The organism is Salinibacterium sp. G-O1 (genome assembly GCF_030063305.1).
Taxonomy (GTDB): domain Bacteria; phylum Actinomycetota; class Actinomycetes; order Actinomycetales; family Microbacteriaceae; genus Rhodoglobus.
On the sequence record NZ_JASISV010000002.1, the window covers coordinates 283,048 to 398,390 of the forward strand.

Consider the following 115,343-nt stretch of genomic DNA (forward strand, 5'->3'; position numbering starts at 1 on the left):
CGGCATACCGCGCGACTGCAGGTAGAACAGCTGCTCTGCGCTGACCCTCGAGACCGTGGCCTCGTGGCCGAGTTGCACGTCATCCACGCGGATGTCGATTGCCGGGTACGTGTCTGAGCGCGAGATGGTGTCGACCAGCAGCGCGTCACACCGGACGGTGTTCGCGGAGTGGTGCGCCTTCTCGTCAACCCGGACTTCACCGCGGTATCCGGCCCGACCACCACCACGGGCGATCGACTTCGACACGATCGATGACGTCGTGTATGGCGCCATGTGGATCATCTTCGCGCCGGCATCCTGGTGCTGGCCGGGGCCCGCGAAGGCGACAGACAGGGTCTCGCCCTTGGCGTGCTCCCCCACGAGGTAAATCGACGGGTACTTCATCGTCACCTTGGAGCCGATGTTGCCGTCGATCCATTCCATCGTTGCGCCCTCGTGGGCGATGGCTCGCTTGGTCACGAGGTTGTACACGTTGTTCGACCAGTTCTGGATCGTCGTGTAGCGAACGCGGGCGTTCTTCTTCACGATGATCTCGACCACGGCGGAGTGAAGCGAGTCCGACTTGTAGATCGGAGCGGTGCAGCCCTCGATGTAGTGAACGTACGAGCCCTCGTCGGCGATGATCAGCGTTCGCTCGAACTGGCCCATGTTCTCGGTGTTGATGCGGAAGTAGGCCTGAAGAGGGATCTCAACGTGCACACCCTTGGGCACATACACAAATGACCCGCCCGACCACACGGCGGTGTTCAGCGCGGCGAACTTGTTGTCGCCGGCCGGGATGACGGTGCCGAAGTACTCCTCGAAGAACTCTGGGTGTTCGCGAAGGGCGGTATCCGTGTCCATGAAGATGACGCCCTGCGCCTCGAGCTCTGCGTTGATCGAGTGGAACACGACCTCAGATTCGTACTGGGCGGCGACACCTGAGACGAGACGCTTGCGCTCGGCCTCCGGAATCCCCAGCTTCTCGTAGGTGTTGCGGATGTCCTCGGGAAGGTCTTCCCAGGTTTGCGCCTGCTTCTCGGTAGAGCGCACAAAGTATTTGATGTTCTCGAAGTCGATGCCCGAGAGGTCGGCACCCCACGTGGGCATGGGCTTGCGGCGGAACAGCTGCAGGCCCTTGAGCCGCAACTTCAGCATCGACTCTGGTTCATTCTTCAACCGGGAGATGTCAGTGACGACCTCTTCGTTGATTCCTCGCCGCGCGGAAGCGCCAGCGGCATCAGAGTCGGACCACCCGAATTCATACTGCCCGAGACCGTTAAGTTCCGGGCGATCGATCAGTACGTCAGACATAGCTTTCCTCTTTCCCTACCTTGGCCAACCGAGGTGGCTGCCGCGGCATTCCTTCAAACGGGATTGCGCCGCGGGATGTGGGACCAACTCCGGCCTGTCGTTGTAGTGGCAGGACGGGGCTCGATGCCCGTCATCAACATTGACTGTTCGGCGCGGTTGCGTTCGTAGAACCACTCAATCTTACAGGCAGCAGCTGCGACTGGCCGGTTTAGGAGGCAAACAACCAGACTCGGGATGTCTGAGCTCGGCGGCAACGCCCATCAGCGGCTGCCTATGATTGCTTGGGTTTGTTGAGAGGACAGTATTTCTGTGGTGCGTCGCGTAGTGGATCGGTTCATTCAGTGGTTGCCGTCGGGCGTCGATCGGCGTGTTCGGGTGGCGGCATGGCTGTCGCTGGCGTTCCAGGTCGCGCTGATCGCCACCGGTGGAGCTGTGCGCCTGACCGCGTCCGGCCTCGGATGCCCGACTTGGCCGCAGTGCACGGATGGGTCGTTTATCGCCACGCCCGAGATGGGCATCCACGGTTTCATCGAGTTCGGCAACCGCCTGTTGACCTTCGTGCTGGCCGCGATCACGATCGCCGCATTCCTGTCGGTGGTGCGATTCCGTCGCCAACGGCGGGACCTGTTCAGGCTCACGCTCGTGCAGGGCCTGAGCATCCCGTTCCAGGCGGTTCTCGGCGGGATTACGGTACTCACCGGTCTGAACCCTTATGTCGTCGGCGCTCACTTCGCGGTGTCGATCGTGCTCGTCGCCGTCACCACCACTCTCGTCTGGCGCGTCTACAACGGGCCACGGGGGCTCAGCTCGCTCGTGCCGTCGTGGGTGGTGCTGCTGGGCAGACTCGCAGCCGTATTCGTCGCCGTCACGGTCGTCGTGGGGATTTTGACCACCGGTTCCGGCCCGCACGCCGGCGACAATTCAGATCCAGCCAAACCGGCTCCTCGCAACGGGCTCGACCCCGTGCTGCTGCAGCACGTGCACAGCTGGCCCGCGTACGTGACGCTGGGACTCAGCGTGCTGCTGGCGATCGTCGTCCTGCGATTCCCCGTCGAGCGCCGGTGGGTGCTCGCCCTTGTCGCGGTGGAGGTCGCACAGATGATTGTCGGCCTCACGCAGGCGCGACTTGGGCTTCCCGAACTTCTGGTGGGCATCCACATGGTTCTCGCCGGCGCGCTGGTCGCCGCCATGACAGCCGTGCTGCTGTCGCTGCGAGGAAACCTGATCGATGCTGCCAAAGCCGACCCAGTCAATGCCGTCGAGCGGGTGCCGGCGGTCTAGAAGGGCAGAAGCGGATCGATGCCCACGGCGAGGAAGACCAGCGTCAGGTAGGTGATCGAGCTGTGGAAGACGCGCATCGGGCGAACGTCGCCGTGACGGATAGCCGTGCTGTACAGCCGGTGTGACTCGATGATGAACCAGGCTCCGCTGGCCAGGGCGACAACCGTGTACAGGATGCCCATATCGGCGACGGGGATCAACAGCAGCGAGCACGCGACTGTGGCCCAGGCGTAAAGCACCACCTGCAGCCCAACCACTGCCCGGCCGCGCACGACGGCGAGCATGGGGACGTTGACCGACTGGTAGTCAGCGCGATACTTCATCGACAGCGGCCAGTAGTGCGGCGGGGTCCAGAGGAAGACAATTCCGAACAGGATGATGGGTGCCCAGCTGAGATCGCCGGTGACAGCAGCCCAGCCGATGAGCACCGGCATGCATCCGGCTGCACCGCCCCAGACGATGTTCTGCGGTGTGCGACGCTTCAGCACGAGCGTATAGACGAGCACGTAGAACAGGATGGCGGCAAGCGACAGAGCTGCGGCCAGCCAGTTGATGAGCAGACCCAGCCAGAGCACGGAGGCGACCCCCGAAGCCCACGCGAACACCAGTGCCTCGCGGTCGCTCAGTTCCCCGGTGACCAGCGGGCGCTTCTTCGTCCTGTCCATGACGCGGTCGATGTCGCGGTCGATGTAGCAGTTGAAGGCGTTCGCCGAACTCGCGCTCATGATGCCGCCCACCAGGGTTCCCAGCACCAGCCAGAGGTTGGGGATGCCACCGGCGGCCAGAATCATCACGGGCGCGGTGGTAACCAGCAGCAACTCAATGACTCTGGGCTTGGTGAGCGCGACGTACGCTTTCGTTTTTCTGAGGATGCTGACGCGCTCCCGAGGGGCGTGATTCTTGACCATTACATCCATATAGACGATTCTAAGCGACGCGCAGCGGTCGGCTGACTGCTCGCCGATGACCTCCGGCGTAGCTTTCTCCGTGACCATGCAGGCTTCTCTATACTGATTAGGCCTGCCCTTCGCGGGAAACGCAGACACCATGAACCTGTGGTTTTGTTGCGCCGCGAAGGAGACACTGTCGTCCTCAGCAGATCCACCATTACCGTTTTCCGGGCGAAGCGCTCGGGAGGCCGCTCTAAGAAGGGTGCAGTACCTCGTGGCAACTCTCCAGTGGGACCCCATTGACAGCAAGGCAGTAGACACCGCCAAGATCCTCGCGGCAGACGCCGTCGAGAAGGTTGGGAACGGGCATCCTGGAACCGCGATGAGCCTCGCGCCAGCTGCGTACCTGCTCTTCCAGAAGGTCATGCGTCGCGACCCCAGTGACAACGAATGGATCGGCCGCGACCGCTTCATCCTCTCGGTCGGACACAGCTCCCTCACCCAGTACGTCCAGCTCTACTTCGGCGGATACGGCCTCGAGCTCGACGACCTGAAGGCGCTTCGCACCTGGGGTTCCAAGACACCGGGGCACCCGGAGTACGGGCACACCGATGGGGTGGAGATCACCACGGGCCCGCTCGGCCAGGGCATCGCCTCAGCCGTCGGATTCGCGTACGCGAGCCGCTTCGAGCGCGGGCTCTTCGACCCGGACGCCGCTGCTGGCACGAGCCCCTTCGATCACAACATCTACTTCATCGCCGGCGATGGCGACCTGCAGGAGGGTGTCTCCAGCGAGGCGTCGTCGCTTGCCGGCCACCAGCAGCTCGGCAACCTGATCGGCATCTACGACTCGAACCAGATCTCGATCGAAGATGACACCAACATCGCCTTCACGGAAGACGTCAAGGCCCGCTACGAGGCCTACAACTGGCACGTTCAGGTCGTCGACTGGAAAAAGACCGGCGTGTACGCCGAGGACGTCGTTGAGCTGAACGCCGCGATCGAGGCGGCTCAGGGCGTAACGGACAAGCCATCGTTGATCATCCTCAAGACGATCATCGGCTGGCCAAGCCCGAAGAAGCAGAACACCGGCAAGATCCACGGATCAGCACTCGGAAGCGAAGAGCTCGCCGCCGTCAAGTCAGTGCTCGGTTTCGACCCTGAGCAGACCTTCGAGGTCGCCCCCGAGGTCATCGAGCACACCCGCAAGGCAGTGGAGCGCGGAAAGGCAGCCCACGCCGAGTGGAACGTGCAGTTCGAGGCGTGGGCCACGGCCAACCCGGACAAGAAGGTGCTTCTCGACCGGGTGCTCTCCGGTGCGCTGCCGGATGGCGTCGAGGACGCTCTGCCGGTGTTCGAGGCCGGAAAAGAGGTGTCAACCCGCGCTGCCAGCGGCAAGGTGTTGAGCGCTCTCGGTGCCGTCATCCCCGAGCTCTGGGGCGGCTCTGCCGACCTTGCTGAGTCGAACAACACCACGATCGAGGGCGCAGCGTCGTTCATCCCGAGCGAACACTCGACCCACGAGTGGACGGGCAACCCCTACGGCCGCACCCTGCACTTCGGAATCCGCGAGCACGCGATGGGCGCCATCCTGAATGGAATCGTTCTTCACGGAAACACGCGTCCCTATGGCGGAACCTTCCTGATCTTCAGCGACTACATGCGCCCGGCAGTCCGCCTGGCCGCGCTGATGAAGTCGCCGTCGATCTTTGTCTGGACGCACGATTCCGTCGCGCTCGGAGAAGATGGACCGACTCACCAGCCGATCGAGCAGCTCGCATCGCTTCGCGCGATTCCGGGAATGGATGTGGTGCGCCCCGGCGACGCCAACGAAACCGCCTGGGCGTGGAAGACGATTCTCGAGCGACGCAACGGCCCGGCCGGCATCGCACTCACGCGCCAGAACATCCCGGTGTTCGAGCGCGGCGATGACGTCGCCAACGGCGAAACTTTCGCTTCGGCGAAGCACGTCGCGAAGGGCGCATACATTCTGGTTGACGCGCCCAACGGCACGCCAGACGTCATCCTGATGGCGACCGGTTCCGAGCTGCAGATCGCTGTCGAGGCCCGTGAGGCGCTGAAGGCTGACGGCGTGAACGCCCGTGTCGTTTCGGTGCCGAGCCTCGAATGGTTCGAGGAGCAGGATGCCGCATACCGCGAATCCGTGTTCCCGGCCGCAGTCAAGGCGCGCGTTTCGATTGAGGCCGGCATTGCGCTGACCTGGCGTGGCTATGTCGGCGACGCAGGCCGAAGCGTCTCGATCGAACACTTCGGTGCGTCCGCAGACTACAAGACCCTGTTCCGTGAATTTGGGATTACCACCGAGGCCGCCGTGGCCGCAGCCAAGGAATCGCTGGCGGCCGTCTAGGCCCCCGGCAAAGGAGATAGAGAATTATGAGCAACGAAACCCCCACAGCAGCCCTCTCCGCAGCAGGCGTCAGCATCTGGCTCGACGACCTCTCTCGTGAGCGGATCAACTCGGGCGGACTTCAGCAGCTGATCGCTGAGCGCAATGTTGTCGGCGTCACCACCAACCCGACGATCTTCGCCACCGCGCTTGCCAAGGGTGAGGCCTATGACGCCCAGGTTGCCGAGCTGGCCGCCGCAGGCAAGACCGTGACCGAGGCAGTCTTCGAGATCACCACGGATGACGTTGCGGCGGCGAGCGATATCTTCCGCCCGGTCTACGACGCGACGGGTGGCCAAGATGGTCGCGTCTCCATCGAGGTCGAGCCCGGTCTCGCGCACGATGCTGCCGGAACCATCCAGCAGGCGCAGGAACTCTGGGCCAAGGTCAACCGCGCGAACGCGATGATCAAGATCCCGGCAACGGTTGAGGGCCTCGAGGCGATCACGGCCACCATCGGGGCGGGAATCAGCGTCAACGTGACCCTGATCTTCAGCCTGTCGCGCCACCGCGAGGTCATCAACGCATACCTCACCGGCCTCGAGCAGGCCAAGGCAGCAGGGCATGACCTCTCAACGATCCACTCGGTGGCGTCGTTCTTCGTGTCACGAGTAGACACTGAGATCGACAAGCGCCTCGACGCGATCTCCACCGACGACGCCACGGCGCTGAAGAGCAAGGCCGGAATCGCCAACGCGCGACTCGCGTACCAGGTCTACGAGCAGGAGTTCAGCTCAGAGCGCGCCAAGGTGCTGATTGCGGCCGGTGCAAACAAGCAGCGACCGCTGTGGGCCTCCACCGGAGTGAAAGACCCTTCGCTGCCAGACACCCTGTACGTCACGGAACTTGCTGTCGGCGAGACGGTCAACACCATGCCGGAGAAGACCCTCGAGGCTACCTTCGACCACGGCGTGATCACGGGCGACAACGTCACGGGCGGCTATAACGCAGCCAACAACACGCTCGACGCCCTGGCAGCGCTCGGTATCTCTTACGACGAGGTGACGGCGCTTCTTGAGAAGGAGGGCGTCGAGAAGTTCATCGTGTCGTGGAACGAATTGCTCGACACGGTTGCTGCCGCACTCGAGGCCGCAAAATGAGCGTCAGGATCGCCGTCTCCGGTGCCGCGGCAGATGCCGTCAAGCGGGTCGTTCCCGAGCTGATCAAGGACCTCGTTGCGAGCCGCCTGACCGGCGGAGATGCATCGCTGTGGGGTGCCGAGGCTGAAGAAGAGTCAGAGAAGCGCCTCGGCTGGGTTGAGGCGGTCACCGTCTCTCGTCCGCTCATCCCCGAGATCTACGCTCTGCGGGATGCGCTTCGCGCGTCAGGTGTCAATCACATAGTCCTCGGTGGCATGGGTGGCTCATCCCTCGCCCCCGAGGTGATTGCCGGCACGTACGGCGTCAAGCTGACTGTGCTGGATTCGACCGATCCCGGTCAGGTCCTTGCTGCCCTCGGCGATCGGCTCGCCACGACCGCCGTCGTGATCTCATCCAAATCGGGTTCGACGCTCGAAACCGACAGCCAGAAGCGCATCTACGAGCAGTTCTTCACCGATGCGGGAATCGACCCGCTCGAACGCATCGTCATCGTGACCGACCCGGGCTCGCCGCTCGATGCCGCAGCCCGCGCAGCCGGATACCGGGTATTCAACGCCGACCCCACCGTGGGTGGACGCTACTCAGCGCTCACCGCATTCGGACTTGTGCCGTCCGGACTCGCCGGGGTCGACCTCGTCGAACTCCTCGACGAGGCCGAAGGCGTCATGGTCGAACTGTCGGTCGATCACCCGGCGAACCCTGGCCTCGTGCTTGCCGCCGCCATTGCCGGCACACAGCCACTGAAGGACAAGCTGGCGATCGTCTCTGACGGCACCCACATCCGTGGGTTCGGCGAATGGGCCGAGCAGCTCATCGCTGAGTCGACGGGCAAGATCGGCAAGGGCATCCTGCCCGTCGTTCTCGATGCCCACTCCCCCGAACTCAGTGCGAATCTTCACGACCTGCAGGTGGTTCGCCTCGTTGGCGATTGGGACGACACGAAGAAGGTCGCCCCCGGAGAGATCGAGATCGCGGGCAGCCTCGGCGCCCAGATTCTGGTCTGGGAATACGCGACGGCAATCGCCGGCCGGATTCTCGGGATCAACCCGTTCGACCAGCCCGATGTCGAGTCGGCCAAGATCGCAAGCCGCGCGCTCATCGACAACCCATCGACCCCCGCGAGCCCTGCATTCGTGGATGGCGACGTCGAGGTTCGTGGCACAGCCGACGTAGTCGATGGTGTGACGGACCTGGCGGGTGCGATCGACAAGCTTGTCGCCGCACTTCCTGCTGACGGTTACGTGTCCATTCAGGCCTATGTCGATCGCGTGGCTCACCCTGCGCTCCTGGCCTTGCGTGACGCCGTCGCGAAGCGTTCTGGCCGACCTGTCACCTTTGGCTGGGGTCCGCGGTTCCTGCACTCCACCGGGCAGTTCCACAAGGGCGGCCCGGCCGTGGGTGTGTTCCTCCAGATCCTGATCAGCGACGACGTCGATCTTCAGATTCCGGATCGTCCCTTCACCTTTGGCCAGCTCATCCGGGCTCAGGCCGATGGCGACGCGAGCGTGCTTGCCGATCACGGTCGTCCCGTGCTCAGCCTCACCCTCGCCAACCCCGCACAGTCTGTGCCTGCGATCATCCGCGCACTCAGCTAGCAACGGGTACCAAGCACTAGTAGGAGCACAATGTCGCCCGTGAACATCACAGCCGACTTCAACCCGTTGAGGTTGTTGTCGGATCGCAGGCTTAATCGAATTGCCGGCCCCAGTGGCCTGGTGATTTTCGGCGTCACGGGCGACCTGTCGCGTAAAAAGCTGATGCCAGCCGTGTACGACCTGGCAAATCGCGGTCTGTTGCCGCCCGGTTTCGCGCTCGTCGGGTTCGCCAGACGGGACTGGGATGACCAGGACTTCGCGAAGGTGGTGCACGACGCGGTCAAGCAGTACGCGCGCACCCCCTTCGACGAAGACGTCTGGGCTCAGCTGGCCCAGGGCATCCGATTTGTGCAGGGTGAATTTGATGATGCTGAGGCTTTTGCGCGTCTGAAGAAGACCGTCGACGAGCTCGATCGCGAACGCGGAACCATGGGCAATCACGCCTTCTACCTGTCGATTCCGCCGAAGTCGTTTCCCGAAGTCACCGAGCGTCTCCGGGACTCAGGGCTGGCTGAACAAAAGAATGGCGAATGGCGCCGGGTCGTCATCGAAAAGCCGTTCGGAAGCGACCTCACAACGGCTCGAGAACTCAACGCAGTCGTCGAATCGGTATTTCCGCCAGACAGTGTGTTCCGCATTGACCACTACCTCGGCAAAGAGACTGTGCAGAACATCCTGGCGCTGCGGTTTGCCAACCAGCTGTATGAACCCATCTGGAACGCCAACTACGTCGACCACGTGCAGATCACGATGGCCGAGGACATCGGTGTGGGAGGTCGCGCCGGCTACTACGACGGCATCGGCGCTGCGCGCGACGTCATCCAGAACCACCTTCTGCAGCTCCTTGCGCTCACGGCGATGGAAGAGCCCGTCTCCTTCGACGCGGCAGACCTGCGCGCCGAGAAAGAGAAGGTGCTCTCGGCCGTCAGACTGCCGAAAGATCTCGGGAAACATACTGCTCGCGGGCAGTACACGGGCGGATGGTCAGGTGGCGAGAAGGTCGCCGGATTCCTCGAAGAGGACGGGATGAACCCCGAATCCATCACCGAAACCTTCGCGGCAATTCGCCTCGACATCGGCACCAGACGCTGGGCGGGTGTGCCGTTCTACCTGCGGGCAGGAAAGCGGCTCGGCCGCAGGGTCACCGAGATCGCCGTAGTCTTCAAGCGCGCTCCCCAGTACCTGTTCGCCGAGAGCCAGACCTCCGCGCTGGGGCAGAATGCCCTCGTGATCCGGGTGCAGCCAGATGAGGGTGTGACCATACGTTTCGGTTCGAAAGTTCCCGGCGCCGGCATGCAGGTGCGTGACGTGACAATGGACTTCGGCTACGGCCACGCATTCACCGAGGCAAGCCCCGAGGCGTACGAGCGACTCATCCTCGACGTTCTGCTGGGAGATCCGCCACTGTTCCCCCGTCACGAAGAGGTGGAGCTCAGCTGGAAAATCCTCGACCCCATCGAGGAGTACTGGGCGACACAGGGGCAGCCAGAGCAGTACCGACCGGGCACGTGGGGCCCGTCATCCGCTGACGATTTGATGGCCAGAGACGGCCGCACCTGGAGACGACCATGATCGTTGACCTGCCGAATACGACCACCAGCAAGATATCGAAGACCCTCGTCAAGATTCGCGAAGAGGGCGGGGCCGTAGCGCTCGGCCGGGTTCTGACGCTGATCATCAGTACCAGGCTTGGCGAAGAGGAAGAGGCCATCGAGGCCGCCAACGATGCTTCCCGCGAGCACCCCATGCGGGTGATTGTGGTCTCCACCGACTCCGAGAAAGCCCAGGGTGACAGCGAGGCGAGGGTTGACGCCCAGATTCGTGTCGGAGGGGATGCAGGCGCCAGCGAGGTCATCGTGGTCAAGGCCTTCGGCGATGCTGCCAAGGACCGGGAAAGCCTCGTTACAGGACTGCTGCTGCCCGACGCCCCCGTCGTGGCCTGGTGGCCGGGAAACGCACCAGAAGCCGTGTCGCAGTCGGCCATCGGTCGGATCGCGCAGCGTCGGATCACCGACGCGGCCGCCTGCTCTCATCCGCTCAAAGTGATCTCGACCATCGCCCACACCTACGAGCCGGGTGACACCGACTTTGCCTGGACTCGACTCACGTTGTGGCGCGCGCAGCTTGCCGCTGTGCTCGATCAGCCCCCGTACGAGCCTGTCACGGCGATCGAAGTGCATGGTGCCGCAGATTCTCCCTCCACGGTGCTGCTCGCGGCGTGGCTTCAGCTGCAACTCGAGGTCGAAGTGACGCTCATCGTGTCACGCAAGTCACACGGCAGCAGCGGCATTCAGGGCGTCACTCTCACGCGCAAGTCCGGGCAGATCAAGCTCGAACGAACGATGACGAACATTGCCACCCTGGTGCAGCCCAACCAGCCCACCCACGACATCTCCCTCCCCCGTCGGAGCCTTCGCGACTGTCTCGCGGAGGAACTGCGCAGGCTCGACCCCGATGAACTTTTCGGTCACGTCGTGCAGCAGGGTGTTGGCCAACTCAGCAAGCCTGAAAAAGAACCAGTCCAGACCGGAGCAAAGTCATGACCAACGAACGTCGCGTGATTCTGCACCCGGATAAGTCATCGCTTGCCGCAGCCGTCGCTGCACGCTTCATCACCAAAGCCGTCGACCTCATCGCAGAGTTTGACGAGGCCTCCGTGGTTCTGACCGGTGGCACCATGGGATCAGCCGTTCTGGAGGCGATCAACGCGTCTCCGGCCCGCGACTCCATCGACTGGAGCCGCGTCAACGTGTGGTGGGGCGACGAGCGCTGGCTGCCGGCGGGCGATCCCGACCGTAACGAGACTCAGGCGCGCGCGGCGCTGCTCGATCACGTTCCGCTCGACCCTGACCGTGTTCATCCTTTCGCGGCATCCGACAGCGGCGTGGAGCTCGACGAGGCTTCCGACGCATATGCGGCTCTCATCACCGCACATAGCCCCGCAAACGCTGCGATGCCAAATTTCGACATCACCTTCCTGGGAATGGGACCGGACGGACACATCGCCTCGCTGTTTCCCGAGCGCGGCGGAATTCTCGAGCGCGAGAAAACCGTTATCTCGGTGCGAAACTCACCCAAGCCGCCACCGGAGCGACTGAGCCTCACCCTGCCGGTGATCAACTCATCGGCGCGAGTGTGGCTCGTGGTGGCTGGCGCAGACAAGGCCTCGGCACTTGGCCTGACGTTGGCTGGTGCCGGTGTGAACGAGGTGCCTGCCGCGGGAGTGGAGGGACGCCGCAAGACGCTGTTCTTCGTCGACGCTGACGCAGCGGCTCAAGTTCCTGAGAATCTGATCGCGCCCGGGCAGTTCTGGACCGGCGCTGATGACCACGGCCTGGTCATCTAAACGGGCGATCGACGAGACCTGACGTGGCCAACCGAACCTCGTTCGGTTGGCCGCAGATGTTAGTTGGTGACTGTTCCGCGTCGCGCGCGAAGCTGCACGAGTGCCTCTTCGAGAAGCTGTGCCGCCTCTTCCTCGCTGCGGCGCTCTTTCACGTATGCGAGGTGGGTCTTGTAAGGCTCGAGCTTGGTGACAGACGGAGGATTTTCCTTGTCGCGTCCGGCAGGAAGACCGGTTGACGGCGAGTCGATCGTCTCTGGGATCTCTTCATCCGGCAGGTTCGCAGCGAAATTGCGGACTGTTTCGTTGCCCATCTCATCCCAGTACGAGACCTGGATGCGATCAGCGTGGAATCCACGATCCTGCTCGCCCATGGGGCCTGCGCCTACACGAGAACCTCGAATTGCACTTCCGCCTGATGCCACGATGCCCCTTAGTTCGAACTGTTGTTGTGATGTGCTGGACGAGCCCCGTTATGAACGAGTGGGCTCGAGTTGGGCCTAAGCTCCGTCGAATTTGGTGATGAGTCCGAGGAACACGATGCAGCTGATCCAGACCACACCAAGAATGACGGTAATTCGGTTGAGGTTTCGCTCGGCAACCCCGGACGCACCGAGGTTGGACGTGACGCCGCCACCGAACATGTCGGAGAGGCCGCCACCGCGACCGCGGTGCAGCAGGATGAGCAGAGTGAGCAGCAAGCTTGTGAGCCCGAGAACGACCTGAAGCGCTACCTGAAGAATTTCCACGAATAATACCTTTCGAAAGCCTCGACTATCCTATCCGACAACACGAGGTCGTCGATGTCGGGGTTCTCACCGCGCTGGTGCGCGCGGAATAAGGGAAGTATCAGGTGCCGACGTGCTTCTGGAAGCGCGCAATGCTGGCGAATTCCGTGACATCCAGGCTTGCGCCACCGACGAGCGCACCATCGACGTTCGGCTGCCGCATGAACCCTGCGATGTTGCTCGACTTGACCGAGCCGCCGTAGAGGATCCGAGTGGCGTCGGCGACCTCATCGCCCAACAACTCAGCGAGGGTGGCGCGTAGCGTCGCGGCAACCTGCTCCGCCTGCTCCGGAGTTGCGGCCTGACCAGATCCGATGGCCCACACGGGCTCGTAAGCGACGACCAGGTTGGGCGTTCCGCTGATGCCGGCAAGTGCTGCGCGCAATTGCGCAACGGGCACGGCACTCGGGCCGTGCGTCTCGAGATCTTCGGCTGTTTCGCCGACGCACAGCACCGGAACAACACCGTGCTTGATGGCAGCGGCAACCTTACGGCCCAGCTGTTCATCGGTCTCGGCGTGCAGGGTGCGGCGTTCGGAGTGGCCGATGATCACGTAGGTGCAATCGAGAGCCTTAAGGAACGCGCCCGAGATCTCGCCGGTGAATGCGCCCGAGTCATGTTCGGAGAGGTCCTGGCCGCCGTAAACGATGTCCAGCTTGTCTGCAGCGACCAGGTTTTGCACAGAGCGAAGATCGGTGAACGGTGGGAACACGGCCACCTCAGCGCCCTCGATGCCGTAGTCGTGGCGGGCATCCTTAAGGGTCCAGTCGAGCTTCTGCACGAAAGCGATCGCCTGCAGGTGATCGAGGTTCAATTTCCAGTTGCCCGCAATAAGCGGGACGCGAGCTACTTTTGCCATCCGAGGACCTCCAGGCCGGGCAGCGACTTGCCTTCGAGGAACTCGAGGCTCGCGCCACCGCCAGTTGAAATGTGACCGAATTGGTCATCGTTGAAACCGAGAGCCCGGACGGCGGCGGCGGAATCGCCACCACCAACAACCCCGAACCCCTCGAACGTAGTGAGTGCAGAAGCGACCGCGCGGGTGCCCGCGGCGAACGGAGCCAGCTCGAAAACGCCCATCGGGCCGTTCCAGAAGACTGTCTTCGAATCGATGATCGCCTCGGCGAAACGAGCAGCGGTATCCGGCCCGATATCGAGCCCCAGTCCGGATGCACCGAAGGCAGTCTCTTCGATCGCATCAGCCGACGTGACCACGTGCTCGGCGTCGCCACCGAATTCCGATGCAACGACGATGTCGGTGGGGAGGACGATCTCGACACCCAGCCTTTCGGCTTCCGCGAGATAGCCCTTGACCGCATCGACCTGGTCGAGTTCCAGGAGGCTCGATCCGACCTTGTGTCCCAGGGCAACGAGGAAGGTGAAGAGCATCCCTCCACCGATGAGGAGACGGTCTACCTTCGGCAGCAACGCACCGATGACTGCAAGCTTGTCTGACACCTTCGAACCGCCGAGAACGACCGTGTACGGCTTCTCTGGAACGACCGTCAGTCTCTCGAGCACGTCGAGTTCCTGCTCGATGAGAAGGCCGGCGGCGCTGGGAAGCGCTTCTGCCAGTTCGAAGACGCTCGCTTGCTTTCGATGTACGACGCCGAAGCCGTCTGATACGAAGGCATCGCCGAACGCGGCGAGCTTCGCGGCGAACTGCGCCCGCTCCCCCGCGTCCTTGCTCGTCTCATGCGCATTGAAACGCAGGTTTTCGAGCAGTGCAACGCCTCCGTCTTCGAGTTCCGCTACGGACTCTTCGGCTGCGGAGCCGACTGTGTCCGTGGCGAACACCACGGGCTTGCCGAGCAACTCGCACAGCCGCTGCGCCACGGGGGCGAGGCTGTACTTCGAGTTCGGTTCGCCATCGGGACGACCCAGATGGGACACGACGATAACGCGTGCCCCAGCCTGGATCAACCGGTTAAGAGTGGGCAGCGATGCACGGATGCGACCGTCATCGGTAATCTGACCGTCTTTCAAGGGAACGTTCAGGTCGCAGCGGACCAGAACCTTCTTACCCGTCAGATCGCCCAGCGAGTCAATCGTTCGCAGTGACATCGTTGCGGAGGGTGTTAGAGGCTGGCGCCGACGAATTCGGTGACGTCGACGAGGCGGTTCGAGTAGCCCCACTCGTTGTCGTACCACGATGCGACCTTGACCTGGTCGCCGATCACCTTGGTGAGTCCGGCGTCGAAGATCGAGGAGTGCGGGTCGCCGACGATGTCGCTCGACACGATCTCGTCTTCGGTGTACTTGAGGATGCCCTTGAGCGGTCCCTCGGCTGCTGCCTTGTATGCAGCGTTGACCTCTTCGACCGTGACCGGGCGCGACGCCGTGATGGTGAGGTCTGTGATCGAGCCGGTGATGACGGGAACGCGCAAGGCGTATCCGTCAAGCTTTCCCACGAGCTCCGGGATGACCAGTCCGAGAGCCTTCGCGGCACCCGTCGAGGTCGGAATGATGTTTGCGGCGGCGGCGCGGGCGCGACGCAGGTCGCTGTGCGGGCCATCCTGCAGGTTCTGGTCTGCCGTGTATGCGTGAACCGTGGTCATGAGGCCACGCTCGATGCCGAAGCTCTCCATGAAGACCTTGGCCAGCGGCGCGAGGCAGTTCGTGGTGCAAGAAGCGTTCGAGATGATGTCGTGGATCGCAGCGTCGTATGTGTCCTCGTTGACGCCGAGAACGAGAGTTGCGACATCCGAACCGGTAGCCGGAGCGGAGACGATGACCTTCTTGGCGCCAGCAATGATGTGCTTGCGAGCATCGTCGGACTTGGTGAAGCGGCCAGTGGACTCGATGACGATGTCGACTCCGAGCTCGCCCCACGGAAGAGCGGCGGGGTCGCGCTCGGCGAGGACCTTGATCGGTTTGCCGTTCACCACGATCGTGTCGCCGTCAACCTCAACGGTCGCGTCAAGTCGGCCGCCCACGGTGTCGTACTTGAGAAGGTGGGCGAGTGCTGCAGGGTTATCGAGGTCGTTGACAGCGACGATCTCGATGTCGCTCCCCTTCGCGAGTGCTGCGCGGAAGAAGTTACGGCCGATGCGGCCGAATCCGTTAATGCCGATCTTGACGGTCACTAGTGCTCCTGTTGCTCAGGCGTCTTGGACGCTTCGTGCTTGTGTGGTGGTGGTGGAGGTGATGGTGGCCGGGCGCCGTTGCGACCGGCCACGACGCCGCTACGACAGTAGCAGCAGCCCGCTCGTCTTTTCGCGCGCTGCGTCGAAGCGCTGCTGGACGTTCGCCCAGTTGGCGATATTCCAGAACGCCTTCACGTAGTCGGCGCGCACGTTCTTGTAGTCGAGGTAGTAGGCGTGCTCCCAGACGTCCAGCATCAGCAGCGGGACAATGCCGGCAGGCAGGTTGCCCTGCTGGTCGAAGAACTGCACGATGATGAGGTTCTCACCGAGCGAATCCCAGGCGAGCACTGCCCAGCCTGAACCCTGCACGCCCATGGCCGTTGCGGTGAAATGCGCGGTGAACTTGTCGAACGAGCCGAAGTGGTCGTCGATGGCACTGGCGAGATCGCCGGTCGGCTTGTCGCCGCCATCCGGAGACAGGTTGGTCCAGAAAATCGAATGGTTTACGTGGCCGCCGAGGTTGAACGACAGGTCTTTCTCGAGCTTGTTGACATTGGCGAGGTCGCCAGAATCACGAGCTGCGGCGAGCCCGGCAAGCGCAGCATTGGCGCCCGTCACGTACGCCTGGTGGTGCTTGCTGTGGTGAAGCTCCATGATCGCACCACTGATGCTCGGGGCAAGCGCCGAGTAGTCGTATGCAAGTTCAGGAAGGGTGTATTCAGCCAACGTTATCTCCTAGCAAATAGGCCCCTGAGAACGATCCGAAATCGTGTTGGGGTGACCTTTCCAGTCTACTCACCACAACAGTGCGCCCATCGAATGCGTCCTCGTTGCGGAATCGAACGGACGGCCTACTCGTCGAGATCGGGCGGAAGGTTGGCGTCGGTTCCCAGAATTCCAAGGTCGCTGGCGCGCTTGTCAGCCATGGCGAGCAGGCGGCGGATCCTGCCGGCGACCGCGTCCTTCGTCATGGGTGGGTCGGCGTGGTGGCCCAACTCGTCAAGGCTGGAGTCGCGGAATCGAAGGCGCAGCTGCCCGGCGTACTGCAGGTGGAAGGGAACATCGTCGCCGAGGATCTCGAGTGCTCGTTCCACACGGGCGCAGGCCGCGACCGCGGCCTGCGCTGAACGACGCAGGTTCGCGTCGTCGAAGTTGACGAGCCGGTTTGCCGTCGCCCTGACTTCGCGACGCTGGCGAAGTTCATTCCAACTCAGCACACTCTTCTGAGCACCCATCAGCACGAGCATTGCGCTGATCGCTTCACCGTCGCGTACAACGACACGGTGCACGCCCCTGACTTCTCTGGCCTTCGCCGAGACCTTCAGTCGGCCGGCAGCACCAACGAGAGCCATGGCGGCCTCATTTCCGGGGCACGTGATCTCCAGCGCGGCGGAACGACCGGGGTCTGTCAGACTTCCTGCGGCCAGGAATGCCCCGCGCCATACGGCCGAGAGCTCCTCCTGGCTGCCTGTGGTGAGCCGGTTCGGCAATCCGCGGATCGGCCGTCGGCGCGCGTCCAGCAGGCCAGTCTGCCGCGCCAGCGTTTCGCCGCCGTCGAGAACCCGCACCAGGAAGTGGCTGGTTCGACGCGTACCGGAAGCTGATACGACGGAGGCATCGGAACGCACTCCGTACAGTTCCGCGATGTCCTTGCGCACCCGCCGCGCCAATTGCTCCGTTTCGAGCTCGGACTCGACGGCGATCCTGCCCGAAATCATGTGGAGACCACCCGAAAAACGCAGGATGGTCGCAAGCTCCGCCGCACGCACCGTCGTTTTACCCGACGTGATGCTCGTCAGTTCTTCCTTCACCTCGGCGGTCAATGCCACAGGTTTCTCCTTCATTCATGGGGCAGGCTGTATCGGAATACCGCCGCCGGGTCACTCGCGCCCGAGGTCGCGATGCTTGACGTTGACGACAACGCCGGGAAGCTCACGCAGAAGACCCGCGAGCTCTTCTGCAATCGCGACGGAGCGATGTTTGCCGCCCGTGCAACCGATGGCGATCGTAGCGTGTCGCTTATTCTCGCGCTGGAAGCCGGCGAATACCGGCTCCATCGCCTTCGAGTAACTCGAAACAAAATCTGATGCGCCAGGCTGAGCAAGAACATATTCTTGCACTTCGACGTCCTTGCCGTTGAGCGACTTGAGCTCTGGAATCCAGAACGGGTTCGGTAGGAATCGGCAGTCTGCGACCATGTCCGCATCCGCGGGAAGGCCGTATTTGTACCCGAAGCTTTCGACCGTGATGCTGAGTCCGGCGGTGTCTGCGGCAGCGAACCGTTCTGCAATCGTTGTCGCAAGCTGGTGAATATTTAGTTCAGACGTATCGATGACGATGTCGCTTGTGGAGCGAAGTTCTACCATTCGTTGACGTTCGGCGGCAATTCCATCGAGGGTGGTGCCGTCGCCCTGAAGTGGATGTGGCCGCCGCACCTGCTCGAAGCGGCGCACCAACGCCGCGTCAGTTGCCTCCAGGAAAAGGACGCGCATTGCGATCGTGTCGCGAAGTGAGCCGATAGCTTCCTGAACGTCGGAGAACAAGCGGCCCCCGCGCACGTCGACGACCGCAGCGATTCGTGGGAGCGACTCGCCAGCCTTCTTCGCGAGCTCAACGAGGGGCGTGAGCATCTGGGGCGGAAGGTTGTCGACGACATACCAGCCCAGGTCTTCAAGGGCGTTGGCTACGGTGGATCGACCGGCACCGGACATACCGGTGACAATCAACATTTCCTGGTGATCAAGCTCGGGCGGCATCGTGAACCAAGACTAGCGGCAGGTTGTCACTGTTGGAGCCGCTCGACCACTGTGGAGGCCAGCGCGGGACCGATGCCCTTCACCTCGGTGATGGCGTCTGCGTCCGCCTTCCTCAGACTCGAGACCGACCCAAAGTGCCTGAGGAGCTCACGAACGCGTGCCGGGCCGAGCCCCGGAATCTCGGCAAGCACCGACTGGATGTCGTTTTTGCGCTTCTGTCGCTGATAGCTGATCGCGAACCTGTGCGCTTCGTCACGAATCCGTTGAATGAGGAAGAGAGCGTCGCTGTTTCGAGGGAGGATGACCGGGAAGTCAGAGTCGGGCAGCCAGATCTCCTCGAGCCGTTTGGCTATGCCGCACAGCTGAATGCCGGTGATGCCGGCGTCGTCGAGCGCACGCTGCGCCGCAGCGACCTGCGGTTGCCCGCCATCCACGATCAATAGTTGCGGTGGGTACGCGAACTTCTTTCGCCTCGTCTCGACACCGTCGGCCGCGTCGAGCGCCTCAGAAACGGTGCTGGTGGCCGGCTCTTTCAGGTAAGCAAGACGCCGCGACAGTGTCTGATAGATCGATTCGGTGTCGTCCGTTGATTCCGGAATGCTGAAGCGGCGGTACTGGTCTTTGCGCGGCAGACCGTCTTCGAATACGACCATCGACGCGACGATGTTGGTGCCGCTCAGGTGTGACACGTCGTAGCACTCCATGCGCAGCGGCGCATCCGGCATCGACAGCGCCTCCTGAATATCGGAGAGGGCCTGCGATCGTGCCACGAAGTCACCGCTGCGGCGGGTCTTGTACAGGATGAGGGCATTTTGGGCGTTCTGCGTCACCGTCTGTGACAGGGCTGCCTTGTCTCCGCGCTGCGCGACAGCAAGCCTCACCCGGGCACCAGGGCCACGCAGCTCCCCCAGCCACCGCCCGAGAGCTGGCGCGTCATCCGGAAGCGCCGGGACGAAAACGTCGCGCGGTGGTACCGCGTCTTCATAGGCGTTCTGCAGCACCGACTCGACCAGGTCTGGCAGTTCGACATCCAGCTCCTTGTCGACGACCCATCCCCTCACACCCCGGATGCGGCCGCCGCGCACGATGAACTGCTGCACGGCCGCGGCGAGTTCGTCGTGAGCGATACCAAAGAGGTCGGCGTCGACGCCGTCGTCGAGCACCACGGCATTCTTCGCCAGCGCTGTCTCCATCGCGGCGATCTGATCTCGAAAACGCGCCGCGGACTCGTAGTCCATCGCCGCAGATGCCTCTTTCATCCGTTTCGTGATGCCGGCCACGTATCGGGAGTCGTTGCCGCCCATGAAGCTTGCGAAATCCAGTGCGATCGACTTGTGCTCTTCGAGCGTTACTCGTCCCACGCAGGGCGCCGCACATTTGCCAATGTCGCCAAGCAGGCATGGACGGCCGGTCTGTTGGGCTCGTTTGAAGGTGGTCTCAGTGCAGCTTCGCATCGGGAATGCCTTGAGCATGATGTCGACGGTCTCGCGGATCGCCCACGCGCGACTGTACGGCCCGAAGTAGCGGGCGTTGGGGATGGAACGGTTGCGAGTCACAAGAACCCGCGGCACCGGATCGCCGAGCGTTATCGCCAGATAGGGGTACGACTTGTCATCTTTGTACTGAACGTTGAACGGCGGATCGAATTCCTTGATCCAGGTGAATTCCAGTTGCAGCGCCTCGAAGTCGTTGCTGACGACGGTCCACTCCACTGACGAGGCGGTCAGCACCATTCTGCGCGTGCGTTCGTGCAGCGAGTTGAGCGGCGCGAAGTAGTTGCTCAGCCTTGACCTGAGGTTCTTCGCCTTACCGACATACAGCACTCGCGACGAGGCATCGCGAAATCTGTATACGCCCGCCTGCTGCGGGATCTCGCCCGCCTTCGGACGCCAGCTGACCGTGGTGGCCATCGTTAGCGTGCTCAGGCCGCGTGCGGGCTAAGCACGACTTCCTTCCAGCGTTTCTTTGAGGAACATGCCGGTGTGGCTGCCCTCCACCTTCGCCAATTGCTCGGGTGTGCCGATCGACAGCACCTCGCCACCTCCGGCGCCGCCCTCGGGGCCGAGATCGATCAGCCAGTCGGCCGACTTGATGACATCGAGGTTGTGCTCAATCACGATGACGGTGTTGCCCTTATCGACCAGACCGTTCAGCACCATGAGCAGTTTGCGCACATCCTCGAAATGGAGACCCGTGGTGGGTTCATCGAGAACGTAAATGCTGCGGCCCATCGACCGTCGCTGCAGTTCTGTCGCGAGCTTCACACGTTGTGCCTCGCCACCAGACAGAGTGGTCGCGCTTTGGCCGAGTCGGACATAACCGAGCCCGACCTCTTCGAGCGTCCTGAGGTACCGGTGGATCGACGAGATGGCCTCGAAGAACTCTGCGGCTTCGCTGATGGGCATGTCGAGCACTTCGGCGATGTTTTTGCTCTTGTACTTCACCGCGAGGGTCTCGCGGTTGTACCGGGCTCCCCCGCACACCTCGCACGCCACGTACACGTCTGGCAGGAAGTTCATTTCAATCTTGATGGTTCCGTCACCGGAGCAGTTCTCGCAGCGACCGCCCTTGACGTTGAAGCTGAATCGGCCGGGCAGGTACCCGCGAGCCTTCGCGTCTGCGGTTTCGGAGAACAGGGTGCGGATCTTGTCGAACACGCCGGTGTACGTTGCCGGGTTCGACCGCGGGGTGCGACCGATGGGTGCCTGGTCGACGTGCACGACCTTATCGAGGTTGTCGAGGCCGGTGACCCTGGTGTGTTTTCCGGCAACCTGGCGTGCTCCGTTGAGCTGGTTGGCGAGCACCTTGTACAGGATGTCGTTGACCAGGCTGGACTTGCCCGACCCGCTGACGCCGGTCACCGCCGTGAAAACGCCCAGCGGGAATCCCACTGTGACATTCCTGAGGTTGTTGGCCTTCGCGCCCTCGACAATGACCTGACGGGACTTGTCGATTTTCCTGCGCTTCTTCGGCGTCTCGATCTTTCTACGCCCGGCAAGGTAGTCACCCGTGATGGATTCGGGATTCGCCAGAAGTCCCTCGTATGAACCCGAGTGCACGACCATGCCGCCGTGTTCGCCCGCCCCTGGGCCGATGTCAACGATCCAGTCGGCAGTTCTGATGGTGTCTTCGTCGTGCTCAACGACGATCAGGGTGTTGCCGAGATTCTTGAGCTTGACGAGAGTTTCGATCAGACGACGGTTGTCGCGCTGGTGCAGACCGATGCTGGGCTCATCCAGAACGTAGAGCACGCCGGTCAGCCCCGAGCCGATCTGTGTCGCAAGACGAATGCGCTGTGCTTCACCGCCGCTGAGGGTTGCGGCCGCGCGCATCAGGTTGAGGTAGCTCAAACCGACCTCAATCAGGAACTCGAGCCTGAGGCGGATCTCACGAAGCACCTGGGCTGCAATCTTCGCATCGCGGGTCGACAGCACCAGGTTCTGCATGAACTCGTAGGAGTCGAGCAGGCTCAGCTCACAAACGTCGGAGATGCTCGCGCCCTCGACAGTGACGGCCAGTACCTCGGGTTTGAGCCGCTTGCCATCGCACACCGGGCACGGAATTTCTCGGAGATAGTCGGCCACACGCTGGCGCTGCGAGTCTGTCTCGGCCTCGATGTATTTGCGCTCCATGTAGGGGATGACGCCTTCGAAGCCGGTCGAGTACTTCATCTCGCGACCGAAGCGGTTCTTCCACTTCACGGTCACCTGGAAGTTGTTGCCGCGTAAAATCGCTTCCTGCACGTCGGCAGACAACTCCCCCCACGGCGTCTTCAGCGAGAAGTCCAGATCCTGGGACAGCCCAACGAGCAGCTTCTCGAAGTAGTTGAACAGGCCCTTGCCCGCGCTCGTCCACGGCAGGATCGCACCGTCGGCGAGACTCACACTGTCGCCTGCGATCAGCAGATCAGCATCGACAGACATCCGGGTGCCGAGCCCGGAGCACTCCGGGCACGCGCCGAACGGTGCGTTGAACGAGAAGGTGCGCGGCTCGATTTCGGTCAACTGGAGTGCGTGATTGTTGGGGCAGGACAGTTTCTCGGAATAGGTGCGCCATGCGGCATCCCCCTCAAGATCCACATAGTTGACGGACACGATGCCGTCGGTGAGACGCAGCGCGGTCTCGAGTGAATCAGTCAGCCGGGTGAGGATGTCGTCGCCGGCGACGAGGCGGTCAACCACTACCGAAATGTCGTGCTTGTACTGCTTCTTCAGCTTCGGCGGATCGCTCAGCTGGATCTGCTCACCGTCGACAAGGGCCCGTGAATAGCCGCTCGAGGCGAGCTCGCTGAAGAGATCGACGAATTCACCCTTCTTCTGGGTGATGACGGGGCTCACCAGCTGATAGCGCGTGCCGGTTTCGAGTGTCATGAGCTGATCGGCGATCTGCTGCACACTTTGTCGCGAGATGAGTTCGCCGCATTCCGGGCAGTGCGGCACACCGATCCTTGCCCACAGCAGGCGCATGTAGTCGTAGATCTCGGTGATCGTTCCCACGGTCGACCTGGGGTTGCGGTTCGTCGACTTCTGATCGATGGATACCGCGGGGCTCAGCCCTTCGATGAAGTCGACGTCCGGGCGGTCGACCTGGCCCAGGAACTGCCGGGCGTAGGCGGAGAGGGACTCGACGTAGCGGCGCTGCCCCTCGGCAAAGATGGTGTCGAAGGCCAGGCTCGATTTGCCGGACCCGGACAACCCCGTGAAGACGACGAGTGAATCGCGAGGGATTTCGAGGTCGACGTTACGCAAATTGTGGACGCGGGCTCCACGAACACTCAGCAGGCCATGTGGTGCGCCTTTTGCGTCGATTGCATCGAGCATTGCGCTCTCGTCCAGCTCTTCGATTTCAGTAATTGACACTCTCTATATCCTACGGATGCCACCGACATTGAAGCTGGACGGTGGGCGGTGCACGGTTGATCTTGGCGGGAGGTTCATGGGCGTCTTCTTACTGGAGATGACCGGCCTGCTCCATCTGGCGCAGTTCCCGCTTAAGATCCTGGACTTCGTCTCGCAGGCGGCCCGCGAGCTCGAACTTGAGTTCGCCGGCTGCCTGAAGCATCTGCTCGTTGAGTTCGAAGATGATCTTCTCGAGGTCATTGCCGCCCGCAGCGGCGAGGCCCTCTCGCTTGAGATTCGGCGTGGGAGCGCGTTTGCGACTCGCATCCGATTTTCCGGCGAGCACGGCGGCGGTATCGCCTGCCTCGCGCATGATCTGATCGGTGATGTCGGCGATCTTCTTGCGAAGCGGCTGAGGATCGATGCCGCGCTCGAGGTTGTAGGCAATCTGCTTGTCGCGACGGCGAGTGGTCTCATCGATGGCTTTCGCCATCGAATCGGTCATGCGGTCCGCGTACATGTGGACCTCGCCGGAGACGTTTCGCGCTGCTCGACCGATTGTCTGGATGAGGGAGGTGCCCGATCGCAGGAAACCCTCTTTGTCGGCGTCGAGAATGGCAACGAGAGAGACCTCGGGCAGGTCGAGACCCTCGCGCAGCAGGTTGATGCCGACGAGGACGTCGTAGACACCCTGTCTCAGCTCGGTGAGCAACTCGACCCTGCGCAGGGTGTCGACATCCGAATGGAGGTAGCGAACCCGCACGCCATGCTCCCCCAGGAATTCGGTGAGCTCCTCCGCCATCTTCTTTGTCAGCGTCGTGACCAGAACACGCTCGTTCTTATCGACCCTGATGCGGATCTCCTCGAGCAGGTCGTCTATCTGGCCCTTGGACGGTTTCACGAGGATTTGCGGATCGACAAGTCCCGTGGGCCTGATGACCTGTTCGACCACAGAATCGGTGATGCCGAGTTCGTACTTGCCGGGTGTAGCTGACAGATAGACCTTCTGCCCGACGCGCCCCAGGAATTCTTCCCACTTGAGCGGACGGTTGTCCATGGCGCTCGGCAGCCTGAAGCCGTGCTCCACAAGGGTGCGTTTGCGCGAGGCGTCGCCCTCGTACATGGCGCCGATTTGCGGGACCGTAACGTGGGACTCGTCGATAACGACGAGGAAGTCCTCAGCGAAATAGTCGAGCAGACAGTGAGGCGCCTCGCCAGGCTGTCGACCGTCCATATGGCGCGAATAGTTCTCGATTCCGTTGCAGAAACCGATCTGCTCCATCATTTCGATGTCAAAGGTGGTGCGCATGCGAAGCCGCTGGGCCTCCAGGAGCTTGCCCTGACGTTCGAACTCCTGAAGGCGCTCGGCGAGTTCGTCCTGAATCGTGACGATGGCGCGCTGGATCGTGGCTGGGCTGGCGGCGTAGTGGGTTCCGGGGAAGACGGACACCGCATCCATGGTCTTCACGACTTCGCCCGTCAATGGATGGAGCGCGAAGATCGCCTCGATCTCGTTGCCGAACATCTCGATGCGGATCGCCAGCTCTTCGTACACCGGGATGATCTCGATGGTGTCACCACGCACCCTGAAGGTGCCGCGGGAGAAGTCATAGTCATTGCGCTGGTACTGCATCGACACGAAGCGTCGGATGAGGGTCTCGCGGTCGATCTGCTGCCCCACCTGAAGCGCGACCATCGCCTCAAGGTATGACTCAGCGGCACCGAGGCCGTAGATGCACGACACCGTCGACACGACGACGACGTCACGGCGACTGAGCAGTGAGTTCGTCGTCGAATGTCTAAGGCGCTCTACCTCGGCGTTGATCGAGGAGTCTTTCTCGATGAACGTATCGGTCTGTGGGATGTAGGCCTCTGGCTGGTAGTAGTCGTAGTAGGACACGAAGTACTCGACAGCATTATTGGGCATGAGGTCGCGGAACTCATTGGCGAGCTGCGCCGCGAGGGTTTTGTTGTGCGACAGCACCAGTGTGGGCCGCTGAACCTGCTCGATCAGCCAGGCGGTTGTCGCCGACTTGCCGGTGCCCGTAGCCCCGAGCAATACCACGTCGGTTTCACCCGCATTGATGCGTTGCGCGAGTTCGGCGATCGCCTGGGGCTGATCGCCGCTCGGAATGTACTCACTGACGACCTCGAAGGGTCGCACCGAGCGTGTGGGTTCCATGTTTCAAGCTTAGGCACCCCCACCGACATCACCGCCGGTGTTTGCTCAGGGCGGACTCCACAACGCGAAGCCACAGATCGTCGGCTTGTGCCAGAGTCTCGTCGAGGGTGCCATCACTGCCGATGATCACGTCGGCGATGGCCAACCGCTCTGCATCGGAGGCCTGGGATCCGATCCGCCTCTCGGCGTCTTCCCGACTGAGCCCGCGCAGCTCCACCATCCGCGCGATGCGAGTCTCGGCCGAGGCGTGAACAACGACAACGAGGTCGAACTCGTCGACCCGTGTTCCCTCGGCAAGCAGCGGAACGTCATAGACCACGACAGCACGAGGGTCTGCGGCCTCGGCCGCGGCAAAGAGAGCGTGAGAGGCCTCGAGCACCGCGGGATGGGTGATTTCGTTGAGAACTTTGCGTTGCGCTGGATCGCTGAAGATGATCGAACCGAGGGCGGCACGGTCGAGAGTTCCGTCGTTGTGGATGACCTCATTGCCGAATTGAGCGGCGATTGCCACCAGCGCTGGCGTGCCCGGCTCGACCACATCACGGGCCACCTGATCGGCATCCACGACGATCGCGCCGTGCTCGGCAAGTCGACGCGCCACGACAGATTTTCCGGACGCAATTCCGCCGGTCAGCCCAATCAAATACACGCGCCCATGTTAGCGGCGCACGGCTGGTAACGTCAGATTATGGAAGGAAGACGCTGATGTTCGAGATCCTGACGGGAACCGGATTGGCCGTGGCGGCCGGACTCAATGCGTACATCCCGCTGCTCGTTCTTGGCCTCGCCGGTCGCTTTCTCGACTTCGTGGAGCTGCCAGCGGCCTGGGCATGGCTGGCCAACGACTGGGTGCTGATCATCCTCGGTGTGCTGCTGGTCATCGAGGTCGCCGCCGACAAGATTCCCGTCGTCGATTCTGTGAACGACTGGATCCAGACGATCGTGCGGCCGGCCGCGGGCGGCATCGCTTTTGGAACGGGCTCGACCTCCGAAACGGCAATCGTGGAAGACCCTGCGGCGTTTTTCAGTTCGAACGGTTGGGTTCCCATCGTCGTCGGGATACTGCTTGCCCTCATTACGCATGTCATCAAGACGGCGTCGCGCCCGGCGCTGAATGCGGCAACCGCTGGCGTCGCGGCTCCCGTGGTGAGCACGCTGGAAGACTTCAGCAGCATCATCCTGAGCGTTCTGGCGTTGCTGTTGCCCGTGCTCGTTATCGTGGCTCTCGGAGGGCTGGTCATGGGGTTCGTGGTGCTGCTGCGGAGATCCCGTCGGCGCCGGGCAGAGCAGCGCGCGCTGCGCGTCTAACCCGACACGAGGTCAGCCGCGCGGGCTGGCCGGGAACGACGAATGGCCGGCCTCCGAGGAGACCGGCCATTCGTGCTGTGCCCTGTGGGGCCTACTCGATTAGGAGTTGTTGCTCAGCTTCTCGCGAAGAGCTGCAAGCGCCTCGTCGTCTGCGAGCGTGCCGGCGCCCGTAGGCGTCTCGTCGCTGCCGAACGATGATGCTCCGGCGGGAACGCCCGTGACAGGCATGTCCTCCTGGAGTGCGGCCGCTGCGACCTGCTTCTTGTGCTGTTCCCAACGCTCCTGGGCTGCAGCGTAATCCTGCTCCCACTTCTCGCGCTGGGTCTCGAAGCCCTCTTTCCACTCGTTCGTCTCCGGGTCGAATCCGTCCGGGTACTTGTAGTTGCCCTGGTCGTCGTACTCGGTGAGCATTCCGTAGAGTGCCGGGTCGAACTCGGTTCCTTCGGGGTCGACGCCATCGTTCGCCTGCTTCAGCGAGAGCGAGATGCGGCGACGCTCGAGGTCGATGTCGATGACCTTGACGAAGACCTCGTCGTTGACAGAGACAACCTGCTCAGCGAGCTCAACGTGCTTGCCCGACAGCTCGGAGATGTGCACGAGGCCCTCGATGCCCTCTGCAACGCGAACGAACGCGCCGAAGGGAACGAGCTTGGTGACCTTTCCGGGTGCAACCTGGCCGATTGCGTGCGTGCGGGCGAATACCTGCCACGGGTCTTCCTGCGTTGCCTTGAGCGACAGTGAAACGCGCTCGCGCTCGAGGTCGACCTCGAGGATCTCGACGGTGACCTCCTGGCCAACCTCGACAACCTCTGAGGCGTGCTCGATGTGCTTCCACGACAGCTCGGAAACGTGAACGAGTCCGTCCACACCGCCGAGGTCGACGAATGCGCCGAAGTTGACGATCGAGGAGACGACACCCTTGCGAACCTGGCCCTTGGCGAGGTTGTTGAGGAAGGTCGTGCGGCTTTCGCTCTGGGTCTGCTCAAGGAGGGCGCGACGCGAAAGCACAACGTTGTTGCGGTTCTTGTCGAGCTCGAGGATCTTGGCCTCGATCTCCTGGCCGAGGTACGGCGTGAGGTCGCGAACGCGGCGCAGCTCGATGAGCGATGCCGGCAGGAATCCACGGAGTCCGATGTCGACGATAAGTCCACCCTTGACGACCTCGATGACCGAACCGGTCACGACGCCATCGGCTTCCTTGATCTTCTCAACATCGCCCCATGCGCGCTCGTACTGTGCGCGCTTCTTGGACAGGATGAGACGGCCCTCTTTGTCCTCCTTCTGGAGAACGAGTGCCTCGACGGTGTCGCCAACCTGGACGACCTCTGTCGGGTCTACATCATGTTTGATGGAGAGTTCGCGGGAGGGAATAACGCCCTCGGTCTTGTAACCGACGTCGAGGAGGACCTCGTCACGATCGATTTTGACGACGGTGCCCTCGATGAGGTCTCCGTCGTTGAAAAACTTCAGTGTCTTTTCGACCGCGGCGAGAAAGTCTTCAGCAGATCCGATGTCATTGATGGCGACCTGCTTGGGTGCCTTGTCGGTCGTTACGATTGTCATGTAGTAGTTGCTCCGGTATGGACATGATTGGGCCGCTGGCACGTTGTGCAATTTTTCTGTAGCCAGAGGCATGCGGATAGATGCCACGAATGTGACATTCCAGCTTAGCGTGCCTGCGACTCGAGTACCACCCGTGGCTCCGGTCCGGCGGCGGGTCGCTTGGTGCTGGCGAATATAACGAGTCGCTGCATCTGATAGCTGACGATGTACAGGACGACGTCGACGATGATCTTCGAGGGAACAAGAGCGACGCCGAGTCCGGTGAGCGCAAGGATGCCCAGGTAGCTCGCCACCACAATCGCGATGGCCAGGATGATGTACCGAAGCAGCTGCCTGCGCGGGCGGGGTTCCGTCGCGCCGAACACGAGGTGGCGGTTGATGAGGAAGTTTGCCGTGCCGCTGATCATCCGCGCCCCGAAAACGGCAGCCACGAGGGATCCGGTGAGCAGGATCAGCAACTGAACCGCTACCAGGTCAAGCACGAAGGAGCCAAGGGACGACAGGCCAAAGAGAGCAAGTGGCCTCATGACGCGGAGCGAGTCGACGACAGGTCGGAAGTGGGATGAGGAGTTGCCGTCCAGGTAGACAGTCGCGATGGACACCTCGACGATCCTTACCCCCGACTCTCGTGCGCGCAGGAGCATCGCCAGCTCGTACTCGAAGCGCTCCCCCGGAATGGTGTCGAGCCACTCGAGGAGAGCCGACGGGAATCCGCGCAGACCGGTTTGCGTATCGCGCACCGAAAGGCCCGTTGCGATGCGGAACAGCGTGCGGCTCAGCGCGTTGCCGAAACGGCTGCGTGCTGGCACATCGCCGCTGAAGGCCCGACCGCCGAGCACAAGCGCGTCGGATTCCGTGCGAAGTCGCTCGGCTATCCGAAGGATGTCGGTCGGCAGGTGCTGCCCGTCACTGTCTGCACTGACGACATCCTCGCCCGGGTACAGCTCCCTGACATACGCGAAGCCGAACTTGAGCGCATGGCCCTTGCCGCGATTGCCCCGATAACCGATGACCTCGGCGCCGGCGGCCGCCGCTCTCTCGAACACCGGGGCGTACACCGATGAGCTTCCGTCGTCGACGATAAGGATGCGGACCTGGGGATCCTTCGCCAGGAGGTCCGTCACGAGGGTGACGAGGGTGTCGCGTGGTTCGTAAGCCGGGATCAGAACGATCATCGTCTCAACCCGCCACGTACAAGATGTCGGAGGTGGCACGTTCGACGCCCGCGCCGAGAGGGTTGTTCACGACTGCGTCGTTGAAGACCATCGTCGATGACCCGCCACCATCCAGGTTGTAAGCGGTAACGGCACCGAGGGACGTGAAGATCTCGGCCAACCCGGGCAGGGTGACCCCGGCGCTGTAGCCGGGACTGCGCCCGTCAACCACTACGAACACGAGATGGTTGTCGTCGATGACTCCTACAGCCGTTCGTGGCTGCGCGCCCTGAATGCTGTGGTTGCCGATGTTGGTGTCGATCTCGACGTCCTCGATCCCGTCCACTACCAGGCCGTCTTCGAGGATGGCAGGGCCGAACGACAGTGTGTTCCAGACCCCGGCCGACACGAGGTCGGCCGCGTTCGTGGCTGTTTCGTCGTAGACCTCGACGGTTCCGTCGCGGTAGAACGCGAGTCCTTCACGTGCGCCGGAGTCGCGGTACGTCACACCGTTGCGGATAACGATCCCGCTGTCCCGGAAGCCGTAATAGTCCCCGTTGATCGCAAAGACGGCGTCGTTCGCTGCCGCGATCGTCGAGGTGTCTTCCACGATATTGGTACCGAATTGATTGCTCGCGAAGGCTGATCGCAGCACCGTCGCGTCCGTCAGGGTGACGTCAGCGACGTAGTAGGTCACCGTCGAGTCGCCGCTGCCGGTGGTCACCGTGGACACGGAGACGCTCGACTGGTCGGACTCGTAGGTTGAGTCGGTGTAGCTGCCCTCGGTCGTGGAAATGACGGGGGTGTCGACCCCGGAATACTCGGCCTCGTAGCTGGCAACGTCAGCAATCTCGACGTGTTCAACCACAAACCGGTCGAGCGCCCAGGTCGCGCCCCCGCTGGCAACAATGACCAATGCCATCGCCGAGGAAAGTACTATCGTGCGGCGTTTGTTCATGCCCCCAGCGAACCGTCATTCACTATGGAACGGGCATGGCGGGGATGAAGGAAACCTTGCCAACTCCTATGAATCAGCCATGGCGGCAGGCGAGGTTAGCTGGTCTGGGCTGGCTTCAGCAGTGCAGCACGCAGGGTGTCGAGCCCCACTCCCCCAATGTCGAGCGCCTTGCGATGGAATTCCTTGATGTTGAACGCGTCGCCCTCGTCAGACTTGTACTGGTCGCGGATCTGCTCCCAGATGCGCTGGCCGACCTTGTAAGAGGGCGCCTGGCCCGGCCAGCCGAAGTAACGGTTCACCTCAAAGCGCACGAACTGCTCGTTCATGTTGACGTTCTTGCCCATGAAGTCGAGCGCGTAGTCCCAATCCCAGATCCCGGTTCCGTCGAGTCGGGGCTTGCCGAGGTGCACGCCGATGTCGAGAACGACCCTGGCCGCACGCATGCGCTGGCCGTCAAGCATCCCGAGCCTGTCGCCTGGATCGTCGAGGTAGCCGAGATCCTGCATCAGCCGCTCGGCGTACAGTGCCCAGCCTTCGGCGTGGCCGGAGGTGCCGGCGAGCTGGCGTCGCCAGGTGTTGAGCTTGGCGCGGTTGTAGACGGCCTGGCCAAGTTGGAGGTGGTGGCCAGGAACTCCCTCGTGGTAGACGGTTGTCGTCTCGCGCCAGGTATCGAATTCCGTTACGCCCTCGGGCACTGACCACCACATACGACCGGCACGCGAGAAATCATCGCTGGGGCTCGTGTAATAGATGCCACCCTCCTGGGTGGGCGCAATCAAGCATTCGAGGCGCTTTACCGGCTCTGGGATGTCGAAGTGGCTCCGAGACAACTCGTCAACGGCCTTGTCGCTGAGTTGCTGCATCCACTCCTGAAGCGCGCGAGTGCCGTGCAGTTTTCGCGACTCGTCTGCGTCCAGGATCGCGATGGCCTCGAGCACCGAAGCGCCCGGCCTGATCTCGTGGGCGATCGACTCCTGCTCCTCGACCATGCGCGCGAGCTCTTCGATGCCCCACTCGTACGTCTCGTCGAGGTCGATCGTTGCGCCGAGGAATCGCCGGGACTGGAGGGCGTAGACCTCGCGGCCGACTCCATCCTGCTCTTGGGCGGCAGGCAAAAGTTCTTCTGAGAGAAAGCTAGCGAGCGACTCGTATGCCGCCGCTGACACGGTGGCCCCGTGTCCCAGATCTGCAGCAAGAGAATCGGGTAACGCCTCAGAGCCGCCCAGCATCGCGCCGGAGGCGAAGCTGTGGAAGAAGCCGTCCGTGGCCGCATGTTTGCGCGCCTGGTCGATGACTTCCCGGACCTGCCGTTTCGCCGGGGTGACGCCCTTCTCGATGCCGAGCCGGAGGGTCTCGATGTATCCCTCGATCGCTCCTGGCAGGTTCTTCAGTCGACCAGCGATGTCGACCCAGTTCTGCTCGGAGTCTGTCGGCATCAGATCAAGGATGTCCCGGATGCCTTGGGCCGGGCTCGCGATGACATTGACGTCGCGCATCCAGAGTCCTGCATCGCTCGACTCGATGTCGAGCGCGATGTCGCTGCTCAAGTCGGTCTTGGTGACCCAGTCAACTTCATCGACAACGGGTGCGGCCTCGAGTGCGGCAAGAACTGCTTTCGCCTCGTCAATGTACCTCGCGTGGCCTTCGGGTGACAGGTCCTCGTACTCGTCGAGCCTTCCCGGAATTCCGATCCAGGTGGCGACTGAGGGGTCAAGCTCGGCAAGGGTGATGACCCACCGCTCTGCGATGGCGTCGACCTCGGTGGGGGTGCGTGTCTCCGGGGCTTGCGACCCCGAGGAGGCTGGAGAATCTGTCATGATTCGAGCCTACTCACGACCCCCACCTGTGAGTGGAGAACTACTCCTTGTCGAGGTCCGTGTTCAACAGCTCTCCGAGCGTCTCGAGGGCGGCCTCCGCGCCGTCACCCTCTGCCGAGAGGGTGACCTCTTCTCCGTGCCCGATGCCCAGCGAAAGAACGCCGAGGATGCTCGCGGCGTTGACGCTCTTGCCTGCGGCAGACGTCAGCTGGACCGGGACGCCCACCTTGGCCGCCGCCTGCGCGAACAACGATGCCGGTCGGGCGTGCAGCCCGACACTCGACGCTACTGTGACCTTTTTCTCTGCCATTGCTGCTCCTACGGTTCGATCGTTACTTTGATTGCTTCGCCTCTCGCCACGATATCGATCGCGTCGAGAAGCCTGTCAAGGGGAAGTCGGTGGGTGATGAGGTCGCTGACGGGAACAGCGCCGGTGGCGATGAGCTCCAGGGCCTGTTTGTTGTGCGCTGGACTTGATCCATTGACGCCGACGATGGTCAGTTCTCGATAGTGCACGAGGTTTGAGTCGACGGTGATGGTGGGGTGATCTTTCGGAAGGCCTCCGAACAGACTCAGGCGCCCGCGTCGGGCGAGCATCCTCAGGCCCTGCTCCTGCGCCGAGCCCGAGGCTGCCGCGGTGATGACGACATCGGCGCCCCGGCCGTTGGTTGCGGCCATGACGGCGTCGACGGCGTCCGTCTCACTCGACACGATCGTCAGATCGGGGCCGACGATGGCGGCCGCTTCGGCGAGTCGGGCCGCGTTGATATCGATGAGGATGATGCGGTTTGCGCCGCGAGAACGCGCCAGTCGAACGTGAAGGCAGCCGATCGGGCCGGAACCCACGACCACAACGGTGTCGCCGGCCCCGACACGGGCCAGCTCTTGCCCGTTGAGCACGCAGGCAAGCGGTTCGGTGAGGGACGCCTCAGCGAACCCCAGCCCGTCGGGAATCCGGTTGAGGCCATTGACCCGCATGACCTCGCGCGGAACGATCATGAATTCGGCGAAACCGCCGGGAAACTGGTAGCCCATCGACAGCTGGTTCGGGCAAATTGTCTGATGCCCGGCGAGACAGTCTTCACACGTTCCGTCGGGGATGGCGGCGATGACCTGAACGCGGTCGCCCACGGCCCAGCCATCGACGCCATCGCCGACATCCACGATCTCGCCCGCGATCTCGTGACCCATGACCTGTGGAGGCGTCATGTTGGGGTGGCCAGACGTCGAGATCTTGACATCCGTTCCGCACGTCGAACAATTGCGCACGCGGATCTTGACCTCACCGGCCGAGACACGTGGTTCGTCGACGTCCTCGAGGCGGATGTCACCTGGGGCGTAAAACTTGGCTACTTTCACAGGGCTGCTAGTCGTCCTCGTCTTCGGATTCGAGCAGGGCGTAGACCTGCTCGGTCGTCGTCGCTGCACGCAGGGCTTCGGCTTTGTCAGGATCCATCAGCACGGTGGCCAGCTGCGACAGGAGGGCGATGTGCCCGTTACCCTTTGCCGCGATGCCGAACGCCAGTCGCACGTCATTGCCATCCCAATCGATGCCGTCCGGGAACCGGATGAGCGAGAGGGCGTCAGACTTCACTGAATCCTTGGCGGCAAGCGTGCCGTGCGGAATCGCGACTCCCTCTCCCATGAAGGTCGAGACAGAATTCTCGCGATCGATCATGGCATCGATGTAGGCCTCGTCAATGGCGCCCACCGCCAGGAGGCCTGCGCCGGCCTGGCGAATCGCGTCATCCCTGCTGCTCGCGGAGGCGTCGAGGTTGATCGACGTCTCCGCAAGCAGCTCGGCGAGCGGTTTGGTTTCGTCAGTCATCAGAGTTCGACTGTCTCGCCGTTTTGGATTGCCTTCACGAGTTTGGTGATTTGCGGATCACCCATGAAGAGCTGGAACGGCACGACCGGAACGCCGGGCGCGGCGTGCCGAGCCCGATCTGCGAGTCCCGACTGGGTGACGACGACATCGGCGTCGCTTGGAATGTTTGCCACGGGCGAGTGCTCGACCGTGACTCCGCTCTTTGCGAGCTGCTTCTTCAGGGTCGAGGCCAGCATTACGCTGCTCCCCATCCCCGCGTCGCACGCAACGATCAGCTTCTTGACGCTGGATCCGTCGATGGTTGCCATCTTGTACTCCTTGTGTCGTTATTTCTTCGGTCGAACTCAGGCGTCAGCCTGAGCCGGCTTCTTGTACTTGTTTCCTGCACTCTGGGCCTTCGCTTCGTCGAGGTCAAGCGAAGATGCCTCGTTGCGCCCGAATCCGAGCAACACCGATCCCACGATGGCCGCAACCGCAGCTGCGAGCAGAATGCCGACCATGTTGAGCAGTAGGTCACTCGGTGGCGACACGACTATCCAGGCAAAGATGCTTCCGGGCGACGCTGGAGCAACGAGACCGAGGTTGAAGATCGAGAACCACAGGACTCCTGAAGCTCCACCGGCGATAGCCGCAATGATGAGGATCGGCTTCATGAGTACATACGGGAAGTAGATCTCGTGGATTCCACCCAGGAAGTGCACAACCATCGCGGCCGGAACTGTGGGGCGGATTGCGCGCGGGCCGAACAGCAGCATGGCGGTCAGGATGCCAAGACCGGGGCCGGGGTTCGACTCGAGCATGAACATGATTGACTTGCCAGCCTCGGCAGCCTGGTCGGCGCCGATCGGGGTCAGAACACCATGGTTGAGCGCGTTGTTGAGGAAGAGCACCTTCGCAGGCTCGATCACGACCGACACGAGCGGAAGAAGGTTCGCGCTGACGAGCCCCTTCACGAAAACACCGAAGATGTCGGCGATCCAGAACACGACCGGTCCGAGCAGGAAGACACCAACAAGCGCCATGACGCCACCAGTGATACCCGCGGTGAAGTTGTCGATCAGCATCTCAAAGCCAGCCTTCAGCCTGCCGTCGATTGCGCGGTCGATCAGCTTGAGCAACAGAGCCGTGACCGGTCCGATGATCAGCGCGCCGAGGAACTGAGGTCCCAGTTCTGCGACGCTGGCGGGAGGTGTCGCGCCCAGCTGCAGAGCCAGTGGCGACACGATCACACCGATGGTCGCCACGGCGCCAACGACGGCACCACGGTTGCCATGAACCATGCGACCGCCGGTGTAACCAATCAGAATCGGCAACAGCCAGACGATCATCGGCCCGACGAGTGTCAGCGCCTGGTCGGCGAACCCGACCGTCTCATCCGCTCCGATTGAGCCCGTTGCGCGGGCAATCTCGTTGATCCAGCCGTTCGGGATGAACAGTGCTGTGATGAGGCCCCAGGCGATAAACGCACCGAGGTTGGGCATGATCATTCCAGCGAGGAATGCTCCGCCTCGCTGGACTCTTGCGCGGATGCCGGTTCCGGCAGCCACTGGTGTGAAGTCAGACATTAGTGGTACTCCTTCGTACTTGGTGGGGAATTGTACTGCTAGGCATTAGCTGGCCAGGAGCGGCCGGTCCAGGTCTGGTTGCCACACCAGTCGGACGTGTGTGAAGTCGATGTCTGACTGGCCCGGCACCGACGTGCCAGCCAGCGACGCTGCAGCCGCACCCCAGGCGAGCGCCTCGAGCATTGCCGCATCGACATCCGTCTCATCGACGGAGAACTTGGAAAGGAAGCCGGCCAGAAAGCTGTCTCCGGCCCCAACCGTGCTGCGAGGGTGCTCGACGCGCGACGTTCCGACGACGACGCCATCCGGTCCGACGAGAACGGCTCCATCGGCGCCGAGGCTGACGAGCACCATCTCGACTCCCCTGTCGCGCACAGCCGTAGCCGCGTCGACGACATCGGAGAGGCACTCGAGTGCGCGACCGGAAATCTCGGCCAGCTCCGCTCGATTCGGCTTGATGAGTCGTGGGCGTGCTTCGATTCCTGCGATGAGGGCGTCTCCGCTGGTGTCAATGGCAAGGTGCACGTCGTGGGCGGAGAGACCAGCGGCGAACATTTTCATCTGTTCGCTGGTGAACCCTGGCGGAACGCTGCCACTCATCACAATCCAGTCACCTGCCGAAACATTGCTCGCCACGAGATCTGCGAGTGCGCGAACTTCGTGGTCGTGAAGCTGGGAACCAGGTTCGTTGAGTTTCGTCACTGTGCCATCGTGTTCAGCAATGGTGATGTTCGATCGTGTGCGCCCTGACACGGCCAAAGCGCGAGTGTTGACCCCGGCTTCAGCGAGCATGCTGTGCAGCTCGGTTCCCTCCCTGCCGCCAAGCGGGAGGATCGCAATGCTCGGGATGCCGTTCAGCGCGAGGGCGCGGGTCACGTTGACACCCTTGCCACCGGGCTCGAGGGTGGGCTCGCTGGTGCGGAGAATCGCGCCACGAGCGAGGCGATCCACAACAAGGGTGCGGTCGAGGCTCGGGTTGAGCGTCATGGTGATGATCACACCATCACCACCCTGGGCCCGGCATTCTCGATGTCTTCGGAAAGCTCGACGTCGAGGCCGGTGTCGGTGATGATCGTGTCGATCGCGGCAAGAGGGGCGACGCGGGCGAAGTCTTCCCGGCCAAATTTGGTGTGGTCGGCGAGCACCACGGTGCGTCGGGAGGCTTCAATCAGGGCCCGCTTGATGCTCGCCTCGGCGAGGTCGGGGGTCGTGAGACCGCGCTCGACGCTGAGGCCGTTGGTACCCATGAACGCGACGTCAGCGAAGACGTCGGCAATCTGAGCCCGGGTCCAGTCGCCGACGGCAGCCAGGGTGCGCCCGCGCACGACGCCACCCAGCAGGTGAAGAGTGATGTTGGGCCGGGAGATCAGGATGCTCGCAACCGGGATCGAATGGGTCACGACCGTAAATTCCCGGTCGACCGGCAGAAGTTCGGCAAGCCGCACAGTGGTGGTGCCTGCATCGAGGATGATCGAACCGCCGTCGGGAAGTTCGTCGAGAGCTGCGCGGGCGATGCGCTCTTTCTGCCCGGCGGAGTGGGTCTCACGATCGGGGATGCCGCGCTCAATGCCAAGTCGCTCTACGGGAATGGCTCCACCGTGCACCCGTCTCAGCACTCCCCTGCGTTCGAGTGCTGAGAGGTCCCTGCGCACGGTTTCCGGAGTGACGGCGAGATTTCGCGCCAGACCCGCAACATCAACACGACCCTGAACACGTGCTGTGTCCAAAATCTGCTGATGGCGCTCTGTTGCGTACACGTCGACTCCGTTGTCATTAATCGGGCAAACCCAAATGTGGTTATGTCTTCATATAAGTCCGTTTGTGTCTGATTGTCAATGCAAACAACCCGCGTGTCGCGATTAACCGGTCAATGCGCCGCTGCGTCCCAGTTGGGGCCGGTTCCGATCTGAACGTCCAGTGGCACTCGCAAATCTGCGGCACCGGCCATGCGGCCGCGCACGATGTCGGTGATGACATCCAGTTCTCCCGCAGCGACCTCGAACACCAGCTCGTCGTGTACCTGCAGCAACATCCTAGATTTCAAGTCTTGTTCTGCGATGTCGGCGTCGATTCGGATCATCGCGAGCTTCAGAATGTCTGCGGCAGTGCCCTGAATGGGCGAATTGAGCGCCTGCCTGGCCGCATTCTCGCGCAGCACCCTGTTGGATGACGACAGGTCGCCGAAGGGACGCCTGCGGCCGTACAGCGTGGTGGTGTAGCCATCGGCCCTTGCCTGCTCGACAACATTTTGGAGATACTCGCGAACGGCTCCGAACCTCGCGAAATAGTCGGTCATCAGAGCCTTCGCTTCCGAGGTCTCGATGCGAAGCTGTTTGCTGAGACCGAAGGCACTCAGGCCGTAGGCGAGCCCGTATGACATCGCCTTCACCTTGGTGCGCATGACCGGCGTCACGTCCGCAGGCTCCACACCGAAGATGCGCGAGCCCACGAACCTGTGCAGGTCTTCGCCTTCGTTGAAGGCGAGAATGAGCCCGTCATCTCCTGACAGGTGCGCCATGATGCGCATCTCGATCTGGGAGTAGTCAGCAGTGAGCAACGTCTCGAACTCCGAGCCTGACTCGAACGCTGAGCGGATGCGTCGACCTACCTCCGTCTTCACGGGGACGTTCTGCAGGTTCGGGTCATTCGAGGCGATGCGGCCGGTGCTCGACCCCGCCTGCTCGTAGGTGGTGTGCACCCGGCTGTGGGCATCCACAGCTTTGTCGATGCCGGTGATGATTTGCATGAGCTTGGTGGCGTCGCGGTGCTGCAGCAAAAGGTCGAGGAACGGATGCGGCGCCTGTTCCTGCAGGTCGGCGAGACTCGCAGCGTCCGTCGAGAACCCGGTCTTGTTCGAGCGGGTCTTCGGCATGCCGAGCTGGTCGAACAGCACCTCCTGAAGCTGCTTGGGGCTGCCGAGGTTGATCTCGCGCCCAATTTCCTTGTAGGCCTGCGCCGCGGCCTCTGACGCTTTCGCACCCAACTCTGTCGACAGATCGCCGAGGATGCCGCGATTGATAGTGATCCCGGTGCGTTCCATCGTCGCCAGCACCGGCACGAGCGGAAGTTCGATGGTGTCGAGAACCGAGCGCGAGCCGGCCTCGAGCTTTCCCGCCAGATATTCGGCCACCCTCAGCACGTACCACGCCTGGGTTGCCGGGCTGGCAGCCTCGGTCTCAGGCACGAGTTGGTTTGGGTCTGACTGCTCGAGCGTCTCACCGAGATAGTCGTAGACCTGGGCGTGCAGGGTCTCTGGTTTGATTCCCGGCTTGATCAGCCACGCGGCCAGCATCGTGTCGAACGCGATGCCGTTCAATTCGATGCCAGAGTCGCGCAGAATCTTGAGCTGCGCCTTCGCTCCCTGCATGTGTTTGGGGGCGTCACTGGCCAGCCACGATTCCAGCGCGACGTAGTCAGGACGTCCTGCCGCCCATGGCACGAACGCGGTCTCAGTTTTGGCTGCCAGACCGAAGCCCGTCACCGTGCCATTGATGCTCTCGACCATGAGGCCAAGAGGCAAAGTGCCTCCGTGAGAAACCGTGGCAATCCACTTGCCCAACTCTTCGTCAACCATGGTGTGGATGACCGGGATCGAGTTACTCGGAGGGCTCGGGACCGGCTCGGCCGCCGTGCCGTCAGCGTTATCTGACCCTGCGAGCTTGAGAACGCGGTCGAGCAGCGTCTTGAACTGGAGCTTGTCGAACACCTCCCGAACCGCTGGAACGTTGATGGGGGCCCGCAGCAACTGTGCAGGCCCAACGGGAAGGTCAACGTCGGTCAGCAGGTGATTGAGTTTGCGGTTGCGAACAGCACGGTCTTTCTGCTCCCGCAGCTTCTCGCCGACCACCCCCTTGATCTCGTCGGCGTGCGCCAGCACCTCATCGAGGCTGCCGTATGCCGTGATCCACTTCACTGCGGTCTTCTCGCCGACCTTGTCGATGCCGATCAGGTTGTCGGAGGTTTCACCCACGAGGGCCGCGACATCCGGGTATTGCTCCGGCTCGATCCCGTAGCGCTCCATGACGGCATCGCGGTCGTACCGCTTGAGCTCTGACACCCCACGAGCGTTCGGGTACAGCAGCGTGACATCCGGTTTCACCATCTGAATCGCATCGCGGTCGCCGGACACCACGAGCACCCGGTAGCCCTCTGCTGCGCCCTGCGTTGCCAGGGTCGCGAGAATGTCATCGGCCTCGAAGTCTTCTTTCGAGATCGTCACGATTCCCATCGCCTTGAGCGCCTCTTCGAGCAGAGGGATCTGGCCGACGAACTCGGGCGGCGTCTCACCTCTGGTGCCCTTGTATTCCGGGTATTCCCGGGTGCGGAACGAGTATCGGGAGATGTCGAAAGCGACCGCCAAATGTGTAGGTTTCTCGTTCTGCAGCAGCACGATCAGCATCGACAGGAAACCGTGGATCGCGTTGGTGTGCTGCCCCTCACGATTCTGGAAGCTGTCGACGGGAAGCGCATAGAACGCCCGGAAGGCGAGCGAGTGACCGTCAATTATCAGAAGGGTAGGCTTTTCGTTGTCCGACACGTGCCCAGCCTAGCCGCGGCATCCGACAGCTCGACCATGACTGGGTGACCCTATGACAACGCTTCCTGACGACCTTGACCCTGTGATGCGCGAGATCATCGAACGCACCCGGGGTGGGGAGCTTGCCGTGAATATGGGGATCGAATTCCTCGAACTTTCCGCGGCATATTCAGTGGCGAGGATGCCCGTCGAAGGCAACACCCAGGTGATCGGCCTGTTGCACGGTGGTGCCCACGTCGTGCTCGGCGAGTCGCTTGGATCGGTGTCGTCGGCCATTCACGCAGGCAAGGGCCGTTACGCCGTGGGAATAGAGATCAACGCCACGCACAGCCGGTCGGTCACGAGCGGCTGGGTGACCGGAACGTGCACCGCGATCTCGTTGGGACGCAGCCTTGCCACCCATGAGATCGTCATGACCGACGACGAAGGCAGGCGACTGTCGACCGTGCGAATGACCAACTTCCTGAAGGATCGCTGATCGCTTTCGCGTGCGTCGAGCGGCTACTTCTTCGCGGAGAGCTGCTCGATGATGGCCTGGGCCACATCGTGCATGGTGAGGCGACGATCCATGGAAGCCTTCTGGATCCAACGGAACGCGTCAGGCTCTGACAGGCCCATCTTCTCGTTCAGGAGCCCCTTGGCGCGATCCACAAGCTTGCGGGTCTCGAACCGTTCGACGAGGTCGGCGACTTCGGCTTCGAGCGTGATGATCTGGGTGTACCGGCTCAGCGCGATCTCGATCGCGGGCAACAGGTCGCTCGGTGTGAACGGCTTCACCACGTAGGCGAGAGCGCCAGCCTCGGAGGCACGCTCGACAAGTTCTTTCTGGCTGAATGCGGTCAGCAGCACGACTGGCGCGATGTGATTCTTGCTGAGGCGCTCTGCCGCCGAGATGCCATCGAGTTGCGGCATCTTGACATCCATGATGACGAGGTCGGGCCGAAGCTCGGTCGCGAGAGCGACGGCGGTCTCGCCATCAGCGGCCTCACCGACAACCTCAAAGCCGTTGTCACGGAGTATCTCGACGATATCCATGCGGATGAGGGACTCGTCTTCGGCGACGACAACCCTTCGGGGGGTTGAGGTTGCAGCATTCTGGTCAGTCACGGATATCACCCTACGGTATTCTTTTGAGCGTTGTTGTGCGCCGGATTGGCGGAATGGCAGACGCGGAGCACTCAAAATGCTTTGTTCGTAAGGACGTGCGGGTTCAAGTCCCGCATCCGGCACAACTGTGACTCGACCGAAACCGGGTCTACGAGCGCTCACCTCGTGGTCCGGGCTGGCGCTTCTGATGCGCGAGCTCTCCCCCGGTACGCCCGCCATACGGGCGCCCGTGGTCGGCATACTCCTCACGGAAGAAGCCCATCCGCCATGGCCCGAGTTCGATTCGGGCGCCGGTGCGGAGGATGCGACCGGACGGTTGTGACGAGCGCGGCTGCACCAGGACGGGCATGGCATCGGTGTCGCCAGCCAGAGACTGGAACACGTAGTCGTCATGTTCGTCATGCCGAATCTCGGCGTGAATGGGTTCAAGCCCCTCGAGCTGCAGATCCGCCGAATCGGAAGAGCCGATCGTCGTGGTCCCCTCGGGCAGCAGAAACTCGCGCGGCGGTTTGCCGTCCCACACTTCGGATCCCACGACGAAGATGAGACGCGGCCGGCCGCTGCCGCGCAGGTAGTGCGTCGTGGTGGCGTGCCGCTGAATTCTGCGACTCATCGTCGGCACGAGGGGGAACATCGTCGCTGGTGGCATCTCCACCGTCGGCGCCCCCGATGATCGCCGCACCGCATTGAGCATTGCCGATACTCCGCCCAGTCGCACGTGTGGCGAGCCAGAGATAATTCTCGACAGCGTGGAGGTGGGCACGGCGCCCACGGAGGCGATGACGCCCTTCGGCCCCTTCACCGTCACGGAAACGCCCTCAGCGGCGAGAACGTTCACGATGGGTGGAAGCGCGCCCCTGCGGACCACACCGCTGGCGAGGAACGCCGCAGGGTCGTCCACGAACACGGTGACGGCCGCTCCTGCCGCCTGCACGGTGCCAGCGATGATGTGCGAATCCGCCTCCACTGAGAAGCTGAGGTCGATATCCAGGCGCACTGGGGCAGGCGCGACGGTCCTCATTTCGCGTTGGACGGGGCGGCTCCGCCGCCCTCTGAGTCGTTCGTGGTCACCCGCAGCGTGCCGTTGAACTTCCAGACCGCGCGGGGCGCGTCCGGGCCGATATCGCGAGGCACCTCGACGATCATGTCGACGAGTTCGTAGTTGACGGCTGCTCCGCGGCCGGTGAGATACGACCACATTTCGCGGCCCATATCCGTCCAGTCCTGAATGGTTCTTCCGTCAGGCCCGCTTGCGTTCGGCGTGGATGTTGACCCTGTTTCTGACACGAGGATTCCCTCCGATTGTGAGGGACGCGTGCCTGCACAGCGAAGAACGCTCTTCCCTACCGTGATTCATTTTCGGCGGGGAAGAGCGTTCAGGCATAGCCGTTTACAAAGCTGCGGCGATGTGCTCAGGCTGGCGCGGGTATTACGCCTCTTCCGTGTTCTGCCACACCGGTGCTGCCGCGTTGACGGCATCTCCGATGATGTGAACGCGGAGGTCGTTGGTCGAACCGGAGATTCCGGGAGGGGATCCGGAGATCACCACGACCTTGTCTCCGACTTCAGCGAGCCCCTCGGCGAGAAGCACCTCGTCGACCTGCTTGTACATCGCGTCTGTGTGGGTCACGCGGTCGACAACGAACGACTCGATGCCCCAGATCAGGGACATCCTGCGACGGATGGCCGGGTCTGGTGTGAATGCCTTCATCGGGATGCGGAAGCGCAGCCGTGACATCCGTCGTGCCGAGTCGCCCGATTCGGTGAACACACAGAGGTACTTGGCGTCAACGAAGTCGGCAACTTCTGCCGCGGCCAGGGTGATTGCTCCACCCTGGGTGCGTGGCTTCGTTCCCAGCTCGGGGATGCGTTCGAGGCCGTGCTCCTCGGTCGACTCGACGATGCGAGCCATGGTCTGGACGGTGATCACCGGGTACTCGCCGACGCTGGTCTCGCCGGAGAGCATGACAGCGTCAGCTCCGTCGAGGATCGCGTTGGCGACGTCGGAGGTCTCGGCGCGGGTCGGCACCGGTGACGAGATCATCGATTCGAGCATCTGGGTCGCGACAATGACCGGCTTGGCCATGCGACGCGCAAGCTCGATCGTGCGCTTCTGCACGATGGGGACAGCCTCGAGCGGCAGCTCGACACCGAGGTCGCCACGGGCAACCATGATGGCGTCGAACGCGTCGATGATGGCCTCGAGGTGATCGACGGCCTGGGGCTTTTCGATCTTGGCGATGACCGGGACCTTGCGCCCCTCCTCCGCCATGATCTCGTGAACGCGAATGACGTCGTCGGCGTTGCGCACAAACGAGAGCGCGATGAGGTCCGCGCCGAGCTTGAGGCCCCAGCGGAGGTCATCCTCGTCCTTCTCAGACAACGCTGGAACGTTGACGGCGACCCCCGGGAGGTTGATTCCCTTGTTGTTGGAGACGAATCCGCCGACTGTGACCTCCGTCGTGACAACCGGACCGTTGATCTCGGTGACCCTGACCTTGACCTTGCCATCGTCGATGAGGAGGAAATCGCCAGGGGAAACGTCGTTTGGCAGACCCTTGAAGGTCGTACCTGAGAGCTCCTTGGTGCCAACAACCTCGTCGGTGGTGATCTTGAAGATGTCGCCGACGGCGAGCTCGTATGGCCCGGCCTCGAACTTGCCGAGCCGGATCTTGGGGCCCTGGAGGTCGACCATGATGGAAACGGCACGCCCGGAATCTTCCGCGGCCTTTCGCACGTTGGCGTAGACCTCTTCGTGGACGGCGTACGAGCCATGGCTGAGGTTCATGCGTGCGACGTCGACACCTGCATCGATGATCGCCCTGATGTTTTCGTAACTCGACGTGGCCGGGCCAAGCGTCGCGACGATTTTAGCTCGTCTCATAACTTCCTTCTGTGGGTAGTGCAGTGGTGGTGGGTTGGTCAGATTGAGAGTGCGTGGTCCGTCGGCTTGACCGGGAACGGCAACAGTGTGTCGCCTTCAAGGTAGCGATCGACGGCGGATGCCGCTGCGCGGCCTTCAGCGATAGCCCAGACGATGAGCGACTGGCCGCGGCCAGCATCGCCGGCGACGAAGACTCCGGCTTCGCTGGTCTCGTACATCCCGTCGCGCTCGATGTTGCCCTTGGCGTCGAATGGGACGGGCAGCTGAGCGTCGATCGAGTCGGATTCCGGCCCGGTGAACCCGAGGGCCAGGAGCACCAGGTCTGCCGGGATCTCCCGCTCGGTGCCGGACTTGGGAACGCGCCTGCCATCGATGTATTCGGTCTCGGCGACGCGAATCGCGCGCACCTCGCCAGCCTCGTTGGAGAGGAACTCAACGGTAGAGGCGAGATACACCCGCTCACCGCCCTCTTCGTGGGCGCTGGAAACCTCGAACAGCGTCGGGCTCATGGGCCAGGGCTGGTGCTCCGGCCGCTCGCTTGGCGGCTGGAGGCCGATCGCGAGGTTGGTGACAGACAGCGCCTGCTGGCGGTGGGCTGTGCCGATGCAGTCTGCTCCGGTGTCACCGCCGCCCAGGACAACGACATGTTTGCCGTCAGCGGTGATCTGCTCAGCGACCGAGTCGCCAGCACCCACCCTGTTCGCCTGGACGAGATATTCCATCGCGAAATGCACGCCCATGAGGTCGCGCCCTGGCACGGGAAGATCACGCGGGACGGTGGCCCCTGTGGCCACGATGACGGCGTCATACCGGGCCTTCAGGTCGCTCCAGCTGATGTCGACACCGATCTCGACGCCGGCGCGGAAACGAGTTCCCTCAGCCTGCATCTGTGAGACCCGAAGCTCGATGTGCTTCTTTTCCATCTTGAAATCGGGGATGCCGTACCGAAGCAGTCCGCCGATGCGGTCGTCCCGCTCGAAGACGGCGACGGTGTGACCCGCCCGGGTGAGCTGCTGGGCGGCCGCGAGCCCGGCAGGGCCGGATCCGACCACGGCGATGGTCTTGCCGGTGAGCCGTTCCGGTGGCCTCGGGGTCACGAGCCCGTTGGCGAAGGCCTGATCGATGATCGTCACCTCGACCTGCTTGATCGTCACGGCAGGCTGGTTGATTCCCAGCACGCACGAACTCTCACAGGGAGCCGGGCACAGTCTGCCGGTGAACTCAGGGAAGTTGTTGGTCGCGTGCAGGCGCTCGATTGCCTGGGCTCCCTCGCCCCTCCACATGAGGTCATTCCACTCGGGGATGAGGTTTCCCAGCGGGCAACCCTGGTGGCAGAACGGAATGCCGCAATCCATGCAGCGGCCAGCCTGGCGCTTCAATTCGGAAGAATCCTGCTGCTCGTAGACCTCTTTCCAGTCCATGAGCCGCAGCGCCACTGGGCGACGCTTCGCGGTTTCGCGCTCCTGTACCTTGAGGAATCCCTTGGGATCAGCCACCGGTAACCTCCATGATTCGTGCCCAGGTTACGTCGCCGTCGGGGTCGAGCCCCTCGTCGATCGCAGTCTGGCGGGTCTGTAGAACTGCCGCGTAGTCCCTCGGCAGAACCTTGGTGAAACGTTGGACAGCGTCATCCATATTCGCCAGCATCGCCGCCGCGACGACCGAATCGGTCTCGTCGACATGGCGCTGCAGCAAATCAGTCAGGATCTCGACATCGGCACTTCCGAGCGCCGTGAGCGTCAACTCGCCCGATGCAACGGAATCGGCGTTCACACGCTCGGTGACCAGATCGTAGATGTACGCCGTGCCGCCCGACATGCCGGCGCCGAGGTTTCGGCCGGTTTCCCCAAGGATGACGGCGAGTCCGCCGGTCATGTACTCGAGTGCGTGGTCGCCCACTCCCTCGACGACCGCGGTTGCGCCGGAGTTGCGAACGAGGAACCTCTCCCCCACGATCCCGCGCAGGAACATGCTGCCCTGCGTCGCGCCGTAGCCGATGACGTTGCCGGCGATCACGTTCTGCTCAGCAGCGAAGGTGCTGTCCAGGCTTGGCCGTACGACGATCTGGCCGCCACACAGTCCCTTGCCGACATAGTCGTTGCTGTCACCCTCGAGCCGAAGCGAGATTCCCGCCGGTACGAATGCGCCAAACGACTGGCCGGCCGTTCCGGTCAGTCGAATCTCGATCGTCCCGGTGGGCAGGCCGTTCTCCCCGTGCCGCAGGGTCACCTCGTGGCCGAGCATGGTGCCGACCGCTCGTTCGGTGTTGCGGATCGGCAGCTCGATGACGACGGGCGTGCCGTTGTCGAGGGCATTCGCGCTCAACCTGATCAGCTGCTGGTCGAAGTGCTTCTCGAGCTCGTGATTCTGGCTGATGCGGTTGATGCGCGGCTCGTCGTCGCTGAACTTGGGTCCAGAGAACACGGGAGTGAGGTCGAGTCCGTCGGCCTTCCAGTGTTCGACGGCGCGGTCGGAATTCAGCAGCTCGCTGTGGCCGATGGCCTCGTCAAGGCTGCGGAAGCCGAGCTGCGACAGGTACTCGCGCACCTCCTGCGCCAGGAATTCGAAGAAGTTGACGATGAATTCCGGCTTGCCGGTGAACCTGGCACGAAGTTCAGGATTCTGGGTCGCAACGCCCACGGGGCAGGTGTCCAGGTGGCACACGCGCATCATGATGCAACCGGACACCACGAGTGGTGCCGTCGCGAAACCGTATTCCTCGGCGCCCAGCAGCGCGCCGATGATGACGTCACGCCCGGTCTTCATCTGGCCATCGACCTGCACGACCACCCGATCGCGCATGCCGTTGAGCATGAGTGTCTGCTGGGTCTCGGCCAGCCCGATTTCCCATGGCGTTCCGGCGTGCTTGAGCGAGTTCAGGGGGCTTGCTCCTGTACCGCCATCATGGCCTGATACGAGAACGACATCGGCCAGAGCTTTTGTGACTCCCGCGGCGACAGCGCCGATTCCGGACTGGCTCACGAGCTTCACGTGCACGCGGGCGGCAGGGTTGGCTCGCTTGAGGTCGAAGATCAACTGTTTGAGGTCTTCGATCGAGTAAATGTCGTGGTGCGGAGGTGGTGAAATCAGGCCAACACCGGCCGTGCCGTGGCGAGTCCGCGCGATCCACGGATACACCTTCCCGGCCGGCAACTGCCCGCCTTCACCGGGCTTGGCGCCCTGCGCCATCTTGATCTGGATGTCTGTGGCATGGGTCAGATACATGCTGGTGACGCCGAACCGGCCCGACGCAACCTGCTTGATGGCGCTGCGGCGCTTTGGATCGAGCAGGCGCTCGACGTTCTCGCCACCTTCTCCGGTGTTCGAGCGCCCGCCGAGCTGGTTCATGGCGATAGCCATGGTCTCGTGGGCTTCCTCGCTGATCGATCCGTAGCTCATCGCGCCAGTGTTGAAGCGCTTCACAATCGACTCGACCGGCTCGACCTCGTCCAGCGGGACGACGGGTCGCACCCCATCCTTGATGGTGAAGAGCCCGCGAAGGGTCATCAGGTTCGAGGCCTGGTCGTCGACGAGCTTCGTGTATTCACGGAAGATGTCGTAGCGGCGCGACCGGGTCGCGTGCTGCAGTCGGAACACTGTTTCGGGGTTGAAGAGGTGCGGCGGGCCCTCGCGGCGCCACTGGTACTCGCCGCCCGTCGCGAGACGTTCGTGTGGGCTCGGGGCGCCGTCCTCCGGGTAGGCGGACGCATGCCGAGCGGCGTTCTCGGCGGCGATCACTTCGATGCCCACCCCACCGAGCAGCGTTGAGGTGCCGGTGAAGTACTGGTCGACGAACTCTTCGCCGAGGCCAACGGCCTCGAACGCCTGCGCGCCGGCGTATGAGCCGACCACAGAGATCCCCATCTTGGACATGATCTTCAGAACGCCCTTGCCGAGCCCCTTGATCAGGTTGCCGACGGCCTTCTCTGAGGTGAGTCCCTGGATCATCCCGCTTCGGACGAGTTCTTCCGCGGTTTCCATTGCGAGGTACGGGTTGATCGCTGACGCGCCGTAGCCGACGAGCAGCGCCACGTGATGCACCTCACGAACGTCACCGGCCTCGACGATGAGCCCGACCTTCATGCGGGTCTCTTCACGGATGAGGTGGTGGTGAACGGCTGCGAGGGAGAGTAGCGACGGAATGGGCGCGAAATCACGGTTCGAGTCGCGGTCAGAGATCACGATGAATTGCGCGCCGTTGTCGATCGCCTCGTCCACGTCGGCGCAGAGCTTCGCCAGACGCTTTTCCATGGCCTTCGGGCCCTTGTCGACCCGGTAAAGGGAGCGCAGGGTCACCGTGGGACGGCGTCCTCCACCGGTCTCGAAGTGCTGGATTTTCGCCAGCTCGTCGTTGTTGATCACCGGGAAATCGAGTGAGATCTGCTTCGCGTGCTCTGGCGTTGCCGTGAGCAGGTTGCGCTCGGGGCCCAGCCCCAACTTCATCGACGTCACGACTTCTTCGCGGATCGAGTCGAGCGGCGGGTTCGTCACCTGAGCGAACTGCTGCGTGAAGTAGTCGAAGAGCAGGCGTGGCCGGTCGGAGAGCACAGCGATCGGCGTGTCCGATCCCATCGCACCCAGTGGTTCGGCAGCATTTTGGGCCATCGGTGTGATGAGAATTCGCACCTCTTCTTCGGTGTAGCCGAAGGTGCGCTGGCGACGGATGACCGAGGCGGGAGTGTGAACGATGTGTTCGCGCTGCGGCAGGTCTTTGAGGGCGATGCGTCCTGACTCGAGCCACTCGGACCATGGTTCAGCCGCAGCGAGTTCGGCCTTGATCTCATCGTCCTCGATGATGCGACCCTGCTCGGTGTCGACGAGGAACATCTTGCCTGGGCTGAGCCTGCCCTTGCGAACGACGCGGCCCGGCGCGATGTCGAGCACACCGATCTCGCTGGCGAGCACGACGAGGCCTTCGTCGGTCACGAGGTAGCGACCGGGGCGCAGCCCATTGCGGTCGAGCGTGGCTCCGACGAGGGAACCGTCAGTGAAGACGAGGGCGGCCGGGCCGTCCCACGGCTCCATGAGCATCGAGTGATACTCGTAGAAAGCCCGACGATCCGGATCGACGTCTGTCTGGTTCTCGTACGCCTCAGGCACCATCATCATCATCGCGTGCGGCAGTGAGCGTCCGGCAAGGTTCAACAGCTCGACGACCTCATCGAACGAGGCCGAGTCGCTGGCACCAACCGTGTTGATCGGCAGGATCGAACGGATGTCTCCCAGCACATCGCTTTCAAGCTGGGACTGGCGAGCGCGCATCCAGTTGCGGTTGCCCTGCACCGTGTTGATCTCGCCGTTGTGGGCGATCATCCTGAATGGCTGTGCCAGCGGCCAGGACGGGAACGTGTTGGTGGAATACCGCGAGTGAACCAGCGCCAGTTTTGACGCGAAACGCTCGTCAGAGAGATCCGGGTAGAACGGCTCGAGCTGCAGGGTCGTGACCATGCCCTTGTAGACCAGCGTGCGTGACGACAGCGACGGGAAATAGGCGTGCAGTTCATGCTCGGCGCGCTTGCGCAGCCGGAAGGCCTGGCGCTCGAGGTCCATGCCTCCCACGGGTCCGGCCGCGTCGGTGAGCGTCGACTGGAGGAAGACTTGCTCGAACGCCGGCATGGCGTCGCGGGCAAGGTTGCCGAGGTTGTCCGGCTCGATGGGAACCTCACGCCAGCCAAGAACCCGGAGGTTCTCTTCGCCCGCAAGTTTCGCCACGCCGGTCTTGATCGCGGCGCGCTCGTCGTCGTCGGTCGGCAGGAAAGCCATGCCGACGATGTAGTGCCCCGCAGCCGGAAGCTCGAACCCAGCGACAGCACGAAGGAACTCATCCGGAATCTGGGTCACGATTCCGGCACCGTCACCGGTGCCAGCGTCTGAGCCCACCGCACCGCGGTGCTCGAGGTTGCGCAGTGCGCTCAGCGCAGTGTCGATGATGTCGTGGCCTGCGGTGCCCCGCAGGGTGGCGACCATCGCGAGCCCACAGGCATCGCGTTCGCGGCGTGGGTCATACAGACCTGTGGCGCTGGGTACTGAGCTGAAACGCTCGAAGGCTGGCGTGAGAGCCATGGCAACCGTCCTCACGAATGTGCCGAAGCACGATTCAAACTTGGCGTGTGGGGGACGTCTGCGGCCCGAAGGAAAGGTCGTCCCGGGATATTTAGGGGCGAGTCGTGCCTGTGCCGCTTGTGGCGAGCTTGTCCGACGAGCTTAGACCGCTTGTAGCGAGCGTGCCGGACGAGACCGAATCGGACCCTGCGAGGGCATCGTCGCCTGGTTCGTCAGTCTCCGAGTAGGTCTCCGGTGAGTCTACAGCACCGCTCCCATAGCCTTGATGGCCTGGAACGTATGCACTCGGTTCGTCACCGGGGTGACGTCGTGACTGATACAGGAACAATGCGATGCCCAGGATGATCGCCACAATCGCGCCCCAGACATTGGTGCGGATCCCGAAGAAGACCTCGCTCGGGTCGACCCTGATCGACTCGAACCAGGCGCGGCCGATGCCGTACCAGATCATGTACAGAGCCCAGACCTTTCCCCACTGCAGGCGAGGAACCGCGTCACCGACGGGGACGGGAATCTTCAGTCCGCCAACGGATCGGGTGACGAGCCGGTACCGACGTTCCATCGTGATCAGGAAGACGATGCCGACGACGTTCCAGATCATCTCGTACAGGAATGTCGGGTGGAAGAGCGTGCCTTCGGCGAGCCCGACCGGGTACGCGGAGTTGGAAGCCTCGATCTCGAGGCCCCACGGCAGATCGGTCGGCTGACCGAAGAGTTCGTGGTTGAAGTAATTGCCGAAACGACCGAGGGCCTGTGCGAGCAGCATGGCGGGGGCGAGCGCGTCGGCGAACGTCCAGAAGCGGATGCCGGCGAGACGGCAGCCGATCCAGGCGCCCACAGCGCCACCGATCAGCGAGCCGAACAGGGCGTTGCCACCGTTCCAGATGCGCACGACCTCCCACGGATCTGCGCCATCGTAAAAGTAGTCGGAGGGATGCGTGAGCACGTGATAGGCCCGCGCTCCGACCAGACCGAGCGGTACTGCCCAGATGATCACATCGAGTACGACGCCGGATTCGACGCCGCGGCGGGTGAGCCGGCTGTTCACCAGCAGTGTTGCCGCGATGATTCCCGCGAGAATGCACAGCGCGTAGGTGTGAATCGCGATGACCTGATTCTCAGCGATGGCAGGAATCAGACCGTGCAGCCAGCCGATCGGGATGCTGATCGGGATTTGCCATTCTTCTGGCGGACTGGGAATGCTGAGCGGCATCAATGGCATACCGGTCACCTTTCTGCGATGGGAATGTTGCTGAAGCTAAGCCGAGTGGGCACTACGAAAATCGCAGCCGCGCGGAACTAAGCAAGCGTACCTGTTGCGAGGGCGGCGGCCGTCCGTGCGACGGCGGGTACTCCCCCGTCGGCCAGCGCCTTCACCAGCACGGAGCCGACGATCGCACCGTCGGCATAGCTCATCACCTCACGCACCTGGTCGGCCGTCGAGATTCCTACGCCCACGCAGGCGTTCGTGGATCCGGCGTCGCGCAGCCGTGACACGAGTCCACGAGCCGCCTTGTCGACGTCGGCCCTGGCTCCCGTGATTCCCATGGTCGACACCGCATACACGAAGCCGCGGCTGTTCTCGACGGCAAGCCTGAGCCTGGCATCCGACGACGACGGGGCAGCGAGGAAGACACGGTCGAGGTCGGTGCGCTCAGATGCTTCAAGCCAGGGCGCTGCATTGTCGGCCGTGAGATCCGGTGTGATCAGCCCGGCCCCGCCCGCGGCGACGAGGTCGTCTGCGAAGCGCTCCACGCCATACTGCAACACGGGGTTGTAGTAGGTCATCACGAGGACAGGAGCAGACACTCGAGCCGTGATGGCCGCAACCGCTTCAAACGCGTGCTCGAGCTTGAAGCCGTTTTCGAGGGCGACCTGAGTGGCTTCCTGGATGACCAGGCCGTCCATCACGGGATCCGTGTACGGGATGCCGAGCTCGATGACGTCGACACCGTTCTCGACCAGGGCGACAGCCGCATCGATGCTCGACTGAAGATTCGGGAATCCCGCGGGCAGGTAGCCGATGAGGGCACCTGTGCCCGCCGCCTTGCGCGCGGCAATCGTCGCTTCGACGGCGCTCATCGTTCGACCGCCGGGGTGCTGGATTCGAGCGGAGCTTCATCTTCGGCGACCAGTGCTGCGGTGTCGAGGATGTCGAAATACTTGGCAGCGGTTTCCATGTCTTTGTCGCCCCGACCGCTCAGATTCACGAGGATGATCGCGTCTGGGCCGAGCTCCTTGCCGAGGTTGAGGGTTCCCGCGAGGGCGTGAGCCGACTCGATGGCGGGGATGATCCCCTCAGTTCTGCTCAGCAGACGCAGCGCCTGCATCGCCTCATCGTCGGTGATGGGCAGGTAGTGAGCGCGGCCGATGTCGTTCAGCCAGGAATGCTCCGGCCCAATGCCCGGGTAGTCGAGACCGGCCGAAATGGAGTGGGACTCGATGGTCTGGCCGTCGGCATCCTGCAGCATGTAGCTGTGCGCCCCATGCAATACGCCGGGGCGGCCCCTGGTGATGGTGGCGGCGTGGCGTTCGGTGAGGTGACCGTCGCCAGCAGCCTCGTAGCCGTACAGCGCGACATCCGGATCGTCGAGAAAGGCGTGAAAAATACCCATAGCGTTGCTACCGCCGCCGACGCACGCCGTGACGGCGTCAGGGAGCCGGCCCGTCAGTTCGAGCACCTGCCTCCTGGCCTCCTCGCCGATGATCTTCTGAAAGTCACGGACCATCGTGGGGAACGGGTGCGGCCCGGCGACGGTGCCGAAGATGTAGTTGGTCGTGTCGACGCTGGTGACCCACTCGCGGTACGCCTCATTGATGGCGTCCTTGAGGGTGCGGGAACCGGTGGTGACCGAGACCACTTCGGCGCCGAGCAGGCGCATCCGGGCGACGTTGAGCGCCTGGCGTTCGGTGTCGACCTCGCCCATGTAGATGACGCATTCGAGGCCGAAAAGTGCCGCGGCGGTCGCTGTCGCAACCCCGTGCTGGCCCGCGCCGGTTTCGGCGATAACACGGGTCTTGCCGATGCGTTTGGTGAGCAACGCCTGGCCAAGCACGTTATTAATCTTGTGCGAGCCGGTGTGGTTGAGATCTTCCCTTTTGAGGATGATGCGCGCCCCGCCAGCGTGCTCAGCAAATCTCGGGACCTCGGTGATGATCGAGGGTCGGCCGGTGTACGACGCGTGCAGTGCGGCGAGCTCAGCGGCGAACGCCGGGTCGACCTTCGCGGCGGAGTATGCGGCATCCAGCTCGTCAAGTGCAGCCATCAACGACTCCGGGACAAACCTGCCGCCGAATTCGCCGAAATACGGGCCTAGTTCATCACGCAGATTCATGATTGCAAAAACTCCCTGAGGGTGTTGGCGGGGTCACCGTTGGTGACGAGCGCTTCGCCGACGAGTACGACATCGGCGCCGGCCGCGCGGTAGTGGGCGACATCAGCCGGATTCTTCACCGCTGACTCTGCGACGCGGATCACCCCACTCGGGATCATTCCGGCGAGGGAACCGAAGAGGTTCTGGTCGAGCTCGAATGTGCTCAGGTCTCGGGCATTCACGCCAACGACGTCGGCGCCAAGGTCGAGAGCTCGATCGACCTCGTCGGCCGAGTGCGCTTCGACGAGCGGAGTCATGCCGAGCTGGTTAATCAGCGTGAAGAGGCTGGCCAGCGTCGGCTGGTCGAGGGCCGCGACGATGAGGAGCACGAGGTCGGCTCCCGAAGCGCGGGCTTCGAGCACCTGGTATGGCTCGGCGATGAAGTCTTTCCGAAGCACGGGGATGGATGACACGGCACGCACCGCTTCGAGATCTGCGAGCGAACCACCGAATTTGCGGCCCTCGGTCAGCACGCTGATCGCGCTGGCACCGCCCAGCTGATAGGCCGTTGCGAGTGACGCTGGGTCGGGGATGTCGGCGAGTGCACCCCGGGAGGGGCTTGCGCGCTTGATTTCGGCAATGATGTGCACCGAATCGCGCGGCGCGAGGGCAGCGAGAACGTCGAGCGCGGGTGGGCGCTGGATCGCGGCGGCCTCAAGATCAGCGAGACTGCGCACAGAACGTCGGGCCGAAGCGTCAGCAAGAGCTCCGGCGACCAGATCGGCGAGCACTAGGCGTGGGTGGTCGGGGTGAGCTTGTCTCCACCGACGCCGTAACCGAGCCTGCCGAGCACGTATCCAGCCAGCGCGCCGACGACGACGAGTCCGGCCGACGCGAAGACGAGCCAGGCAATGTTGAACCAGAAGGCGAGCGTGCCGATGCCGAATGCGACAAGCATGATGATGACGGCCGTCCAGGCCGCCGGGGAGTTTCCGTGGCCGGGGTCAGACTCGATGCTCATCCTGCTCCATTCTTTGAGGTACGTCGTCAATTCTAGCCGGATGCCCCGCGGCCGCCCGGTCGCGCCGTAGGTCAGCGAGTCGTGGGATCCGAGCCGCCACTGAGGGAGTCCCAGGCACCGATCGGCGTGGTCGTGTCGTCGTCCGCCCCCGCCTCGGTGGACTCGTACTTGCGGGTGGGGCCCGGCCATCGCGGCGAGAGCGCGACGACAGCTACTCCGAGCACGGCGATGAGGATGCCCGCCACGAGCGCCAGCCACGGCCATCCGGTCGCGGTGATCGTGACGACGATGGCGGCGACCGATTGACTTCCGCTCACGGCAGTTGCGGCCGTGATGGTGGATGTCGACGCCGCAATCGGAGCAGTGATGGCCGAGATTGCTGCGACCAGCACTGCGATCCCGATCAGTGTTTCGAGCACTCCGAGCACGATTCTGAGCACCTTGCCCGCAATGGCGAGAGCCCCGGCGAGGGCAAGGCAGGCGAGACCGAGGGCAGAAAGCCCGGGAGCCGCCGCCTGGCCCGCGACCTCCAGAGGCTGCCCACCGTCAAGGGTGAGCGTGAACCAGACCTGCGTCCAGCTCAACAGAGTGAGTGCACCCAACGCCGCGCCAGCGACGATGAGCAGCAGTTTGAGTCGTGCCGAGGTCATGGGATGCGACGCATCGCGTTGGCAACGGCGACCGCACGAAGCGGGGCGGCGGCCTTGTTGTGCGCCTCCTGGTGCTCGGCGCTCGGGTCGGAATCCGCAACCAGCCCCGCGCCTGCCTGGACATAGGCGACACCACCGACGAGCGTGGCCGTGCGAATCGCGATGGCCAGGTCGGCGTCACCAGCGAAGTCGAAGTACCCGACGACTCCCCCATAGACGCCCCGCTGTGCCGGCTCGAGCTCGTCGATGATCTGCAGGGCCCGGGGTTTTGGTGCGCCGGACAGCGTGCCAGCGGGGAAAGTGGCGCGAAAGACGTCGATGGAGTTGGCATCGGCGTTCAGGTTTCCCTCAACGGATGACACCAGGTGCATGATGTGGCTGAAACGCTCGACCTGCATGAACTCGATGACCTCGACCGTGCCAGCGACGCAGACCTTCTGCAGGTCGTTTCTCGCCAGGTCGACGAGCATCAGATGTTCGGCCTGCTCTTTGCGATCGGCGAGCAACTCGTCGGCGAGTTCGATGTCACGCTCGGGGCTGTCACCTCGCGGACGGGAACCGGCGATCGGGTGCATGTAGACCCGGTCTCCGGTCACTTTGACCAGGGCTTCCGGGCTCGCGCCCACAATGGAATATGGTTCGCCGTTGGTGCCGACGAGACTGAGCAGATACATGTATGGCGATGGGTTGAGAGTGCGGAGCACCCGGTACACATCGATTGGATCCGCGGTGACCTCGGCGTCGAAGCGTTGCGAGATGACCACCTGGAACACGTCGCCGTCGCGAATGAACTTCTTCGACTTGTCGATCGCCGCCAGATAGTCGGCGGGCTCGGTGCGCGGAGTGGCCGCGGGCGGTGTCGACAGGTCGACCTCGGCAAGCCAGGCTTGGGTGGGCTGGGCGATCGCATCCTGCATCGCGTCCAGCCGACGCTGGGCGTCGCTCCACAACTCATCCCGATCGACCGCGCCGTCGTTGAGCGCCGCAGCGATGAGCATCACCGTGCCCAGGCGATGGTCGAGAACAACGAGTTCGGAGACGAAACTCAGTGCCTGACCTGGCACACCGAATTCTGCGGGCGGGATGTTCGGTAGGTGCTCGAGCTGGCGAATCGCTTCCCAGCCGATGAAACCGACCAGCCCACCGGTCAGCGGCGGGTGGCCGTCGACGTGTGGGGTGCTCCAGCGTTCGTAGAGGTGCGCGAGCGCCTGGAGGGGCTCTGTGGGGTGATCCGCGCCGAGCGCACGCTCCATGGGCAGCCCGTAGTCGAGCCAGGCGGCTGAGTCGCCGTCCTGGGTAAGAACCCCGAAGCTCGAGGCCCCGACGAACGAGAAACGAGACCAAATGCCGCCCTGGCCGGCGGATTCCAGCAGGAACGTGCCCGGTTTGCCGTCAGCAAGCTTGCGATACACGCCGACCGGTGTCTCGCCATCCGCAAAGATCTCCCGGATGACGGGTACGACGCGATGGCCGGCGTCGAGTCGGTGGGCGAAGTCGGCTGGCGTCGTGGAGCTATGCATCGGGGGCGCCAACCACCGGCTCAAGCGGATCAACATCGAAGCAGGCATGCGCCCCGGTGTGGCAGGCCGGACCGTGCTGGTCAACGGTTACCAGAATGGTGTCGCCGTCACAGTCGAGGGCGGCACCGCGCACGTATTGGGCATTGCCGCTGGTGTCGCCTTTGCGCCAAAATTCGCTGCGGCTGCGGCTCCAGAACGTCACTCGCCCTTCGGTGAGCGTTCGGCGCAGTGCCTCGGCGTTCATGTAGCCGAGCATTAGCACCTCTTTGCTGTCCCACTGTTGGATCACGGCCGGCAACAGGCCGTCACGATCGAAGGTCGCGCGATCGACGACCGCGGCGACAGTGTCTGTGGTCAGCTCGCTCATCGCACAACCATCCCAGCCCCGTTGAGGGCGTGTTTGACGTCGCCCACCGTGAGCTCCCCGTTGTGATAGACGGATGCCGCCAGTACCGCATCTGCGCCGGCGGTGATCGCGGGCGCGAAGTGGTCAACCGCTCCGGCGCCACCGCTGGCGATCACCGGAACGCTGCTCACCTCGCGCATCGCGGTGATCAGTTCGAGATCGAACCCGCGTTTCGTGCCGTCGGCATCGATCGAATTGACGAGCAGCTCCCCGGCTCCGCGTTCGATAGCTTCTTTCGCCCACTCGAGTGCGTCGAGATCGGTCTCGGTGCGACCGCCATGGGTGGTGACGACGAATCGTCCGCCGCTGCGCTTCACATCGAGGGACAGCACGAGCGCCTGCGCGCCGAACCGGTCTGCGATCTCGCTCAGCAGGGCCGGCCTGGCGATGGCGGCACTGTTGACGCCGATCTTGTCGGCGCCGTGGGCCTGAAGCCGCGCGACGTCATCCGCGCTTCTCACTCCCCCACCGACGGTCAACGGAATGAACACCTGCTCGGCGGTGGCGCGCACAACGTCGTACATCGTCGCGCGCTCGTCGACTGTCGCAGTCACATCGAGGAACGTGATCTCGTCAGCGCCTTGCTCGTAGTACTTTCGCGCAAGCTCCACGGGGTCGCCAGCATCCCGCAGATCGAGAAAATTGACGCCCTTGACCACTCGCCCCGCAGACACATCCAGGCAGGCGATGACCCTCACGGCGACGGTCATATGCGTGCGGCGTGGATCGAACTGACCAGGATGGCGCGCGCACCCACCTCATACAGTGCATCCATCACGTGGTTGGTCTCTGCCCTCGGCACCATCGCGCGAACAGCCACCCACTCGGGATCCTGCATTGGCGAGATCGTCGGGCTTTCCAGCCCAGGCGTGACGGCCGTGGCCTTCTCGAGGTGCTCGAGACGCACGTCGTAGTCCATCAGCACGTACTGCCTGGCCACCAGCACACCCTGCAGGCGACGCTGGAGGGTGGTGATGCCGGGCATTTCACTCTTCGCGCTGATCAGCACGGCTGTCGAGTCGAGGATGACGGGGCCGAAGATGTCGAGGCCCTGCGCTCTAAGCGTCGACCCGGTCGAGACCACGTCGGCGACGGCATCGGCAACACCGAGCTTGACCGCGGATTCGACGGCGCCATCCAGCGACACGATCGTGACCTGAACGCCCTGGCGCGCGAGGAAGTCGCCCACCAGCGCCGGGTAGCTGGTCGCTACCCGCATGCTTTCGAGGTCGGCCAGCGCCGAGAACCGTCCGGGTGCCGCCGCGAACCTGAAGGTCGATGCTCCGAAGTCGAGGGTCGTGATCTCGCGAGCCGCACTGCGGGAATCGAGCAGGAGGTCGCGTCCCGTGATCCCGACGTCGAGGGCGCCTGAACCCACATACGTCGCGATGTCGCGAGGGCGCAGGTAGAAGAACTCGACGTCGTTGCGCTCGTCGCGCACGCTCAGCGCGCGTGGGTCACGGCGTCCCGTGTATCCGGCCTCCGCAAGCATGTCGGCGGCGGTCTCGCTCAGCGATCCCTTATTTGGGATGGCAATTCTCAGCATTATGGTCTTTCGATGTTTAGGGGGATGTGGTCGGCGAGGTCGTCACAGATGTCGCCAGACATCGGCCGGGGTCAGTCCCTTGGCTAGCATCAACACCTGCAGGTGGTAGATGAGCTGGGAGATCTCTCCGGCCGTCTCTTCGTCGGTCTGGTACTCGGCCGCCATCCATACCTCTGCGGCTTCTTCGACGATCTTCTTGCCGATCGCGTGCACGCCGGCGTCGAGTTCAGCCACTGTGCCGGAGCCCTGCGGGCGCGACACGGCCTTCTCGCTCAGCTCAGCGAATAGGTCGTCGAAAGTCTTCACCCTCTAAGGGTACTAGCGGTAGGGGTTATGCCCTGACGGCAGCGGGCTCCAGCCGCACGATGATCGCTTTCGAGACCGGCGTCTTGCTCGACAGCGCCGCGCTTGACAGCGGCACCAGCACATTGGCCTCCGGATAGTAGGCCGCAGCGCACCCGCGTGCCGTGGGGTATGACACCACCCGATAGCCCAGGAGCTCGCGGTCTGGTTCGCCCGGCCACTCGCTGAAGATGTCGACGCGTTGCCCGTCGCTGAGTCCGAGCTCGGTAATGTCGTCAGGGTTCACGAAGATCACATCCCGGCCATTCTTGATTCCTCGGTACCGGTCGTTGAGGCTGTAGATCGTCGTGTTGAACTGGTCGTGAGACCGCATCGACTGCAGGATGAGCCTGCCGGGGGGTCGCTCGAGATGCTCCAGATCGTTGACCGTGATCATGGCTTTGCCCGTGGCGGTGTCGAATCGTCGCTCGTCACGAGGACCATTCGGCAGGATGAATCCGCCCTTGCGGCGCACGTCCTCGTTGAATGACTCGAACCCGGGCACCACTCGCGAGATGTGGTCGCGGATGATGTTGTAGTCGCGTTCGAAACCCACCCAATCAATCCCGTACTTATCGCCCAGAGTCGCCTGCGCGAGCCGGGTGACGATGGCCACCTCAGACAGCAGGCCAGGCGCCACCGGCGCAACCCGGCCGTGGGTTGCGTGCACCGCACACACGCTGTCTTCGACGGATAGGAACTGGGCGCCGGTTGCCTGCACGTCGATCTCGGTGCGCCCGAGGGTCGGCAGGATCAGTGCTTCGTCGCCGACGACGGCGTGCGAGCGATTCAGCTTGGTCGATATCTGCACGGTCATTTCGGCGCCGCGCATGGCGGCCTCCGCCACGGCCGTATCCGAGATGGCGCTCACGAAATTACCTCCGAGGGCGACAAACACCTTGATGGCGCCGCCGCGGAGGCCCTCCACGGTGGCCAGCGAATCTGCCCCGTGCTCGCGCGGGGGTTCGAAGGCAAACTCGCGGCCGAGGTCATCCAGGAACTTGTCGCTCATCTGCTCCCAGATGCCCATGGTGCGATCGCCCTGCACGTTGCTGTGCCCGCGGATGGGAGACGCCCCGGCACCCGGCTTGCCGATGTTGCCCCTGAGCAGCAGCAGGTTAATGAGCTCTTTGAGGGTGTCCACCGATTTCTTCTGCTGGGTGAGGCCCATCGCCCACGTGATGATCACCCGATCTGCCGCAAGATACCTGGCGGCGAATTCGTCGATTTCGGCCGTGGTGAGCCCCGTTGCTTCGAGCACGGCGGCCTCGTCAAGGCCCGCGATGTGCGCGGTGAATTCCTCGAGCCCCGAACAATGTTCGGAGATGAATGCGTGGTCGAGCACGGTTCCCGGCGCCGCAGCCTCGGCATCGAGCACTCGCCGTGACGTTGCCTGGAGCAGGGCCATGTCACCACCGGAACGGATCTGCAGATACTGGTCGGCGAGCTCAGTGCCGCGGCCGATGATCCCCCGCACCTTCTGCGGGTTTTTGTAGCGGATGAGCCCCGCCTCCGGCAATGGATTCACGCCGATGATCGTGGCACCGTTGCGTTTCGCGTCCTCGAGAGCGGTGAGCATGCGCGGATGGTTCGTTCCGGGATTCTGGCCCATGACGATGATGAGGTCGCTCTTGCCGAAGTCGTCGTAGGCGATGGTCGACTTGCCGACGCCGATGGTCTCGCCGAGCGCGACACCCGTCGATTCGTGGCACATGTTCGAGCAGTCGGGCAGGTTGTTGGTGCCGAACGCGCGTACGAACAGCTGGTAGACGAAAGCTGTCTCATTAGCTGTTCGTCCGCTGGTGTAAAAGGTCGCTTCATCCGGCGATGAAAGGCCATTCAGCTTGTCGGCGATGAGCGAGAACGCCGCCGGCCAGGAGACCGGCACGTAGTGGCTGGCGCCCTTCGCGCGGTACATCGGCTCGGTGAGTCGCCCGAGCAGCCCGAGCTCGTACTCGGAGATGCCGAGCATGTCGTCAATCGAGTTCTCGGCGAAGAAGCGTGCGGGCACGGTCACCGGGGTCGCCTCCCACGTGACGGCCTTCGCGCCGTTTTCGCAGAACTCTGCCGGGCTGCGGTGGTCAGGATCGGGCCAGGCGCAGCTCATGCAGTCGAACCCACCCTTCTGGTTCATGGCCGACAGCAGCTGCGCTGTGCGCAGCGGTCCCATATCTTTGAGCGCCGGGCCCATCGACTTCAGGATCGCCGGCATGCCGACGGCCCACGTCTCGCGGTGTCCGATCTCGAGGTCGGGGTATGCGCCGGTCTCGCCGGTCTCTCTGGGTGTCACTGTGCTGCCACGGCCCTTCGTGTCGATGCTTCATTTTCGGGATCGGCAATGATCCGTTCTTCGCCTGAGTAGACGACCATCGAGTCTCCTCGGAGGAAGCCGATCACGGTCAGGCCCAACTCTGACGCCAGTTCTATGGCCAGCGATGACGGTGCTGATACTGCGGCCATCACGGGGATGCCCGCCATCGACGCCTTCTGGGTGAGTTCGAAACTGGCTCGTCCCGACACCATGAGCACAGTGCCGGCGAGCGGCAGCCTGTCTTCTTTCACGGCCCAGCCGATCACCTTGTCGACCGCGTTGTGCCGGCCGACGTCTTCCCGCAGCACGAGCAGTTCACCGGTGACGCCGTCGAAGAGTGCCGCAGCATGCAGGCCGCCGGTCTTCTCGAAGACGTCCTGCCCCGCGCGCAGCCTCTCGGGGAGGCCGACGAGAAATTCCGGGGTGACCCTGAGGTGGTCGTGAGTTACCGGGTAGCACGACAGCGTTCGCACCGCGTCGATGCTCGCCTTACCGCACAGGCCGCACGAGCTGGTCATGTAGAAGTTTCGCTCGAGGCTCGGGTCGGGAAGGGGAACGCCGGTGGTGAGCGTGACGTCGAGAACGTTGTAGGTGTTTTCGCCATCGGCGGTGGCGCCGGCGCAGTACCGAATGGCGCCCAGCTGGTCGCCCCGCGAGATCACTCCCTCCGACACGAGAAACCCCGCGGCCAGATCGAAATCGTGCCCGGGGGTGCGCATCGTGATGCTCAGGGCGGTGCCGGCGACGCGGATCTCCAGGGGTTCCTCCACCGCCAGCACGTCTTCGCGAGTCTGTGGGGCCCGACCGACGGTGATCCTGGTTATTCTTCGGCGTGCGGTGATTCGGCCCATGGTCTATGCCTAGCACTGTCTCGTGGGGGACGTAGCCGAATCAGGGCGCCCCGGCCGCATCGGCAGAAAACTCCTAGAGTGTCACCATGATCTTCGATGCCGTGGTTCTCGCCGGCGGGCGGTCGAGCAGGCTGGGCGGTCATCCGAAATCCGCCCTCATTTTCGAGGGCGAAACGCTGCTCCAACACACCCTCAACGCGGTGCAGGATGCCCGGCAGATCGTCGTCGTCGGCGAACCAGGGGCGACAGCCGTCTCTCCCGCCACCGTCGTCGTGCGGGAGGATCCACCGTTCGGCGGCCCCGTCGCCGCCATCGCCGCCGGGCTCGCCGCGGCCACAGGAGACACATCGGAATGGGTCGTGCTGCTCGCCTGTGACATGCCGTTCGTGGCCCAGGCTGTGCCCGTACTGCTGGCGAACGCCGACCACGACGGAGCGCTGGCCGTGGATGCCGACGGCCGGGAGCAGTATCTGCTGGCCTGCTATCGCCGTGCGGCCCTTGACGACGCACTGAACCTTCAGGATGGCGCGGTCACCGGCATGTCGGTTCGGCAGCTGATCGCTGGCCTGACGACGACGCTGGTAACTGTGCCAGCCGGGTCATCCACCGATATCGACACCTGGGACGATGCGGCACGGCTCGGCATCTCACCCGAGACTGGAGCGCGACATGGCTGAACAAGACGCAGAAGAAATCCGCCGGATTCTGCATGAGTGGGTGAAGGAGCTCGCCGCAGGCCTCGACGCCGCCGAGGCGCCCGTGGATATCGACCAGATTCTGGGCCTGGCCGGCGTCGCTGCCCACACCGTCATTCGACCTGCAGCGCCGCTCACCACCTACCTTCTCGGGTATGTTGCCGGACGAGCCGCAAGCGACTCCCCCGCGGCGATCGATGACGCCATCGCCACCGTGCGCCGCCTGGCGGCGCAGCGCGGCTCGAGCCAACTCGAATGAGCGGGGGCCACGGCAACCCCGGCGTCGAGTGGCACGAAGCGCGACGTGTTGCGTATGGCGTGGCATCCGGTGCGGAGACTGCCGTTGTGGGCCTTGCGGAGTCGATCGGACTCGTGCTGGCCGCCGACATGGTTGCGCAGCAGCCGATACCCCACTTCGCCTCATCGGCGATGGATGGCTGGGCTGTCGTCGGGGCCGGGCCGTGGACGATTGCCGGGCGAGACACCGTGACGTCGGGCCACGCGTGGCCTGTCGTGACGGGCCAGCACCTCCCCGACGGCGTCAGGGGTGTGCTGCGCAGCGAACATGGTGCGATGGAGGGCGGCGAGCTCACGATCAACGCACGTGCGCGTGACAACGAACCGTCGGCTGGCCAGCACGTGCGGTTGCCGGCGACTGAGGCAGCACGCGGTGATGTGGTGGTGCAGGCCGGATGCGTCATCAATCCGGCCCATGTCGCCCTCGCTGCAGCCTGCGCGCTCGACGCACTGACCGTGCACCCGCGACCGAGGGTCGCCATCCTCACGACCGGCGATGAGGTCACGTCAACAGGGGCGCCCGCACCCGGCAAGGTGCGGGACAGTTTCGGTCCGCAGCTTCCTGCAGTCGTCGCCATGCTCGGTGGGCTCGCCGTCTCGACCACCAGCGTCGGCGACGACGAGGATGCCACTGTCGCGGCGATTTCGACCGCAGCTGCTCACGCGCGTGTGGTGATCACAACGGGAGGAACCGGCGACTCGAGTGCGGACCACCTCAGGGCCGCCCTTTTAAGCCTCGGGGCGACGATCGTGATACCGGCGCTCGCCCTGCGACCGGGCGGGCCCACGATGCTCGCGAAGCTTCCCGGCGGCCAGTTCGTGGTGTGCCTCGCCGGTAATCCGCTCGCGGCGTTCATGGGGCTGTTCAGCGTGGGTGCGCCGCTGATCGCGGCGCTTGCGGGGCGGCCCGTGGCATCCCTGCACCAGATTGTGCTGGCGACAGACGTTGCCGGCACCCCGACGGCGACGCGCCTCGAACCGCACACACTCACCGAGGGGGTGGCTACGCCGACCGCGTGGAACGGGTCTGCCATGATGCGCGGCCTCGCCTCGGCTCACGGTGTTCTGATCGTTCCGCCGGGCGGCGCGACCGCTGGCAGTCTTCTGGAGGCGCTGTCGTTGCCCTGGGCAACATAGAAAACGCGGGAGCCGCCGACGCATTGCACCGGCGACTCCCGCGTTTCGGGCGCGCTACTTTACGCCGAGCAGGTCGATCACGAAGGTGAGCGTGCGACCTGAGAGACGGTGGCCTCCGCCGGCGGGGCCGTACGCGAGGTGCGGCGGTGCGATGAGCTGGCGGCGACCGCCGACCTTCATGCCGGGGATGCCCTCCTGCCAGCCCTTGATGAGGGAGGCGAGGGGGAAGTTGATCGACTGGCCGCGGCTCCAGCTGGAGTCGAACTCCTCGCCGCTCTCGAAATCGACGCCCAGGTAGTGCACGTCGACCGTGGATGAGGCCTGTGCCTCGGCGCCGGTTCCCTCTTCGATGTCGATGATCACGAGATCGGTGGGCTCTGGGCCCTCGTAGAACTCGACTTCTGGCTTGGTTCGTGGTGAATCTGTCATGCCACCAGTCAATCAGATACCGGATGCCACGGAGCCTGCTCGCTAGTGCGAGTGCTGCGCCGCGAGCGAACGCAGCAGGTCTACGCGCGCGGCCGGGTCATCGGACGTGAAGACGGCGGAGCCCGCCACGAAGGTGTCGGCACCCGCCTCCGCGGCGATGGAGATTGTCTTCTCGTCAATGCCGCCGTCGACCTGAAGCCACACGTCGAGCCCAGACTTCCTCACCGCTTCGCGCAGCAGGTGGAGCTTGGGCATCGTGGACTCCATGAAGCTCTGCCCTCCGAAGCCGGGTTCGACGGTCATCACCAGGATCTGATCGAATTCGGGAAGCAGCTCAAGGTACGGCTCCACACGTGTGCCCGGCTTTAGGGCGATGCCGGCCCGAGCGCCGATGTCTCGCAGGCGCCTCGCGAGGGCGACGGCATCCTGCGCAGCCTCTGCATGAAAGGTGACCGAATATGCGCCGGTTTCGGCGTAGCCAGGGGCCCACCGATCGGGCTCGTCGATCATGAGGTGCACGTCGAGCGGGCGCGCAGAAACCTCCTGAAGCCGCGCAACCATCTGCGGACCGAAGGTGAGGTTCGGCACGAAGTGGTTGTCCATGACATCGACATGGATGAGGTCGGCGTTGGAGATGCTCGCAACATCGCGTTCGAGGTTGACGAAGTCGGCGGAGAGGATGCTGGGGTTGATGCGAACCATGCTGCGAGCCTACCGAGCGCAGTCGAGCCCGGTCGGGCGGTTAAGCCTTGGCGAGCAGCTGGATGAACATGCCGTCGGTGCCGTGTCGATGCGGCCACAACTGCACATGGGTGGCGTCGGGCAGGTCGAGAGGCTCCTTGACGATGGACTGCAGCACCGCCGGAGTGTCCATGCGCTCGACGTTGTCGGCCTTGCGCAGCACCGACGTCACGATGGCCTTCGTCTCGGCGGCGTGCGGAGAGCACGTCACGTAGGCCAGAACGCCGCCAGGCTTCAGCGCCGCAATGGCCGACTTCAGCAGCTTCGCCTGCAGGTTGCCGAGCCCGGCAACGTCGCTGGGCTGCTTGCGCCAGCGTGCCTCGGGGCGACGGCGCAGGGCGCCGAGACCGGTGCACGGAGCATCCAGCAAAATCCGGTCGAACGAGTTGGGGCACAGGGCGCCGATCTCGGTGCCGTCCAGCTCCCAGACCTCGGGGGGAGCGTCGAAAACGTTCAGAGCCTTGCGCACGAGTTCCGCGCGGGCCGGCACCAGCTCATTCGCCGTCAGGATGGCGCCGCCGGCGAGTGCCTCGGCCGCCAGCAGCGCGGCCTTCCCGCCGGGACCGGCACAAAGGTCGAGCCACTGCTCCCCCGCGCGAATCGGGCGGGCCCGGCTGAGGGTGAGGGCGGCAAGCTGGGATCCCTCGTCCTGCACGCGGGCGCGCCCCTCGCGCACCGCCGGGAGGTTGAGCGGGTCACCGTGGTCGAGAATCGCCCCCACCGGCGAGAAGGCGGCGGGATAGGCATCCAGCTCATCAACTGTCGACTCATCCGGAAGGGCGGCGATCGAAACCCTCGGAGCCACATTGTCGGCGGCGAGGGCACCCTCAAGTTCGTCCTCACGACCCTCGGCGACGAGCACCTGCCTGAACGCGCGGGTGACCCACAGTGGATGCGAGAACTCGAACGCGAGGGCTTCCTCCCCCGATTCCGCCTCGGCCAGCACCCTCTCGCGCCAGGTGTCTGCGTCGGTGCGGGTGATGGTGCGCAGCACCCCGTTGACGAAGCCCACCGCGGAGTTGGAGCCGACGGTCTTCGCCAATTCGACGGACTCGTCGACCGCGGCGTGCTGGGCGACACGCATCGAGAGCAGCTGGTGGCAGGCGAGCCGCAGCACGTCGAGGACGGCCGGGTCGATCTTGTCTGTGCTGCGATTGGCGGCCATCGCGATGACCCGGTCGTAGTAGCCCTGCATGCGCAGGGTGCCGTAGGTCAGTTCGGTCGCGAGGCCAGCGTCGGCCTCGGACAGCTTGGCGCGGCCAAGGCGTACCGGAAGCAGCAGGTTGGCGTAGGCATCGGAGTCACGTACCGCCATGATCACGTCGAGCGCGATGCGCCGGGCTGGTTGGGGCTGGCTCATGATGTTGCCTCCGTCGATGTTGTCATGGTCGCTGTGGCAGTGGCTCCTGCGCGACCCCTCCACCACGATGCGGCATCCATGGCTTTGCGACCGGCGGGATGCACGGTGACCAGCTCAAGCGGGTCGGTGGCGGTGCCAATCAGAATCGCGGAGCCCACGAGGTCGATCACCCCGGGAGGCAGGCGGGGCGCGTCTCTCGCGACGGCGACGTCGAGCACCTTCAGTCGCACACCGTCGACGATGGTGAAGGCTCCCGGCTCTGGTGTGACGCCCCTGATGATGGCGTGCACGGTGGTCGCGGGTTGCGCCCAGTCGATGTCACCGTCGGCGAGGTGAAGTTTCGGGGCGAGGGTCACATCGCCGACCTGCGCCTCGCTGCGGGCCGAGCCATCCGCCAGCGCGTTCACGACGCCCATGAGCAGTTCGGCGCCCGAACCCGCAAGTGACCCGAGCAGGTTGCCGGCGGTTTGCTGGGCCCCGATGGTTTCGGTCATCCGCCCAAAGATGTCGCCGGCGTCGAGTTCCGGAACGAGCTGAAACACCGTTGCACCCGTGATGTCGTCGCCGGCCATGATCGCGCGCTGCACGGGAGCCGCTCCGCGCCATCGCGGGAGCAACGAGAAGTGCAGGTTGATCCAGCCGAGCCGCGGGGTCGACAGCAGCGGCTCCCTGACGAGTCCGCCGTAGGCGACGATGACCCCGAGATCCGGTGCGAGCTGCTGCACCCGTTCGGTGGCCTCGCCCGCCAGCCGGTTGGCTTTGATCACCGGGATGCCGCGAGCTTCTGCCTCAACCGCCACCGGGGTCGCGGTCAGCACCCCACGACGCCCCTGGGGTGAATCCGCGCGCGTGATCACCGACGCGACATCATGGCCCGAGCTGGCCAACAGCGAAAGGCTGGGAACGGCTGCGGCCGGGCTGCCGGCGAAAACGATCCTGAGGGCGGGAGACAGTGAAGAAGACATCCCCGCAATTCTCTCGCGAATCACGGGCGGACCGCGCCACGGGTCACGATTCGAGGAACGGTTCGACGTCGTCCAGCCTGATCCGAAGGCTGGGGGCGGCCGGAGCGTAGCCCTGACGCGAGCCGGTGCGTTTTCGACGGGACGTCGCAGAACGGATCAGCTCAGACCGGAGCGCTGCCGCCACCTCCGCGCCGTGCGCATAGTCGAACCGGAGGATTGTCCGCACCAGCGGCGGCTCGAGATCCACCGGGCCCAGCACGTCGGAGCCCGCGATGCCGGACGCCGCCACGGCGGCGCTGACGGCATCCACCGAGCCTGTGACGGTGGCGACCCTGATGGCAGGAGGAAACCGCAGACTGCGTCGATCGGCGAGCTCGGCTCGGGCAAAATCGGCCTGCCGCCAGGTCACCAGGGTGGATGCCAGTGTCCCTCCGACCCCGACGAGCACCGTCGGCGCACCGCCGGCGGCAAGCGCCACAGCGTTGGACCACCAGCGCAGGCAGTCCTCCCCCACCCTCAGGCTCTCACGGGCGGCCATTTGCTCGCCGTCGAGCAGCAGGACGGCCCGGTATCCGCCCGCGGCGATCGGTTCGGCGCCTCGCGTCGCGATCACCAGGGCCGGACCCGAGCCAACGGTCTGCACGGGGTGGTCGCCGTCGGCCACGATCACGCGGATTCCCGGAAAGGCTCGACCCAGGTCTTCCGCGGTCCGACTGCTGCCGTTACCCACGAATCGAAGCTTTTCGCCCTCGCAGTGCTGGCATTTCCAGGCGGCAGCAAGCGCTCCACACCACGTGCAGGCCGGGGTGGATCTGGCCGATTTCTGCAGCAGGGGACCCTCGCAGCGCATGCAGCGGGCGGTCTGCTGGCACTCGGCGCACGCAAGTCGGGGCGCGTAGCCGGGGCGGGCGACCTGCACAAGCACGGGACCAGTCTCCAGAGCAGTGCGTGCGATCTTCCAGGCGGACGACGGAATCCGGGCCTGGGCGGCAAGGCGATCGTTTGAGGACTGTTGCGAGGTCGGGATGACCTTCGGGAGTTGCAACGGTCGGGGAGACACCGATCTCACCCAGCCGATCTCGACGAGTCGCTCGACCTCGGTGCTGCGCGAGTGGCCGAAGAACATCAGCGCGCACGACTGCTGTTCCTGGCGGAGGAGCGCCGCGTCTCTCGCGTGAACGTAGGGACTCAACGGCTCGCTGTGCAGCGGATCCCCGTCGTCCCACAGTGCGATGAGACCGAGCTTGCTCGCTGGTGCGTAGATGACCGAGCGATTGCCGATGATCGCTACAGGATCGTCCTGGAGGCACCGAAGGAACGCGCGGTACCGGTCTGGATTCGACTGGCGTGCATCCAGTCTCACGATGCTCGAGGCAGGCAGCACGGCCGCCAGGGCCGACTGCAGTTGCTCCTGGTCGCGATAGTCGGGCACGGCGAGGATCGCGCTCCGGCCCGCGGCAATCGTGGCGGCAGCGGCGGCGGCCATCGTGACGGCCCACCCGCCGGCCCAGCTGGGATCGGCATCGAGCGGATGCACTTCACGAACCAGTGGCACGGCGTCGATGGCGAGTCGCTCGTTCGCAGCTATCGCGCCTTCCAGCACGCCCGGGCCATACGCGTCGATTGGGACGGCAGTGACCGGTTCGCCGTCGGGTGGGGTGTCTGCGGCGAGAAACGCTGTCTCTACCCTGACCTGTCTCTTGGGTACCGCGAGCCTGACGATGTCGGTTGCCGAGCCGGAGGCACGGTCAGCGGCTCTGCGGGCGAGTGCCCACACCTCGGGCGTAAGAACCTTGATTGGAGACACCACCGAGTCGAGTTCGCTGAGTACACCCGCATAGTCCCCCCGGGGCGAGACCTCGACGATGATGCCGTCGGCGACCCTGCCTGCCGAGCGAAGCGGAACCCGGACCCGCACCCCTGGCATGGCAGCCTCGACCATCGCGCCAGGGATGCCGTAGTCGAAGAGCCTGTCGAGTTGCGGAAGGGGTGAGTCGATGAGCACTTTCGCTACCGACAACGCCCCGGCGCTGGCCGCCTCGGAAACAGTGGGCACCCCGGTAGTGGATGCCTCGGCCACTACAGTCCGCTGGCAGCGCGCAGTGCGTCGACGCGGTCGGTGCGCTCCCAGGTGAAGTCGGGCAGTTCGCGGCCGAAGTGACCGTAGGTTGATGTTGCGGCGTAGATCGGTCGGAGCAGATCGAGATCGCGCACAATGGCGCCTGGGCGGAGGTCGAAGACGGTCTTGATTGCGTCGATGATGCTGTCTTCGTCGACGTGGGCGGTGCCGAAGGTCTCCACGTAGAGACCGACCGGCGATGCCTTCCCAATGGCGTACGCCACCTGCACTTCGAGCTTGTCTGCGAGCCCGGCCGCAACGGCGTTTTTGGCTACCCAGCGCATCGCGTACGCGGCCGACCGGTCAACCTTGGACGGGTCTTTGCCGCTGAACGCTCCGCCGCCGTGGCGAGCCGCTCCACCATAGGTATCGACGATGATCTTGCGACCCGTGAGCCCCGCATCGCCCTGCGGCCCACCGATCTCGAAACGACCAGTGGGATTGATGAGCACCCTGAGGTTCGACGAATCGAGGCCTGACGTGGCAAGCACGGGGCGCACCACGAGTTCTTCGATCTCACGACGCAGTTGCTCGGTGGAGATATCCGGAGAGTGCTGGGTGGAAAGGACGACAGTGTCGACCGTGCGAGGGACGACCCCGTCGTATCCCACGGTGACCTGAGTCTTGCCGTCGGGCCTGAGGTAGTCGACCGCGCCGTCGTGCCGCACCGCAGCGAGCCGCTCGGCCATCCGGTGCGCGAGCCAGATCGGGATGGGCATCAACTCAGGGGTCTCCCTGGTGGCGAAGCCGAACATGAGCCCCTGGTCGCCTGCCCCCTGTACGTCGCCATCGTCGCTGCTGGACTGCTCGCGATGCTCGATCGCATTGTCGACGCCCTGTGCGATGTCTGGAGACTGGCCGCCGATCGATACCGATACGCCGCACGAGCGACCGTCAAACCACACGTCTGACGAGTTGTAGCCGATGTCGGAGATGCGCTTGCGCACGATGGAGGGAATATCGACGTAGCCGGAGGTGGTGACCTCCCCCGCAACATGCACGAGCCCCGTGGTGACCAGAGTTTCAACCGCAACGCGAGCGTTCTTGTCGACGGTGATCAGCGCGTCGAGGATGCTGTCGCTGATCTGGTCGCAGATCTTGTCAGGGTGACCCTCGGTAACCGACTCGGACGTAAACAGGCGCAGCGGTGAACTCATTCTGTGTAACTCCAGGGGTGATTATCGTGCGGACACGAGGTCAAGAATACGGTTCGCCACCGACAGCTTGGTGCCGGTCGCCTCGCCGACGATGGTGCCGGAACTGTCGATGACGGAGATCGTGTTGTTCTGAGTCGCGAAGCCTTCGGTCCAGCCGACCCGGTTGATGATGAGCAGATCGGAGCCTTTGCGCGTGATCTTCTCGCGGCCGATGGCCAGAAGTTTCACGTCATCCGGTTCGGTTTCTGCCGCAAACCCGACGATGAGCTGGCCCGGCAGCCTGTGCTCGGCGATGGATTTCAGGATGTCGGGGTTGCGAACCAGACGGAGGTCAAGCACGTCACCCTGGGCGTCCTTTTTGATCTTCGATTCCGCCACGTGCTCTGGCCGGTAATCGGCGACAGCGGCCGCCATGATCACGACGTCATGGGTCTGGGCTTCGGTGGCGACGGCTTCGGCAAGTTCGGATGTGGTGCCGACACTGATGACCCTGATGGATGAGGGGCTTTCGACTTCGAGATTCGCGGCGATGAGCGTGACCTCGGCTCCCCTGGCCGCGGCCGCGATGGCGATCGCAACGCCCTGTCGGCCGCTCGAGCGGTTGCCGATGAACCGCACGGGATCGAGCGGCTCTCGTGTGCCGCCGGCGGTGACGAGGATTCTGCGTCCCACAAGGTCCTGAGCCGTGACTGTGCCGAGCGCAGCCGCCACGATGTCGTCGACGTCAGACATGCGGCCAGGGCCGGAATCGGCGCCGGTGAGTTGCCCGACGGCAGGGCCAACGATGACGACCCCGCGGTCGCGCAGCAGCTGCACGTTGGCCTGCGTTGCCGGGTTTTGCCACATCTCGGTGTGCATGGCTGGAGCGATGATAACCGGCGCGCTGCTTGCCAGAATCGTGTTGCCCAGCACGTCGTCGGCGAAGCCTCCGGCGATTTTTGCGATGGAGTTTGCGGTCGCGGGCGCGACAACGATCAGATCGGCGGCCTGCCCGATTGCGACGTGCTTTACCTCGGCGACACCCTCATACAGGTCGGACTGAACGAGGTTTCGGCTGATGGCCTCAAGGGTGGGCCTGCCGACGAACCGCAGTGCGTTCTCGGTCGCCACGACGTGGACGTCATGGCCAGCCAGCACGAAGGCACGGACGATACCGACGGCCTTATATGCAGCGATGCCGCCGGTGACACCGACGACTACGTTGAGCCGCCTCGGCGTGTCTCCAGCGGACATCGACCCAGTCTCCGACACTTGCGAGTCGGTGGTGCTTACTCTGAGCTCAGGCGCTTGAGCTCGAGCTTGTCTTCGTTGATCTCGTGAAGAGCAACCGAAAGCGGCTTGTCTTCGATGGTCGAGTCGACGAGCGGTCCGACGTTGTCGAAGAGGCTTCCCTCGTGCAGGTCGGCGTAGTAGTCGTTGATCTGGCGGGCGCGCTTCGACGCGAAGATGACCAGCTGGTACTTGGAGTCGACCTTCGAGAGAAGTTCGTCGATCGGCGGGTCAATGATGCCGGAGTGCTTGTCAACCATGGAGGCTCCTTGCCTGGTGTGGATTACGTCGTGCTGCACTGCAAAGCGCACAGTGCATGGTGCGAAGACCGCGAAACTCAGCGGGAAATCGGGGCGCCGATGGGCGCATCCATCAATTCTACGACTTCCTGAGCCGCTTGGCTGACTTCTCGGTTGATGACTTTCGCGTCGAACTCGTCCTGGGCGGCCAATTCGACCCTTGCGGTGTCGAGCCTTCGCTGTTGTTCCTCGGGTTTTTCGGTGCCCCGGCCGATGAGCCTGCGCACCAATTCTTCCCAGGTCGGTGGAAGCAGGAAGACGAGAAGCGCCTCAGACATCACGCTTCTGACCTGCCGTGCGCCCTGCAGGTCGATCTCGAGCATCACGCGCTTCCCGGCGGCCAGAGCCTCGTCGATGGGTGGACGCGGGGTGCCGTAGCGGTAGGAGTTGTGGACGACGGCCCACTCGAGCAGTTCGTTGTCGGCGATCTTTCGATCGAACTCCTCATCGCTCACGAAGTAATAGTGAATTCCATCGATCTCGCCCGGCCGCGGCGTGCGGGTTGTCGCCGAGACGCTGAGCATGACATCGGGATAGTTCTCGCGGATGTGAGCAGAGACTGTGCCCTTGCCGACGGCCGTTGGCCCGGCGAGCACGATCAGGCGACTCGGTTCTGCACCCTGACGGTGCACGAGGTAGTCGCGAAGCCGGATGCGCTGGCGAACACCCAGGCCACCCACCCGCTTCTTGTCTGAGATCCCCAGGTCGAACATGACCCTCGCCACGCGAGTGGGCCCGAGGGTCGGCACGCTGGTGAGAAGTTCGGTTACGCGCAGGCTCGCTTCGGCGCTGTCCGGGTCGGCCCAGGCTGACTGGGCCACGGCCAGTGCCGTCTTCTGCTTCGACGCGATGGACTGCTTGACGGCGGCCCGAGCGCGGCGTGCGGCTATGGCTGCTCGACCCGCTGCTGCTCTGTCGACTTCCGGCGGCGCCGGTCTTGGGCTCATGGTGCGACTCCCTCGGCTAGAACAGCGGCCTGCGTGCTGAGTTCGGATCGGGCACCGTCTGGTCCGGCGCGCAGGACGCTCCGACCGAGGTTTGCAATGACGTTGCCAGACACCGAGCCGAAGAGGGCGGGCAGGTCGGCGATGAGGGCTCCCTGCTCACCGAATCCCGGTGCCAGCACGGGTGTTTTCGAGAGACTGGTTGCCTCGATGCCGTAGTCGGCCGACCGCACGGTCGCCCCGATCACCACTCCGACAGAGCCGAGGCCCGAGGCAGAAGAGTTGAGCTGTTGCACGTCACCGACGATACTCGCAGCGACGGTGCGACCACGGTGCTGTCCGCGGTCGCGCACGGCGGTCTGGGTGTCGACAGACTCGGGGTTCGAGGTGGCCGCAAGGATGAAGAGTCCCTTGCCGCCAGCGTCGGCGAGGCTGATCACGTCGGTGAGTGAACCCACGCCCTGGTAGGCCGACAGTGTCATGGCGTCGGCTTCGAGGGCCGACCCCGGCGTGAGCCAGGCAGCGCCGTACGCGGCGACGGTCGAACCGACATCGCCACGCTTCGCATCGGCGATGACGAGCAACCCGGCTCCACGCGCCGCGGCGAGTACGGCTTCAAGAGCGGAGAACCCTGCTGAGCCGAAACGCTCGAAGAAAGCGACCTGCGGCTTGACGATTCCGACGACACCCGCCGCGACATCCACACACCGGAGCCCGAATTCGCGGGCGCCGGCCGCGGAATCTGGAAGGTTCCACGCGTCGAGCAGGAAGGCGTGCGGATCAATGCCCAGACACAACCGGCCGCTGGCACTGAAGACAGCGTCGAGCCGCTCGCCGAAACTAAGCATGGTTTGCTACCGACCCCGCCAATCGCTGCGCTCGGTCGATCGCGTAGTCCTGCAGCGATCGAACCTCGAAACCGTCGCGAATCGCCTCGAACGAGGCCACTGCGGCCCCGACCTGGGCGATGGTCGTGAAGAGCGGCTTGTCTGCCGCGACCGTGGCCATCCGAATTTCGTACCCGTCGGCCCGAGCGCTTCGACCGCTCGGGGTGTTGATGACCACGTCGACCTCGCCCTGGTTGATGAGTTCCACGATCGACGGCTCGGCCTCGTTGACCTCCTGGCCCATGAAGTACTTGCGCACGACCCTCGCCTCGATTCCGTTGCGGGCGAGCACCTCGGCGGTGCCCTCGGTCGCGAGAATCTTGAAGCCGAGCTGGCTGAGCCTGAGCACCGGAAGCACGATGGCGCGCTTATCGCGGTCGGCGACCGACACGAAGACGGCTCCGCTCGAGGGAAGGCCTCCGTAGGCCGCCTCCTGGCTCTTCGCGAAAGCCTTCGGGAAGTTCGAGTCGATTCCCATCACCTCGCCGGTCGAGCGCATCTCCGGGCCGAGAACCGAGTCGACGACGTTTCCCTCAACCGTACGGAAACGCTTGAACGGCAGCACGGCCTCTTTGACCGACACCGGGGCGTCCATCGGGACGACTGATCCGTCCTGCGCGGGCAACAGGCCATCGGCGACGAGTGAGCGGATGTCGCGGCCGACCATGACCAGCGCGGCGGCCTTGGCCAGCGGAATGCCGAGGGCCTTGGAGACGAACGGCACGGTTCTGGATGCGCGGGGATTCGCCTCGAGCACGTAGAGGATTCCCTGGCCGATGGCGAACTGCACGTTGATGAGACCACGCACGCCGATTCCCGCCGCGATCCCCCGCGTCGCTTCGCGCACACGGTCGATCACGTCGCGCCCCAGCGTTACGGGAGGCAGCGTGCAGGCCGAGTCACCGGAATGGATGCCCGCCTCCTCGATGTGCTCCATGATCCCGCCGATGTAGAGCTCAGTGCCGTCGTACAGCGCGTCGATGTCGATCTCGATGGCGTCATCGAGGAACCTGTCGACCAGCAGCGGCGACCCCGGTGCGATGATCGCCTGGTCTTTGACGCGCTCGAAGTAGTCGGCCATCGACTCGGTGTCGTAGACGATCTCCATGCCGCGACCCCCGAGTACGTGCGACGGGCGCACGAGCACCGGGTATCCGATGTCTTCCGCGATCGAGATCGCTTCGTCACGGTTGGTGGCGGTTCCGTTCTTCGGGGCGATCAGGCCGGCATCGGCCAGGATCCTGGAGAACAGCCCGCGCTCCTCGGCGAGGTCGATCGCTTCCGGGGTCGTACCGAGAATCGGCACTCCCGCGTCTTTCAGTCCCTGCGCCAGCCCCAGTGCGGTCTGGCCGCCGAGCTGCACCACGACGCCGACGAGCTCGCCCGACTGGGATTCGGCGTGGATGATCTCGAGCACATCCTCGAGGGTCAACGGCTCGAAGTACAACCGGTCGCTCGTGTCGTAGTCCGTCGACACTGTCTCGGGGTTGCAGTTGATCATGATCGTCTCGAAGCCGGCGTCGGCCAGCGCGAACGAGGCGTGCACGCACGAGTAGTCGAATTCGATTCCCTGGCCGATGCGGTTCGGGCCAGAGCCGAGGATGATCACCTTGCGACGGTCGCTCGGCGTCACCTCGGTCTCGAGGTCGTAGCTCGAGTAGTGGTACGGGGTGAGCGCCGGAAACTCGCCAGCGCAGGTGTCGACAGTCTTGAAGACCGGGCGCACACCCAGCTCCCAGCGCAACTGCCGAACCTCGGCCTCGGTCAGGCCACGAAGCTGGGCGATCTGCACGTCGCTGAAACCGTGGTCCTTTGCGAGCCTGAGCACTGACTCGTCGAGTGCAGCAGCACTCGCGATGTCGGCAGCCACCTCGTTGATGAGGGCGATCTGGTCGACGAACCAGGGGTCGATAGCCGTCGCCTCGAAGACCTCGGCCGTGGTTGCCCCGGCGCGCATCGCCTGCTGCACCGTGATGATCCGGCCGTCGGTCGGGATGGTCGAGACGGCGAGCAGCTCCGCCTTGTCGCCGGGCTCACCCTCCCAGTGGAAGCTGCTTCCGCGCTTCTCGAGCGATCGCAGCGCCTTCTGCAGGGCGGTCGAGTAGTTTCTGCCGATCGCCATGGCCTCGCCGACCGACTTCATGGTCGTTGTCAGGCGCACGTCGGCGGCCGGGAATTTCTCGAAGGCAAAACGAGGAACCTTGACGACGACGTAGTCGAGCGTCGGCTCGAACGAGGCCGGAGTGACCTTCGTGATGTCGTTGGGGATCTCGTCGAGTCGGTAGCCGATCGCGAGCTTTGCCGCGATCTTGGCGATGGGGAATCCGGTCGCCTTCGATGCCAGCGCGCTCGATCGCGACACACGCGGGTTCATCTCGATGACGATCACGCGACCGTTGGCCGGGTCGATGGCGAATTGGATGTTGCATCCACCGGTATCGACGCCCACCGCGCGGATGATCTCGATGCCGATGTCACGCAGGTTCTGGTACTCGCGGTCGGTGAGGGTCAGCGCCGGCGCCACTGTGATGGAATCGCCGGTGTGCACGCCAACCGGGTCGACGTTCTCGATGGAGCAGACGACCACGGTGTTGTCAGCGGTGTCACGCATGAGCTCGAGCTCATATTCCTTCCACCCGAGGATCGACTCCTCGAGCAGCACCTCGGTGGTCGGGCTCTGGTGCAGGCCGTCGGTGACCATGCGTCGCAGCTCGTCGCGGTCGTACGCGAAACCTGAGCCGAGGCCACCCATGGTGAAGCTCGGCCGGATGACGAGCGGGTAGCCCAGATCTTCGGCGAACTCGATCGCCTCTTCCACGGTGTGCGCAATGTAGCTCTTGGCGACATCGGCGCCACACTCCAGGACCAGGTCCTTGAAGATCTGGCGGTCTTCGCCCTTGTTGATTGCCTCGAAGTTTGCACCGATGAGTTCGACGTTGTACTTCTCGAGAATGCCGTGCTTGTGCAGGTCGATCGCGGCGTTCAGCGCCGTCTGGCCGCCAAGGGTCGGCAGGATCGCGTCTGGCTTTTCCTTCGCGATGATGGTCTCGATGACCTCCCACGTGATCGGCTCGATGTAGGTCGCATCCGCGAAGTCGGGGTCGGTCATGATGGTGGCCGGGTTCGAGTTGACGAGGATGACGCGCACGCCCTCCTCGCGCAGCACGCGGCAGGCCTGGGTGCCCGAGTAGTCGAATTCTGCGGCCTGGCCGATGACGATCGGGCCTGAGCCGATCACGAGTACTGAGTTGATGTCTGAACGCTTAGGCATTACTTGCTGTCCTTGCTCTTCAGGACCAGATCCCGGAAGCGATCGAATAGGTAGTTGGCATCGTGTGGCCCGGCTGCGGCCTCGGGGTGGTACTGCACCGAGAACGCGGGGATGTCGAGGGCGTTGAGGCCCTCAACAACGTTGTCGTTGAGGTTGACGTGACTCACCTCGACCCGCCCGAAACCGGCCGGGCTGTCCGAGATGACGCCGATGGGAGCATCGACGGCGAAACCGTGGTTGTGGCTGGTGATCTCGGTGCGGCCGGTGGCAACGTCGACGACGGGCTGGTTGATCCCCCGGTGGCCGAACGGCAGCTTGTACGTGCCATACCCGAGTGCGCGCCCCAGTAGTTGGTTGCCGAAGCAGATTCCGAAGAAGGGAAGCCCCTTCTTGAGCACCTCCTGCAGCAGCGAGACGTGGCCGTCCGATGCGGCGGGGTCGCCCGGCCCGTTCGAGTAGAAGACCGCCACCGGGTCGATGGCCAGCAGCTCGGTGATCGACACCGATTGTGGCATGACATGCACGTCGAAGCCTCGCTCTGCGAGGTAGTTGATGGTGGAGGTCTTCACGCCGAGGTCGAGGACGGCGAGCCGCCCAATGCTGGCGGTGGTGGCAGCCACGACATAGCCGTCGACCGTGGAGACCTGGGAAGAGAGGTTCTGGCCGGCCATCTGTCCGGCAGCACGCACGATCTCGAGCTGCGCGTCGGCGTCGAGGGCCGCGTCCGCTCCCGAGAAGACGCCGCCACGCATCGATCCGGCATCCCGCAGTCGTCGGGTGACCGCGCGCGTGTCGATACCGCTGATGCCGACGACAGCCTCGGTCACCAGCTGGTCGTCGAGCGATCCGGTGGCGCGAAAGTTGGAAACGACCCGGCTGGGGTCGCGAACGACGAAACCGGATACCCAGATGCGGGACGACTCGGTGTCTTCGTCGTTGACACCGGTGTTGCCGATGTGCGGCGCCGTCATCACCACGATCTGGCCTGCGTAGCTGGGGTCGGTCAATGTCTCCTGGTAGCCGGTCATGCCGGTGGCGAAGACCACCTCGCCCAGGGTTCGCCCGCGGGCACCGTATGCGCGTCCGGAATAGCGAGTGCCATCCTCTAGCACCAGGACTGCTGGATCAAAACTCACGCGGCCTTCTTTCATACTGTGTTGGCTTGTCTCTTAGCGAGCAGGCTGCGTACGGCCTGCTCGAATTCTGTTGGCTCCGCCATGCGGAGGTAGCTGTCGACGACGCGGTCTCCGAGCATCCACTCGATGAGATGGAGGCCGTCTTTTTCGACGACCCTGTCGATGGTCCAGGTGGCCCTGCGGACGTCCCGCAGATCGGCGAGCGGGATGAAAAGGTCGCGGCCGGGTAGTTGCAGCAGGATGCCGGAATCAGCCACCACTGCCATGACGTTGCTGCGGAATCCGAGGCCGTGCACGGCGATGCGATCGAGCGGATTGCCGGATGCTGTGGTCGCTACATACTTACCGGTGAGGCTTGCCAGGGTGTTGCCGAGGTCTGCCGGGGCGGCCACGAGCGGCACAACATCACGCTGGCGCCGCTGGCGTGCGCGCCAGCCGAGGAACATCAACAACAGCAGCGACGCGAGGAAAACGAGGACGATGGCCTGGAGGAGGGTTCTATCCACGCGCTGCCCCATCACGTGCGACAGTGTCTGCGTCGACGAGCTCACCGTCGCTCACCGTCAGATAGCCGTTGTGGATGGTGGTGACGACCCGGCCGGGCAGCTGACGCCCGAGGTACGGGGAGTTCACTCCCTTTCCGCGCAGGTGTGTCGTGGCGAAGGTGCGCGAGGCCGCGGGGTCGTACAAGGTCAGATTCGCGGCGCTCCCGATAGCGAAGGGCGAGTCGTATCCGTCGAGCCGGCCGATCTGAGCGGGCTTGGACGACAGCACCCGCGCAACATCCGTCCATCCGAGCAGGCCGCTCTCGACCACCGAGGCGTGCACAACGCTCAGGGCAGACTCGAGGCCGACCATGCCGTTGGCCGCTTCATCCCAGGCACAATCCTTCGCCTCAACGGGATGGGGAGCGTGATCGGTGGCGACAATGTCGATGGTGCCGTCGGCGAGAGCCTCGCGCAGGGCGTGAACGTCTTCATCGCGCCTCAATGGCGGGTTCACCTTGAAGCGTGAATCGTAGCCTCGCACCAATTCTTCGGTGAGCAGGAGGTGGTGCGGTGTGACTTCTGCCGTGACATCCACACCCCGAGCCTTCGCCCAGCGGATCACGTCAACGGAACCCGCGGTCGAGACGTGACAGACGTGAAGCCTGGCGCCGACGTGCTGGGCGAGCAGGACATCGCGCGCGATGATGGACTCTTCGGCGACGGCGGGCCAACCGGCAAGGCCGAGCTCGTTCGACAGTGCGCCCTCGTTCATCTGGGCTCCGATGGTGAGCCGCGGGTCCTGCGCGTGCTGTGCAACAACTCCCCCGAACGTCGTCACGTACTCGAGCGCGCGGCGCATGAGCAGCGCGTCGTGAACGCACTGGCCGTCGTCAGAGAAGACACGTACCTTCGCGCGCGACTGCGCCATGGCGCCGATCTCTGCGAGGCGCTCCCCGGAGAGACCCGCAGTGACAGCACCGATGGGCCGCACCGTCACGTAGCCGTGCTGGTCTCCGAGAGACTGCACCTGCTCGACGACTCCGGCTGTGTCCTGCACCGGGAGCGTGTTCGCCATGGCAAAGACCGCCGTGAATCCGCCGATCGCAGCGGCACGAGACCCGGTGAGCACGGTCTCGCTCTGCTCGAAGCCAGGCTCGCGCAGGTGGGTGTGAAGGTCGACCAGCCCGGGAAGGGCGATAAGACCTGAAGCGTCAATCGTGCTCTCGGCCGAACCCTCGTCGACAAAGACGCCGTTCTCGACGAAGAGATCCTGTGAGGTTCCGTCGGGCAGCTGTGCTCCGACAATTTTGATGCTCATGAGTTACGCCTCCGTGGTTCCAGAAAGCAGGTGATACAACACGGCCATCCTTATTGATACCCCGTTGGCGACTTGTTCCAGCACTGTCGATTGCGCCGAGTCCGCTGCGCCGGACGAGATCTCGAGACCGCGATTCATCGGCCCAGGGTGCATAACAATGCTAGCCGCAGGAAGGCGTCCAACGCGTTCGTCGTCGAGTCCCCACTGCTTGCTGTACTCGCGGGCGTTCGGGAAGAACGCCGCATTCATGCGCTCGGCCTGGATGCGCAGCATCATGACGACGTCGGGACCGGCGTCGATCGCCGCATCCAGATCGTAGGTGACGGTTGCTGGCCAGCCGGCCGTGCTGACGGGCAGGAGGGTCGCCGGGGCGACGAGCTGCACGGTGGCGCCGAGCGTGGTCAGCAGCCACAGGTTGGACCGCGCGACGCGGGAGTGCAGGATGTCGCCGACAATCGCCACGCTCACACCGTCGAGACCGCGGCCCCGCGACCCTGCGCCGTGCAGTCGTTTGCGAATCGTGAAAGCGTCGAGCAGCGCCTGCGTCGGGTGCTCATGAGTGCCGTCGCCGGCGTTCACGATGCCGGCGTCGATCCAGCCGCTGTCGGCCAGGACCCTGGGTGCTCCGGATGCCCCGTGCCTGATGACCACGGCGTCCGCGCCCATCGCGGCGAGAGTCTGCGCGGTGTCTTTTAGGCTCTCGCCTTTCGAAACGCTCGAACCTTTCGCGCTGAAGTTGATGACGTCGGCGCTGAGTCGTTTCGCAGCCACCTCGAATGACACCCGGGTGCGCGTGGAATCCTCGAAGAAGAGGTTGACGACGGTCTTGCCGCGCAGGGTCGGGAGCTTCTTGACCTCGCGGTGGGCGACATCCGCCATGTCTTCCGCGATGTCCAGGATGGCGATGGCCTCGTCGCGCGAGACATCTTTGGTCGAGAGCAGGTGCCTCATTCGATGGTCACCTCGTCGACGCCGTCGATCTCTGACAGGCGAACCATAATGCGCTCCGATGTCGAGGTTGGCAGATTCTTTCCCACGAAATCCGCCCTGATCGGCAGTTCGCGATGACCACGGTCGACCAGTACCGCGAGCCTGACTGCGCGCGGTCGTCCGAGGTCATTCAGGGCATCGAGCGCCGACCGGATGGTGCGTCCCGAGTAGAGCACGTCGTCGACCAGCACCACGGTCTTGCCGTCGATGCCGCCATCGGGAATGTTTGTGGGGCTTGGCGCCCTGGTGGGATTCCTCGAGAGGTCGTCCCGGTACATGGTCACGTCGAGGGCGCCGACGCTGACCGTTCCCGGCTCGATGGAATTCAGGATCGCTCCGAGGCGCGTCGCGATGGTGACGCCACGGGTGGGAATTCCCAGAATGACGAGCCCGGCCGATCCACGGTTGGACTCAAGGATCTCGTGTGAGATGCGAGTCAACGCCCGGGTGATATCAGCCTGCTGCAGCACGTGGCGTGCAGTCATTCTGACCTCCTTCCCCGTCTCTCTGGACGGAATTTAAAGGATGTCTGTTTCGAACACTATACCGGCCTCGCGCAGCACGGCTGGCTCGACTGGACTGGGTGGTGGCCGACCCCTATCTTTCAGGAGTGATCATTTCCGCCGTCGTCGCTGGTTTCCTCTCCGGCGCCGCCCTCATCATTGCGATCGGCGCCCAGAATGCCTTCGTGCTGCGGCAGGGAATCCGACGAGAACACGTGCTGCCGATCGTGGTGGTGTGCGCTGCATCGGATGCCGTCCTCATCGCTCTCGGGGTGGCCGGGATCGGCACCCTCGTCACGGCGGCGCCCGTTGTGCTGGAAATCGTGCGGTGGATCGGTGCTGCCTTCCTCGTCGGCTACGCGATCTTCGCCGCTCGCAGGGCCATCCGGCCGGCAGCCCTCGTCGTGGGCAAAGGCGACGCGATGAGCCTCGTGGCCGCGGTGGGAACGGCTGTCGCGCTGACCTGGCTGAACCCCCACGTCTATCTGGACACCGTGCTGCTCCTGGGCTCGCTGTCAACGGCCCATGGCAGCTCGGGTCGCTGGTGGTTCGCCGCCGGAGCCATCGTCGCCAGCGTGGCGTGGTTCACGGCCCTGGGTTTCGGGGCGAGGCTGCTGCGGGGGCTTTTCGCCAAACCGATGGCCTGGCGCATCCTCGACCTCAGCATCGCTGTGGTGATGCTCATCCTCGCGGTGATGCTGGTTCTCCCCCACTAGGTCCAGCGCTTGAGAAGGTACCTCTCGAGCAGCCCGATGAGGGCATCCGACGTCTTGCCGAGCACCGCGAGCAGCACAATCGCGAGGAAGGTGCGGTCGAGGCGTCCATTGTTGGCCGAGTCGCTCAGCAGGAATCCGAGGCCCATGGATGCCGCGATCAACTCCGCCGCGACGAGAAACAGCCACGACTGCGCCAGTGCGAGCCTGAGCCCTGACACGATGCTGGGAACGACGGCAGGCAGCTGCACCTGCTGGAGCAGCTGGAGTCTGGTCAGGCCGTAGGCACGACCCAGCTCGACGAGGTGCGGATCGACATGGCGCAGCGCGCCAGCGACGGTCGTGTAGACCGGGAAGAGCGCGCCGATGGCGATCAGCGTGACTTTCGAGTCTTCGTTGATGCCGAGATACAGGATGAGCAAGGGCACCCAGGCCAGCGATGGAACCGCCCTGAACGCTCCGATGGTGGGCGCCAGCGCGGCGCTGGCAACTCTGGACAGTCCAACGAGCGAACCCAGGACGAGCCCGATCGTGGCACCGGCGACAAATCCGATCAGCACGCGCTGCACCGAGATGCCCACAAATTGCCCAAGCTGGCCCCGCTCAGCGAGGTCGACTCCAGCAAGAAAGACGCTCGTGGGTGACGGCAGCCGATAGGCGGGCACGATGCCGGTCACGGCGATGACCTGCCAGCCGCCCAGCAACAGCACCGGCAGCAGGAAGCCCAACGCCGCCATCACCGGTCGGGAACTGCGTTGCGCACGCCTCGCGGCCGGCTCGGTGATCGAGTCGGCCGCGAAGTTGCGCTGAATGGTGGAGTTAGCCAATGGTCGAGGTGTCTGCCTTGTCGACGAACTCGGTGTTGAAGAGCGAGTCGAGCGCCGCGTCGATCAGATCCTGACTGGCGACATCTCCGGACTCGACGAAGATCGGCCCGATGAACGCGAGCACGTCGTGCTGCTTCTTGCCGGGCTTAGGGTCGACCCCGAGGTTGGTGCGATCGGCGATCACTGCTGTAGCGATGGCCGGGTCGATTCCGGCGACCGATGCGAGGATGTCTGCGGTCTCCTCCGGATTCGCGATGGCGTACTCACGAGCAGTTTCGTAGGCATCGATGACCAACTGAAGCAGATCCGGGGACTTCTCGATGAAGCTCTCGGTCGCGTTGAGGAAGCCGTAGCTGTTGAAGTCGATGTTGTCGTAGATGATCTTCGAGCCTGCTGTCGCGACGCTCGACGACAGCAGCGGGTCAAGCCCCGCCCACGCGTCAACGGCACCGGACTCGAGAGCTGCCTTCCCGTCGGCGTGCTGCAGGTTCTGCACCGTGACGTCATCGAGACTGAGCCCGGCTTCGCCGAGCGTTTGCAGCAGGAAGAAGTACGGGTCAGTTCCCTTCGTCGCCGCGATCGACCTGCCCTTGAGTTCGGCGACAGAGGTGACTGACGATCCTGCCGGAACGAGGATTGCAGACCAGTTCGGCTGAGAATAGACATCCACCGTCTGAATGGGCGACCCGTTGGACCTGGCGAGCAACGCTGCCGATCCCGCGGTCGACCCGACGTCAATGGCGCCGGCCCTGAGCGCCTCGTTCGCCTTGTTCGAGCCGCCGGACTGAACCCAGTTGACCGTCACTTTTCCGTCTGTGGCGTCTTCGAGCCAGCCCTTCTCCTTGATGATCAGGCTGAGCGGGTTGTAGGTGGCGAAGTCGATGTTCAGCACATCGGCGCTCCACTCGCCCGAGGCTGTGCTGGCGGGTTTGGGCTCCGCGACGGCACTCGAGCCCTCACCGGCGCAGGCAGACAGTGTGATTGCTACCGTTGCGGCGAGAGCGATCAGGGGCAGAAACTTCTTCTTGCTCATGTTTTCCTCAGAATGTGTGTGCTGGGTGATGGGTGGACACGCCGAGGCCCTCAAGGAGCTCGCCGCGCAGGTGCGCCAAGGACGAATTGCCGCGATCTCGCGGCCGCGCCCCCGGAACGGTAATGACGGAGCGGATGACCGCGCCGGAGTTGTTCGCGTAGCCGGGCTCGACGCCCAGCAGCACCACGCGATCGGCCAGGTACAGGGCCTCGTCGACATCGTGGGTCACGAACAGGATCGTGGCTGGCTCTGCGGCGTGGATGTCCAGCAGCAGGTCCTGCATGGTGAGTCGGGTGAGGGCATCCAGCGCGCCAAACGGCTCGTCGAGAAGCAACACCCCCGGTCCGCGAGCGAGAGCCCGGGCGAGGGAGGCACGCTGCGCCATCCCGCCGGAGATCTGGCGCGGTCGAAGCTGGGCGGCATCCGTCAGCTGAACCAGGGCAAGCAACTCGGCAACCCTGGCTTTGCGTTCGGCGCGGGGAATGCCATGCGGAAGCCCGAGATCGACGTTGGCCTCGATGCTCCGCCACGGAAGCAATCGTGGCTCCTGGAAGGCGACGGCGCAGCGCTGGTCGGCGCCGGTGAGGGCGCTGCCGCCGATCAGCACGGAGCCAGCGTCAGGTGCGTCGAGACCGCCAACCTGGCGAAGGAGTGTGGACTTTCCGCTGCCGGACGCCCCGATCAGCGCCACAATCTCGCCCGCTGCGATTTCGAGCGAGACCTCTCGGAGCACCCGTCGCGGTGCGTCTGCCCGAGTGGCGCCCGGAAAAGTCCGGCCGATGTCGTCGAGAGTCACCGACAGCGCCGCGGCACTGGTGCTGGAGATGGCTGCTGGTGAGGTCATTCCTGCACGTTACGGCGTGCGCCCGGTCGGACAGCATTTCACACGTAACGCTGCGTCATCCTCCGCGTAACGCTGCGTCATTCTTCGCGTGACAGGCCCGAAATGCCGGGCCTCAGCCGCTAAAGATCAGGCGCGACTCGCCGCAATCCGCCCGAGCAGGCCGTTGACGAATCCCGCGGAATCCTCGGTGCTGTGCAGTTTCGCCGACTCAACGGCTTCTGAGATGGCAACGCTGTCCGGCACCTCGGAGTTGTACAGAATTTCCCACACACCCATGCGAAGAAGAGCACGATCGATCGCGGGCATGCGGGCCAGCGTCCAGTCCTGCGAGTAGGTCTCGATCAGTTCGTCGATCTCGTCGCCGTGTTCGGTGATGCCGATGACGATGTCGCGAGCGTACGGCCATGACGACGAGCGTTTGGTGTCGCTGTCGGCACGAGCCTGCTCGGCGGCGAGGATCGCATTGATCGACTCCTCACGCACATCTGCTCCGTAGAGCACGTCGAGGGCGCGCTTGCGCGACTTGGTACGTGCTCCCATTAGTCGTTGACTCGGCCGAGGTATGAGCCATCGCGGGTGTCGACCTTGACCTTGGTGCCCTGTTCGAGGAACAACGGCACCTGGATCTGGTAGCCGGTCTCCACGGTGGCCGGCTTCGTGCCACCGGTCGACCGGTCGCCCTGAAGGCCGGGCTCGGTGTATGTGATCTCGAGCGTGACGGATGCGGGGAGCTCGACGTAGAGCGGGTTGCCGTTGTGCAGCGCGATCGTGACGTTCTGGTTCTCGAGCATGAAGTTGGGAGCGTCACCGACGTTGGCCGGTGAGAGTGTGATCTGGTCGTAGTTGCCGATATCCATGAAGACGTAGTTCTCGCCGTCTTTGTACAGGTACTGGAAGTCAGCGCGGTCGACGACCTCGGTCTCGATCTTCGCACCGGCGTTGAACGTGCGGTCGACGACCTTGCCGCTCATCACGTTCTTGACCTTCGTGCGCACGAAGGCGCCACCCTTGCCAGGCTTGACGTGCTGAAAATCGATGACGGTCCACAGCTGGCCGTCCATGTTGAGAACGACGCCGTTCTTGATGTCAGCGGTAGAGGCCATGGGAGTTTTCCGTTCGTTTGTGTCGATTGGTCGAGACCGACCATCGATTCTACGTGCTAGCTGAGCCTCGAGTGAACGAGGCGCAGCGCGAGACTGTACGAGTCGAAGCCGAACCCCGCGATGACACCGGTGGCCACAGACGAGATCACGCTCGTGTGCCTGAACTGTTCTCGCGTGTGGGGGTTGCTGAGATGCACCTCCACCAGAATCAGGCCGGCCGCCGTCACGAGCTTTGCCGCGTCGCTGAGGGCGTACGAGTAGTGCGTGAAAGCTGCTGGGTTCAGGATTACCGGTGACCCGGAATCCACCGCCTCATGCAACCAGCCGATCAGAGTCGCCTCGTCGTCGGTTTGCCTCAGGTCGACGACGAGGCCGGAGGCCTCGGCCTCGAGCCGCACCCGAAGTTCGTCGAGCGTGCCGCTGCCGTACACGTCGGGCTCGCGACTGCCGAGCCGGCCGAGGTTGGGTCCGTTGAGAACGAGAACTGTGGTCACGGGTTCGAGTGTACCGACGGGTGACACCGTTGGTTTGGGCCCGGGCGTCAGACCCCGACCTCCTGGTAGGCCGCGTACAGCATTGCCTCGTCGGGTCCCGCAAGCACCGAGGTCTTGCCGACCTCGTCCAGCACGATGAACCGGATCATTCCCGCTCGCGCCTTTTTGTCGCGCTGCATGGTGGCGAGCAATGTGTTCCAGCGGCCCAGCGAATAGTCGATCGGGAGCGTGAGGGAGCTGAGGATGGATCTGTGGCGATCGACGACTGCATCGGAAAGCGATCCCGCGAGCCTGCCGAGTTCTGCGGCAAACACCATCCCCACGCTGATGGCGGCGCCGTGGCGCCAGCGGTAGCGCTCGGCGTGCTCGATCGCGTGACCCAGCGTGTGGCCGTAATTCAGAATCTCCCGCAGCCCCGACTCCTTGAAGTCTTCGCTCACCACTCGCGCCTTTAGCCCGATCGACAGCTCGACTACACGGCGGAACTCGGCGCTGCGCGGATCTGTCACGAGGTCGACGTCCGCCTCGATGATGTCAAGGATTTCGGGCTCCCCGATGAACCCGCACTTCACGATCTCCGCAAACCCGGCCAGAATCTCGTTGCGAGGCAGATCGTCGAGCACGTCGAAGTCGGCGATGACCGCAGCGGGAGCGTAGAAGCATCCGACCAGGTTCTTGCCCTCTGCGGTGTTGATGCCCGTTTTGCCGCCGACTGCGGCATCCACCATCCCGGCGACACTGGTCGGGCACTGGATGAGTTTCACGCCTCGCAGCCAGGTCGCCGCGACGAAACCGGCAAGGTCTGTGGTCGAACCGCCGCCGAAGCCGATCACGGCATCGGTGCGCGTGAAGTCGGTCTGGCCCATGATTCCCCAGCAGAACGCGGCGACCTCGACACGTTTCGCGTCTTCGGCGTCAGGCACCTCGGCCAGAAGAACCTCGTACCGGTCGGACAGTGATTCGCGCAGCGCGTTGGCTCGAGCGCCCAGAGTGGGTGGATGCACGATCAGCACCTTCGCCACGCGCGTGCCGAGGTGCTCTGCGATGGTGGCGAGCGTGCCATGGCCGACCACGACATCGTAGGGATTGTCGCCCCCCACGGAAATGATGGTGGAGGTCATGAATGCTGCCTTTCGAGCCAGTGTGCGATTTTCTGTGCCACCCGGTCCAGCGGCTGGCTGGACGTATCGATGGTGAAGTCCGAGAGCCGGTCGTATAACGGCTGACGTGAATCGACGAGAGCCTGCCATGCGGCAACGCCTCCCGTGAGGAGTGGTCGCTTGCCCCCGGAGATCCGCGCCTCGACGGCGCCGGCAGACACCGTCAACTGCACGACCGGATACTGGGCAAGATCCGCCTGCGTGCGGGGATCGAGCACGGCTCCCCCGCCCAGCGTTACTACAGCGTGCTCGAAGAGAGCCTCGGCTACCACCTCGCGCTCCAGTGAGCGAAAATGTGATTCCCCGTGTTCGCTGAAAATCTCGGCAATGACACCGTGCTGCGCGACGATGCGCTTGTCGGTGTCGATGAAGGGAACGTTGAGTATCCGCGCGAGTCGCTTTCCGGTGCGCGTCTTTCCCGCACCCGGCGCCCCGATCAGAACTACCGCAGCACCGACCCCATTTTCGGTCATGCCGGGCTCACTCACCGCGGGAGGAGCTCGCGGTGACGAGTTCAGCCGGGATGGCGGCGAGGTAGGCGTCGAAGTTGCGCTTGGTCTCGCCCACGGAGTCTCCGCCGAACTTCTCCAACACGGAATTGGCGAGCACGAGGGCGACCATAGCCTCCGCGACAACACCGGAGGCGGGAACCGCGCAGACATCGGATCGCTGGTGGTGGGCTTCCGCGGCGGCTCCTGTCGCGACATCCACTGTCCTGAGGGCATGGGGAACCGTCGAAATCGGCTTCATGGCCGCACGGACGCGAAGCAGCGTTCCCGTGCTCATTCCACCCTCGGTTCCGCCGGCGCGGTCACTCAGCCTCGTGATGCCATCCGGGCCGATCACGAGTTCGTCGTGCGCTTCCGATCCTCGGCGCCTGGCGGTCTCGAATCCGTCGCCGATTTCGACGCCCTTGATCGCCTGGATGCCCATGATCGCTGCGGCAAGCTGCGAATCGAGCCGGCGATCCCAGTGCGTGTACGAGCCGAGTCCCGGCGGCAGGCCGTAGGCGAGCACCTCCACGACTCCACCAAGGGTGTCTCCGTCATCGTGCGCCCTGTCGACCTCCGCCACCATGGCAGCGGATATCGCGGGGTCGAAGCAGCGCAGCAGGTCGGCGTCGAGCGTTGCCACGTCACCGGCGCCGGGCACGGGTGATCCGTCAGGCACTCGAACCGTGCCGACTGCCAGGGTGTGGCTAACCAGCTGTATTCCGAGTTCAGCGAGGAATGAGCGGGCGATCGCACCGAGCGCGACCCTGGCCGCCGTCTCGCGCGCGCTCGCGCGTTCGAGCACATTGCGCGCCTCGGGGAAGTCGTACTTCTGCATTCCGACAAGGTCGGCGTGTCCGGGTCGCGGGCGGGTTAACGCAGCGCCGCGGCCCTTCGGCAGAGCCTCGAGGTCGACGGGCACCGCGCTCATGACATCAACCCAACGCGGCCATTCGGTGTTGCCGATGCGCAGGGCGATCGGGCTGCCCATGCTCGCACCGAAGCGAATCCCGCCGCTGATCGACAGCTCGTCCTGTTCGAACTTCATCCGCGCTCCACGCCCGTAGCCGAGCGAACGACGGTGCATGTCCGTCTGGATCGCCTCAGGGCTCACGGGTACACCAGCGGGAAGTCCCTCGAGTATGGCGACGAGTTCGGGACCGTGCGACTCACCAGCCGTCAACCAACGCAACATGGGTCAATCCTCCCATAGCGCGAGTGGCCGTCAGCACTCACCGACGGTCGAGCGCCGCCCTCATCGCTGCCACCACGGCAGGCTCGTTCACAAGTGCGACAGTCTGGTCTCCGCCAACGAAAATCCGGATCTGGCCGACGGCCTGGTTGACGAGCAGATCCAGCCCGGAAATGACGGTGCCGCCCGCCTCAGCCCACGAGGTGGCGAGATTGCTTGGCCACGGATCGTACGCGACATCGAACAGCGCCGAGGCTGACCGGATCTCGTGGGAGAACGCCGGGACGCTCTCGCCTCCCGGCACCGTGCTGACGACGGCGTCGGGGTGTCCGCTGAGGGTCTCTCCCCAGGGCGTGATGGAGACCTCAACGCCAATGCTGTGGCCGAGCTCGACGAGTGCTCCAGCCTTCGCCGGCGTGCGAGCCGAAACCTGCACCTGACGTGCACCGAGGCGCTGGGCGCCGGTGATGACGGAGGCTGCCGTGGCGCCGGCTCCGAGGATGTGAACGAGCCTGAGCCGCTCGATGCCAGCATCCCTGAACGAGCGCTCCACGCCGTACACGTCAGTATTGAAACCCCGAAGTTCGCCGGCCTCGCCGAAGAGCACGGTGTTTGCTGCGCCGACGACATCCACCAGGTCATCGCGGGAATCCAGCAGACCCAGGATGTCGCGCTTGAGCGGCATCGTCAGCGACAGGCCGCGCCAGGTCGAGTCTCGCGCCGCCACGAACGCAGCGAGGGTCTCCCCGGTGACGTCGGCGGATTCGTAGGTCCAGTCGAGCCCGAGGGCGTCGTACGCTGCGCGGTGGATAGCCGGCGAGAGCGAGTGCGAGATGGGCGACCCAAGAACCGCCAATCGGGAGCGGTCGGGATTACTCACAGTATGTGGCGTTTTCGGCGCTGGCATCGCACCAAGCGAACAGCTTGTTGACGGCAGCCTGATGCTCATCGGCGGTCTCGGAGAAGACAGTCTCCCCCGTCGCGAGGTTGATCGGCACGAAGAACAGCCATGGGCCGTCGACCGGATGAAGCGCTGCGTCGATCGCGAGATCTCCTGGCAGCCCGATGGGTCCGACCGGAAGCCCCGGGTTCGCGTAGGTGTTGTACAGGTTCGACGGGTCGGCGCGCTCCTCGGGCTCGGTCCAGACCGAGTCGAATCGGCCGGTGCCATAGGCGACCGTCGCGTCTGACTGCAGGTTGATGCCCTGATCGATCCGGTTCTGGAATACTCGCGAGATCTTATAGAAGTCGTCTTTGTTCGATCCTGCTTCACGCTGGATGATCGACGCCATGATGAGAGTCGTGTACCGGTTCTCGGGAGCAACGCCGGCGGCATCGAGTCGCGCAATGGTGGTGTTCACAAGCATCTGAAGGATGCCCTGGGCGGTCTCGCCACCGTCGAGCTCGTAGGTCGCGGGGAAGAGGAAGCCCTCGAGGGTCGGTGCCTCCGCGGGAAGACCGAACGACTGGGGGTCTGACGCCGCGGCGGTCACCTCGTCCAACGGCAGTCCGGTGGTCTCTGCGATGACCTCCAGGGAGGTCTCCAGCGAGATTCCCTCGCGCAGCAAGAGCCTGTCGGTCACCTTGTTGGCGCTGTCCTGTAGCGCGCTGACGGCCGATTCCGCGCTCATCATCTTCTGGAGCTGCCAGTTGCCCGGGAGGAATCCCACGTCGGGATTCGCGACCAGGTAGTCGTAGACGGCGTCGTAGGTCATGGTGACCCCGGCCTCGTGCAGCTCCCGCGCCACGTCTGAGCCGATGTCGCCGGACCTCACGGTGACGATGACCTCTTCGCCGTTGCCGGAACCCTCGTAGTCGTTGGGAAGTTGGATGCCGAGCAGCTCGCGCACCTGATCGTTGTAGGTAAACCATCCGTAGGCGGCCACGCCCGCGAGCGAGCCCAGCACAAGCACGATGGGCAGAGTGATCTTCAACCAGAGAAACTTGCGCTTGCCGGGTCCGCCATTATCGCGGAGACCACCGGAACCGCCGCGCGATCCGCCACCGGAGCCCTGTCGGCCCCGCCCCGCGCTCTCCCGAGCGGCGCGACGACTGACCGGCGCGTCATCCTGCCCAGCGGCGGGCGTCAGTGTTTCTGCGGGTGTTGCGGGTTCTTCTGGCGCACCAAAGAGCTGCGCGAACGAGTCGAACTCGGTCGGCTCAGGCTCAGGGGCTGCCTGTCGAGCTGCAGGTGCAGTCGGTGGCTGGCCTGTGAAGATGTCGTCCCAGCTCGGCTCGTTGGCCATGGTTTTACGATCCTTCGGTGGTGTCTACGACGACGCCTGGAGGTGAACCAGCCGAGCGCTCAAAGTCGAGGGCATGTTGCAAAATTATAACGGCGGCAACCTGATCGACTACCGATCGGGAATTTCTGGCATTTCTGCCGGATGCGCGGAGCGCAGAGTTTGCCGACACTGTCGACAGCCTTTCGTCGACGAGTCGAACCGGCAGCGCGATGGTGCGCGCAATCTCGCGGGCAAAGTCACGAGCGTCACCCGTCGACGGTGTGTCCCGTCCCGATAGTGCAATCGGCAGTCCGACCACGATCTCAGACGCCTCGATTTCGCGCACAATGTCCGCGATCCTCGCGAGATCCCCGCTGCCTCTGGGCACGGTCTCGACGGGCGTGGCAAGCATTCCGTGCAGGTCACTCCGCGCGACACCGATGCGCACCTTCCCGACATCGATACCCAGCCGCACCCCGGAACGCACTATCGCGACACTGCCGCAACTACTGCATCGAGAGCAGCACCGATGGCGGAGACGTCCGACCCACCACCCTGCGCAATGTCATCTTTTCCGCCGCCGCCGCCGCCGAGCACTCCGGCCGCGACCTTCGCCATGGCGCCAGCCCTGTGTCCCGCGGCCCTGGATGCCTCGTTCGTCGCGACGATGATCGCAGGCTTGCCCGCAACATCTGCCGCCAGCGCGACGACCGATGCCTCGTTGCCGAGACGATCGCGCACTCCCGCTACCAGTGAGCGCACATCATCGCTCGATGCGACGCTGCCGATGTTCTCGGCGACAACAACGATTCCGCCGGCCTGGCGTGCGTTGGCGACGATGGCCGGGATCCGTTGCGACAACTGCCCTGCCTCGAATTCCGCAATCTTCTTCTCGGCGGCCTTCAGTTCGGCCACGAGCGAGCTGATGCGTTCCGGGAGGTGCTCCCGCGGGGTCTTGAGCGTCGATGTCAGCTCCGACACGATTGCTCGCTCTGCCGCGAGGTCTCGGAACGCGTCCAGTCCTACGAGAGACTCGATGCGCCGGTTGGATGACCCGACCGAGGATTCACCGATGAGGCTGATGAGACCGACCTCCGCCGAGCGCGACACGTGAGTGCCGGCACACAGCTCAAGCGACCACGGTCCCCCGATGTCGACCACTCGCACGGTCTCGCCGTACTTCTCGCTGAACAACGCCATCGCACCGAGCGCTTTTGCCTCATCGATGGGCAGGATGCGCGTCGTTACCTCGAGGTTGTCCCTGACGGCATTGTTGGCAACCTCTTCGATCTCGCTCTTGGTTGCTGCGGACAGCGCCGAGGTCCATGAGAAGTCGAGGCGCATGTAGCCGGACTTGTTGTAGGAGCCGGACTGGTGTGCCTGCGGGCCGAGAATCTGGCGCAACGCGGCATGGATGAGGTGGGTGGCAGAGTGCGCCTGGGTGGCACCACGGCGCCACTCCGGATCGACGACGCTCGTGGCGGCGTCCCCCACTCCGACCTCGCCGGAGGTGACCTGCACCTTGTGGCTGACGAGTCCCTTCACCGGGCGTTGAACATCGAGCACTTCCAGCTCGAATCCGCGGCCGACGATCGTGCCAGCGTCAGCCTCCTGACCACCCGATTCCGGGTAGAGCGATGTTTCCGCGAGGATGACCTCGGCAATCTGACCCGACGTTGCCGAGGTGACTGACGCACCATCGACGATGAGCCCCAGCACGGTCGACTCGGTGTCGAGGAAGTCGTAGCCCGTGAAGACGGTCTCGCCCTTCGCGCGGAATGCGCTGTACACCGAGAGGTCTGCGAGGTGCTGCTTCTTCGACTTCGCGTCGGCCTTCGCCATGGTTCGCTGGTGGTTCATCAGCGCGTCGAAGCCGGTGCGGTCGATGCTGAGCCCGGCCTCTTCCGCGATCTCCAGCGTGAGGTCGATCGGGAAGCCGTACGTGTCGTGCAGCAGGAACGCGGTATCTGTCGGCAGTTGCGCGGCCCCTGCCTGCTGTGTGCGCGAGACCGCGACATCCAGAATCGTGGTTCCGCTTGCGAGGGTGCGCAGGAACGTCTCCTCCTCGGCCAGGGCGAGTCGTGAGATGCGGTCGAAGTCGGTCGCTACCTCGGGGTACTGCGCCTTCATCGCGTCACGCGACGCCGGGAACAGCTCTGCAAACGTCGGGTCTTCGACACCGAGCAACCGCATCGAGCGGACGGTGCGCCTCAGCAGTCGGCGCAGGATGTAGCCGCGCCCCTCGTTCGCCGGCGTGACACCGTCTGACATCAGCATCATGCTCGAGCGGACGTGGTCTGCGATGACGCGCATCCTGACATCGTCTTCGTGGCCTGCGCCGTACTTGCGGCGCGAGAGTTCCGCTGCCTTGTCGAGCACGGGACGCACCTGGTCGATTTCGTACATGTTCTCGACGCCCTGCTTGATGAACGCGACGCGTTCCATGCCCATGCCGGTGTCGATGTTCTGACTGGGCAGCTCGCCCAGGATCTCGAAGTTCTTGCCGCTGCCCTCACCGCGGAGGTACTGCATGAAGACGAGGTTCCAGATTTCGACGTAGCGGTCGTCGTCTGTCGCCGGCCCGCCGTCCCGGCCGTAGGACGGTCCACGGTCGAAGAAGATCTCCGAGCAGGGCCCTGCAGGGCCCGGCTGGCCGGTGGACCAATAGTTGGTGTCCATGCCGAGGCGCTGGATGCGCTCGTCGGGGAGCCCCGCCTTCTTCTTCCAGAAGTTCACCGCGTCATCGTCGTCCTCATAGACGGTGACCCACAGGTCTTTCTCGTCGAATCCGAAGCCGCCGGCCGATTCGGTGTTCGTGAGAAGATCCCACGCATATTCGATCGCCTGCTCCTTGAAGTAGTCGCCGAACGAGAAGTTGCCGTTCATCTGGAAGAACGTGCCGTGCCGCGGAGTCTTGCCGACCTCTTCGATGTCGAGCGTCCTGATGCATTTCTGCACGCTCGTTGCGCGTGGGTATGGCGCGGGAACGAGCCCCGTCAGGTACGGGACGAACGGCACCATGCCGGCGACGGTGAAGAGCAGTGTCGGGTCGTCACTGACGAGCGACGCGGAGGGAACGATGGTGTGACCACGGTCCCCGAAAAAGTTCAGCCAGCGGCTCTGGATGTCTGCGGTTTGCATAGAAGGTCCCGGTTGGTAGTGAGCGGCGAGACCCGGTGATCGAGTCTGTCAGAGTTCAGCGGCTTCGTTGGATGTCGGCGATGAGGTCTTCAGCGTCGGACACGGCCGAGCGCAATTCAGACTCACGAGCCTTGTACCCGTCGACCACAGCACGGCCGAATTCGCGGGCACGGGAGTCGACATCCGCGAAGAATTGCTTTCCCTCCGGGGTCTTCGCCATAGTGTGAGCGACCAGGAATCCGACCGCGACGCCGACGAGAACAAGAACGAGGCTCTTCATGGTTGCTCCTTGGGTGAGTGTGATCGAACTGGGCGATGCTGAAGCATCAGTTTAGTTCTTCGGCGTGGCTCGGCTGGCGCGCGGTCGACCACCGGTGATCGCGGCGCGGACACCGGCCGAGAAGCCAGCGATTTTGATCATTGGTCGGCCCACGCTGGCCGCGAAGAGTGCCACGAGCGACGAGAGATTCTTTGTGGCCTCATCGACGCTGCTGGTGATCGAGTCGACTCTCGCGATCTGCTTGTTCGTCTCGCTGATCGTTGTGGTCGCTTCCTCCAGAAGCGGTGTGATGTTCTCACTGGCCTCACGAATTGCGGCGCTCGTCTCATCGAACACCCGCCCCAGCTTGATCAGCGGGATCGCGAGGAAACCCACCAGGATCGCGAATACTCCTGCGGCGATAAGGCCTGCGATGTCTCCACCAGTCATTCGATGTCCCCTCGTTAACGGAAGAAGCGGGCCATCTCGCGATGACCCGCTCCCACAGTAACTGCTCAGCGTTAGCGAGCCGCGTAGTACTCCACGACGAGCTGAACTTCACAGGTCACGGGAACCTCGGCGCGCTTCGGGCGACGAACGAGTCGTGCCTGCAGCTTGTCGATTTCGACCTCGAGGTAGCCCGGGGTCTTCGGCAGTACGTCAACGTGTCCACCGGCAGCGGCGACCTGGAAGATCTCCATGCCTTCGCTCTTCGCCTTAACGTGAACGAGCTGGCCTGGCTTGACGCGGAACGAGGGACGGTCGACGAGCTGGCCGTCAACGAGGATGTGGCGGTGAACAACCATCTGGCGCGACTGCGCAGTGGTGCGGGCGATCGCGGAGCGAACGAGGATGGCGTCGAGTCGCATCTCGAGCTGCTCAACCAGGTTCTCACCGGTCAGGCCGGCTGCCTTGCGGGCTTCTTCGAACTGGATCTTGAGCTGAGCTTCGCGGATGCCGTACTGGGCGCGCAGACGCTGCTTCTCGCGCAGACGGACGGCGTAGTCGCTGTCCTGCTTGCGCTTGGTGCGGCCGTGCTCACCCGGAGCGTACGGACGCTTCTCGAGGTACTTGGCTGCCTTCGGGGTCAGGGCGATGCCCAGAGCACGCGAAAGGCGGGTCTTGCTGCGAGTACGTGACTTAGTAGACACGGTTTCCTTACTGTCAGTGAATAGTGGAGACGGATGCTCGCGCGCACGCATGCGCGCGCAAAACATGTGCTTCAAAAGCGCGCCGTGAAAGTAGAGGGAATTGCCCTGCGAAACCCGGTCGGCTACAGACCGTTGTTCCTCGACCAGCGATTTCGTTGCAGCCGCGCGCAGAAATCAGGTCTTGAGCAGCGATAAGACTAGCATGCGCGCTGGAGCTATGAGGATCACTTCCCCCTGATGATGCTCCGCAGCTTCTCGAGTCGCGCCGAAACGTCGCGTTCGTTGCCGTTGTTTGTCGGCTGGTAGTAATCGGTGCCCTTGAGCTCGTCGGGCAGGTACTGCTGCTGCACCACCCCGAAGTCGGAATCGTGCGAATACTTGTAGCCCTTACCGTGACCCAGACGCTTTGCGCCTGGGTAGTGCGCGTCACGCAGGGGCTTGGGCACGCGGCCGATCTTGCCGGCGCGCACGTCGGCGATCGCGGCATCAAGTGCCACATAGGCGGCGTTGGATTTCGGGGCTGTCGCCAGGTAGACCACGGCCTCGGCGAGAGGGATGCGCCCTTCCGGCATGCCGATGAGCTGCACGGCGTCGGCCGCAGCCATGGCGATCAGCAGCGCCTGCGGGTCGGCCATGCCGATGTCTTCCGCTGCGGAGATGATCACCCGTCGTGCGATGAACCTCGGGTCTTCTCCCGCCTCGATCATTCGGGCCAGGTAGTGCAGGGCGGCATCCACATCAGAACCACGGATGGATTTGATGAAGGCGCTGATGACGTCGTAGTGCTCGTCGCCCTGCCGGTCATAGCGAAGCAACGCACGGTCGACGGCCATCGCCACGATGTCTGCCGTCACGACGGGTTTGCCATCGCCTGCGTGAGAAGAGCTCGCCGCCAGCGCAGACGCCTCAAGGGCGGTCAGTGCTCGTCTCGCGTCGCCCGACGACATCCGGATGATCGCCGCCCTGGCATCGGCCTCGAGCTCCACCGCATCGCGAAGGCCGCGAGCGTCACCGAGAGCCCTGTCGATCAGGGCGCCAAGATCGGTCTCATCCAACTGCTCGAGAGTGAGGAGCAGCGATCGCGACAGCAGCGGCGAGATCACCGAGAACGACGGATTCTCTGTCGTGGCAGCAATCAGGATGACCCAGCCGTTCTCCACGCCCGGAAGCAGCGCGTCCTGCTGAGCCTTGGTGAACCGGTGGATCTCGTCGAGAAACAGCACGGTGGTCAGCCCGTAAAGGTCTCGGCTCGCCAGCGCCTCCTCCATGACCTGCCTGACGTCGCGAACGCCGGCGGTCACCGCAGAGAGCTCGACAAACTTGCGGCCGGAGCTGTGCGCGATGGCTTTCGCCAGGGTTGTTTTGCCCGTTCCCGGCGGACCCCACAGGATGATCGAGACGGAGCCCTGCTCGCCGGTCTTATCTGAGGCGAGGCTCACCAGCGGTGAACCCGGAGTAAGAAGATGCTTCTGACCGGCGACCTCATCGAGGCTCATCGGCCGCATTCGTACCGCCAGTGGGGTGGCGCCGCTACGCAATCCGGGGCCACTGTCCATTCGGCAATGCTAACCGGGGCAACCGACTACGGCGGATATCGTAAAGTTCTCAGGGGCGGGCGCAGCACTGCACCATACCTTCACCGCAGTTTTGCCCACATAAGGAGTTAGCCGTGGCATCGAGTAAGAGCACCGAGCGCGAGGCCCGCGAGGCACGCGAACGTCTGCGTCGCTACAACGCCAGGCAGACTGTCCACGAGCAGGGCCGCAAGCGCCGCACTCGTGACAACATCGTTGCCGTCATAGGCGTTCTGGCCATCGCTGCTCTGGCCACCGGCGCCCAGTTGTTCTATTTCAACGGCGGACCCGGCACGGCAACTCCCGTACCCTCTGCCACACCCGAGGCCATCGAGACTCCGGCGCCGGAACAACAGAATGTTGGCGACGTGCCAGATCCGTCAGTTGCGGAAGCCCGCACCTGGACGGGCGAGCTCACCCTCAACGATGTGCCGCTGGGAATAACGCTCGACGGCGCCCTGGCCCCGCAGGCCGTCGCATCGATCGTGACCGACGCGCAAAGTGGCTACTACATCGGCAAGTCCTGCCACCGACTCGTGTCGACCGAATCCGCAGGCCTCATCCAGTGCGGATCGCTCGATGGCACGGGTGCCTCGGACCCCAGCTACAGCTTTGGCCCGCTCGAGAACACCGCCGCGAGCGGCGTCTATCCCGCCGGCACGATCGCCATGGCACGCTCCGGCAACGACGCCTACAGCAACGGCCGCCAGTTCTTCATCGTGTTCGCAGATGCGACCCTTCCCGACGACACAGTCGGTGGCTACACGATTGTCGGGAACATCACGAGTGGACTCGACCAGTTCGTAGCCGCGATCGCTGATGCTGGAGTAGCCGACGGTGCTGCTGATGGAGCACCCGTGGTCGCCACATCCATCACCGGCCTCACGATCCAGTAACACCGCTGCGGTCGATTCCCGCGGTGCCATAGGCTTGACCCGCTGGGCGGGGTACGAGTGTGCCCGGCCATACGGTACAAACTGCAAGGGTGATTCACGTGGCAACAGACGATCAGGCTCCATGGGGCCGCGTCGACGAAACCGGTACCGTCTTCGTCCGGGAAGCAACGGGCGAGCGAGCCGTTGGACAATACCCGGACGGCACCGCCGAGGAGGCGCTGGCATACTTCCAGCGCAAATTCAGTGAGCTTGCCGGACAGGTGACGCTGCTCGAGCAGCGGGTGAAGCGCGGCGCGCCCGCAGCTGACGTGTCCAAGGCAGTGAAGACCCTGGCGGCGAGCATCGCGACAGCGAACGCTGTTGGCAACCTCGCAGCCCTCCAGACCCGCATTGAGGCGCTCGGCGGCTCGGTGAGCGAGCTCACGGAGAAGCAGACCGAGGAGTCGAAGGCGCACGTTGCTGCCGCCCTCGCCGAACGCGAGGCTCTTGTTGTCGAGGCCGAGACCATCGCCGCTCAGGACCCAGCCAAAGCGCAGTGGAAGCAGGTCACCGCTGCCATTGATGAAATCTTTGCGCGCTGGCAGAAGCACCAGGCCGATGGCCCACGCCTTCCCAAGAACGAGGCGAACGAGCTGTGGAAGCGATTCCGCGCGGCCAGAGCGACCATCGACACGCATCGCAAGGCATTCTTTTCCGAGCTCGACAGCGTGCACAAGGACGCCCGCGCCGCAAAGCAGTCTCTCGTCGAGAAGGCGGAGGCGCTGGTCGGCAAGGGAGCCGATGGCATCCCGACCTATCGTGGTCTGCTCGAACAGTGGAAGGCTGCCGGTCGGGCAGGCAAGAAGTTCGACGACGCGTTGTGGGCTCAGTTCAAGGAGGCGGGCGACGCTCTGTACTCCGCGAAGAGCGAGATCGATGCCCAGGATAACGTCGAGTTCACCGCGAACCTCGAGTTGAAAGAAGCGCTGCTGGTTGAGGCTGAGCCGCTGCTGAAGGAAACCGATCGCACGAAGGCAAAAGACGCGCTGCTGCGCATCCAGACCAAGTGGGACAAGATCGGCAAGGTTCCTCGCGACAAGGTCAAGACGATCGAAGATCGCCTGCGCAAGGTTGAGAACGCTGTGCGCAAGCTCGACGAAGATCACTGGCAGAAGAACAATCCGGAGCGCAAGGAACGCGAGTCTGGGTTCCTCGGCCAGCTGAACGATGCGATCGCCAAACTCGAGAGTGAGCTCGATGAGGCGAAGGCCAGTGGCGACAAGCGGGCCATCGCGTCCGCACAGGAAGCCCTCGACGCCCGCAAGGCGTGGCTGGGTGCGCTCGGCAAGTAGTCAGTCGCACGCAGGTGGGCAGATCGGTGGCTTTCCCACAGATTGCCGCTCGGCGTGAGAGTGGATGGCTCCCCCTATCCATGATGGTGGGATGCCCCGAACACTGCAGCCTGTGCTCTCCGATGCCGATCTGCCCGTCGCCGAGCTGTGGGCGGCGAGGATCGACGGCGAGCTCTTTCGACTCGGTGACTGTTTCACCCCCATCGATGAAGTCGAGCAGCCGAGCCACCGCGCGCGAGCCGTCTTTTCGGCAACGAGCGATTTCGCAGCGCATCGCGGCCGGCTGATCGCAGAACAACTGTCGGCTGCATGGATCTGGGGAGCAACAGGCGCCCCACCCGTGCGTCACCAGTTCTGTGTCGCCATGGCCTCGCGTACCGGGCGCGACCTTCCGAGATCCATCTCGCTCCGAGAGGTCGTCATTGAGGATTGTGACATCGTCATTCTCGGAGGCTGTCGGGTGACCACCGCGCTACGCACGATCATCGATCTGGCCCGCTTCAGCGAGACCTTCGAGGGGCAGGACGCGCGGGCCGTGTCCAGCCTGATGCACCTCTCCGGCATCACGCTGGAATCGAGCGTTGAGCAGATGAACAGCCGCAGAAACCTTCCGGGCAAGCACCGCGCGATTCAGCGTCTCAGCCGTTGCTGACCCGGTAGACGTCGTACACCCCGTCAATTCGGCGCACCGCGTTCAGTACCCTGTCGAGGTGGGTCGTATCGCCCATCTCGAACACGAAGCGGCTGAGCGCGAGTCGCTCGTTCGACGTCGATACCGTCGCAGACAGGATGTTGACGTGATTCTCCGTCAGTACCCGTGTCACATCGGATAACAACCCTGACCGATCCAATGCTTCGATCTGAATCTGCACCAGGAAGAGCGATTTGGAACTCGGGGCCCACTCGACCTCGATCATGCGCTCCGGCTCCAGCATGAGGGAGCTCACGTTGTTGCAATCGGTGCGGTGAACCGAGACGCCAGCACCTCTGGTGACAAAACCGACGACGGTATCCCCCGGCACTGGTGTGCAGCACTTGGCGAGCTTAACGAGGATGTCAGGAGCTCCGCGCACAAGCACGCCAGAGTCGCTGTTCTTCAGGGCCCGGCTGCGTCCCTTTGGCGCGAACTCGATCTCGGAGTCGTCAGTCTCAGATTCGCTGTTCAGCGTTGCGAGGACCTTCTCGATGACTGACTGGGTCGAGACGTGACCCTCGCCCACCGCCGCGTACAGGGCGGTTACGTCGTCGTAGCGCATCAGGGATGCGACCTCGGAGAACGAGTCCTGATTCATCAGTTTCTGCAGGGGCAGATTTTGTTTGCGCAGGGCGCGCGCAATCGCATCTTTGCCCTGCTCGACCGCCTCTTCGCGGCGTTCTTTGGTGAACCACGCACGGATCTTGTTTCGCGCTCGCGTGCTCTTGACGAAAGAGAGCCAGTCCTGGCTGGGTGCAGCATCCGGGTTCTTCGAGGTGAACACCTCGACGGAGTCTCCGCTGTTCAGTTCGCTTTCGAGGGGAACCAGCCGCCCGTTGACTTTCGCACCCATGGTGCGATGACCGACCTCGGTGTGCACGGCGTACGCGAAGTCGACGGGAGTCGCGCCTGCCGGCAGACCGATGACCTTGCCCTGCGGTGTGAAGACGTAAACCTCTTTGGCGCCGATCTCGAACCGGAGCGACTCGAGGAACTCCCCCGGATCTTCGGTTTCGGCCTGCCAGTCGCTAATGTGCGCAAGCCACGCCATGTCTGCGTCATCGTGACCCCCGGCGCCATCGCCCTTGCCGTTGACCCTGGCCTTGTACTTCCAGTGGGCGGCGACACCGAACTCGGCACGCTGATGCATCTCGGGCGTTCGGATCTGCAGCTCGACGGGCTTGCCCTGCGGGCCGATCACGGTCGTGTGCAGCGACTGATACAGGTTGAACTTTGGGGTGGCTATGTAGTCTTTGAAACGCCCGGGGATGGGTGTCCAGCGCGCATGAATCGACCCGAGTACCGCGTAACAGTCACGCACGGAGTTGACCAGCACGCGCACACCGACGAGGTCGTAGATTTCGTCAAACTCGCGGCCGCGCACGATCATCTTCTGGTAGATCGAGTAGTACTGCTTGGGGCGCCCGGCGACGCTTCCCTTGATCTTGGATGCCTTCAGGTCGTCTTTGACAGCATCGATGACCTTCTGAACGAACTCCTCGCGCTGCGGCGTGCGCTGACGAACCAGGCTTTCGATCTCGACGTAGAGCTTCGGGTGCAGTACAGCGAACGAGAGGTCTTCGAGCTCAAGCTTGATCGCCTGAATTCCGAGCCGGTGCGCCAGGGGCGCGTAGATCTCGAGCGTCTCTGTGGCCTTCCGCGTCGCGGAGCTCGTCTCCACGAAACCCCACGTCCGCGCGTTGTGAAGTCGGTCGGCGAGTTTGATGACGAGAACGCGAATGTCTTTCGACATTGCAACGATCATCTTTCGCACGGTCTCCGCTTGTGCGCTGTCGCCGTACTTGAGCTTGTCGAGCTTCGTGACGCCATCGACCAGCATGGCAATCTCGTCGCCGAAGTCGTCGCGAAGATGCTCGAGTGTGTAGTCGGTGTCTTCTACCGTGTCGTGGAGCAACGCGGCTGCGACCGTCTTCGACCCGATCCCAAGATCCGCCAGGATTTGAGCGACCGCGACAGGGTGAGTGATGTAGGGCTCACCGCTTTTGCGCTTCTGGCCGCGGTGGGCCTTCTCTGCCGCGGCGTACGCCCGCTCCAGCAGCACGATGTCTGCCTTTGGGTGATGCGTGCGTACCGTTTTGATGAGACGGTCAACGGCGCCGGTCGGCTGCGCCCGGGAGAAAATGCGGGGAAGCAGCATTCGGAGCGAGGCAGTGTTCTGCGATGTCTCCGTCATGCCACCACCTCCTGAAGCAACTCTAAGCCGCCGCGGTTCAGTCTTTGTCAGAGTTCGCTGTGTGCGAATCCACGACGATCGAACCGCCAGCGGCCGCCCAGGCCAACATGCCACCGTCGACATTCACAGCATCGAATCCCTCGGACCGAAGAAAGCCTGCGGCACGAAGCGATCGACCGCCGCTGTGACACACGATCAGCAGCTTCGTGTCCCGCGGCAACTCGGATGCACGCTCCTGCAGGGCAGACAGTGGGACGAATCGTGCGTCGGGCGCGTGCCCTGCATCCCACTCATCCTGCTCGCGAACGTCGATCAGGATGGTTCCGCCAAAAGACTCCTTCATGGCGGTCTCGACGGTGACGACGGGAATCTCTGAGGAGTCGGTCATGGCTGTTGCTCTACTTCGTGCTCGCGGCGAGACGGTTCGACTCAAGCTTCTTGGTGTGCGAGAGGATGTCTGGCTCGTTCTCACGCAGCTGCGAGTAGATCGGAGCTGCGATGAAGATTGTCGAATAGGTACCAACGATGATGCCGATGAACAGCGCGAGGGCGATGTCGCGCAGGGTACCTGCGCCGAGCACGATGGCACCGATGAACAGGATGGCGGCAACCGGCAGGGCGGCAACGACACCGGTGTTGATCGACCGCACCAGGGTCTGGTTCACCGCGAGGTTCACGGACCCCGCGAACGTCCGCGGCGAGGAGTTGGCGTCCTCTGTCGTGTTTTCGCGGATCTTGTCGAACACCACCACGGTGTCGTAAAGCGAGAAACCGAGGATGGTGAGGAAACCGATGACCGCTGACGGCGTGATCTCGAACCCGAGGGCGCCATACACACCAGCCGTGATCACGATGTCGTGAAGAAGCGCCACCATGGCAGCGACCGACATCTTCCACGTTCTGAAGTACAGCGCCATCATGATTGCGGCAAGCACCACGAACACGATGAGCGCACGAATGGCAGAACCAGTGATGTCGGCACCCCACGAAGGGCCGATGAAGGATGCCGTCACGTCGGTGACGTCGACCTTGAAGGCAGTAGCCAGTGCATCTCGCACCTGGTTGGATTCTTCGGCGAGCAGTTGCTCCGTCTGTACGCGAACGGAGTCGGTACCGACGATGGACACTCGAGGCGACGCGGCAGGGTCGACGCTCTCGACCGTAGCCGCAGCAAGATTCTGAGCCTCGGTGCGAGGGCCATCCTGGCCCAGGTCGGCGACTCCGGAGACCTGGAACTCCGAGCCTCCCCTGAACTCGATGCCGAAGACGAATCCACCCCGCGCGAGCGGCAGCAGGATCGACAGCAGCACCATCGCAGCGGCAATGATGTACCAGACCTTGCGGCGTCCAACGAAGTTGATGGAACGCTCACCCGTGTATAGGTCGTTTCCAAATTTGGAGAAGCTGGCCATCAGGAATCCTTCCTATCACCGCTGGGTTTTGAGCTTGAACGTGCGTCGGTACCGGTTGAGGCCATTGCCTTGCGCTCTGCAATTGTCTGGCGCTTGGCGGCTTCGCGGCCCGCACCGGACTTTGCCGGAGAAAGCACGGGAGCCCTGAACTGGGCACGACCGCGGTAGACGGCGCCCAGAGCGTTGGGATCAAGCCCGCTCAGCGGGTGTCCGCTTGCAAAGAACCTGGTGGATGCAAGCAGCTGAAGCACAGGGTGCGTGAACAGGATCACGATGAGGACGTCAATCACGGTGGTGAGTCCGAGCGTCAGGGCGAATCCCCTGACGTTTCCGACCGCGAGGATGAACAACACGACCGCGGAGAGAAGGTTGACGGCCTTGGCGGCGAAGACCGTGCGGAGGGCACGCTTCCAACCTGCCTCGACGGCTCCCGGAAGTCCACGGCCGTCTCGCAGCTCGTCTCGTATTCGTTCGAAGTAAACGATGAACGAGTCTGCCGTGAAGCCGATTGCCACGATCAATCCCGCGACGCCGGCGAGGGAGAGTCGGTAGCCCTGGCGCCACGAGAGAATCGCGATCATCAGGTAGGTGAGCACTCCGGCCACAATCAGGGATGCGACGGTGACCAGGCCGAGCAGTCGGTACTGGAACAGCGAGTAGACCACGACCAGGATGAGACCGATCAGACCGGCGATGACCCCACTGTTGAGCTGGGCTGCACCGAGGGTGGCCGAGATCGTCTCGTTCGACTGCACCGTGAAGCTAATCGGCAGGGCACCGAACTTCAGTTGGTCAGCGAGGGTCTTTGCGCTTTCCTGAGTAAACGAACCGCTGATCTGGGGCTTGCCGTCTGTGATGATCGCCTGCGTCGTGGGGGCGGAGATCACCTTGCCATCGAGCACGATCGCGAAGCGGTTGCGGGAATCCGTGTTCGCGTCAAAACCACTCAGGCGCTGGGTGACATCGGCGAACTGCGTGGTGCCCTTGGCGTCGAAGGTGATGAAGACACCCCAGGTGCCGGTGCTGACGCCCTGGCTGTTCGCGATAAGGCCGCTCGATGCGTCGGAGATTGTCTCGCCGGACACTTCGACCGGGCCGAGGATGTACTTGTAGGTGTACGTGCCGTCGGTGGCCGCCTCACAGGTGATGAGCGGTGCGTCTTCGGGAGCAACGTTCGTTTCAGCCTTGTCGAGAGTCGAGCAGTCGAAGTTCGTGAACTCGTCGAACAGTGCGGGGCTAACCCAGTTCGGGTCGCTGGCATCGGTCGGCACGGCCGTTGACGTGGTGGCAAGCGTTGGGGTCGGCGTGGGTGTCGCTGAGTCATCGGCTGCCGGTGTCTCGGTGGGCTCCACGGCACTCGTTGCCGCGACATCCGTGAAAATCACGGGACGGAATTCGAGTTTCGCCGAAGATTCGATGCGCCGAAGCGTCTCCTCGTCGGGGGTGCCCGGGATGGACACAACGATGTTCGATGCACCCTGGGTCGCGATTTCCGCCTCGGAGACGCCGCTGGCGTCGATGCGCTGGCGGATGATCGCAACAGCCTGGTCCAGTTGTTCACCGGACGGTGCAGCCTGGCCCGCACCGAGTTTGGGGGCCAGCGTGATCTGCGTGCCGCCCTCGAGGTCAAGCGCCAGTTTCGGCGCCCACGAGGCCTGATCGAAAATGACCCCGTACGCGAGGATGCCCGTGAGTCCCACGGTGATGACGCCTAGCCACGCGAGTGAACGCCACGCTTTCTTCACGGGAGTAGATCTAGCCACCAGTAGAACTCAGCTTTCTTTGCGGCCCGCAGATAGTGCAGGCACCTAAAAAGGTGCTGGCCAGCACGTCCTGTGACGTGGGCCAGCACCAAGAGTAGTGCCTACTCTGAGGCCTTCTTTGTCGACTCGTCGACGGGGTTAGCGTCGCTGTCAATTCGCTCACCGAACTCGGGTTCGGCCAATTCGGTCGCGGCGGCGTCGCTGAGCGTTACGCCGTCGCGCTCCTCGGCCTCGCGGTTCGCGATGGCCATTGCCTCTTCGACGGAGCGGGGCTCACCGGGTGCGCCGACCTCATTCGTGACGACCTTGGCGATCGTCTGGCTGTGGACGCGCACGATGTTTCCGGGGGCGACCTCAAGCTCGGCGACCTTGCTCGTCTCGTCGAGGGAGATGAGCGTGCCGTAGAGGCCGAAGTTCGTCATCACCTCGGCTCCGGGAACGATCTGCGTGCGGAGTGCTTCCTGGTCTGCCTTACGCTTACGCGAATTGCGGAACATGAAGAAAATGAGTACTGCCAGAATGGCGAGCATTCCAATAGTCAGCGGATCCATGATTACCTTCCAAGGGAGTCTGTAGGCCGGCCAGTCCAGACGGACTGGCTAAGAGGCCACCAAAGAATTATAGGTCATCCCCGAAGAGCACAGGTTTGGCCAGGGCATCGCCCACAGGGGCGAGTCCGAAATGCTTCCATGCCTCGCGCGTTGCCACCCGGCCTCGCGGCGTTCTCGTCAACAGGCCGATTCGTACCAGGAACGGTTCGACGACCGACTCGACGGTTTCTGACTCCTCGCCCACCGAGACGGCCAGGGTGTTGAGGCCAACAGGACCTCCCCCGAACCTGGTGAGCACGGTGTGCATAACGGCGCGGTCGAGCCTGTCGAGGCCAAGTTCATCCACGTCATAGAGCTCAAGGGCCGCGTGAACTGCCTGGATGCCGGCGCCGGACCCCTTCACGAGCGCGTAGTCACGAACGCGCCGCAGCAACCGGTTCGCGATGCGAGGCGTTCCGCGACAACGTCCGGCAATCTCGGCAAGCGCAGCCTTGTCGATGTCGAGTTCGAGCAGCTTGGCCGCTCTCTGCAGCACGAGTTCCAGCTCCGGCTTGTCATAGAACTCAAGGTGGGCGGTGAATCCGAACCTGTCGCGCAGGGGGTTCGGCAGCAGTCCGGAACGCGTTGTCGCGCCGACCAGGGTGAACGGCGCGAGATCGAGCGGGATGGAGGTCGCGCCCGCGCCTTTACCGACCATGATGTCGATTCGAAAATCTTCCATCGCGAGATAGAGCATCTCCTCCGCCGAGCGCGCCATGCGATGGATTTCGTCGATGAAGAGCACCTCGCCCGGCACGAGAGACGACAGCACGGCGGCGAGATCGCCGGCGTGCTGGATGGCGGGGCCACTCGACATCCGAAGCGGCCTCTGGCTCTCGTGTGCCACGATCATCGCCAGCGTCGTCTTGCCAAGCCCGGGTGGCCCGGCCAGGAGGATATGGTCCGGCGTTCGGTTCTGCATGCCGGCGGCCTGCAGCAACAGCTGCAGTTGGCCGCGCACCTTCGACTGGCCGACGAACTCCGCCAGCGATCGTGGGCGCAGCGCACCCTCGAAGGCAAGCTCGGCGTCGGACTCGGGTTCCAGCGATACGAGCGGGTCAGTCACGATGAGCTCCCCGCCAGTTGCGGACCGAGGTTGGCCAGGGCAAGTCGCAGCAGCGACTGCACCGCGTTGCGTTCGGACTCGCTCGCCTGCGCCAGCGCCTCCTCGGTCGCCTGCACCGCGATGCGCTCAGGCCAGCCGAGGCCTACCAGCGCAATGGTCACGCTCTGGCTCACCGTCGACGGTCGAGCCTGGGCGGGGGCGCGAGTCGTGGCCATCCCCTCGAGCTTCCCGGCCAGCGACAACACGATGAGCTTCGCCGTCTTCGGCCCGATACCCGAAACCTTGCGAAAAGCCGCATCGTCTTCCAGCGTCACGGCCTGTGCGATGTCGGCAGGGGCCATGGCTGCCAACACCCCCAGGGCGCTCTTGGGCCCCACGCCGGTTACCCCTCGGAGCAGGTCGAAGGCGGTGAGCTCGTCGGCTTCGACAAAGCCGTAGAGCGACAGGTCGTCTTCTCTCACGATCAGCGCCGTACGAATGGATGCCTCGGAACCAACGCGAAGCGAGAGCGCGAGTTGCGGCGTCACCTGCACAGACAGCCCGACACCGCCGACCTCGATGACAACGGTGGAGCCGATCGCCGCGAGGACCGTTCCACGCAGTGAGGAGATCAAGAGTTCACCTTTCGGTTGGTTGCCGCCTTCTCGGCGTCGCGCCATGCGCGTTGAGCTGGCGTCATTGCGCTACTTGTAGCCATAAGTGCCGGGCCCTTCCAGGCGTGACAGATGGCGATGGCAAGTGCATCCGCGGCATCTGCCGGCCGTGGCACGGCATCCAGCCCCAGCACTCTCGCAACCATCGCGCCCACCTGCCGCTTGTCTGCTGCGCCGTAGCCCGTTACTGCGGCCTTCACCTCGCTCGGCGTGTGTAGTCCCACCGCGAGCCCGCGCGACGCGGCGATCTGCAGCGCGACGCCGCTGGCCTGGGCGGTGCCCATCACAGTTCGCAGGTTGTGCTGGGCGAACATCCGTTCCAGCCCGACAGCCTCCGGACGGAAGTCGTCGATGACCTGGGCAATCCCCTCCGAGATCGCCAACAGGCGCCGTTCGAGAGGCAAATCCGGAGCTGTCCCGATGACGCCGACATGCACGAGGGTGACGGTGCGGGTGGATGTGACATCCACCACCCCGACACCGCATCGGGTGAGTCCAGGGTCGATGCCAAGCACTCTCATGCTGGCACCGAAAACGTCATGCCCCTAGTCTTCTTCCAATTCGGCCTGCACCTCCGGCGACACGTCGTAATTCGAATATATGTTCTGAACATCATCGGAATCTTCGAGAGCGTCGATGAGCTTCATCACCTTGCGGGCGGTCTCAGCGTCGACATCCACGGTGAGGTTGGGAACGAATTCGGCCTCCGATGAGTCGTAGTCGATTCCCGCAGCCTGCAAGGCCTCCCTGGCTGCCACGAGGTGTGCGGTGTCAGTAACGACCTCGAAGCCCTGGCCGCGGTCGTTGACCTCTTCTGCGCCGGCGTCGAGAACCGCAATCAGGATGTCGTCCTCCGTGACGCCGTCGACCTTCGTGATCGAGATGACGCCCTTGCGGGTGAAGTTGTACGCCACGCTTCCGGGGTCGGCGAGGTTGCCGCCGTTGCGGCTCATGAGCGTGCGAACGTCTGCCGCGGCCCGGTTCTTGTTGTCGGTAAGACATTCGACGAGCAGAGCGACACCGCCGGGGCCGTAGCCCTCGTACATGATCGTCATGTAGTCGACAGCGTCACCAAGCTGGCCAGAACCACGCTTGACGGCCGAGTCGATGTTGGAGTTCGGCACCGAAGTCTTTTTCGCCTTTTGGATGGCGTCAACGAGGGTGGGGTTTCCCGATAGATCGGCCCCGCCCAGCTTTGCTGCGACTTCGATGTTCTTGATGAGTTTGGCGAACGACTTGGCACGGCGCGAATCTTTGATCGCTTTTTGGTGCTTGGTGGTTGCCCATTTGGAGTGGCCTGACATGAATAACATCCTAACCAAGCACCGGATGCACGGCTCCCCTAACGGTCGAGCTTCACCCCGGCCGATTTCAGTTCGAGGCCGGCAAGCGCCCGCATGACGTCCTCGTCGCCCCTGCGCCAGGCATCCATCGCGTTGGAGCTCACCGTCGAGAGCGCCGAGATCTTCTGGTTGGCCAGCGCCCGAAGGGCCAGCAGATCGACTCCTGCGTCGGCATCCAGCATCGAGCGCGCGTGCGCCGACCGCTGCGCAAACCGGAGCCGCGGAATCAGCCACAGGATCAGAATGGTCAGGATCGGCAGTGCCGAAATGCCCACCCCGAGGCCGGTTGCCAATTGGGATACCGCGACCTGCTGGCTCTGGCCGGCTGTCTCCAGAGCCTGACCGGCGTCACTCGCGCCATCGAAGGGAACCCGGATGCCGCCGCCGATCAGGGGTATACCCCCGAGCGTGTCGCCCAGTTCGACCATCGTGCTTTTGAACCCGGAGCCGGCGTCCTCCATCTGCACACCGAAGGTGGACAGATTCGACACGAGCTGGAAGATCGTCACGCCCAGCCACGCCCACGCGCCGATGGCAAGAAGTGCCGCCACGTCACCGATGATCTGGCGGGTGCGTCTGGGTGCGAAATCCGAGTAGAAGTTCATGCACCCATGATCGCGCAGCTGGCGGAGGGTTGTTACGCGGCTTTGACCTTGGCGAGGAAATACTGGTGGAACCGGGTGTCGCCCGTCATCTCAGGATGGAACGACGTGCCCAGCAGGTTGTCCTGTTCGACTGCGACGACACGGCCATCCGCGAGAGAGGCGAGAGCCGTCGCCCTCGCGCCAACGGTTTCGACCACGGGCGCCCGGATGAACACGGCGTGCATGGGAGGATCCCCCAGCGCGGCAACCTCCAGATCGGTCTCGAAGGAGTCGAGCTGAGACCCGAACGCGTTGCGCCGCACGGCGAGGTCGAAGCCGCCCAGACTCTGCTGACCGACGATGCCATCGAGCACGGTGTCTGCCAGCATGATCAGCCCGGCACACGTTCCGTAGACGGGCATCCCGGACGTAATGGCTGCTTTCAGCGGCTCGGCAAGGCCGAACATCCTGCTCAGCTTGTCCATCACGCTTGACTCCCCACCGGGGATGACCAGCCCAGCCACGCGCTCGAGCTCCTCCACGCGCTTCACGGGAATCGCGTCAGCGCCAAGCTGTCGCAAGACCGCGATGTGCTCGCGGAAGTCGCCCTGGAGGGCGAGCACTCCTACCGTGGGCGTCGCGCTACCAGCCACGCTCAGACAGGCGGTGCGGGGCAGCGAGGTCAGACACGTTGATGCCCACCATCGCCTCACCCAAACCGCGTGAGGCCTGAGCGACGATGTCGGCATCGTCGAAGAAGGTTGTGGCCTTCACGATTGCGGCTGCACGCTGAGCCGGGTTTCCCGACTTGAAGATGCCGGATCCGACGAACACGCCATCGGCGCCGAGCTGCATCATCAGGGCGGCATCGGCGGGCGTGGCTACTCCCCCGGCGGTGAAGAGCACGACAGGGAGCTTTCCGGCCGCAGCAATCTCGCGCACGAGCTCGTAGGGTGCCTGCAGCTCTTTCGCCGCAACGTAAAGCTCGTCTTTCGACTTGCCCTTCAACGCGTTGATCTCGCCGAGGATGGTGCGGATGTGCTTCGTCGCCTCAGACACGTCGCCGGTGCCGGCCTCGCCCTTGGAGCGGATCATCGCAGCGCCCTCGGTGATTCGCCTAAGTGCCTCGCCGAGGTTGGTCGCGCCGCACACGAACGGCACGGAGAAGTTCCACTTGTCGATGTGGTTGACGTAGTCAGCGGGGCTCAGCACCTCTGACTCGTCGATGTAGTCGACCTTGAGCGACTGCAGGATCTGCGCTTCGACGAAATGACCGATGCGAGCTTTGGCCATGACCGGGATCGACACGGCTTCGATGATGCCGTCGATCAGGTCTGGGTCGCTCATGCGAGCGACGCCACCCTGCGATCGGATGTCGGCGGGAACACGCTCGAGTGCCATCACGGCGACGGCTCCCGCGTCTTCGGCGATCTTCGCCTGCCCGGCGTTGACGACGTCCATGATGACGCCACCCTTAAGCATTTCGGCGAGTCCGCGCTTGACGCGGCTGGTGCCCAATTCGTCTGATGTGCTGTTAGTGCTCATGATCCTAAATTCTACGCGGGGTCTGGATGCCGCGGCTGCGGCCAATGGGAATGCTGTGGCTTGATGGGCCGGTGTGGTCAGTCGGTGTGCGGCCAGGCGTTGGCGATTTCGGTTCGCACCTCGCCCAGCAGCCTGGGCACAGATTTCGTGCCGGCGATGATCGGGAAGAAGTTCGAGTCGAGCGCCCACCTCGGCACGATGTGCTGATGCAGATGCTCGGCGATTCCGGCCCCGGCGAGGCGACCCTGGTTCATGCCGATGTTGAAGCCGTCAACGCTCGCCGTCTGCCGCAGCACTCGCATTGCCACCTGAGTGAGGCTACCGATTTCGGCGATCTCCTCCGCCGTGGCCTCGTCATAAGTTGCAACATGCCGGTAAGGGCATACGAGGAGATGACCGCTGTTGTAGGGGTACAGGTTCAGCAGCACGTAGGCGTGGGTTCCGCGGGCGACGATGAGAGCCTTTTCGTCGTCCATTTTCGGGGCTTCGCAAAACGGGCAGTTGTGCTCCACCGGAGCCTGCTCGGTATTGTCTTTGATGTAAGCCATCCGGTACGGGGTCCACAGTCGCTGGAAGGCGTCAGGAACTGCAGCGAAATCCTCAGCGGATTCCACGCCATCAAAGGTCGTACCGTCGTAATCTTTCACTCTGGCGTCACACCTGCGCCCGTGTGGTGATGGATTCCGTGATGCGGGCGATGGCGTCGGCGATCGGTACGCCGTTCTCCTGAGACCCATCACGGAAGCGGAAGCTGACGGAACCGTTGGCCGCGTCTTCCTCGCCGGCGATCAGCTGGAACGGAACCTTGAGCTTGGTGTGCGTGCGAATCTTCTTCTGCATGCGCTCGCTCGACGCGTCGAGTTCCGCCCTGACTCCCGCAGCCTTGAGCTGGGCGATGACATCACCGAGGTACCCCTCGTACGCCTCCGCGACGGGGATGCCCACGACCTGCACGGGCGACAGCCAGACCGGGAACGCGCCGGCATAGTGCTCGGTGAGCACGCCGAAGAATCTTTCGATCGACCCGAACAGCGCCCGATGGATCATGACGGGACGCTGGCGCGAGCCGTCGGCGGCCGTGTACTCCAGGTCGAAACGCTCGGGGAGGTTGAAGTCGAGCTGCACAGTCGACATCTGCCAGGTGCGTCCGATGGCGTCCCGTGCCTGTACGGAGATCTTTGGTCCGTAGAACGCTGCTCCGCCCGGATCGGGGACGAGCTCCAGCCCGGATTCGGTGGCCACCTCGCGCAACGTCTCGGTCGCTTCATCCCAGATATCGTCGTCGCCGACGTACTTCTCGGGGTCTTTCGTCGACAGCTCGAGGTAGAAGTCGGTGAGTCCATAGTCACGCAACAGCGACAGGATGAAGTTGAGGGTGCCGGTGAGCTCCTCCTTCATCTTCTCCTTCGTGGTGAAGATGTGGGCGTCGTCCATGGTGAGGCCACGCACACGGGTGAGTCCGTGGATCACGCCCGACTTCTCGTTGCGGTACACAGTTCCGAACTCGAACATCCGTAACGGCAGGTCACGGTACGACCGGGCGCTGGAGCGGTAGACGAGGATGTGGAATGGGCAGTTCATGGGCTTGAGGTAGTACTCAGCGCCCTGCCGTGTGATCTCACCCTCCTCGTTGCGCGCCTCGTCGAGGTGCATCGGGGGGAACATTCCGTCGGCGTACCAGCCGAGGTGCCCTGAGGTCTCGAACAGGTGCGACTTGGTGATGTGCGGGGTGTAGACGAAGTCGTACCCCTCCTGCTCGTGGCGCTTGCGCGAATAGTCCTCCATCTCGCGACGGATGATGCCGCCCTTGGGATGGAAGACCGCGAGACCGGAACCGATCTCGTCGGGGAACGAGAACAGATCGAGCTCGGCGCCGAGCTTGCGGTGGTCGCGCTTGAGCGCCTCCTCCTGACGGGCCTGGAATGTGCGCAGGTCATCCTTGCTGGCCCACGCGGTGCCGTAGAGGCGCTGAAGCTGCTTGTTCTTCTCTGAACCGCGCCAGTATGCGGCGGCGGTGCGGGTCAGCGCCCAACCATTGCCGATCATCCGGGTGTTCGGAAGGTGGGGGCCGCGGCACAGGTCTTTCCAGTAGACCTCGCCGGTCTTGCCGTCGACATTGTCGTAGATGGTCAGTTCGGCCCCGCCGACCTCCACGGATTCGCCGTCCTGGCCCTCGGCTGCGTCTCCGCCCTTGAGTCCGATGAGTTCCAGCTTGTATGGCTCGTCGGCGAGCTCTGCCCGGGCCTCCGCCTCGGTGACGACGCGGCGCTGAAAACGCTGACCCTGACGGATGATCCGATCCATCGCCTTTGAGACGGCCTTGACGTCTTCCGGGGTGAGTGGTTCTTCGACGTCGAAGTCATAGTAGAAACCGTCGGTGACGGGCGGGCCGATTCCGAGCTTGGCCTTCGGGTTGATCGACTGCAGCGCCTGGGCCGCAACGTGAGCAGCGGAGTGGCGCAGGATGGCAAGCCCATCGGGCGAGTCGATTGTCACAGGCTCGACCGTGTCGGTCTCGCTGGTCGAGGCCGCAAGATCTTTCAACTCACCGTTGACGCGCATCGCGACAACGGAACGGTCGGTGAAAAGTTCGAATCCTGTACTCACCCCACAACTTTAGCGGCGGCGGGAGGCTCCCCCGTTCGCGTACTGCCGCTAGCGCCAGCCTCCCCGCCGGGAAACCCCCGCGCATCCCCACGCGTCCAAATGAAGGAGATTCCAGCCATACGGTCACCCGCAGCAGGAAAAGTCAGGGG

Annotated in this window: 108 protein-coding genes and 1 tRNA gene (1 of these 109 running past the window's edge); 17 read left to right on the forward strand and 92 right to left on the reverse strand. The window is 63.7% G+C overall.

Annotated features, from left to right (window positions below):
* Positions 1–1,293, reverse strand: the 5' portion of a protein-coding gene (gene sufB / locus QMG83_RS07765) for a Fe-S cluster assembly protein SufB (RefSeq protein WP_283504806.1). 126 nt of this gene lie to the left of the window's left edge; 1,293 of the gene's 1,419 nt are visible here — the first part of the coding sequence; the start codon lies at positions 1,291–1,293; the stop codon falls past the left edge of the window.
* 309 nt (positions 1,294–1,602) lie between these two features.
* Here sufB and QMG83_RS07770 point away from each other — a divergent pair, with 309 nt between their 5' ends.
* Positions 1,603–2,574 (forward strand): COX15/CtaA family protein, encoded by a 972-nt coding sequence (locus QMG83_RS07770; RefSeq protein WP_283504807.1) that lies wholly within the window; start codon positions 1,603–1,605, stop codon positions 2,572–2,574.
* On the opposite strand, the gene QMG83_RS07775 is transcribed toward QMG83_RS07770, so the two are convergent.
* Entirely contained in the window at positions 2,571–3,491 is a 921-nt protein-coding gene (locus QMG83_RS07775; RefSeq protein WP_283505532.1) for a heme o synthase, read from the reverse strand. The two genes, QMG83_RS07770 and QMG83_RS07775, sit on opposite strands and share 4 nt — an antisense overlap.
* Before the next feature lie 247 nt (positions 3,492–3,738).
* Here QMG83_RS07775 and tkt point away from each other — a divergent pair, with 247 nt between their 5' ends.
* Genes tkt through pgl form a run of 6 tightly spaced genes read left to right on the forward strand, consistent with a single transcriptional unit; the run spans position 3,739 to position 11,912 of the window.
* Positions 3,739–5,832, forward strand: a complete 2,094-nt coding sequence (gene tkt / locus QMG83_RS07780; protein WP_283504808.1) for a transketolase — start codon at positions 3,739–3,741, stop codon at positions 5,830–5,832.
* A 26-nt stretch (positions 5,833–5,858) separates the two neighbouring features.
* The gene (gene tal, locus QMG83_RS07785; RefSeq protein ID WP_283504809.1) at positions 5,859–6,971 is read left to right on the forward strand and encodes a transaldolase; all 1,113 of its coding nucleotides are present in this window, start codon (positions 5,859–5,861) and stop codon (positions 6,969–6,971) included.
* Complete coding sequence (locus tag QMG83_RS07790) at positions 6,968–8,566, forward strand: glucose-6-phosphate isomerase (RefSeq protein ID WP_283504810.1); 1,599 nt, start codon at positions 6,968–6,970, stop codon at positions 8,564–8,566. Before tal ends, QMG83_RS07790 begins: the two co-directional genes overlap by 4 nt.
* Before the next feature lie 30 nt (positions 8,567–8,596).
* A complete protein-coding gene (gene zwf, locus QMG83_RS07795; protein ID WP_283504811.1) occupies positions 8,597–10,138 on the forward strand; it encodes a glucose-6-phosphate dehydrogenase in 1,542 nt (513 codons plus the stop codon).
* Positions 10,135–11,109: a glucose-6-phosphate dehydrogenase assembly protein OpcA gene (locus QMG83_RS07800; RefSeq protein WP_283504812.1), complete on the forward strand. Its 975-nt coding sequence runs from the start codon at positions 10,135–10,137 to the stop codon at positions 11,107–11,109. The genes zwf and QMG83_RS07800 overlap by 4 nt, the downstream gene beginning before the upstream one ends.
* Complete coding sequence (gene pgl / locus QMG83_RS07805; RefSeq protein ID WP_283504813.1) at positions 11,106–11,912, forward strand: 6-phosphogluconolactonase; 807 nt, start codon at positions 11,106–11,108, stop codon at positions 11,910–11,912. Before QMG83_RS07800 ends, pgl begins: the two co-directional genes overlap by 4 nt.
* A gap of 59 nt (positions 11,913–11,971) precedes the next feature.
* Here the strand turns inward: pgl and QMG83_RS07810 are convergent, their stop codons facing one another.
* The 12 genes from QMG83_RS07810 to coaE form a co-directional block, all read right to left on the reverse strand.
* Complete coding sequence (locus QMG83_RS07810; protein ID WP_283504814.1) at positions 11,972–12,334, reverse strand: RNA polymerase-binding protein RbpA; 363 nt, start codon at positions 12,332–12,334, stop codon at positions 11,972–11,974.
* Between the two features lie 75 nt (positions 12,335–12,409).
* Positions 12,410–12,658, reverse strand: coding sequence for a preprotein translocase subunit SecG (gene secG / locus QMG83_RS07815; protein WP_283504815.1), 249 nt, complete (start codon positions 12,656–12,658; stop codon positions 12,410–12,412).
* 100 nt (positions 12,659–12,758) lie between these two features.
* Entirely contained in the window at positions 12,759–13,556 is a 798-nt protein-coding gene (gene tpiA / locus QMG83_RS07820) for a triose-phosphate isomerase (protein WP_283504816.1), read from the reverse strand.
* The gene (locus QMG83_RS07825) at positions 13,544–14,761 is read right to left on the reverse strand and encodes a phosphoglycerate kinase (RefSeq protein ID WP_283504817.1); all 1,218 of its coding nucleotides are present in this window, start codon (positions 14,759–14,761) and stop codon (positions 13,544–13,546) included. Before QMG83_RS07825 ends, tpiA begins: the two co-directional genes overlap by 13 nt.
* A gap of 14 nt (positions 14,762–14,775) precedes the next feature.
* Positions 14,776–15,783 (reverse strand): type I glyceraldehyde-3-phosphate dehydrogenase, encoded by a 1,008-nt coding sequence (gene gap, locus QMG83_RS07830; RefSeq protein ID WP_283504818.1) that lies wholly within the window; start codon positions 15,781–15,783, stop codon positions 14,776–14,778.
* A gap of 99 nt (positions 15,784–15,882) precedes the next feature.
* On the reverse strand, positions 15,883–16,509 hold the full coding sequence (locus tag QMG83_RS07835) for a superoxide dismutase (protein ID WP_283504819.1): 627 nt from the start codon (positions 16,507–16,509) through the stop codon (positions 15,883–15,885).
* 125 nt (positions 16,510–16,634) lie between these two features.
* On the reverse strand, positions 16,635–17,612 hold the full coding sequence (gene whiA, locus QMG83_RS07840) for a DNA-binding protein WhiA (protein ID WP_283504820.1): 978 nt from the start codon (positions 17,610–17,612) through the stop codon (positions 16,635–16,637).
* 51 nt (positions 17,613–17,663) lie between these two features.
* Entirely contained in the window at positions 17,664–18,539 is an 876-nt protein-coding gene (gene rapZ / locus QMG83_RS07845; RefSeq protein WP_283504821.1) for an RNase adapter RapZ, read from the reverse strand.
* A 26-nt stretch (positions 18,540–18,565) separates the two neighbouring features.
* Positions 18,566–20,449 (reverse strand): excinuclease ABC subunit UvrC, encoded by a 1,884-nt coding sequence (gene uvrC, locus QMG83_RS07850; RefSeq protein WP_283504822.1) that lies wholly within the window; start codon positions 20,447–20,449, stop codon positions 18,566–18,568.
* A 27-nt stretch (positions 20,450–20,476) separates the two neighbouring features.
* A complete protein-coding gene (uvrA, locus tag QMG83_RS07855; protein WP_283505533.1) occupies positions 20,477–23,359 on the reverse strand; it encodes an excinuclease ABC subunit UvrA in 2,883 nt (960 codons plus the stop codon).
* A gap of 127 nt (positions 23,360–23,486) precedes the next feature.
* Positions 23,487–25,559 (reverse strand): excinuclease ABC subunit UvrB, encoded by a 2,073-nt coding sequence (gene uvrB / locus QMG83_RS07860; protein ID WP_283504823.1) that lies wholly within the window; start codon positions 25,557–25,559, stop codon positions 23,487–23,489.
* 28 nt (positions 25,560–25,587) lie between these two features.
* Entirely contained in the window at positions 25,588–26,208 is a 621-nt protein-coding gene (gene coaE, locus QMG83_RS07865; protein WP_283504824.1) for a dephospho-CoA kinase, read from the reverse strand.
* Positions 26,209–26,264: 56 nt separating this feature from the next.
* Between coaE and QMG83_RS07870 the strand changes: the two genes are divergently transcribed.
* Entirely contained in the window at positions 26,265–26,867 is a 603-nt protein-coding gene (locus tag QMG83_RS07870; RefSeq protein WP_283504825.1) for a DUF4126 domain-containing protein, read from the forward strand.
* Between the two features lie 99 nt (positions 26,868–26,966).
* On the opposite strand, the gene rpsA is transcribed toward QMG83_RS07870, so the two are convergent.
* From rpsA to polA, 12 genes are all read right to left on the reverse strand, one after another.
* Positions 26,967–28,430 (reverse strand): 30S ribosomal protein S1, encoded by a 1,464-nt coding sequence (rpsA, locus tag QMG83_RS07875; protein ID WP_283504826.1) that lies wholly within the window; start codon positions 28,428–28,430, stop codon positions 26,967–26,969.
* Positions 28,431–28,534: 104 nt separating this feature from the next.
* Positions 28,535–29,605, reverse strand: coding sequence for a bifunctional glycosyltransferase family 2/GtrA family protein (locus tag QMG83_RS07880; RefSeq protein WP_283504827.1), 1,071 nt, complete (start codon positions 29,603–29,605; stop codon positions 28,535–28,537).
* Between the two features lie 4 nt (positions 29,606–29,609).
* A complete protein-coding gene (locus tag QMG83_RS07885) occupies positions 29,610–30,542 on the reverse strand; it encodes a phosphodiester glycosidase family protein (RefSeq protein WP_283504828.1) in 933 nt (310 codons plus the stop codon).
* A gap of 95 nt (positions 30,543–30,637) precedes the next feature.
* Positions 30,638–32,359 carry a DUF885 domain-containing protein gene (locus QMG83_RS07890; RefSeq protein ID WP_283504829.1) on the reverse strand — a complete coding sequence of 574 codons (1,722 nt, stop codon included), beginning with the start codon at positions 32,357–32,359 and terminating at the stop codon, positions 30,638–30,640.
* Positions 32,360–32,399: 40 nt separating this feature from the next.
* Positions 32,400–32,669, reverse strand: coding sequence for an HPr family phosphocarrier protein (locus tag QMG83_RS07895; RefSeq protein ID WP_283504830.1), 270 nt, complete (start codon positions 32,667–32,669; stop codon positions 32,400–32,402).
* Between the two features lie 8 nt (positions 32,670–32,677).
* Positions 32,678–33,718: a zinc-dependent dehydrogenase gene (locus QMG83_RS07900; RefSeq protein ID WP_283504831.1), complete on the reverse strand. Its 1,041-nt coding sequence runs from the start codon at positions 33,716–33,718 to the stop codon at positions 32,678–32,680.
* Positions 33,719–33,725: 7 nt separating this feature from the next.
* Entirely contained in the window at positions 33,726–34,187 is a 462-nt protein-coding gene (locus tag QMG83_RS07905; protein ID WP_283504832.1) for a PTS mannitol transporter subunit IIA, read from the reverse strand.
* Positions 34,187–34,495: a PTS sugar transporter subunit IIBC family protein gene (locus tag QMG83_RS07910; protein ID WP_283504833.1), complete on the reverse strand. Its 309-nt coding sequence runs from the start codon at positions 34,493–34,495 to the stop codon at positions 34,187–34,189. The genes QMG83_RS07905 and QMG83_RS07910 overlap by 1 nt, the downstream gene beginning before the upstream one ends.
* A gap of 36 nt (positions 34,496–34,531) precedes the next feature.
* Positions 34,532–35,752 carry a PTS transporter subunit EIIC gene (locus QMG83_RS07915; RefSeq protein ID WP_283504834.1) on the reverse strand — a complete coding sequence of 407 codons (1,221 nt, stop codon included), beginning with the start codon at positions 35,750–35,752 and terminating at the stop codon, positions 34,532–34,534.
* Positions 35,753–35,797: 45 nt separating this feature from the next.
* Positions 35,798–36,751, reverse strand: coding sequence for a 1-phosphofructokinase (pfkB, locus tag QMG83_RS07920; protein ID WP_283504835.1), 954 nt, complete (start codon positions 36,749–36,751; stop codon positions 35,798–35,800).
* Positions 36,748–37,509 carry a DeoR/GlpR family DNA-binding transcription regulator gene (locus tag QMG83_RS07925; protein ID WP_283504836.1) on the reverse strand — a complete coding sequence of 254 codons (762 nt, stop codon included), beginning with the start codon at positions 37,507–37,509 and terminating at the stop codon, positions 36,748–36,750. Before QMG83_RS07925 ends, pfkB begins: the two co-directional genes overlap by 4 nt.
* Positions 37,510–37,619: 110 nt before the next feature.
* The gene (polA, locus tag QMG83_RS07930; RefSeq protein WP_283504837.1) at positions 37,620–40,289 is read right to left on the reverse strand and encodes a DNA polymerase I; all 2,670 of its coding nucleotides are present in this window, start codon (positions 40,287–40,289) and stop codon (positions 37,620–37,622) included.
* An 85-nt stretch (positions 40,290–40,374) separates the two neighbouring features.
* Here polA and QMG83_RS07935 point away from each other — a divergent pair, with 85 nt between their 5' ends.
* Entirely contained in the window at positions 40,375–40,767 is a 393-nt protein-coding gene (locus QMG83_RS07935) for a PaaI family thioesterase (protein WP_502949028.1), read from the forward strand.
* Positions 40,768–40,790: 23 nt separating this feature from the next.
* Here QMG83_RS07935 and QMG83_RS07940 read toward each other — a convergent pair whose 3' ends face one another.
* Positions 40,791–41,396, reverse strand: a complete 606-nt coding sequence (locus QMG83_RS07940; RefSeq protein WP_283504839.1) for an ANTAR domain-containing response regulator — start codon at positions 41,394–41,396, stop codon at positions 40,791–40,793.
* Positions 41,397–41,435: 39 nt separating this feature from the next.
* On the opposite strand from QMG83_RS07940, the gene QMG83_RS07945 reads away from it, so the two are divergent.
* Positions 41,436–41,518 (forward strand) — tRNA-Leu (locus QMG83_RS07945).
* A gap of 26 nt (positions 41,519–41,544) precedes the next feature.
* Here QMG83_RS07945 and QMG83_RS07950 read toward each other — a convergent pair.
* From QMG83_RS07950 to fdhD, 18 genes are all read right to left on the reverse strand, one after another.
* Positions 41,545–42,393: an FHA domain-containing protein gene (locus QMG83_RS07950; RefSeq protein ID WP_283504840.1), complete on the reverse strand. Its 849-nt coding sequence runs from the start codon at positions 42,391–42,393 to the stop codon at positions 41,545–41,547.
* Between the two features lie 20 nt (positions 42,394–42,413).
* Positions 42,414–42,683, reverse strand: coding sequence for a hypothetical protein (locus QMG83_RS07955; protein ID WP_502949015.1), 270 nt, complete (start codon positions 42,681–42,683; stop codon positions 42,414–42,416).
* Between the two features lie 142 nt (positions 42,684–42,825).
* Positions 42,826–44,280 carry a pyruvate kinase gene (pyk, locus tag QMG83_RS07960; protein ID WP_283504841.1) on the reverse strand — a complete coding sequence of 485 codons (1,455 nt, stop codon included), beginning with the start codon at positions 44,278–44,280 and terminating at the stop codon, positions 42,826–42,828.
* Positions 44,281–44,318: 38 nt separating this feature from the next.
* Positions 44,319–45,776 (reverse strand): glutamate synthase subunit beta, encoded by a 1,458-nt coding sequence (locus QMG83_RS07965; protein ID WP_283504842.1) that lies wholly within the window; start codon positions 45,774–45,776, stop codon positions 44,319–44,321.
* On the reverse strand, positions 45,769–50,343 hold the full coding sequence (gene gltB, locus QMG83_RS07970) for a glutamate synthase large subunit (RefSeq protein ID WP_283504843.1): 4,575 nt from the start codon (positions 50,341–50,343) through the stop codon (positions 45,769–45,771). The genes QMG83_RS07965 and gltB overlap by 8 nt, the downstream gene beginning before the upstream one ends.
* A 91-nt stretch (positions 50,344–50,434) precedes the next feature.
* Positions 50,435–51,565: a prolipoprotein diacylglyceryl transferase gene (gene lgt / locus QMG83_RS07975; protein ID WP_502949016.1), complete on the reverse strand. Its 1,131-nt coding sequence runs from the start codon at positions 51,563–51,565 to the stop codon at positions 50,435–50,437.
* A 77-nt stretch (positions 51,566–51,642) separates the two neighbouring features.
* On the reverse strand, positions 51,643–52,425 hold the full coding sequence (gene trpA / locus QMG83_RS07980; RefSeq protein ID WP_283504844.1) for a tryptophan synthase subunit alpha: 783 nt from the start codon (positions 52,423–52,425) through the stop codon (positions 51,643–51,645).
* Positions 52,422–53,678, reverse strand: a complete 1,257-nt coding sequence (gene trpB / locus QMG83_RS07985; RefSeq protein ID WP_283504845.1) for a tryptophan synthase subunit beta — start codon at positions 53,676–53,678, stop codon at positions 52,422–52,424. The genes trpA and trpB overlap by 4 nt, the downstream gene beginning before the upstream one ends.
* Entirely contained in the window at positions 53,675–54,448 is a 774-nt protein-coding gene (gene trpC, locus QMG83_RS07990) for an indole-3-glycerol phosphate synthase TrpC (RefSeq protein WP_283504846.1), read from the reverse strand. The genes trpB and trpC overlap by 4 nt, the downstream gene beginning before the upstream one ends.
* The gene (locus tag QMG83_RS07995; RefSeq protein WP_283504847.1) at positions 54,448–54,678 is read right to left on the reverse strand and encodes a DUF6704 family protein; all 231 of its coding nucleotides are present in this window, start codon (positions 54,676–54,678) and stop codon (positions 54,448–54,450) included. The genes trpC and QMG83_RS07995 overlap by 1 nt, the downstream gene beginning before the upstream one ends.
* 71 nt (positions 54,679–54,749) lie before the next feature.
* Entirely contained in the window at positions 54,750–55,328 is a 579-nt protein-coding gene (locus QMG83_RS08000; protein ID WP_283504848.1) for a Trp biosynthesis-associated membrane protein, read from the reverse strand.
* Positions 55,325–56,848: an anthranilate synthase component I gene (locus tag QMG83_RS08005; RefSeq protein WP_283504849.1), complete on the reverse strand. Its 1,524-nt coding sequence runs from the start codon at positions 56,846–56,848 to the stop codon at positions 55,325–55,327. Before QMG83_RS08005 ends, QMG83_RS08000 begins: the two co-directional genes overlap by 4 nt.
* Complete coding sequence (gene hisI, locus QMG83_RS08010) at positions 56,841–57,215, reverse strand: phosphoribosyl-AMP cyclohydrolase (RefSeq protein WP_283504850.1); 375 nt, start codon at positions 57,213–57,215, stop codon at positions 56,841–56,843. Before hisI ends, QMG83_RS08005 begins: the two co-directional genes overlap by 8 nt.
* Positions 57,212–57,964 carry an imidazole glycerol phosphate synthase subunit HisF gene (gene hisF, locus QMG83_RS08015; protein ID WP_283504851.1) on the reverse strand — a complete coding sequence of 251 codons (753 nt, stop codon included), beginning with the start codon at positions 57,962–57,964 and terminating at the stop codon, positions 57,212–57,214. The genes hisI and hisF overlap by 4 nt, the downstream gene beginning before the upstream one ends.
* The gene (gene hisG / locus QMG83_RS08020) at positions 57,961–58,800 is read right to left on the reverse strand and encodes an ATP phosphoribosyltransferase (protein WP_283504852.1); all 840 of its coding nucleotides are present in this window, start codon (positions 58,798–58,800) and stop codon (positions 57,961–57,963) included. Before hisG ends, hisF begins: the two co-directional genes overlap by 4 nt.
* A gap of 42 nt (positions 58,801–58,842) precedes the next feature.
* Entirely contained in the window at positions 58,843–59,106 is a 264-nt protein-coding gene (locus QMG83_RS08025; RefSeq protein ID WP_283504853.1) for a phosphoribosyl-ATP diphosphatase, read from the reverse strand.
* A gap of 25 nt (positions 59,107–59,131) precedes the next feature.
* A complete protein-coding gene (locus QMG83_RS08030) occupies positions 59,132–61,432 on the reverse strand; it encodes an FdhF/YdeP family oxidoreductase (protein WP_283504854.1) in 2,301 nt (766 codons plus the stop codon).
* The gene (gene fdhD, locus QMG83_RS08035; protein ID WP_283504855.1) at positions 61,429–62,304 is read right to left on the reverse strand and encodes a formate dehydrogenase accessory sulfurtransferase FdhD; all 876 of its coding nucleotides are present in this window, start codon (positions 62,302–62,304) and stop codon (positions 61,429–61,431) included. The genes QMG83_RS08030 and fdhD overlap by 4 nt, the downstream gene beginning before the upstream one ends.
* Before the next feature lie 86 nt (positions 62,305–62,390).
* On the opposite strand from fdhD, the gene mobA reads away from it, so the two are divergent.
* From mobA to QMG83_RS08050, 3 genes are read left to right on the forward strand one after another with little or no spacing between them, the layout of a single operon-like run.
* Positions 62,391–62,981, forward strand: coding sequence for a molybdenum cofactor guanylyltransferase (gene mobA, locus QMG83_RS08040; protein WP_283504856.1), 591 nt, complete (start codon positions 62,391–62,393; stop codon positions 62,979–62,981).
* Complete coding sequence (locus tag QMG83_RS08045; RefSeq protein WP_283504857.1) at positions 62,974–63,258, forward strand: DUF6457 domain-containing protein; 285 nt, start codon at positions 62,974–62,976, stop codon at positions 63,256–63,258. The genes mobA and QMG83_RS08045 overlap by 8 nt, the downstream gene beginning before the upstream one ends.
* Positions 63,255–64,433 (forward strand): molybdopterin molybdotransferase MoeA, encoded by a 1,179-nt coding sequence (locus QMG83_RS08050; protein ID WP_283504858.1) that lies wholly within the window; start codon positions 63,255–63,257, stop codon positions 64,431–64,433. Before QMG83_RS08045 ends, QMG83_RS08050 begins: the two co-directional genes overlap by 4 nt.
* Before the next feature lie 54 nt (positions 64,434–64,487).
* On the opposite strand, the gene QMG83_RS08055 is transcribed toward QMG83_RS08050, so the two are convergent.
* The 16 genes from QMG83_RS08055 to pyrR form a co-directional block, all read right to left on the reverse strand.
* Positions 64,488–64,862 carry an FKBP-type peptidyl-prolyl cis-trans isomerase gene (locus QMG83_RS08055; protein WP_283504859.1) on the reverse strand — a complete coding sequence of 125 codons (375 nt, stop codon included), beginning with the start codon at positions 64,860–64,862 and terminating at the stop codon, positions 64,488–64,490.
* 42 nt (positions 64,863–64,904) lie between these two features.
* On the reverse strand, positions 64,905–65,564 hold the full coding sequence (gene rpe, locus QMG83_RS08060) for a ribulose-phosphate 3-epimerase (RefSeq protein ID WP_283504860.1): 660 nt from the start codon (positions 65,562–65,564) through the stop codon (positions 64,905–64,907).
* A 40-nt stretch (positions 65,565–65,604) separates the two neighbouring features.
* Positions 65,605–66,963 (reverse strand): RsmB/NOP family class I SAM-dependent RNA methyltransferase, encoded by a 1,359-nt coding sequence (locus QMG83_RS08065; protein WP_283504861.1) that lies wholly within the window; start codon positions 66,961–66,963, stop codon positions 65,605–65,607.
* Positions 66,960–67,928 (reverse strand): methionyl-tRNA formyltransferase, encoded by a 969-nt coding sequence (gene fmt / locus QMG83_RS08070; protein ID WP_283504862.1) that lies wholly within the window; start codon positions 67,926–67,928, stop codon positions 66,960–66,962. The genes QMG83_RS08065 and fmt overlap by 4 nt, the downstream gene beginning before the upstream one ends.
* Before the next feature lie 43 nt (positions 67,929–67,971).
* The gene (locus QMG83_RS08075; RefSeq protein ID WP_283504863.1) at positions 67,972–69,984 is read right to left on the reverse strand and encodes a primosomal protein N' family DNA-binding protein; all 2,013 of its coding nucleotides are present in this window, start codon (positions 69,982–69,984) and stop codon (positions 67,972–67,974) included.
* Positions 69,985–70,007: 23 nt separating this feature from the next.
* On the reverse strand, positions 70,008–71,204 hold the full coding sequence (metK, locus tag QMG83_RS08080) for a methionine adenosyltransferase (protein ID WP_283504864.1): 1,197 nt from the start codon (positions 71,202–71,204) through the stop codon (positions 70,008–70,010).
* A 21-nt stretch (positions 71,205–71,225) separates the two neighbouring features.
* On the reverse strand, positions 71,226–72,437 hold the full coding sequence (coaBC, locus tag QMG83_RS08085; RefSeq protein WP_283504865.1) for a bifunctional phosphopantothenoylcysteine decarboxylase/phosphopantothenate--cysteine ligase CoaBC: 1,212 nt from the start codon (positions 72,435–72,437) through the stop codon (positions 71,226–71,228).
* Between the two features lie 35 nt (positions 72,438–72,472).
* Complete coding sequence (gene rpoZ, locus QMG83_RS08090; protein WP_199279803.1) at positions 72,473–72,733, reverse strand: DNA-directed RNA polymerase subunit omega; 261 nt, start codon at positions 72,731–72,733, stop codon at positions 72,473–72,475.
* Between the two features lie 77 nt (positions 72,734–72,810).
* Positions 72,811–73,719 carry a guanylate kinase gene (gene gmk / locus QMG83_RS08095; protein WP_283504866.1) on the reverse strand — a complete coding sequence of 303 codons (909 nt, stop codon included), beginning with the start codon at positions 73,717–73,719 and terminating at the stop codon, positions 72,811–72,813.
* A complete protein-coding gene (gene pyrF, locus QMG83_RS08100) occupies positions 73,716–74,564 on the reverse strand; it encodes an orotidine-5'-phosphate decarboxylase (RefSeq protein WP_283504867.1) in 849 nt (282 codons plus the stop codon). The genes gmk and pyrF overlap by 4 nt, the downstream gene beginning before the upstream one ends.
* A complete protein-coding gene (gene carB, locus QMG83_RS08105; protein ID WP_283504868.1) occupies positions 74,557–77,874 on the reverse strand; it encodes a carbamoyl-phosphate synthase large subunit in 3,318 nt (1,105 codons plus the stop codon). Before carB ends, pyrF begins: the two co-directional genes overlap by 8 nt.
* Complete coding sequence (gene carA / locus QMG83_RS08110) at positions 77,874–79,025, reverse strand: glutamine-hydrolyzing carbamoyl-phosphate synthase small subunit (protein WP_283504869.1); 1,152 nt, start codon at positions 79,023–79,025, stop codon at positions 77,874–77,876. Before carA ends, carB begins: the two co-directional genes overlap by 1 nt.
* Entirely contained in the window at positions 79,022–79,516 is a 495-nt protein-coding gene (locus QMG83_RS08115; protein WP_283504870.1) for a PH-like domain-containing protein, read from the reverse strand. The genes carA and QMG83_RS08115 overlap by 4 nt, the downstream gene beginning before the upstream one ends.
* A complete protein-coding gene (locus QMG83_RS08120) occupies positions 79,509–80,816 on the reverse strand; it encodes a dihydroorotase (RefSeq protein ID WP_283504871.1) in 1,308 nt (435 codons plus the stop codon). Before QMG83_RS08120 ends, QMG83_RS08115 begins: the two co-directional genes overlap by 8 nt.
* Before the next feature lie 3 nt (positions 80,817–80,819).
* Positions 80,820–81,767, reverse strand: a complete 948-nt coding sequence (locus QMG83_RS08125) for an aspartate carbamoyltransferase catalytic subunit (RefSeq protein WP_283504872.1) — start codon at positions 81,765–81,767, stop codon at positions 80,820–80,822.
* Complete coding sequence (gene pyrR, locus QMG83_RS08130) at positions 81,764–82,291, reverse strand: bifunctional pyr operon transcriptional regulator/uracil phosphoribosyltransferase PyrR (RefSeq protein ID WP_283504873.1); 528 nt, start codon at positions 82,289–82,291, stop codon at positions 81,764–81,766. The genes QMG83_RS08125 and pyrR overlap by 4 nt, the downstream gene beginning before the upstream one ends.
* A gap of 128 nt (positions 82,292–82,419) precedes the next feature.
* Between pyrR and QMG83_RS08135 the strand changes: the two genes are divergently transcribed.
* Positions 82,420–83,025, forward strand: coding sequence for a LysE/ArgO family amino acid transporter (locus QMG83_RS08135; RefSeq protein WP_283505536.1), 606 nt, complete (start codon positions 82,420–82,422; stop codon positions 83,023–83,025).
* Here the strand turns inward: QMG83_RS08135 and QMG83_RS08140 are convergent.
* The 17 genes from QMG83_RS08140 to QMG83_RS08220 form a co-directional block, all read right to left on the reverse strand.
* Positions 83,022–83,849 carry an ABC transporter permease gene (locus tag QMG83_RS08140; protein WP_502949017.1) on the reverse strand — a complete coding sequence of 276 codons (828 nt, stop codon included), beginning with the start codon at positions 83,847–83,849 and terminating at the stop codon, positions 83,022–83,024. The two genes, QMG83_RS08135 and QMG83_RS08140, sit on opposite strands and share 4 nt — an antisense overlap.
* Positions 83,842–84,882, reverse strand: a complete 1,041-nt coding sequence (locus tag QMG83_RS08145) for an aliphatic sulfonate ABC transporter substrate-binding protein (RefSeq protein WP_283504874.1) — start codon at positions 84,880–84,882, stop codon at positions 83,842–83,844. The genes QMG83_RS08140 and QMG83_RS08145 overlap by 8 nt, the downstream gene beginning before the upstream one ends.
* A 7-nt stretch (positions 84,883–84,889) precedes the next feature.
* Positions 84,890–85,726: an ABC transporter ATP-binding protein gene (locus tag QMG83_RS08150; protein ID WP_283504875.1), complete on the reverse strand. Its 837-nt coding sequence runs from the start codon at positions 85,724–85,726 to the stop codon at positions 84,890–84,892.
* Between the two features lie 126 nt (positions 85,727–85,852).
* On the reverse strand, positions 85,853–86,266 hold the full coding sequence (nusB, locus tag QMG83_RS08155) for a transcription antitermination factor NusB (protein ID WP_283504876.1): 414 nt from the start codon (positions 86,264–86,266) through the stop codon (positions 85,853–85,855).
* Entirely contained in the window at positions 86,266–86,829 is a 564-nt protein-coding gene (gene efp / locus QMG83_RS08160; protein ID WP_283504877.1) for an elongation factor P, read from the reverse strand. The genes nusB and efp overlap by 1 nt, the downstream gene beginning before the upstream one ends.
* Before the next feature lie 56 nt (positions 86,830–86,885).
* On the reverse strand, positions 86,886–87,323 hold the full coding sequence (locus QMG83_RS08165; protein ID WP_283504878.1) for a type II 3-dehydroquinate dehydratase: 438 nt from the start codon (positions 87,321–87,323) through the stop codon (positions 86,886–86,888).
* Between the two features lie 47 nt (positions 87,324–87,370).
* Positions 87,371–88,444 (reverse strand): 3-dehydroquinate synthase, encoded by a 1,074-nt coding sequence (gene aroB, locus QMG83_RS08170; RefSeq protein ID WP_283504879.1) that lies wholly within the window; start codon positions 88,442–88,444, stop codon positions 87,371–87,373.
* Positions 88,441–88,956, reverse strand: coding sequence for a shikimate kinase (locus tag QMG83_RS08175; protein WP_283504880.1), 516 nt, complete (start codon positions 88,954–88,956; stop codon positions 88,441–88,443). Before QMG83_RS08175 ends, aroB begins: the two co-directional genes overlap by 4 nt.
* Positions 88,957–88,963: 7 nt before the next feature.
* Positions 88,964–90,169, reverse strand: coding sequence for a chorismate synthase (gene aroC / locus QMG83_RS08180; protein ID WP_283504881.1), 1,206 nt, complete (start codon positions 90,167–90,169; stop codon positions 88,964–88,966).
* Positions 90,170–90,206: 37 nt separating this feature from the next.
* Complete coding sequence (locus QMG83_RS08185) at positions 90,207–91,046, reverse strand: shikimate dehydrogenase (RefSeq protein WP_283504882.1); 840 nt, start codon at positions 91,044–91,046, stop codon at positions 90,207–90,209.
* On the reverse strand, positions 91,039–92,412 hold the full coding sequence (mltG, locus tag QMG83_RS08190) for an endolytic transglycosylase MltG (RefSeq protein WP_283504883.1): 1,374 nt from the start codon (positions 92,410–92,412) through the stop codon (positions 91,039–91,041). Before mltG ends, QMG83_RS08185 begins: the two co-directional genes overlap by 8 nt.
* A gap of 4 nt (positions 92,413–92,416) precedes the next feature.
* A complete protein-coding gene (gene ruvX / locus QMG83_RS08195; RefSeq protein WP_283504884.1) occupies positions 92,417–92,878 on the reverse strand; it encodes a Holliday junction resolvase RuvX in 462 nt (153 codons plus the stop codon).
* Positions 92,878–95,532: an alanine--tRNA ligase gene (gene alaS / locus QMG83_RS08200; RefSeq protein ID WP_283504885.1), complete on the reverse strand. Its 2,655-nt coding sequence runs from the start codon at positions 95,530–95,532 to the stop codon at positions 92,878–92,880. Before alaS ends, ruvX begins: the two co-directional genes overlap by 1 nt.
* Before the next feature lie 55 nt (positions 95,533–95,587).
* Positions 95,588–95,812: a hypothetical protein gene (locus tag QMG83_RS08205; RefSeq protein ID WP_283504886.1), complete on the reverse strand. Its 225-nt coding sequence runs from the start codon at positions 95,810–95,812 to the stop codon at positions 95,588–95,590.
* 51 nt (positions 95,813–95,863) lie between these two features.
* The gene (locus QMG83_RS08210; RefSeq protein WP_283504887.1) at positions 95,864–96,241 is read right to left on the reverse strand and encodes a DUF948 domain-containing protein; all 378 of its coding nucleotides are present in this window, start codon (positions 96,239–96,241) and stop codon (positions 95,864–95,866) included.
* A gap of 71 nt (positions 96,242–96,312) precedes the next feature.
* Complete coding sequence (gene rpsD / locus QMG83_RS08215; RefSeq protein WP_283504888.1) at positions 96,313–96,942, reverse strand: 30S ribosomal protein S4; 630 nt, start codon at positions 96,940–96,942, stop codon at positions 96,313–96,315.
* A 224-nt stretch (positions 96,943–97,166) separates the two neighbouring features.
* The gene (locus QMG83_RS08220) at positions 97,167–98,498 is read right to left on the reverse strand and encodes a replication-associated recombination protein A (protein ID WP_283504889.1); all 1,332 of its coding nucleotides are present in this window, start codon (positions 98,496–98,498) and stop codon (positions 97,167–97,169) included.
* 113 nt (positions 98,499–98,611) lie between these two features.
* Between QMG83_RS08220 and QMG83_RS08225 the strand changes: the two genes are divergently transcribed.
* The 3 genes from QMG83_RS08225 (at position 98,612) to QMG83_RS08235 (ending at position 101,395) form a co-directional block, all read left to right on the forward strand.
* Positions 98,612–99,412 carry a peptidylprolyl isomerase gene (locus QMG83_RS08225; RefSeq protein ID WP_283504890.1) on the forward strand — a complete coding sequence of 267 codons (801 nt, stop codon included), beginning with the start codon at positions 98,612–98,614 and terminating at the stop codon, positions 99,410–99,412.
* Positions 99,413–99,510: 98 nt separating this feature from the next.
* Complete coding sequence (locus QMG83_RS08230) at positions 99,511–100,743, forward strand: DUF349 domain-containing protein (protein ID WP_283504891.1); 1,233 nt, start codon at positions 99,511–99,513, stop codon at positions 100,741–100,743.
* A gap of 91 nt (positions 100,744–100,834) precedes the next feature.
* On the forward strand, positions 100,835–101,395 hold the full coding sequence (locus tag QMG83_RS08235) for a hypothetical protein (RefSeq protein ID WP_283504892.1): 561 nt from the start codon (positions 100,835–100,837) through the stop codon (positions 101,393–101,395).
* On the opposite strand, the gene QMG83_RS08240 is transcribed toward QMG83_RS08235, so the two are convergent.
* From QMG83_RS08240 to thrS, 14 genes are all read right to left on the reverse strand, one after another.
* The gene (locus QMG83_RS08240; RefSeq protein ID WP_283504893.1) at positions 101,382–103,631 is read right to left on the reverse strand and encodes a RelA/SpoT family protein; all 2,250 of its coding nucleotides are present in this window, start codon (positions 103,629–103,631) and stop codon (positions 101,382–101,384) included. The two genes, QMG83_RS08235 and QMG83_RS08240, sit on opposite strands and share 14 nt — an antisense overlap.
* 37 nt (positions 103,632–103,668) lie before the next feature.
* Complete coding sequence (locus QMG83_RS08245; protein WP_283504894.1) at positions 103,669–104,019, reverse strand: rhodanese-like domain-containing protein; 351 nt, start codon at positions 104,017–104,019, stop codon at positions 103,669–103,671.
* A 10-nt stretch (positions 104,020–104,029) separates the two neighbouring features.
* Positions 104,030–105,043 carry a protein translocase subunit SecF gene (gene secF / locus QMG83_RS08250; RefSeq protein WP_283504895.1) on the reverse strand — a complete coding sequence of 338 codons (1,014 nt, stop codon included), beginning with the start codon at positions 105,041–105,043 and terminating at the stop codon, positions 104,030–104,032.
* Complete coding sequence (gene secD / locus QMG83_RS08255; protein ID WP_283504896.1) at positions 105,043–106,806, reverse strand: protein translocase subunit SecD; 1,764 nt, start codon at positions 106,804–106,806, stop codon at positions 105,043–105,045. Before secD ends, secF begins: the two co-directional genes overlap by 1 nt.
* Before the next feature lie 101 nt (positions 106,807–106,907).
* The gene (locus QMG83_RS08260) at positions 106,908–107,357 is read right to left on the reverse strand and encodes a preprotein translocase subunit YajC (RefSeq protein ID WP_283504897.1); all 450 of its coding nucleotides are present in this window, start codon (positions 107,355–107,357) and stop codon (positions 106,908–106,910) included.
* Between the two features lie 67 nt (positions 107,358–107,424).
* Positions 107,425–108,462: a Holliday junction branch migration DNA helicase RuvB gene (gene ruvB / locus QMG83_RS08265; protein ID WP_283504898.1), complete on the reverse strand. Its 1,038-nt coding sequence runs from the start codon at positions 108,460–108,462 to the stop codon at positions 107,425–107,427.
* Entirely contained in the window at positions 108,459–109,076 is a 618-nt protein-coding gene (ruvA, locus tag QMG83_RS08270; RefSeq protein WP_283504899.1) for a Holliday junction branch migration protein RuvA, read from the reverse strand. Before ruvA ends, ruvB begins: the two co-directional genes overlap by 4 nt.
* Positions 109,073–109,636 carry a crossover junction endodeoxyribonuclease RuvC gene (gene ruvC / locus QMG83_RS08275; RefSeq protein ID WP_283504900.1) on the reverse strand — a complete coding sequence of 188 codons (564 nt, stop codon included), beginning with the start codon at positions 109,634–109,636 and terminating at the stop codon, positions 109,073–109,075. The genes ruvA and ruvC overlap by 4 nt, the downstream gene beginning before the upstream one ends.
* Positions 109,637–109,660: 24 nt before the next feature.
* Positions 109,661–110,419: a YebC/PmpR family DNA-binding transcriptional regulator gene (locus tag QMG83_RS08280; protein ID WP_283504901.1), complete on the reverse strand. Its 759-nt coding sequence runs from the start codon at positions 110,417–110,419 to the stop codon at positions 109,661–109,663.
* Positions 110,420–110,457: 38 nt separating this feature from the next.
* Positions 110,458–111,063 (reverse strand): hypothetical protein, encoded by a 606-nt coding sequence (locus tag QMG83_RS08285; RefSeq protein WP_283504902.1) that lies wholly within the window; start codon positions 111,061–111,063, stop codon positions 110,458–110,460.
* Between the two features lie 32 nt (positions 111,064–111,095).
* Complete coding sequence (gene pdxT, locus QMG83_RS08290; RefSeq protein WP_283504903.1) at positions 111,096–111,695, reverse strand: pyridoxal 5'-phosphate synthase glutaminase subunit PdxT; 600 nt, start codon at positions 111,693–111,695, stop codon at positions 111,096–111,098.
* Complete coding sequence (gene pdxS / locus QMG83_RS08295; protein ID WP_283504904.1) at positions 111,685–112,587, reverse strand: pyridoxal 5'-phosphate synthase lyase subunit PdxS; 903 nt, start codon at positions 112,585–112,587, stop codon at positions 111,685–111,687. Before pdxS ends, pdxT begins: the two co-directional genes overlap by 11 nt.
* A gap of 77 nt (positions 112,588–112,664) precedes the next feature.
* A complete protein-coding gene (locus QMG83_RS08300) occupies positions 112,665–113,234 on the reverse strand; it encodes an HIT family protein (protein WP_502949018.1) in 570 nt (189 codons plus the stop codon).
* A 7-nt stretch (positions 113,235–113,241) separates the two neighbouring features.
* Positions 113,242–115,149, reverse strand: coding sequence for a threonine--tRNA ligase (gene thrS, locus QMG83_RS08305; protein ID WP_283505538.1), 1,908 nt, complete (start codon positions 115,147–115,149; stop codon positions 113,242–113,244).
* Positions 115,150–115,343: the final 194 nt, after the last annotated feature.

Excerpts from the sequence above, each read along its gene's own strand:
- QMG83_RS07915 (WP_283504834.1), bottom strand. The coding sequence starts at position 35,752 with ATGTCTGACTTCACACCAGTGGCTGCCGGAACCGGCATCCGCGCAAGA.
- QMG83_RS07910 (WP_283504833.1), bottom strand. The coding sequence starts at position 34,495 with ATGGCAACCATCGACGGATCCAGCGTCAAGAAGCTGATCGTTGCGTGC.
- QMG83_RS08050 (WP_283504858.1), top strand. The coding sequence starts at position 63,255 with ATGAGCGGGGGCCACGGCAACCCCGGCGTCGAGTGGCACGAAGCGCGA.
- pyk (WP_283504841.1), bottom strand. The coding sequence starts at position 44,280 with ATGAGACGAGCTAAAATCGTCGCGACGCTTGGCCCGGCCACGTCGAGT.
- QMG83_RS08055 (WP_283504859.1), bottom strand. The coding sequence starts at position 64,862 with ATGACAGATTCACCACGAACCAAGCCAGAAGTCGAGTTCTACGAGGGC.
- rpoZ (WP_199279803.1), bottom strand. The coding sequence starts at position 72,733 with ATGGTTGACAAGCACTCCGGCATCATTGACCCGCCGATCGACGAACTT.
- QMG83_RS08280 (WP_283504901.1), bottom strand. The coding sequence starts at position 110,419 with ATGTCAGGCCACTCCAAATGGGCAACCACCAAGCACCAAAAAGCGATC.
- QMG83_RS07995 (WP_283504847.1), bottom strand. The coding sequence starts at position 54,678 with ATGAGCATCGAGTCTGACCCCGGCCACGGAAACTCCCCGGCGGCCTGG.
- lgt (WP_502949016.1), bottom strand. The coding sequence starts at position 51,565 with ATGCCATTGATGCCGCTCAGCATTCCCAGTCCGCCAGAAGAATGGCAA.
- efp (WP_283504877.1), bottom strand. The coding sequence starts at position 86,829 with ATGGCCTCTACCGCTGACATCAAGAACGGCGTCGTTCTCAACATGGAC.
- tal (WP_283504809.1), top strand. The coding sequence starts at position 5,859 with ATGAGCAACGAAACCCCCACAGCAGCCCTCTCCGCAGCAGGCGTCAGC.
- uvrA (WP_283505533.1), bottom strand. The coding sequence starts at position 23,359 with ATGCTCGATGCAATCGACGCAAAAGGCGCACCACATGGCCTGCTGAGT.
- gmk (WP_283504866.1), bottom strand. The coding sequence starts at position 73,719 with ATGAGCCCAAGACCGGCGCCGCCGGAAGTCGACAGAGCAGCAGCGGGT.
- zwf (WP_283504811.1), top strand. The coding sequence starts at position 8,597 with ATGTCGCCCGTGAACATCACAGCCGACTTCAACCCGTTGAGGTTGTTG.
- QMG83_RS08205 (WP_283504886.1), bottom strand. The coding sequence starts at position 95,812 with ATGAAGAGCCTCGTTCTTGTTCTCGTCGGCGTCGCGGTCGGATTCCTG.
- secF (WP_283504895.1), bottom strand. The coding sequence starts at position 105,043 with ATGGCCAGCTTCTCCAAATTTGGAAACGACCTATACACGGGTGAGCGT.
- fdhD (WP_283504855.1), bottom strand. The coding sequence starts at position 62,304 with ATGGGCCGAATCACCGCACGCCGAAGAATAACCAGGATCACCGTCGGT.
- pgl (WP_283504813.1), top strand. The coding sequence starts at position 11,106 with ATGACCAACGAACGTCGCGTGATTCTGCACCCGGATAAGTCATCGCTT.
- tpiA (WP_283504816.1), bottom strand. The coding sequence starts at position 13,556 with ATGGCAAAAGTAGCTCGCGTCCCGCTTATTGCGGGCAACTGGAAATTG.
- uvrC (WP_283504822.1), bottom strand. The coding sequence starts at position 20,449 with ATGGCCACCACGGTCAGCTGGCGTCCGAAGGCGGGCGAGATCCCGCAG.
- QMG83_RS08065 (WP_283504861.1), bottom strand. The coding sequence starts at position 66,963 with ATGAGCCAGCCCCAACCAGCCCGGCGCATCGCGCTCGACGTGATCATG.
- fmt (WP_283504862.1), bottom strand. The coding sequence starts at position 67,928 with ATGTCTTCTTCACTGTCTCCCGCCCTCAGGATCGTTTTCGCCGGCAGC.
- metK (WP_283504864.1), bottom strand. The coding sequence starts at position 71,204 with ATGAGTTCACCGCTGCGCCTGTTTACGTCCGAGTCGGTTACCGAGGGT.
- rpe (WP_283504860.1), bottom strand. The coding sequence starts at position 65,564 with ATGGTTCGCATCAACCCCAGCATCCTCTCCGCCGACTTCGTCAACCTC.
- QMG83_RS08245 (WP_283504894.1), bottom strand. The coding sequence starts at position 104,019 with ATGACCGACTCCTCAGAGATTCCCGTCGTCACCGTCGAGACCGCCATG.
- QMG83_RS07870 (WP_283504825.1), top strand. The coding sequence starts at position 26,265 with ATGTTCGAGATCCTGACGGGAACCGGATTGGCCGTGGCGGCCGGACTC.
- QMG83_RS07825 (WP_283504817.1), bottom strand. The coding sequence starts at position 14,761 with ATGTCACTGCGAACGATTGACTCGCTGGGCGATCTGACGGGTAAGAAG.
- trpA (WP_283504844.1), bottom strand. The coding sequence starts at position 52,425 with ATGAGCGCCGTCGAAGCGACGATTGCCGCGCGCAAGGCGGCGGGCACA.
- QMG83_RS07895 (WP_283504830.1), bottom strand. The coding sequence starts at position 32,669 with ATGGCAGAGAAAAAGGTCACAGTAGCGTCGAGTGTCGGGCTGCACGCC.
- pdxS (WP_283504904.1), bottom strand. The coding sequence starts at position 112,587 with ATGAGCACTAACAGCACATCAGACGAATTGGGCACCAGCCGCGTCAAG.
- QMG83_RS08145 (WP_283504874.1), bottom strand. The coding sequence starts at position 84,882 with ATGAGCAAGAAGAAGTTTCTGCCCCTGATCGCTCTCGCCGCAACGGTA.
- gltB (WP_283504843.1), bottom strand. The coding sequence starts at position 50,343 with ATGGCTCTCACGCCAGCCTTCGAGCGTTTCAGCTCAGTACCCAGCGCC.
- QMG83_RS08260 (WP_283504897.1), bottom strand. The coding sequence starts at position 107,357 with ATGGATCCGCTGACTATTGGAATGCTCGCCATTCTGGCAGTACTCATT.
- QMG83_RS08120 (WP_283504871.1), bottom strand. The coding sequence starts at position 80,816 with ATGAGCATCAAAATTGTCGGAGCACAGCTGCCCGACGGAACCTCACAG.
- hisF (WP_283504851.1), bottom strand. The coding sequence starts at position 57,964 with ATGACCGTCGCCGTGAGGGTCATCGCCTGCCTGGATGTGTCTGCGGGG.
- alaS (WP_283504885.1), bottom strand. The coding sequence starts at position 95,532 with ATGCAAACCGCAGACATCCAGAGCCGCTGGCTGAACTTTTTCGGGGAC.
- pyrR (WP_283504873.1), bottom strand. The coding sequence starts at position 82,291 with ATGACTGCACGCCACGTGCTGCAGCAGGCTGATATCACCCGGGCGTTG.
- QMG83_RS07880 (WP_283504827.1), bottom strand. The coding sequence starts at position 29,605 with ATGATCGTTCTGATCCCGGCTTACGAACCACGCGACACCCTCGTCACC.
- mltG (WP_283504883.1), bottom strand. The coding sequence starts at position 92,412 with ATGGCCAACGAGCCGAGCTGGGACGACATCTTCACAGGCCAGCCACCG.
- rpsA (WP_283504826.1), bottom strand. The coding sequence starts at position 28,430 with ATGACAATCGTAACGACCGACAAGGCACCCAAGCAGGTCGCCATCAAT.
- QMG83_RS07885 (WP_283504828.1), bottom strand. The coding sequence starts at position 30,542 with ATGAACAAACGCCGCACGATAGTACTTTCCTCGGCGATGGCATTGGTC.
- rapZ (WP_283504821.1), bottom strand. The coding sequence starts at position 18,539 with ATGCCGCCCGAGCTTGATCACCAGGAAATGTTGATTGTCACCGGTATG.
- ruvC (WP_283504900.1), bottom strand. The coding sequence starts at position 109,636 with ATGAGAGTGCTTGGCATCGACCCTGGACTCACCCGATGCGGTGTCGGG.
- pyrF (WP_283504867.1), bottom strand. The coding sequence starts at position 74,564 with ATGCTTAGTTTCGGCGAGCGGCTCGACGCTGTCTTCAGTGCCAGCGGC.
- QMG83_RS07935 (WP_502949028.1), top strand. The coding sequence starts at position 40,375 with ATGCGCGAGATCATCGAACGCACCCGGGGTGGGGAGCTTGCCGTGAAT.
- mobA (WP_283504856.1), top strand. The coding sequence starts at position 62,391 with ATGATCTTCGATGCCGTGGTTCTCGCCGGCGGGCGGTCGAGCAGGCTG.
- hisG (WP_283504852.1), bottom strand. The coding sequence starts at position 58,800 with ATGCTGAGAATTGCCATCCCAAATAAGGGATCGCTGAGCGAGACCGCC.
- nusB (WP_283504876.1), bottom strand. The coding sequence starts at position 86,266 with ATGGGAGCACGTACCAAGTCGCGCAAGCGCGCCCTCGACGTGCTCTAC.
- QMG83_RS08000 (WP_283504848.1), bottom strand. The coding sequence starts at position 55,328 with ATGACCTCGGCACGACTCAAACTGCTGCTCATCGTCGCTGGCGCGGCG.
- QMG83_RS07800 (WP_283504812.1), top strand. The coding sequence starts at position 10,135 with ATGATCGTTGACCTGCCGAATACGACCACCAGCAAGATATCGAAGACC.
- QMG83_RS08240 (WP_283504893.1), bottom strand. The coding sequence starts at position 103,631 with ATGACGGAGACATCGCAGAACACTGCCTCGCTCCGAATGCTGCTTCCC.
- coaBC (WP_283504865.1), bottom strand. The coding sequence starts at position 72,437 with ATGTCCGCTGGAGACACGCCGAGGCGGCTCAACGTAGTCGTCGGTGTC.
- QMG83_RS08045 (WP_283504857.1), top strand. The coding sequence starts at position 62,974 with ATGGCTGAACAAGACGCAGAAGAAATCCGCCGGATTCTGCATGAGTGG.
- QMG83_RS08285 (WP_283504902.1), bottom strand. The coding sequence starts at position 111,063 with ATGAACTTCTACTCGGATTTCGCACCCAGACGCACCCGCCAGATCATC.
- QMG83_RS08125 (WP_283504872.1), bottom strand. The coding sequence starts at position 81,767 with ATGAGGCACCTGCTCTCGACCAAAGATGTCTCGCGCGACGAGGCCATC.
- uvrB (WP_283504823.1), bottom strand. The coding sequence starts at position 25,559 with ATGGAACCCACACGCTCGGTGCGACCCTTCGAGGTCGTCAGTGAGTAC.
- QMG83_RS07775 (WP_283505532.1), bottom strand. The coding sequence starts at position 3,491 with ATGGATGTAATGGTCAAGAATCACGCCCCTCGGGAGCGCGTCAGCATC.
- trpB (WP_283504845.1), bottom strand. The coding sequence starts at position 53,678 with ATGAATCTGCGTGATGAACTAGGCCCGTATTTCGGCGAATTCGGCGGC.
- QMG83_RS07890 (WP_283504829.1), bottom strand. The coding sequence starts at position 32,359 with ATGACAGATTCTCCAGCCTCCTCGGGGTCGCAAGCCCCGGAGACACGC.
- QMG83_RS08210 (WP_283504887.1), bottom strand. The coding sequence starts at position 96,241 with ATGACTGGTGGAGACATCGCAGGCCTTATCGCCGCAGGAGTATTCGCG.
- thrS (WP_283505538.1), bottom strand. The coding sequence starts at position 115,149 with ATGCGCGTCAACGGTGAGTTGAAAGATCTTGCGGCCTCGACCAGCGAG.
- hisI (WP_283504850.1), bottom strand. The coding sequence starts at position 57,215 with ATGAGCGAGCTGACCACAGACACTGTCGCCGCGGTCGTCGATCGCGCG.
- QMG83_RS08235 (WP_283504892.1), top strand. The coding sequence starts at position 100,835 with ATGCCCCGAACACTGCAGCCTGTGCTCTCCGATGCCGATCTGCCCGTC.
- QMG83_RS07790 (WP_283504810.1), top strand. The coding sequence starts at position 6,968 with ATGAGCGTCAGGATCGCCGTCTCCGGTGCCGCGGCAGATGCCGTCAAG.
- QMG83_RS08150 (WP_283504875.1), bottom strand. The coding sequence starts at position 85,726 with ATGACCTCACCAGCAGCCATCTCCAGCACCAGTGCCGCGGCGCTGTCG.
- QMG83_RS08220 (WP_283504889.1), bottom strand. The coding sequence starts at position 98,498 with ATGGACAGTGGCCCCGGATTGCGTAGCGGCGCCACCCCACTGGCGGTA.
- QMG83_RS08005 (WP_283504849.1), bottom strand. The coding sequence starts at position 56,848 with ATGCATAGCTCCACGACGCCAGCCGACTTCGCCCACCGACTCGACGCC.
- aroC (WP_283504881.1), bottom strand. The coding sequence starts at position 90,169 with ATGTTGCGTTGGTTGACGGCTGGTGAGTCGCACGGTCCCGAACTCGTC.
- QMG83_RS07905 (WP_283504832.1), bottom strand. The coding sequence starts at position 34,187 with ATGACTGACGAAACCAAACCGCTCGCCGAGCTGCTTGCGGAGACGTCG.
- aroB (WP_283504879.1), bottom strand. The coding sequence starts at position 88,444 with ATGACCTCCACCATCATTTCCGTGGGGGGCGACAATCCCTACGATGTC.
- QMG83_RS08175 (WP_283504880.1), bottom strand. The coding sequence starts at position 88,956 with ATGACCGAAAATGGGGTCGGTGCTGCGGTAGTTCTGATCGGGGCGCCG.
- carA (WP_283504869.1), bottom strand. The coding sequence starts at position 79,025 with ATGAAAGAAGGCCGCGTGAGTTTTGATCCAGCAGTCCTGGTGCTAGAG.
- carB (WP_283504868.1), bottom strand. The coding sequence starts at position 77,874 with ATGCCTAAGCGTTCAGACATCAACTCAGTACTCGTGATCGGCTCAGGC.